The sequence below is a fragment of the Streptomyces sp. NPDC001594 genome (genome assembly GCF_042893675.1).
Classification (GTDB): Bacteria; Actinomycetota; Actinomycetes; order Streptomycetales; family Streptomycetaceae; genus Streptomyces.
The window spans coordinates 56,812-162,745 of sequence record NZ_JBIAVB010000020.1; the positions used below are offsets into that span (position 1 = coordinate 56,812).

The following is a 105,934-nucleotide window of genomic DNA, read 5'->3' on the forward strand; positions in this document are numbered from 1 at the left end:
CGGCGAGGTCGAGCGCCTGGCGGACCGCCACGTCTCCGGTGACGGGGTGGTGGGTCGGGAGGGTGACGTCGCGGTAGTCGAAGGTCTTGGCCGCGTACGTCCTGTGCTTCCCGTCCTTGCCGAAGCCGCGGGCGAGGTCCGGGGGCAGGATCGCGGCGTCGAGCTCGCCGGAGCGCAGCCGGGTGGCGCGGACGTCGTCGTCCTTGACGACGGCCATGGTGAAGTTCTTGACGGCGGGCTCGCCGCCCCAGTAGCCGGGGTTGGCCTTGAAGCTGAGCTTCTCGCCCTTGGACCAGCCGGTGAGGACGTAGGGGCCGGTGCCGACGGGCTTGGTGGTGAACTCGCCGCTGTTGACGTCCTGGCGTCCCGCGATGTGTTCGGGGGCGATGGGCAGGACGGTGCGCTCGGCGAACGGCGCGTAGGGGTACTTGAGGGTGAAGACGACCCGGTCGGGGCCCTGGGCCGTGACGCTCTCGACCGCGTCGAGCTCGGTCCTGGAGGCGTTGTTGGTCTTCGGGTCGAGGATGGTGCGGTAGGTGAACTCGACGTCCTTGGCGGAGAAGGGCTCCCCGTCGCTGAACTTCACGCCCTGGCGCAGCCGGAAGGTGTAGGTGCGGCCGTCGGCCGAGACCTCGGGGAGGGCCTCGGCCAGCGCGGGCCTCAGCTTCATGTCCGCGTCGTGGGTGAGGAGCCCGTCGAAGATCTTGGAGTTGCCGTCCTTGCCGTAGCCGAGGAGGGGGCTGAGGGTCTCGGGTTCGGTGGCGATGCCGACGACGGCGGTGTCGGCCGGGGCGGGGGCCGAGGGGTTGGAGCAGGCCGTGACGCCCGTGATGAGTGCGGTGGCGAGCGCCGCGCCGGCGGCTCCCCGTACGTTCCGGGCCGTCATGCTGTGCACATCCCTGTTTAAGATCATCTGTTATTGCAAAGAGTTCGCAATAATGCCAGACGAGATCAGAAGACGACGAACCCGGCCATACGGACGCCGGTTCCCGGCCACCGGGGTCTTGTCCGGCCGCCCCCACCCGTGCCATATATGTCTAGACCTTTACGAGCGCACGTACGAGGAAGGCACCCCGTGCGACCCATCACGGCCCCGCGCCGCGCCGGGGCGGTCCTCGCGGCCCTCGCCCTCTGCCTGGGCGCCCCCGCGCTGAGCGCCTGCGGCGCGGACGGCGACACCACGCCCCCGCACGCCCCCGCCGGGCTCAGCGCCCAGGCGGGCAGCGCCACTTCGGTCCACGTGATGTGGGAGTCGGCCGCCCCCGCCGACGGGGTCACCGGCTACCAGGTCTTCCAGGACGGCCGGCTGGTGCGGGAACTCCCCGCCGAGAAGACCATGACGGACGTCACCGGGCTCACCCCGCGGACCGCCTACGCCTTCACCGTCCGGGCCCGCGACGCCGCCGGGAACCGCTCCGCCGAAGCCCCCGCCGCACGGGCCGCCACCCCCGCCGCCCCGCCCGAGGACCACGCCCCGCCCACCGCCCCGCCCGCCACCACCGGCCGCGCCGAGGGCCCCCGCACGGTCCGCCTGGCCTGGACCCCGGCCACGGACGACACCGGCGTGACGGCGTACGACGTCTACCAGGGCGGGATCCGGATCCACACCGCCGGCGCCGCCGAGACCGCCACCACCCTGACCGACCTCCAGCCCGGCACCGCCTACTCCTTCACCGTCCGGGCCCGCGACGGCTCCGACAACAGCTCCGCCGACGGGCCGCCGGTCGCCGTGACCACCCCCGGCGACCCCGCCCAGGGCCCCGGCACCGCCCCCGGCGCGTTCACGGCCGCCACCTCCCCCGGCACGGTCGACCTGGGCTGGACCGCCCCGGACGCCGGCCGCGGGACGGACGAGTACCAGCTCTACGTCAACGACCGGCCCGTCACCGTCATCCGGTTCGGGGCCGGCGCCGTCCCGAAGGACCGCGCCTCCTACCGCCTCACCACCACCGAACCCGCCGGCACCGTCTGGACCCTGAAACTCCGCGCCCGCCTGCCCGACGGCAACTGGGGCGCCTTCTCCGAGGAGCGCCGCGTCACCCTCCCCGGCTGACACCGGTGGACCGGTCCACCCCCACCGATCGGGCCGAACGGCACTGCCGCGCAAGAAGATCGCGCACAATACAAACGTGTTCGGTGAGTACTCGGTCAACCACGGTCAGGCAGGTGCCAGCAGTGGCGACCATGCGTCAGAATCTCGCGCCGTGCCGGGAAACCTACCGCCGGAGACGGCGAGCTTCGTCGGCCGCGAGGCCGAACTCGACCGTCTCGAAGGCCTGCTGGACGAACGAAGACTGATCACCCTGACCGGGGTGGGCGGCGTCGGCAAGTCCCGGCTCGCCCTGCGGGCCGCCGCCCGCCCCGGCCGGGCCCGGCCCGACGGGGTCTGGTGGGTGGAGCTGTCCCCGCTGCGCGACCCCGGGCTCCTCACCACCACCCTCGCCCACACCCTCGGCCTCACCATCGGCGTCGCCGCCCACGCCGGGCAGTCCCTCGACGAGGAGCTGTGCGCGTGGATGGCCGACAAGACCATGCTGCTGGTCCTCGACACCTGCGAGCACCTGGTCACCCCCGTCCGGCACCTGGTGGGCGAACTCCTGCAGTCCGCACCCGGCCTGACGGTGCTGGTCACCTCCCGCGAACGGCTCGGCTCCCCCGGCGAGACCGTGCTGGAGGTCCGGCCGCTGCCCTGCGAGGGAGCCGACAGCGACGCCCTCGCCCTCTTCCGGTCCCGCGCGCTGGCCGCCTCGCCCCAGGCCGCCGCCACCCTCGCCGACCCCGCCCGGGCCGCCCTCGCGGCCGAGGTCTGCCGCCGGCTGGACGGCATCCCGCTCGCGCTGGAACTGGCCGGCGCCCGGCTGCGGGTGTGGACCCTGGAGCGGATGGCCCAGCTGCTGGGCGCCCGCTTCGACGTGCTCGCCGACACCGGCCGGGCCGCGCTGCCGCCCCGGCACCGGACCCTGCGGACCGCCATCGGGTGGAGCCACGAGCTGTGCGAGCCGCTGGAGCGGCTGCTGTGGGCCCGGCTGTCGGTGTTCGCCGGGGACTTCGACGTGGCCGCCGCCCGTACGGTGTGCGCCGGCGGGCCCCTGCCCGCGGCCCGGGTGGAACGGCTGCTGGAGGGGCTGGTCGCCAAGTCCGTGGTGCGCCGGACGCGGGAGCGCGGCGCGGGGACCCGCTACCGGATGCTGGACACCATCCGCGAGTTCGGCCACGACTGGCTGGCGGAGCTGGACGAGGTACGGAACGTCGCGGACCGCCACGCCCACTGGTACGCCGCCCTCGCCCGGGCCGCCGAACGGGACTGGATGGGGCCCGGGCAGGTGGACTGGTACCGCAGGATGAGCGCCGAGCACGCGCAGCTGCGCACCGCCCTGGAGCACCTGCTCGGGACGGACCCGGCCGCGGCCCTGGAGATGGCCGGCGCCCTCTGGTTCTTCTGGTTCTCCTGCGGCCACCTCCAGGAGGGCCGGAGCTTCCTCGAACGGGCCCTGGCCCAGGTCCCGCCGACGGGCGCCGAGCACGCGCAGGCGCTGTGGGCGCTCGGGTTGACGATGCTGCTCCAGGGCGACCTGGCGGCGGCGCGGCTGACGGGGCTGGCGTCCGTGCGGGCCGCCGACGCGCTCGACGACCCCGAGGGCCGGTTGCGCGCCGCCTACCTGCGGTCGGTGTCCCTGCTGATGCCGGGCGACCCGGTACGCGCGCTCGCGCTGGCGGGCCCCCCGGCGCGGGCGGGCCACGGCGGCGAGGGCAGCGGGGCGGGCCGTCTGCTGTGCCAGCTGGTGAGCGCGTACGCCCTGTGCGACCTCGGGCGCTTCGAGGAGGCCGCCGAAGAGGCGGAGGGGCTGCGCACGGCGTGCGTGGAGCGGGGCGAGCGCTGGATGCGGGCCTACGCGGACTACGTCCTGGCCGTCTCGGCGCTCGGGCTGGGGCGGCACGCGGAGGCCGCCCGGCACGTACGGGCGATGCTGTCCGGCAAGCGGCTGCTGAACGACCGCTTCGGCATCGCGATCGGCCTGGACATGCTGGCCGCGGCGGTGGCCGGCCTGGGCGACGGGGAGCTGGCGGCGCGGCTGCTGGGCACCGGGCACGCCTGGTGGCGCACGGTGGGCCGGCCGCAGATGGGCTCGCCCTCGCTGACGGCCCTGCGGGACCGGGGCGAGCGGCAGGCCAGGGCGGCGATCGGGGACGCGGCGTACGAGAGCGCGTTCCGGGGCGGCGCGGCGACGCCCACCGGCTGAGTCCCAGCCGGTGGACGGGGTAATCCGAGAGCTCCCGTCAGTACGGGAGGGGTCTGCCCGACGGTGTGCGCAGGTCCAGGTCTCGGGGGGCGGGCTTGGGGACGGGCTTGCGGATCAGCTGCTGGCGCATGCTACCTCCTCGCTCAGACCAGGGCCGGGCGACGGGGTTCCACCGTCCGGCCTTCGGGGAGCAGTTCCCCGGTGTCGTCGAAGACCACCACGCCGTTGCAGAGCAGGCTCCAGCCCTGTTCGGGATGGAAGGCCACGGTGCGGGCAGCGTCACGGTCGGCGCTGTCGGCGGGCGGGCAGGGGGGCTGGTGAGAGCACATGGCGCACCTCCTCGCAGAGTGGGGCGGGAGGGCCGGTGGTCACCCGGTCGATTCCGCGATCCACGGTGGCGGCGAGTATTGCCGATCGCCACCCCCGGACGGAACCCGTATTCGAGGTCGAGTTCAGGGTGTGTATGCCCGCTCACCATGCGCTCATGCCGGCTTTCCGGATCTTCTCCGCGCACCAGGGCCGCACCGCCCCGCGATCCCGGGCCGAACGCCCCGCCAAACCGGGATGATCATCCCAACTCCCCCACCCGCACCACCCTCACGAGTGGTGCGGATCACACGCCCCCGCCTCCTCGACCGGCTAGCGGATCGGCATGCCGGAGAGGGTGCGGGCGATCACCAGGCGCTGGATCTCGCTCGTGCCCTCGAAGATCGTGTAAATAGCGGCATCCCGGTGCATCCGCTCCACCGGGTACTCCCGGGTGAAGCCGTTGCCGCCGAGGATCTGGACCGCCTGGGCGGTGACCTTCTTGGCCACCTCGCTCGCGTAGAGCTTCGACATGGAGCCCTCCGCCGCGGTGAAGGGCTTGCCCGCGATCGCCATCCACGACGCCCGCCATACCAGCAGCCGGGCCGCGTCGATCTGCGTGCGCATGTCCGCGAGCTGGAAGGCCACCCCCTGGTTGTCGATGATCGGGCGGCCGAACTGGGTGCGGGTCTTCGCGTAGTCGAGGGCCACCTCGTACGCGGCGCGGGCGGTGCCGACCGCCATGGCGCCGACGGCCGGCCGGGAGGCCTCGAAGGTGGCCATGGCCGCGTTCTTGACGCGCTCGCCGCCCGCCTTCGCCTTCTCGCGGGCCCGCGAGAGCCGCTCGTCGAGCTTCTCCTTGCCGCCGAGCAGGCAGGAGCCCGGGATGCGCACGTCCTCCAGGACCACCTCGGCGGTGTGCGAGGCCCGGATGCCGTGCTTCTTGAACTTCTGGCCCTGCGAGAGGCCCGGGGTGCCCGGCGGCACGATGAAGGAGGCGTGGCCCTTGGTGCCGAGCTCGGGGTCGACCACGGCGACGACGATGTGGACGTTGGCGATGCCGCCGTTGGTGGCCCAGGTCTTGGTGCCGTTCAGCACCCACTCGTCCGAGGCCTGGTCGTAGACGGCCCGGGTGCGCATCGCGCCGACGTCGGAGCCGGCGTCCGGCTCGGAGGAGCAGAAGGCGGCGACCTTCACGTCGTCCGGGGTGCCGTACATCTGCGGGATCCAGGTGCCGATCTGCTCCTCGGTGCCGTTGGCGAGGACGCCGATGGCCGCGAGGCCGGTGCCCACGATCGACAGGGCGATGCCGGCGTCGCCCCAGAACAGCTCCTCCATGGCCATCGGGATGCCCAGGCCGGTGGGGTCGAAGAACTGCTGGGCGTAGAAGTCCAGCGAGTAGATGCCGACCTTGGCCGCCTCCTGGATCACCGGCCAGGGGGTCTCCTCGCGCTCGTCCCACTCCGCCGCCGCGGGCCGGATCACGTCGGCGGCGAAGCCGTGGATCCAGTCGCGGACCTGCTTCTGGTCGTCGTTGAGCTCCATGGTGAACTCCGCCATGTCCCCTCCAGCTGCTTCACACGGCCGTGCGGCCACACCCGGCGGACCCGACCCATGGGCGAGTTACTGCCGGTAACCTTAACAAGGGCCACAGTCTGTTACCGGCCGGTAAGCACTGTCAAGCGCCGCCGGATCAAACGTCAGGGTGTGCGGGGTGTTACGTTGCGTGGGCGTCACGCACATCGCAAGGGCGGGGAGAGAAACACGTCATGCAGACCACCCAGGAGGCCGGAGCCGGCGAGCCGGGAGCCGGCGAGCGCCGCCGGCGCGAGCTCCTCGAGGCGGCGGACCGCGTCGTCCTCAGGGACGGCCCCAAGGCCTCCATGAACGCCATCGCGGCGGAGGCGGGCATCACCAAGCCCATCCTCTACCGCCACTTCGGCGACAAGGCGGGGCTCTACCAGGCCCTGGCCGTCCGGCACACCGACGCCCTGCTCGACTCGCTGCGGGCCGCGCTCGACGCCCCCGCCGAGCGCCGCAGCCGGGTGGAGTCCACCCTCGACACCTATCTCGCCGCCATCGAGGCCCGCCCCCAGGTGTACCGGTTCCTGATGCACCCCGCCGAGGACTCGCAGAGCTCCGAGCGCGGCTTCGACGTCGGCCTGCACTCCGCCCCGCTGCTGCGCCGGCTCGGCGAGGAACTGGCGCAGGTGGTGGGCGAGCGCGTCGACCTCGGCCCGGGCGGCGAACAGCTCGCCCGGATCTGGGGGCACGGCATCGTCGGCATGATGCACGCCGCCGGGGACTGGTGGCTCGGCGAACGCCCGTGTGCCCGGGCCGATCTGGTGGCCGGCCTCACCGACCTGCTCTGGGGCCGCCTGGCCACCGCCGGCAACCGCGCGGACGGCCCGGGCTTCTGAGCCGCCCGGGCCCCGGCGTACGGCCGGGCTACCGCTGCCCGGCCGCCCTGCCCCAGGGGGTCTTGCGGATGGCCCGGCGCAGCAGCCGGGCGCGCAGACCGGTCACCCGGTCCGCGTAGACGGTGCCGTCGAGGTGGTCGCACTCGTGCTGGAGGCAGCGGGCGAAGAACCCGGTGCCTTCGATCCGCACCGGCTTCCCGTCGGAGGTGACCCCCTCGACGACCGCGCGGTCGAAGCGGGCGGTGCCCGCCTCCAGGCCGGGCAGCGAAAGACAGCCCTCGGGGCCGAGGAACTCGTCCCCGTCGGCCTCGACCAGACGGGGGTTGACCACGTGTCCCACGTGGCGGACGTCATCGTCGTCGGGGCAGTCGTAGACGAAGACCCGCTGCCCGACCCCGACCTGGTTCGCGGCGAGGCCGACCCCCTGGGCGGCGTACATCGTGGCGAACATGTCCTCGATGAGCCGGTCGAGTTCGGGGCCGAAGTCGGTGACCTCGGCGCAGGCGGAATGGAGCACCGGATCACCCAGCAGGCTCATGGTGCGGACGAGTCCGGTGGTACCGGGGATGGGGCGCTGTCGCATGGCCGTAAGGGTACGACGGGCGAATATATGAGGAGATCCGTGGCGGACCGGGGGCGCCGCGGTCAAGGCTCCGGCCGGTACTGGATAGGCTGGGGCGACCGACGCTAGGAGGACAAAGGACGATGGCAGGCAACACGGAGCCGCTTTCGCCGCGGGCCAAGCTGGCCGTGACGGCGGGCAAGGCCGCGGCGGCGGTGTCGCGGGCCGCGGGACGCGGAAGCGGATCGGTGATCGGTGGCAAGGTCGCGCTCAGGCTGGACCCCGATCTCCTCGGCGCGCTGGCGCAGCATCTCGATGTCGTCCTCGTCTCCGCGACGAACGGCAAGACCACGACGACCCGTCTGATCGCCGAGGCCCTGCGGGCCAGCGGTCCGGTCGTCTCGAACGCGCTGGGCGCGAACATGCCGGCGGGCATCACCTCCGCCCTGGCCGGCGGCTCGGACGCCAAGTACGGCGTCATCGAGGTCGACGAGAAGTACCTGGCCGGGGTGGCCCGGGACGTCACCCCGAAGGTGATCGCCCTGCTGAACCTCTCCCGCGACCAGCTGGACCGCGCGGCCGAGACCCGCATGCTCGCCGAGAAGTGGCGCGAGGGGCTCCAGGGCTCCAAGGCGGTCATCGTGGCGAACTGCGACGACCCCCTGATCGTCTGGTCGGCCTCCTCCTCGCAGAGCGTGGTGTGGGTCGCGGCCGGCCAGGAGTGGAAGGACGACGCCTGGTCGTGCCCCTCCTGCGGCGGTGTCATGCAGCGCCCGGGCGACGACTGGTTCTGCGGCGAGTGCGGTTTCCGCCGCCCGACCCCCACCTGGGTGCTCTCCGGCGACCACGTGCTGGACCCGCACGGCTCGGCCTGGCCGATCCACCTCCAGCTGCCCGGCCGCGCCAACAAGGCGAACGCCGCCACCTCGGCCGCCGTGGCCGCCGTCTTCGGCGTGCCCCCGCAGGTCGCGCTGGAGCGCATGTACCAGGTCCAGGCCGTCGCCGGCCGCTACGACGTGGTCTCCTTCCAGGGCCGCGACCTGCGCCTGCTGCTGGCGAAGAACCCGGCCGGCTGGCTCGAGACGTTTTCGCTGATCGACGGCCCCCCGGCGCCGGTGGTCCTCTCGGTCAACGCCCGCGGCGCGGACGGCACCGACACCTCCTGGCTGTGGGACGTGGACTACCCGCGCCTCGCCGGCCACCCGATCTTCGTGATCGGCGACCGCAAGCTGGACCTGGCCGTCCGCCTGGAGGTCGCGGGCCTGGACTTCCGGGTCTGCGAGACCCTCGACGAGGCCGTGCAGCTGGCGCCGCCCGGGCAGATCGAGCTGATCGCCAACTACACCGCCTTCCAGGACGTGCGCCGCCGCGTCGGCAACTAGTCACCCATAGAGGACAAGAGCATGAGCGACAACAGCCTGCGTCTGGTGTGGGTCTACCCCGACCTGCTCAGCACGTACGGAGACCAGGGCAACGCCCTCGTGGTGGAGCGCCGGGCGCGCCAGCGCGGCCTGGACGTGCAGCGCGTGGACGTGCGCAGCGACCAGCCCATCCCCACCTCGGGCGACATCTACCTGATCGGCGGCGGCGAGGACCGGCCCCAGCGGCTGGCCGCCGAGCGCCTGCTGCGCGACGGCGGCCTGGAGCGCGCCGTCTCGAACGGGGCGATCGTCTTCTCCGTCTGCGCCGGGTACCAGATCCTCGGCAAGGAGTTCGTCAACGACATGGGCCAGCGCCAGGAGGGCCTGGGCCTGCTGGACGTCGTGACCGTGCGCGGCGAGGGCGACCGGTGCGTCGGCGACGTGCTCGCCGACATCGACCCGCGGCTGAACCTCCCCCCGCTGACGGGCTTCGAGAACCACCAGGGCGTCACGCACCTGGGCCCGACGGCCAAGCCGTTCGCCCGCACCCGGCTCGGCCGGGGCAACGGCACCGGCGACGGCACCGAGGGCGCGTACAACGACACCGTCTTCGGTACGTACATGCACGGACCCGTGATGGCCCGCAACCCGCTGATCGCGGACCTGCTGCTGAAGCTGGCCCTCGACGTGAACGCGCTGCCGGCCATAGACGACCGCTGGTACGAGGCGCTGCGCGCCGAGCGCATCGCGGCGGCCACGCAGCCCGTGTAGCGGCCCGCGCCGCGGCGGCCCGCGGCTCACCCCGTCCGGCCCGGACTCCCCTCGGGGGTCCGGGCCGACGTGCGTTCGTACGATCTTCCGTTTGGTGTGTCCGTCCTGTGGAGGATGGTTCAGTCCAGTGGGAATCCGCTTGTAGGGTGACGGTTAGTTCCAACCGGACGACGTGGTCCGGTCGTCGGCCCACGTTGCAAAGGTCTTTCTGCCATGCGCATTGGTGTGCTCACTTCCGGTGGCGACTGCCCCGGCCTCAATGCCGTCATCCGCTCCGTCGTGCACCGCGCCGTCGTCGACCACGGGGACGAGGTCATCGGCTTCCACGACGGCTGGCGCGGCCTGCTGGAGTGCGACTACCGCAAGCTCGACCTGGACTCCGTGGCCGGCATCCTGGCCCGCGGCGGCACCATCCTCGGCTCCTCCCGCGTCCAGCCCGCGCACCTGCGCGACGGCGTGGAGCGGGCCCGCGGCCACGTCGCCGACCTGGGCCTCGACGCGATCATCCCGATCGGCGGCGAGGGCACGCTCAAGGCCGCCAACCTGCTCGCGCAGGGCGGTCTGCCGATCGTCGGCGTGCCGAAGACCATCGACAACGACATCTCCTCCACGGACGTCACCTTCGGCTTCGACACCGCCGTCGGCGTGGCCACGGAGGCCCTCGACCGGCTGAAGACCACCGCCGAGTCGCACCAGCGCGTCATGGTGGTCGAGGTCATGGGTCGGCACACCGGCTGGATCGCACTGCACTCGGGCATGGCGGCCGGCGCGCACGCCATCGTGGTCCCGGAGCGTCCGTTCGACATCGATGAGCTGACGGCGATCGTCGGCGAGCGCTTCTCCGCCGGCAAGCGGTTCGCGATCGTCGTGGTCGCCGAGGGCGCCAAGCCGCGCCCCGGCTCGATGGAGTACCAGCAGGGCGGCACGGACCAGTACGGGCACGAGCGCTTCGCCGGCATCGGCAACATCCTCGCCGTCGAGCTGGAGCGGCGGCTGGGCAAGGAGGCCCGTCCGGTCATCCTGGGCCACGTCCAGCGCGGCGGCACGCCCACCGCCTACGACCGGGTCCTGGCCACCCGTTTCGGCTGGCACGCGGTGGAGGCGGCGCACCGGGGCGAGTTCGGCATGCTGACGGCCCTGCGCGGCACGGACATCGTGATGGTCCCGCTGGCCGAGGCGACCTCGCACCTGAAGACGGTGCCGGACGCGCGGTACGACGAGGCGCAGACGGTTCTGTGATGTTCAACCCGTTCTGACCCCTTCGGCCGCCCCCGGACACGATCTCGTCCGGGGGCGGCACTACTGTGGTGGGGCGCCACAGTCAAGGGAGTGAACAGATGGACCACAGCGGTCACGGCATGGACATGAACATGGATATGGACATGAACATGGACCTGCCGCCGTTCACCCTCGGACGCGGTCTGGAGTTCTCCTTCGACGCGTTCTTCCTCTTCGGCTCCCTGATCGCGCTCGCCCTGTACGGCTGGGGCGTGGTGCGGCTGCGCCGGCGCGGGGACGCATGGCCGCTCGGCCGGACGGTCGCCTTCGCCGCCGGCGTGCTGACGGTGATGCTGGTGATGTGCACCAAGCTGAACGACTACGGCATGGTCATGTTCAGCGTGCACATGATCCAGCACATGGTGATCAGCATGGTCACCCCCATCCTGGTGCTGCTCGGCGCCCCGGTGACCCTCGCCCTGCGCGCGCTCCCGCCCGCCGCCCGGGGCAGCAAGGGCCCGCGCGAGCTGCTCCTGATGCTGCTGCACAGCCGGTACATGCGGATCGTCACGCACCCGGCCTTCACCATCCCGATGTTCATCGCCAGCCTGTACGCCCTGTACTTCACCCCGCTGTTCGACTTCCTGATGCAGAGCAGGGCCGGGCACATCGGCATGATGGTCCATTTCCTCGCCGTCGGCCTGATCTTCTTCTGGCCGATCATGGGCGTGGACCCGGGCCCGCACCGCCCCGGCTACGTGATGCGGATGCTGGAGCTCTTCGCGGGCATGCCCTTCCACGCCTTCTTCGGCATCGCCCTGATGATGGCGAGCGAGCCGATGATCAAGACGTACGCGAACCCGCCGGCCTCCCTGGGCATCGACCCGCTCGACGACCAGCACTGGGGCGGCGGCATCGCCTGGGCCTTCAGCGAGATCCCCTCGGTGCTCGTGCTGATCGCCCTGGTCTACCAGTGGTACCACTCCGAGCAGCGGGCGGCGAAGCGCTCGGACCGGGCCGCGGACCGGGACGGCGACAAGGAGCTGGAGGCGTACAACGCCTATCTCGCCTCACTGCAAGGGCGCGGCCAGTAGCGCCGGAGCCGCTCGGCGCGCCACCATGGGGCATGACCGGATCCGTTAAGGCGATGGCCGTCACGACCTTCGCCGCCCTGGTGGCCGTCTCCACGTACTCCGTGGCCCTCGGCAGCAACGGCTGGCTGTGGTTCGGCTGGGTGGTGCTGGGGCTGCTGACCCTGGGCCTGGCCGCCTCCCGAGGCTCCTGACACCCGCCCGGGCCCGCGCGGGCCCGCTCCTCGCCACCGCATGGCTGATCCTGATCCGTCCGTGGTCCGACCGTCGGGTGAAGGGAAGCACCGGGTGTTCTACCACCTGCTCAAGCACGTGCTGCTCGGTCCGCTGCTGCGGCTGCTGTTCCGGCCGCGGATCGAGGGCCTGGAGAACATCCCCGACGAGGGGGCCGCGATCGTCGCGGGCAACCACCTGTCCTTCTCCGACCACTTCCTGATGCCCGCGATCCTCCGGCGCCGGATCACCTTCCTGGCGAAGGCCGAGTACTTCACCGGGCCGGGGCTCAAGGGCCGGCTGACCGCGGCCTTCTTCCGCAGCGCCGGGCAGATCCCGGTGGACCGCTCCGGCAAGGACGCCGGGCAGGCGGCGCTGCGCGAGGGGCTCGGGGTGCTGGCCAAGGGCGAGCTGCTCGGCATCTACCCGGAGGGGACGCGCTCGCACGACGGGCGGCTCTACAAGGGCAAGGTCGGGGTGGCGGCGATGGCCCTGGGGGCCGGGGTGCCGGTCGTCCCGTGCGCGATGCTGGGCACCTTCGAGATCCAGCCGCCCGGCCAGACCCTCCCGAAGATCCGCCGGGTCACGATCCGCTTCGGGGCCCCGCTGGAGTTCTCGCGGTACGCCGGGATGGAGGGCGAGCGGGCGGTGCTGCGCGCCGTGACCGACGAGATCATGTACGCGATCCTGAACCTCTCCGGCCAGGAGTACGTCGACCGGTACGCGGCCGAGGTCAAGGCCGAGGAAGAGGAGGAACGGAAGAAGGCCCGGCGCACGAAGCGCTGAGCCTCCTCCCGTTCACCGGCGTTCCCGGGGTCCTAGCGGACGGCCGGGAGCTCCTCCTGCTTGACCTGCTCCGAGGCCGGGGCCTGGGCGAGGGACTTCGCGGCGGCCGGGGCCGGCGGCACCGGAGTGGCGTGCGGGCCGCACTTCACGTCCGTGGCGTCGACCTTGCCGGTCAGCAGGTAGGCGTCCACCCGCGTGTTGATGCAGGGGTTCACCAGGCTGGTGACGCCGTGCGAGCCGGCGTTCTGCTCGGTGATCAGGCGCGAGCCCGCCAGGCGGCGGTGCAGCTCGACGCCGCCCTGGTACGGGGTGGCCGCGTCACGCTCGGACTGGACGATCAGGACCGGGGCGATGTTCTTCGCGCCGACCTGGATCGGGGTGCTCTGCTTGGACTTCCAGGTCGCGCAGGGCAGGTTCATCCAGGCGTTCGACCAGGTGAGGAACGGGTACTTCTTGTTCAGCTCGGTGTTGTCCCGGTCCCACTTGGCCCAGCTGGTCGGCCACTTGGCGTCGGCGCACTCCACCGCGGTGTAGACGGCGTTGCTGTTCTCGGACGCCGCGTTGCCCTTGGTGTCGGACATGTCCGGGGCGATGGCGTCGATCAGCGGCTTCTCGTCACCGGCGGCCCAGGCGCTGAAGGCCTGCGCGACCGGGACCCACGAGGAGTCGTAGTACGGGGCGCCCTGGAAGAAGCCGATGAGCTCGTTCGGGCCGACCACGCCGCCGAGCGGCTTGGCCTTGGCCTGCGCGCGCAGCTGCTGGTACTTGGCCTCGACCTTGGCGCGGGTGTCGCCGAGGTGGAAGGTGGAGTCGTACTTGGCGACCCAGTCCTGCCAGTCGTTCCAGCGGGTCTGGAACGCGACGTCCTGCTCCAGGTTGGCCTGGTACCAGATGTTGTCGGTGTCCGGGTTGACCACCGAGTCGACGATCATGCGGCGCACGTGGCCCGGGAACAGGGTCGCGTAGACCCCGCCCAGGTAGGTGCCGTAGGAGACGCCGAGGTAGTTGATCTTCTTCTCGCCGAGGGCGGCCCGGATGACGTCCAGGTCGCGCGCGGTGTTGGGGGTGGTCATGTGCGGCAGCATCTCGCCGCTGCGCTCCTTGCAGCCGTCCGCGTACTCGGCGGCGAGCTTGCGCTGGGCGCTCTTGTCGGCCTCGCTCGACGGGACCGGGTCGGCCTTGGGGGCCTTCACGAACTCCTGCGGGTCGATGCAGGAGATGGGCGCGGAGTGGCCGACGCCGCGGGGGTCGAAGCCCACGAAGTCGTACGCCTTGGAGGTGTTGACCCACAGCGGGCTCTTGGTGGTGATCCGGCGCGGGAAGCGCATGCCGGAACCGCCCGGGCCGCCCGGGTTGTAGATGAGGGCGCCCTGGCGCTCGTCCTTGGTGCCCGTGCTGACGGCGCGGTCGACGGCGATGTCGATCGTCTTGCCGAAGGGCTTGGAGTAGTCGAGCGGGACCTTCACCCATCCGCACTGGATCGGCTTCTCGAAGCCCCAGTCGGCCGGGCAGTCCTTCCAGTCGATGCCGGTGCGCGCGGCGCGGGCGGCGGCGATCTGGGCGCCGACGGCCTCGGCTGCGCCGTTGTCCCTGTTGGTCGGAGCCGCCGAGGCGGACGGCGCGAGCAGCAGACCCGCCGCCAGCGCGCCGGTGATGAGAGTGGCGGCGCTGCCCAGCGTCGCGTTGCGAATCACGTGGTTGATCCCCCTGGTCATGTGCCGCGCGAGGCGGCCGGGTTGGGTCAGGGGGATCCTTTCGCCTGACGGGTACCTGGCAACAGACCGAGGTCGAGTTCTTTGCCAACCCGATAACCGGGAAGGGGTGTACCGCTGAGCGGTGTCCCTTTCGCCCCGCATCCGTACGGCGGTTACCAGCCGTACGTCCGGGCCGCCTCCTCCAGCAGCTCGCGCAGCCGCAGCGCGTCCGGGGCCAGCGCCGTCACCAGCACGGCGGGACCGGCCAGCGGCGTGACCGCCGCGAACTCCCCGAGCACCGCCGCCCGCGGCGGATCCTGCTCGAACCGGGGGTCCACGACCAGGAGCTGGCCCAGCGTCCGGTGTCCGGCGAGGCCCGCCGGGCCGTCCCAGCCGCCCGGGGCGCCGGGTCCGCACGAGAGCTCCTGGTCCAGCAGCGGGCGGCCGCCCCGGGTGACGGTGAGCCGGCTGCGCAGCAGGCCGGGGGCCTCGCCGGTGCGTCCGAGCACCTGCTCCTCGCGCAGCATCAGGCGGGCGGAAGGGGCCAGTTCGGCGCGGGTGGAGACCCGCAGGTCGCTGCCGCGCACCGAGACCAGCGGCTCCGGCAGCCAGCGCACCGCCGACTCCTCGGCCAGAGCCAGCCGTACGTCGTAGCGCGCGCTCTCCCCGCCCCGGCCGGGCAGGGCCAGGGTGGCGGCCGCCGAGCGCAGGTCGAGCCGGGCGCCCGGGCCCGCGTCGGCCTCAACCGCGAGGTGGTCGCCGCCGAGCGGGGCGCTCATCGCGCCGACCAGCATCACGCCGGCCTCGGGGCCCTCGCTGCGGACCCGGCGCAGGGCGAGCGGCCCTTCCCCGGCCAGCAGGGGCAGGGCGGTGCCGCCGCGCCCGTCGGCGGCGGCGGCGATGCGGGCGGTGGCCCGCAGCCCGGCCGGGGACGGGACGGCGGCCGCCTCGGCGGGGGGCGCGCTGGTCACCGTACGGCCCAGGCGGCGAGGCGCTCGCGGACCCAGGCGGCCACCGGGGCCACGCCCTCGGCGCCGCGCAGGGACTGGAAGGCGACGGGCAGGTCGCCGCGCTGCTCGGCGGCGTCGCGGGCCATCCGCTCCAGGTCGGAGCCGACGTACGGGGCGAGGTCGGTCTTGTTGACGACGAGCAGGTCGGCGGTGGTGACGCCGGGGCCGCCCTTGCGCGGGATGTCGTCGCCGCCGGCCACGTCGATGACGAAGATCTGGGCGTCGACCAGGCCTCGGGAGAAGGTGGCGGTCAGGTTGTCGCCGCCGGACTCCACGAGGATCAGGTCGAGGGGGCCGACCGTCTCCTCCAGTTCCTCGACGGCCTCCAGGTTGGCGGAGATGTCGTCGCGGATGGCGGTGTGCGGGCAGGCGCCGGTCTCCACCGCGCTGATCCGCTCGGGGGGCAGGACCGCCTCGCGGAGCAGGAACTCGGCGTCCTCGCGGGTGTAGATGTCGTTGGTGACGACGGCCATGGACAGGTCGGTGCGCAGGACCCGGCAGAGGGCGGCGACGGTGGCGGTCTTGCCGGAGCCGACGGGTCCGCCGAGGCCGATCCGCAGGGCGCGGCGGGTGCCGTCGGCGCGCAGGGGGGCGGCGCTGTGGGTGTGCCGGTGGGGATACGAAACATCGTGGTCGAGGTGCACGGCGGTTCTCCTTGGGGATGGTCTGGTGGGGGGTGCCCCGCTCAGGAGGCGAAGAGGCGTACCGCCCAGTCGGCATGGGCCTCCGCCGCGATCTCCAGCAGCGGGGACGAGGCCGCGGGCAGCGCGTCCGTGCCCTGGTCGCGGGCGAGCAGCGCGGCCTCGGCGGCGCGGGCGCAGACGGCGTCGAGTTCGGGGGCCAGGCCGGCCAGGACGGCGCTCGCCTCGAAGGGGTCGAGGCCCAGCAGCCGTACGGTGGCGGTGGCCGGACCGCTGACGCTCTCGTACGCCGCCACGTGCGCGGCGTCCAGCGCCCCGAGCCCGGCGGCCCGGGCGGTGAGGCCGAGCACCACGGGCTGGTGCGCCCCGCGTGGGAAGGCGGCGGCCAGCGCGTCGAGTTCGGGGGCGGGCCAGGTGGCCCGGGCGGCCCGCATCAGCTGCCGGCCGAGCCGGCGGGCGGCGGCGCGCAGCGCGGGCGAGGGGGTGCGGGCGTCGGCGGCGGCGTCGAGTTCCGCCGGGTCGAGGCCGAGGGCGGCCGCCGCCGCGAGGGCGGCGGCGGTGAGCCCGGCGGTGTGCAGCCGGCCGCGGCAGAACTGGGCGAGGCTGGCGGCGTCGTGGATCCGGCCCGCCTTGCAGGCGGCCTCCGCCCCGCCGGAGTGGGCGTGCCCTCCGGCGGGGAAGCGGCCGTCCGCGAGGACGAGCAGCGCGGCGAGGCTCATCGGGAGCGGTCCTCCATCAGAAGAGGAAGTAGCGCTGGGCCATGGGCAGCTCCGCGGCGGGGGCCGGTTCCACGACCTCGCCGTCGATGCTGACGGTGAAGGTGTCGGCGTCGACCTCGACCCTCGGCATGGCGTCGTTGTTGCGCATGTCCGTCTTGCTCGTCTTGCGGGTGCTCTCGATGGCCGTGAACTGCTTGGTGAGCCCGAGCCGTTCGGGCAGGTGGTCGTCGAGGGCGGCCTGCGAGGTGAAGTTGAGCGAGTTCAGGCCGGGGGCACGGCCGATGGCTCCGTACATGGGCCGGGGCAGCACCGGCTGGGGGGTGGGGATGGAGGCGTTGGCGTCGCCCATCTGCGCGTACGCGATCTGGCCGCCCTTGACGACGACCTCGGGCTTGACGCCGAAGAAGGCCGGGTTCCACAGGACCAGGTCGGCGAGCTTGCCCACCTCGACGGAGCCGATCTCGCGGGCGAGGCCCTGGGCCACGGCCGGGTTGATCGTGTACTTGGCGACGTAGCGGCGGGCCCGGTGGTTGTCGGCCGGGCCGTCTCCGGGCAGGAAGCCGCGCCGCTTCTTCATCACGTGGGCGGTCTGCCAGGTGCGCAGCACGACCTCGCCGACCCGGCCCATGGCCTGGGAGTCGGAGGAGATGATGGAGATGGCGCCGAGGTCGTGCAGGACGTCCTCGGCGGCGATGGTGGAGGGGCGGATCCGGGACTCGGCGAAGGCGAGGTCCTCGGGGACGGCCGGGTTGAGGTGGTGGCAGACCATCAGCATGTCGAGGTGTTCCTCGACGGTGTTGACGGTGTGCGGCCGCGTGGGGTTGGTGGAGCTGGGCAGGATGTTGGGCTCGGAGACCACGGTGATGATGTCGGGGGCGTGGCCGCCGCCCGCGCCCTCGGTGTGGTACGAGTGGATGGTCCGCCCGGCGATGGCCGCGAGGGTGTCGCCCACGAAGCCGGCCTCGTTGAGGGTGTCGGTGTGGATGACGACCTGGGTTCCGGTCTCGTCGGCGACTGTCAGGCAGGCGTCGATGACGGCGGGGGTGGCCCCCCAGTCCTCGTGGATCTTGAATCCGAGGGCGCCGCCGCGCAGCTGGGAGTACATGCCCTCGCGGGACATGGTGTTGCCCTTGCCGAGCAGGCCGATGTTGACGGGGTAGTGCTCCAGCGCCGCGAACATCCGGGCCAGGTGCCAGGGGCCGGGGGTGACGGTGGTGGCCTTGGAGCCCTCGGCGGGGCCGGTGCCGCCGCCGACGAGGGTGGTGATGCCGGAGGCGAGGGCCTCGTCGACGACGGTCGGCGAGATGAAGTGGATGTGGGTGTCGATGGCGCCGGCGGTGACGATCTTGCCGTTCCCGGCGATGATCTCGGTCTCGGGCCCGATGACGAGGGCGGGGTCCACCCCGTCCATGGTGTCGGGGTTGCCGGCCTTGCCGATGCCGCAGATGCGGCCGTCGCGGATGCCGACGTCGGCCTTGACGATGCCCCAGTGGTCGAGGACGACCACGCCGGTGATCACCGTGTCGGGGGCGCCTTCGGCGCGGGTGGTGCGGGCCTGCCCCATGGACTCGCGGATGACCTTGCCGCCGCCGAAGACGGCCTCGTCCCCGGAGTGGCCGGGGCCTCCGCTGAGGTCCTGCTCGATCTCGACGAAGAGGTCGGTGTCGGCGAGCCGGATCCGGTCGCCCCGGGTGGGGCCGAAGAGGTCGGCGTACGCCTGGCGCGAGATCTCAGCCATCGAGGGGTCCTCCGGTCTCCCCGCGCAGCCCGGGCACGGTGCGCAGTCCGCCGAGCGGCACGAGTTCCACGGCGACCGGGATGCCCGGCTCGAAGCGGACGGCGGTGCCGGCGGCGATGTTCAGGCGCAGGCCGCGGGCGGCCTGCCGGTCGAAGTCGAGGCCGGGGTTGGCTTCGGCGAAGTGGTAGTGGGAGCCGACCTGGACGGGCCGGTCGGCGGCGTTGAGCACGGTGAGGCGGGTGACGGGGCGGCCCTCGTTGAGGCGCACCGGACCGTCCCCGAAGGCGATTTCGCCGGGGATCATCGGAATGGCCCTCTTCAGACGATCGGGTCGTGGACGGTGACGAGCTTGGTGCCGTCGGGGAAGGTCGCCTCGACCTGCACGTCGTGGATCATCTCGGGGATCCCCTCCATCACCTCGGCGCGGCTGAGCACCTTGCGGCCGGAGTCCATGAGCTCGGCGACGGTCCGGCCGTCGCGGGCGCCTTCGAGGAGGTGGGAGGTGATCAGGGCGATGGCCTCGGGGTGGTTGAGGAGGACCCCGCGCGCCCTGCGCTTCTCGGCCACGTCGGCGGCGACGTGGATCAGCAGTCTCTCTTGTTCGTGTGGTGTCAACTGCACCTGTATCACCAAGCTTCCGGGACAAGATCTCATCGCGCCGTGGCGAACCGTACCGGTCGTCAACACTTTGTTGACCTGCGCATATCCATGCCAAGCATGTCTTGCCCAACGCAGAGCGAGGCTTTCCATCCCGATCACCGACGCTTTACCGGTCCATGGGCGGCCATTGGCGAAGGGCCGCCCGGCACACCCTAGGGGCGACACTTTTCCGCCGCGTTAACCCACGTTTCCGGGAGGGACCCGGTTCATCCCGTCGGCGGGTGCGGCGCCGACTTCGTCATACGATCGCCGGTTCCTCCGGTTCAACGGCCGCGAACGGCCCCCGCGGCGGCGGCCGCGCCGGCCGGCCAGGGCAGGGCGAGCCACACGGTCTTGCCCCCGTCCTCGGTGGGGCTGACCGACAGCCGGCCGCCGGCCTCCGCCGCCAGCCACCGGATGATGACCATGCCCCGGCCGTTGTCCTGCTGGACGGCGGCGGGCAGCCGCTTGGGCCAGCGCGGGTGGCTGTCGGTCACGCCGACGCGCAGCCACTCCTCGCGCTCCAGGCGCAGGTCGACGGTGAAGGTGGGCGACTGCCCGAAGGTGTGCTGCACGGAGTTGGTCGCGAGCTCCGAGACGACCAGCCGTACGGTGTCGGCGGTGTCGGCGTCCTCGGGGAGTCCCCAGTCGCTCAGCACCCGCGCCGCGTAGCGGCGGGCGGCGGCCACCGAGACCGGGTCGCTCGGCAGGGTGACGGATGCTTCCAGCTGATCTGCCATGGCGACGTCCCTTTCCCACCGGGACGGAGCCGCCCCGGATCTGCGCTGAGCGCCAGAGTGCCACCCATCCTGCCGCCGTTTCCGCCATTCCCCCAAGATATGCATATATCTGTCGCTCAATGCGGTGAACTCTGCTACGGAAAAGCGTATTTGGACGGCAGACTGGTGCGGTCCATGCCGGTGGAAGGAGGGCGGGTATGCAGCACGGTCCCGCGGTGCGCCGGCGCAAGCTCGGCGAGGAACTGCGCGCGCTGCGCGACCGGACCGGGCTCACGAGCGGCGAGGTGGCCCGCATCGTCGGCTGGCACCAGTCGAAGGTCAGCCGGATCGAGACGGGCCGCAGTGGCGTGAAGACGCAGGACATCCGGCTGCTGCTGAACGCCTACGGGGACGTGGTGAGCCCGCAGCAACGCGCCCTGCTGGAGGCCCTGGGCGCGTCGGCGGCCGGACCCGCGGCGGGCGGCGAGGAGGCGCGCGGGCGGCAGTGGTGGCACGACTACCGGGGGCCTGCTGCCGCAGGAGTACCGGGACTTCATCAGCCTGGAGGCGGGGGCCCGCTCGGCCCGGACGGTGGAACTCTCGGTGGTGCCCGGCCTGTTGCAGACCGCGGAGTACGCCCGGGCCGTGACCCGGGCCGCGCTGGGCGGGCTGCCGGAGCCGAAGGTGGACGCGCTGGTCGACGTGCGGCTGGCCCGGCAGGCGGTGCTGCGGGCGGATCCCCCGCTGGAGCTGAGCGCCGTCCTGGACGAGGCGGTGCTGCGGCGGCAGATCGGCGGCCCGGGGGTGATGCGGGAGCAGCTGCGGCACCTGGTGGAGGTGGCACGGCTGCCCCAAGTGCACCTCCAGGTGCTGCCGTTCACCGTGGGGGGCCATCTCGGCCTGACCGGACCGTTCGTCATCTTCTCATTTCCGAACATCGCCGATCTGGATGTGGTGGTGCTCGACCATTTGACGAGTAGCCTCTATCTGGAGCGGAAGGAAGACCTTGAGGCGTACAGCGCCGCGTTCCGCACCATCCAGGCGCACGCCCTTTCGCCCCGTGACTCGTCGGACCTCATCAGCTCACTCGCTGAGGACGCGTAAGGAGGCACCCCCCGTGTCCGCAACCCCCTTATCCACCGGCGGACTTCTGAGCAGCGCGCGCTGGCGGCGGAGCAGCCGCAGCACCGGAATGAACAACTGCGTGGAAGCGGCCGCCCTCGACGGCGGCCTGCTGGCCGTCCGCGACTCCAAGCGGACGGACGGCCCGGCCGTGCTCTTCACCGGGCCGGCCTGGGACGGCTTCCTCGCCTCCGTGCGGACGGACGTGCCCGTATGACGTCCTACCGCTGAACCGGTTCCGTTTCCGTGGCCCCGGCCGGAGCGGTCCGCAGGACCGTCCCGACGGCCCGGCCGATCTCGTCCCCCGTGAGATCCGCCCGAGCCGTCAGCCGCAGCCGGGAGATGCCGTCCGGCACCGACGGCGGACGGAAGCACCCCACGGACAGTCCCGCCTCGCGGCAGTCGGCGGCCCAGCGCAGTGCCGCCGCGGCCGACGGGGCCCGTACCGACACGACGGCCGCGTCCGGCCTGGCCGCGGTCAGGCCGGACGCGGTGAGCCGTCCGTACAGCTCGGCGGCCACCTCCCGGACCCGTGCCGCGCGCTGCGGCTCCCGCTCCAGCAGCCGCAGGCTCGCCAGCGCCGCGCCCGCGGCGGCCGGGGCGAGCCCGGTGTCGAAGATGAACGCCCGCGCGGTGTTGACCAGGTGCCGGATCACCTTGGCCGGCCCCAGGACCGCTCCGCCCTGGCTGCCCAGCGACTTCGAGAGGGTCATCGTCGCGACCACCCCCGGCGCACCCGCGAGCCCGGCGGCGTGCAGGGCGCCCCGACCCCCCTCGCCCAGCACCCCGAGCCCGTGCGCGTCGTCCACGATGAGGGCCGCGCCGGCCTCCCGGCAGGCGGCGGCGTAGGCGGCGAGCGGGGCGGCGTCCCCGTCGACGGAGAACACCGAGTCGGTCACCAGCAGGGTTCGGCCGGCGTGCCCGGCGAGGGTCTTGCGGACCTGCTCGACGTCCCCGTGCGGGGTCACCTCGACCTCGGCCCGGGAGAGCCGGCAGCCGTCGACGATCGAGGCGTGGTTCCCGGAGTCGGAGACGACCAGGGTGCCCCGGCCGCTCAGCGCGGTCACCGCCGCGAGGTTCGCGGCATAACCGGACGAAAGCACCAGAGCAGCCTCGAACCCCGCGAAAGCGGCCAACTCCCGCTCCAGCTCGGTGTGCAGCTCGGTCGTCCCCGTGACCAGCCGCGATCCGGTGGCACCCGCGCCCCAGCGCTCGGCCGCCCCGCAGGCACCGCGGACGGTCTCAGGGTGGCGGGAGAGACCGAGGTAGTCGTTGCTCGCGAGGTCCAGGAGGGGCGAGTCGGACGGGCGCGGGCGCAGGGTCCGCACCAGTCCCGCCTCCTCGCGCCGCCGCTCCGCGCCGTCGATCCAGGCGAAGACGTCCTCGGGCTGCGGGCTGGGCTGGGTCATCGGCGGTCCTCGTGTCGCGTCTCGCGATGCGTCTCGCGTTTTGTCGGCAGTCGACAGATCTGCTCGACCCTATCCGGACGTGACCCGCGGGGCCGGTGTGGCGATCCACACACTCCCTTCCGGCCATGTTGTCCGATCTCTCCTTGGCCGGGAGTGGTCGCGTGGGACAGGATCGGGCTCATGGACCTGCTGAACACCCTGGTGGACAAGGGGCTGCGGCGCGAGCTGCCGACCCGCGAAGAGGCGCTCGCCGTACTGGCGACCTCCGACGACGAACTGCTCGACGTGGTGGCCGCTGCCGGCAAGGTGCGCCGCCAGTGGTTCGGGCGTCGCGTCAAGCTGAACTACCTGGTCAACCTGAAGTCGGGGCTCTGCCCCGAGGACTGCTCGTACTGCTCCCAGCGCCTGGGCTCGAAGGCCGAGATCCTCAAGTACACGTGGCTGAAGCCGGACGAGGCCTCCCAGGCCGCCGCGGCCGGCGTCGCCGGCGGCGCCAAGCGGGTGTGTCTCGTGGCGAGCGGCCGCGGTCCGACCGACCGCGACGTGGCCCGCGTCGGCGAGACGATCGCCGCCATCAAGGAGCAGAACGAGGGCGTGGAGGTGTGCGCCTGTCTGGGTCTGCTCTCCGACGGCCAGGCCGAGAAGCTGCGCGACGCGGGTGCGGATGCCTACAACCACAACCTCAACACCTCCGAGGCCACGTACGGGCAGATCACCAAGACGCACACCTACGCGGACCGCGTCGACACCGTGCAGAAGGCGCACGCGGCGGGCCTGTCGGCCTGCTCGGGCCTGATCGCCGGCATGGGCGAGAGCGACGAGGACCTGGTCGACGTCGTCTTCTCGCTGCGCGAGCTGGACTCGGACTCCGTGCCGGTCAACTTCCTGATCCCCTTCGAGGGCACCCCGCTGGCCAAGGAGTGGAACCTCACCCCGCAGCGCTGCCTGCGGATCCTGTCGATGGTCCGCTTCGTCTGCCCCGACGTGGAGGTCCGGATCGCCGGCGGCCGCGAGGTGCACCTGCGCTCGATGCAGCCGCTCGCGCTGCACATCGCCAACTCCATCTTCCTCGGCGACTACCTCACCAGTGAGGGCCAGGCCGGCCAGGCCGACCTCGACATGATCGCGGACGCCGGCTTCGAGGTGGAGGGCGCGGGCACCACCACCCTGCCCGCGCACCGCGCCGACGCCGCCGAGGCCGCGGCCGCGGCCCGCGCGGGCGGGGTGTGCGGGTCGGCCGCGGGCGCCGGCGGCTGCGGCTCGGCCGCGGACGCGGAGGCCCCCGGCTGCGGTTCGGCCTGCGGCGGCTGCTCCGGGCACGCCCACGCCGAGGCCCCGGCCGAAGCCCCGGCCCAGGCCGAGCCCGGCGAGGTACGGCCGGACCTCGTGGCGGTGCGCCGCCGCGGCGCGGGGACGGATCTCGCCCCCAATGCGTGACCCGTACCCCCTGCACGACCCGCTCGACCCCGCCTCGTCCACGGCGGGCCTGCTGGACCTGGACCGGCAGCACGTCTGGCACCCGTACGGCCCGATGCCCGGGCGGCAGGAGAACCTCGTGGTCTCCTCCGCCTCGGGGGTCCGGCTGCGGCTCGCCGCCCCGGCGCAGGGGCGGGAGGAGCTGGTCGACGGGATGTCCTCCTGGTGGTCGGCCATCCACGGCTACAACCACCCGGTGCTCAACGAGGCGGCCGCCGCCCAGCTGGGGCGGATGTCGCACGTGATGTTCGGCGGGCTCACCCACGAGCCCGCCGTCCGGCTGGCCTCCCGGCTGGTGGAGATCACCCCGCCCGGGCTGGAGCACGTCTTCCTCGCCGACTCCGGCTCGGTGTCGGTCGAGGTCGCCGTCAAGATGTGCCTGCAGTACTGGCGTTCGCTGGGCCGGACGGGCAAGACCCGGCTGCTGACCTGGCGCGGCGGCTACCACGGCGACACCTGGCAGCCGATGGCCGTCTGCGATCCCGAGGGCGGCATGCACGAGCTGTGGCAGGGCCACCTGCCCCGGCAGGTCTTCGCGGACGCGCCGCCCGGGGGCTTCGACTCCCCCGTGGATCCGGCGTACGTCGATCACCTGCGCTCCCTGGTCGCCGCGCACGCCGACGAGCTGGCCGCGGTGATCGTGGAGCCGGTGGTGCAGGGCGCCGGCGGCATGCGCTTCCACAACCCGGGCTACCTGCGGGTGCTGCGGGAGCTGTGCGACGAGTACGGGGTGCTGCTGGTCCTGGACGAGATCGCGACGGGCTTCGGCCGCACGGGCGCGCTGTTCGCGGCGGACCACGCGGGGATCACCCCGGACGTCATGTGCCTGGGCAAGTCCCTGACGGGCGGCTACCTCACGTTCGCCGCGACCCTGTGCACGGAGAAGGTCGCCGACGGGATCTCGCGGGGCGAGGTGCCGGTGCTCGCGCACGGGCCGACCTTCATGGGCAACCCGCTCGCCGCGGCCGTGTCCCTGGCCTCCGTCGACCTGCTGCTCGGCCAGGACTGGGCGGGCGAGGTCAAGCGGATCGAGGCCGGCCTGCGCGAGGGCCTCGCGGAGGCGTCCGGGCAGCCGGGCGTGAAGGACGTACGGGTGCTGGGCGCGATCGGCGTGATCCAGCTCGACCACCCGGTCGACGTCTGGGCCGCCACCCGGGCCTCGGTGCGGGAGGGCGTGTGGCTGCGCCCGTTCCGCGACCTGATCTACACGATGCCCCCGTTCGTCACCGGCGACGCCGATGTCGCCCGCATCTGCCGCGCGGCCGTCGCCGCGGCCCGGGAGGGCTGAGATGTCCGTGATCGTCGTGTCCGGTACGGGCACGGAAATCGGCAAGACCGTGGTCACCTCCGCCGTCGCGGCGGCCGCGGTGGCCGCCGGGCTCTCGGTGGCGGTGCTCAAGCCCGCGCAGACCGGGGTGGGTCCGGACGAGCCGGGCGACGCGGCCGAAGCCGTCCGCCTCGCCGGGCCGGCCGTGACCGCGCGGGAACTGGCCCGCTACCCCGAGCCGCTGGCCCCGGACACCGCCGCTCGGCGCTCCGGGCTGGCGACCCTGGCTCCGTCGCGGATCGCCGAGGCGGCCGCCGAGCTGGCCGGTTCGCACGAGCTGGTGCTGGTCGAGGGCGCGGGCGGGCTGCTGGTCCGCTTCGACGAGGAGGGCCACACCCTGGCCGACGTGGCACGGCTGCTTGAGGCCCCGGTGCTGGTGGTGGCCCCCGCGGGGCTGGGCACCCTCAACTCCACGGCCCTGACGGCGGAGGCGCTGACCGCCCGGGGGCTGCACGGGCTCGGGGTGGTGGTGGGCAGCTGGCCCGACTCCCCCGACCTGGCTTCCCGGTGCAACCTGGCCGACCTGCCGAAGGTCTCCGGCCTGCCCCTGCTGGGCGCCGTCCCGCAGGGCTCGGGCACCCTGGCCCCGGCGGCCTTCCGCGCGGCCGCTCCGGGCTGGCTGGCCCCGGACCTGTACGGGACGTGGTCGGCGGAGTCCTTCCTGGCCGCCTGGCCCGCCTGACGGGGGCGGGCCCCGGCCCGGGCCGCCGGCGCCGGGCCTCCGGCGTCGGACCTCCGGCGTCGGCCGGGCGGTTTCACGGCCCGGCCCGGCGGGGAACACGCGGGGGGTACACGTGCGCCCGAGTGTCCCCCGCCAGCCCCCGACCCGTGCCCGGAGGCCGCCCATGCCCGCCCAGCCCCCCGATCCGGTCCACCACCCCTGCTTCGCGCGGTTCTACGCCCGCGCCAGCACCGCCGCCGAGAACCGCGCCGGGATCGGCGCACTGCGCGAGGAGCTCCTGCGGGGGGTGTCCGGCCGGGTCATCGAGATCGGGGCCGGCAACGGCCTGAACTTCGCGCACTACCCGCGCGCCGTCTCCGAGGTCGTCGCGGTGGAACCCGAGCGCACCCTGCGCCGTCTCGCGGCGGCGGCCGCTCTGCGTGCCGAAGTGCCGGTGGACCTGGTACCAGGTGTGGCCGAGGCCCTCCCGGTCAAGAGCGAGGCATTCGACGCGGCCGTCGCCTCGCTGGTGCTGTGCACCGTACGGAACCTGCCGCGCGCCCTCGGCGAACTGCACCGGGTCCTGCGCCCGGACGCCGAGCTGCGGTTCCTGGAGCACGGCCTCGCCCCCGGGCCCGGGATGGCCTCGGTGCAGCGGGCGCTGGACCGGACGGTGTGGCCCCGCCTGTTCGGTGGCTGCCACACCGCCCGCGACCCGCTCGCCGCGATCGAGGCCGCCGGGTTCCGGATCACCGCGCACCGCTCCTTCCGGCTACCGGAGCGCGGCCCGGCCCTCCCGACCTCGTACTGCGTCATCGGCTCGGCCCGCCGCTCCCACGACTAGCGGGCCGCGACGGGGCCGTGCCGCCCCTGGGATCAGCCCTGGGCCAGGCTGATCTGGTCGTTGAAGACCACCCACTTCTGCCCCTGGTCGGCCTGGTCGCACGGCTTCGTGGAGACGTTCGGGGTCCCCCAGGCGTTGGCGAAGCAGTAGGCCGGGGCGAAGGTGAGGGCGATCTGCTGGTTCGAGACGTTCCAGTACTGCCCCTGGTCGTTGGGGTTGCAGGGCTTCGTGCCGACCTGCGTGCTGTTCCAGGTGTTGGCCAGACAGTAGGCGCGGGCCCCGGCCAGGGAGATCTGGTTGCCCGAGACCACCCAGTGCTGGCCCTGGTCGGCGGAGTCGCAGGGCTTGGAGGAGACGTTCGCGGTCCCCCAGGCGTTGGCGAGGCAGTACCGGCCGGGGACGGCGGCCTGCGGGGCCGCGCCCGCCTGGCCCACCGGCAGCAGGGAGGCCGTCAGGGCCAGGGCGGCGAGGGCGACGGTCTTGCGGAAGGAGATTCCCATGATGCGGATTCCGTTCTCGAGGCAGGCCGGAGCGATGGGCACACGACCCTGAAGGAGGGGTTATTCGGCTCGGATCCAAGCGCAGGGAAATTGATATCAGCGATCACCGGACGATTGACGAAATCCCCCGCCCTGTCACCCGATGCGCCCAGTACCGGGATCATCCGATGATCGCCCACCATGACTTCTACCTGCGCATTCCCCCGCACCGCAGCCAGTCCACCCCGGGAAGGAATTCCTTTTCGTCACGCACCCGACTATCCGACTCCGCCATAACCAGGGCGCCTGGATGTGCTCGATATCGAGCCAATATTCCCGGAATAAACGGTTAGGCATGGCGCCCCGTGGCCGAAAACCCCTTATTCACCGACCAGCGGCTTGATCCAGCGGGTCCAGATCTCCTGGGGGCGGTAGCCGGCCGCGTCCCACGCGCCGTGCGCCTGCTCGTTCGCGTCGAGCACCATCGCGTCGGCCCGTCGGCCGCCCAGCTCCACGAACCGCGCCTCGGCGGCCGCCAGCAGCGCCGAGCCGATCCCGCGCCGGCGGTGGGCCGGGTGGACCGCGAGGCGGTACAGGTGGCAGCGCCAGCCGTCGAACCCCGCGACCACGGTACCGACGAGCTCCCCACCCCTCCGGGCGAGCAGCAGGGCTTGGGGGTCTCGGGAGTGCAGCCGCTCGATCCCGGCCAGGTCGTCGCTGATGCTGGCGCCCTTGGCCGCGGTCTTCCAGAAGTCCAGTACGGCGCTCAGGTCGGCGGCGGACGCCGGCCCGATATGAAGATCGTCCATGCGACGATCCCACCACCGCTCTCGCCGGGCCGAAAGGAGGAGCCATTCCCTTTGCCTTTCCTTTACCCTGTGCTCAGGGACCCTCCCGGGCCCCGGCCCCGGACCACCCGTCCGGGCCCTCCCGACCGAAAGGTGTGAGCGTCCGCCCATGGGCGAGCCTCCCAGTACCCGGCATCCCCGCCCGCGACATCGCGCGGTACCCCTCCCCCTGGCCGATCATGGGACGGAGGTGATCGACCGATGACCGAAGTGCTCCTGCTCGTCGTGGCGCTGCTGCTCTGCCTTGCCTGTGGAGTCTTCGTCGCCGCCGAGTTCTCGCTGACCACCGTCGAGCGCAGCGAGCTGGAAGGGGCCGTCGAGCGCGGCGAGCGCGGCGCGGACAGCGCCCTGGCCGCCGTCCGCAGCCTGACCTTCCAGCTCTCCGGCGCCCAGCTCGGCATCACCGTGACCGGCCTGGTCATCGGCATGATCTCCAAGCCGTCGATCGCCGCCCTGCTCACGGGCCCGTTCAAGGCCATGGGCCTGTCCGCCGCGGCCGCCTCCTCCACCGCCCTGGTGCTCGGCACCGTCGTGTCGACGGTGGTGCTGATGGTCGTCGGCGAGCTGGTCCCCAAGAACTGGGCGATCTCCTCCCCGCTGGTCGTCGCCAAGCGGGTCGCGACCATGCAGCGGCTGTTCAGCCGTGCGTTCAGGCCGCTGATCAGCCACCTCAACAGCACCGCCAACCACCTGGTCCGGCGGCTGGGCATGGAGCCCGCCGAGGAGCTCGCGTCCGCGCGCAGCCCCGAGGAGCTGGTGGCCCTGGCCCGGCATTCCGCCAAGGCGGGCGCGCTGGAGAAGGACACGGCCGAGCTGTTCGTGCGGACCCTGAACCTGGCCGACCTCACCGCCGAGAACGTGATGACCCCGCGCGTGCAGGTCACCGCCCTCGACGTGCAGACCACCGCCGAGGACGTGGCCAACGCGACCATGGCCACCGGTCTGTCCCGCTTCCCCGTCTACCGGGGCAGCCTCGACACCGTCGTCGGCACGGTCCACATCAAGGACGTCCTGGCCCTGCCCGCCGAGGAGCGCCACCGCCACCCGGTCTCGCAGCTGCTGCGCGAACCGCTCCTGGTACCGGAATCGCTGACCGTCGACCGGCTGCTGGACCGGCTGTCCGGCAGGCAGACGATGGCCGTGGTGATCGACGAGTACGGCGGCACGGCCGGCGTGGCCACCCTGGAGGACATCGTCGAGGAGGTCGTCGGCGAGGTCCGCGACGAGCACGACCCGCACGAGACCTCCGACCTGGCCCCCGCCGGCACGGACGAGGACGGCCGGCCCCTGTACTCCGCCGACGGCGCGGCGCGCACCGACCAGCTCCGGCGGATCGGGCTGCGGGTGCCCGAGGGCCCGTACGAGACGCTGGCCGGGCTGATAGCCGCCGAACTGGGCCGGATCCCGGCTGTCGGGGACCGGCTGGAGCTGGACGGCTGGCGACTGGACGTGGTCGACGCGAGCGGCCGGCGCGCCGCCCGCGTGCTGCTGCACACGCCGGTCGAAGTGCCCGGCGACGAGGGCCCGGAGGGGGACCGATGACCGCGATCCAGCTGCTGATCGGCCTGGCGACGCTGGTCGTCAACGCCTTCTTCGTCGGCGCGGAGTTCGCGCTGATCTCGGTCCGGCGCAGCCAGATCGAACCGTACGCCGAACAGGGCGACCGGCGGGCCCGCGCGGTCGTCTGGGGCCTGGAGCACGTGTCGGCGCTGATGGCCGCGGCCCAGCTGGGCATCACCCTGTGCACCCTGGTGCTGGGCGTGGTGGCCGAGCCGGCCATCGCGCACCTGCTGAGCCCGCTGCTCGACGCCGCCGGGGTGCCCTCCGGGGTGACGCACGCGATCTCCTTCGTGATCGCGCTGGCCCTGGCCACCTACCTGCACATGCTGTTCGGCGAGATGGTGCCCAAGAACGTGGCCCTGGCCGAGCCGGTGCGCACCGCCCTGCTGCTGGGTCCGCCCCTGGTGGCGATGGCCCATGCGCTGAAGCCCGTGATCTTCGCGATCAACGCCTTCGCCAACACCCTGCTGCGGCTGCTGCGGGTGGACGCGAAGGACGAGGTCGCGGCCACCTTCTCGGACGACGAGCTGGCCCGGATGGTCAAGGACTCCAGCGCCGCCGGGCTGATCGACGGCCGGGCGAGCGAGCGGCTGCACGACGCCCTGGAGCTGGGACGCCGTCCCGTCGCCGACGTGGTGCTGCCCGTGGACCGGGTGGTCACGGCCCGGCAGGGCATCACCGCCGCCGGGCTGGAACGGCTGTCGGCCGAGTCGGGCTACTCCCGCTTCCCGGTGGTCGACGGGCAGCGGCGGATCCTCGGCTACCTGCACGTCAAGGACGCCCTGGACGTGGTGGAGCGGGCCGAGCCCTTCCCGGTGGCCGCGCTCCGGCCGATCGCCCAGGTGCGGGCGGAGACACCGCTGGACGACGTGCTGACCGCCATGCGGGCCAGCCGGACCCACCTGGCGGCGGTCCTCGGGGCGGACGGCGCCATGACGGGGCTGGTGACGATGGAGGACGTGCTGCGCGAGCTGTTCGGGAAACCGACCTCGGCGTAGCCCGGCCCCCAGCCCCCCGGCCCCTGTTCCCCGGCCTCCCGGTCCCGGCCGGGCAGGGCAGGGGTACCGCGCGGTAGCATCGCAGCGCCATGGGGATGAATGCGTCTTACACCAGTTTCGTCGCGGTCGGCGACTCCTTCACCGAGGGCATGTCCGACCTGCTCCCGGACGGCTCCTACCGGGGCTGGGCCGACCTCCTCGCCGCCCGGCTGGCGGCCCGCGAGCCCGGCTTCCGCTACGCCAACCTCGCGGTGCGCGGGAAGCTGATCGGGCAGATCGCCGAGGACCAGGCGCCCGCCGCCGCGGCGATGGGGGCGGACGTGGTCACCCTGGTCGGGGGCCTCAACGACGCCCTGCGGCCGAAGGTGGACATGGGACGGGTCCGGGGCCATCTTGAGGCCGCGGTGGAGCTGCTGGCCCCCTCCTGCGGGCGTCTGGTCCTGATGCGCTCGCCGGGCCGGCACGGTCCGGTGATGGAGCGCTTCCGGCCGCGCATGGAGGAGCTCTTCGAAATCCTCGAAGAGCTGGCCGCACGCCACGGGGCGCTGCTGGTGGACCTGTACGGGGCGCCGGTGCTCGGCGACCCGCGCCTGTGGGACGCCGACCGGCTGCACCTGACGGCCGAGGGGCACCGCCGGGTTGCGGAGGCCGTCTGGCAGGCCCTGGGGCTGCCCGCCGAGGAGGACTGGACGGCGGCCCTGGCGCCCGCCTCCGCCCCGGGCTGGGGCGTGCGGCGCACCGAGGACCTGCGCTTCGCGAAGCGGCACCTGCTGCCCTGGATCGGCCGGCGGCTGACGGGCCGCTCCTCGGGCGACGGCCGCCCCGCCAAGCGCCCGGAGCTTCTGCCCTACGGAACCCTGCCGCCCTTGTAGCAACCCACAATTGCGAGCCCGGCCCCCACCTGCGCAAACGCACAGCTCAAGCCCCAGTAGAATCCCTACACGTGACAGCCAAGCCCCGCATCCCCAATGTCCTGGCCGGCCGCTACGCCTCCGCGGAGCTCGCCGTCCTGTGGTCCCCCGAGTACAAGGTGACGCTGGAGCGGCGGCTGTGGCTCGCCGTCCTGCGCGCCCAGAAGGACCTCGGCATCGAGGTCCCGGACGCTGCCCTCGCCGACTACGAGCGCGTCCTGGAGACCGTCGACCTCGCCTCCATCGCCGAGCGCGAGAAGGTCACCCGCCACGACGTGAAGGCCCGCATCGAGGAGTTCAACGCCCTCGCCGGCCACGAGCACGTCCACAAGGGCATGACCTCCCGCGACCTCACCGAAAACGTCGAGCAGCTGCAGATCCGGCTCTCGCTGGAGCTCGCCCGCGACCGCACCGTTGCCGTCCTCGCCCGCCTGGGCAAGCTCGCCGGCGAGCACGCCGAGCTGGTCATGGCCGGCCGCTCCCACAACGTCGCCGCGCAGGCCACCACCCTGGGCAAGCGCTTCGCGACCGCCGCCGACGAGCTGCTGGTCGCCTACGACCGGCTGGAGGACCTGCTCGAGCGCTACCCGCTGCGCGGGATCAAGGGCCCGGTCGGCACCGCCCAGGACATGCTCGACCTGCTCGGCGGGGACGCCGCCAAGCTGGCCGACCTGGAGCAGCGCATCGCCACCCACCTCGGCTTCTCCCAGGCCTTCACCTCGGTCGGCCAGGTCTACCCCCGTTCCCTCGACTACGACGTGGTCACCGCCCTGGTGCAGCTGGCCGCCGCCCCGTCGTCGATCGCCAAGACCATCCGCCTGATGGCCGGCCACGAGCTGGTGACCGAGGGCTTCAAGCCCGGCCAGGTCGGCTCCTCGGCGATGCCGCACAAGATGAACACCCGCTCCTGCGAGCGCGTGAACGGCCTGATGGTCATCCTGCGCGGCTACGCCTCGATGACGGGCGAGCTGGCCGGCGACCAGTGGAACGAGGGCGACGTCTCCTGCTCCGTGGTCCGCCGGGTGGCCCTGCCGGACGCCTTCTTCGCCTTCGACGGCCTGCTGGAGACCTTCCTGACGGTCCTCGACGAGTTCGGCGCCTTCCCCGCCGTCGTGGCCCGCGAGCTGGACCGCTACCTGCCGTTCCTCGCGACCACCAAGGTCCTGATGGGCGCGGTGCGGGCCGGTGTGGGCCGCGAGGCCGCGCACGAGGTCATCAAGGAGCACGCCGTCGCCTCCGCCCTGGCCATGCGCGAGCAGGGCGCCGAGCGCAACGAGCTCCTCGACAAGCTCGCGGCCGACGACCGGATGCCGCTGGACCGCGCGCAGCTGGACGCCCTGATGGCCGACAAGCTGTCCTTCACCGGCGCGGCCGGCGACCAGGTAGCGAGCGTGGTCTCCCGCATCGAGGCCATCGCCAAGGAGCACCCGGAAGCCGCCGGTTACGCCCCCGGGTCGATCCTCTGACCCCCGACGAGCTCGAAGCCGCCCGCGACCGCGTCCTCCCGGACGTGGTCGCGGGCGGTCTGCGTGTGCTGTTCTGCGGTATCAATCCGGGCCTCCTCTCCGCCGCGACGGGCCACCACTTCGCCCGCCCCGGCAACCGGTTCTGGCCGGTCCTGCACCTGTCCGGCTTCACCCCCCGCCTCCTGGCCCCGTCCGAGCAGGAGGAACTGCTCACCTACCGCCTGGGCATCACCAACGTCGTCGCCCGGGCCACCGCCCGCGCCGACGAGCTGAGTGCCGAGGAGTTCCGCGAGGGCGGCCGGCTCCTGACGGCCAAGGTGGAACGGCTGCGCCCCCAGTGGCTGGCCGTGGTCGGCATCACCGCCTACCGCACCGCCTTCCACGAGCCGAAGGCCGTCGTCGGCCCCCAGGAGCGGACCATCGGCACCACCCGGATCTGGGCCCTGCCCAACCCGAGCGGTCTCAACGCCCACTGGACCGCCGCCTCCATGGCCGAGGAGTTCGCCCGCCTCCGCGAGGCCGCGGACGGCCCCTAGGGCGGGTCGGTCACGGTGCTCGCCGCGGTCAGCAGGTAGGGGAACTCCTTGTCCCACTGCGCGACGTACACGACCAGCCACCGTTCCTCGACCCGCCACAGGTGCACATGGCCCGTGGTGTTGCAGACCTCGCTCCAGGGCTCCGGTATCTCCTCGCCGGCGAACTCCCGGTCCAGCAGGGAGTCCACGGCGAAGACCTGCGGCTCGCCCCACCGGTCGGTCAGGGCCTGGACCAGCGCCCCGTACTCGGCGTCGATCTGGTCGGCGGCCTCCTCCCGGCCGGACCCGTCGTCGTCCCAGAACTCCCGGGTCCGGCTGAGCGTGACCAGGAGGTGCCCCGGGCCGCCGCCCTGCCCCGGGCCTCCCTCCGGCGCGGTCGGGAAGGCCGTGGCCCGGAGCCGGTCGATCGTGTCGAGGTGCTCTGCCGTGGTCATGCCGTCAGTATCGCGGGGACCACTGACAACTGGCCCTGCGTCAGGCCGTCCTCTCAGGCGTCCCGGCGCCGCACCGCCAGCCATCCGCCGACCAGGGCGGCGAGGGCCCACAGCGCCATCACCCCGAGGCCGCTCCAGGGGCCGAGCGACCCCTCGGCCTGGGCCCGCATCACCATCTGCCCGGCCCGGTCCGGCATGAACTGCCCGGCCCCCTCCACGACCTGGCCCACCACGAAGGGCACGATCAGCAGGAAGGGTATGAGCAGGCCCATCACCAGTGTGCCGCTGCGCACCAGGGCGGCCAGTCCGGCGGAGAACAGGGCGATCAGCATCAGGTAGATCCCGCTGCCGAAGACGGCCCGCAGCGCCCCGGGGTCTCCCAGGGCGAGGGCGTACCGCCCCATGAAGGCCTGGCCGGCGACGAACGTGACGAGCCCGGTGAGCTGGCCGACGAGGAAGGAGAGCACCGCCACCACGGCGGTCTTGGACAGGTACAGCCGGGTCCGGTTGGGTACGGCCGTCAGGGAGACGCGCAGGGCCCCGCCCCGGAATTCGGCGGCGAAGGCGGTGGCGCCGAACGCGACGGCCGCCGCCTGGCCGAGGTTGATGCCGAAGAAGGCTCCGGACAGGCGGTCCTCGCCGAGGGCGCCCGGCTCCGAGGTGCCTATGGCGGCGGCGGTGAGGACCGTGACACCGGCGGTGGCGGCGAAGACGGCGAGGAGTGCGCCGAGGACGGCCCGGGCGGACCGTATCTTGATCCACTCCGATCTCAGGACGGGGACGGTGGGCAGGGCGGCGGTGATCACGGCTGTGACTCCCTTCGGTTTCAGGCGGTTGCTGCGGAGAACGGAGCGTGGGCGGCGGTGAGTTCGAGGTAGGCCTGCTCCAGGGAGGCCCGCTCGTCGGAGAGTTCCAGCAGCGGTATTCCTTCCACGGCGGCGAGGGCGCCGAGCCCCTCGGCCCGGATGCCGTCGACGCTCCAGCGGCCCTCCCCCGCGTCGGTCATCGTCAGCCCGGAGCGCGCCAGAGCCGCTTGCAGCCGGGCCGGATCAGTCGTCCTCAGCCGCACCCTGGGCGTGCTGCGGGCGTCGATGAAGGCGCCGAGCGGGGTGTCGGCGAGCAGCCTGCCCTGCCCCAGGACGACGAGGTGGTCCACGAAGGAGGCGGACTCGGCCATCAGATGACTGGAGACGAACACCGTGCGCCCCTCGGCGGCGAGGGCGCGCATGAGTTCACGGATCCAGATGATCCCCTCCGGGTCGAGGCCGTTGGTCGGCTCGTCCAGCAGCAGGACCGCCGGGTCGCCCAGCAGCGCGGCGGCTATGCCCAGGCGCTGGCGCATACCCAGTGAGAAGGTGCCGACGCGGCGCCGGGCGACGGCCGCGATGCCGGTCTGCTCCAGGACCGCGTCCACCCGGGCGGGCGGGATGCCGTTGCTGACGGCGAGCGCCAGCAGGTGGTCGCGGGCCCTTCGCCCGCCGTGGGCGGCCTGGGGGTCGAGCAGGGCGCCCACCTGGCGGAGGGGCCGGTCGAGGGCGGTGAACCGGCTGCCGCCGATGGTGGCGCTGCCGGCGGTGGGCCGGTCCAGGCCCAGGATCATGCGCATGGTGGTGGACTTGCCGGCTCCGTTGGGCCCCAGGAAGCCGGTGACCTTTCCCGGCAGGACGTCGAAGGTGAGGTGGTCCACGACCCGTCGGGTGCCGTGGTCCTTGGTCAGTTCGCGGATCTCGATGCGGTTCATGGCTCCAGATTCACCGCCCGGCCACCCCTCGCTCCTCCCCCGTGCGAGGGTGCCGTCTCCCCCACGTGGGGGAGACGCTGCCGGTGGGCCCCCTGACACGATGAAGGCATGGACCGACTACTCCGCGCACCGCTGCGGCCGGTGACGTACTCGCGCTGGCTGCACCTGTGCGTCCCGCTGCTGCTGCTCGCCCTGTGGATGTTCATCAATCCGCGCTGGCCGTGGATGCCCCTGCTGATCGTCATACCGTTCGGCTTCGTGCCGTGGGTGCGGCTGGCCGAGGGGCTCCAGGCGCAGTTCCTGCTGACCCCCGAGGAGCGGGAGGCCGGGGAGGGCGGCATCAGCACCGCCGTTTCGGCGCGTTGGGCGGACCGGTGGCGGACCGTGCTGTGGCTGGAGATACGGCTGGTGCTGTCAGGGGCGGCGATGTTCGCCACCGTGAGCCTGCCGTTGGTGACCGTCGAGCTGATCTCTCTCGCCCTCGGGCGTCCGCTGAACGCCGACCCGATGGTGCCGGTCGTTCCGCCGCCCTGGGCGGCGGCCCTGCTGGCGCCGGTGCCGCTGGTGGTGCTGATCGTGGTCGTCGTGCTGCTGGGTGAGCTGATCACGGCGATCGCCCACCGGCTGCTGGGCCCCTCGGCCGCCGAGCGGCTCAGTGCGCTGGAGGCGCGTACGGAACAACTGTTGGAGCGGACCCGGATCGCGCGGGAGCTGCACGACTCCATCGGCCACGCGCTGACGGTGGCGGTGGTGCAGGCGGGAGCCGCGCGGGCCGCCGGTGACCCGGAGTTCACCGACCGCGCGCTGAGCGCGATCGAGGAGACGGGCCGGGCCGCGCTGGAGGACCTGGAGCGGGTGCTGCTGGTGCTGCGGGAGTCGGCGCTGCCGGCCTCGCAGCGGCCGACCCTGGCCGAGGCGGACCGGCTGCTGGAGTCGGCGCGCGCCTCGGGCGCTCCGGTGGAGGCCGAACTGTCGGGTGCGCTGGAGGAGTTGCCCGGTCCCGTCACCCGGGAGGGGTACCGGATCCTGCAGGAGGCGCTCACGAACGTGCTGCGGCACTGCGGTCCCGTGCCGGTCCGGGTGCGGGTCGAGATGGCCGAGGGCCGGCTGGAGCTGGAGGTGACGAACCCGCTGCCGGAGCGCCCCTCCGTCAGCATGGGCGGGGGGAGCGGGCTGCGCGGGATGCGGGAGCGGGCGTCGCTGCTCGGCGGCGAGGCGGAAACCGGCCCCCACGAGGGGCGCTGGCGGGTGCGCGCGAGGCTTCCGCTGGAGCGAATACGCTGACCGGATGCCGGTTACCGTACTGCTCGTCGACGACGAACCCCTGGTGCGCGCGGGTCTGCGCGCGGTCCTGGACTCCCAGCCCGACATCGAGGTGGTGGGCGAGGCGGCGGACGGGGCGTCCGTCATCCCGCTCGTGCGCCAACTGCGCCCGGACGTGGTGGCGATGGACGTGCGGATGCCGCTGCTCGACGGGATCGAGGCGACGCGGGCGGTCCTGCGGTCGGTGGACTCACCGCCGAAGATCATCGTGGTGACGACCTTCGAGAACGACGAGTACGTCTACCAGGCGCTGCGCGCGGGGGCCGACGGGTTCCTGCTGAAGCGGGCCCGGCCGGCGGAGATCGTGCACGCGGTGCGGCTGGTGGCGGAGGGGGAGACCCTGCTGTTCCCGGCGGCCGTGCGGTCCCTCGCCGCCGAGTACGGCAACCGTCAGGCCCGCGCCGTCCTGAAGCGGGCCGCGCTGACCGAGCGGGAGGAGGCGGTCCTGCGGCTGATGGCCCGCGGGCTGACCAATGTGGAGATCGCCCGCGAGCTGATCGTCGGCACGGAGACGGTCAAGTCGCACGTCAGCGCCATCCTGGGAAAGCTGGGGGCGCGTGACCGCACCCAGGCTGTGATCACCGCGTACGAGTCCGGGTTCGTCTCGCCGGCGTGAGGGGGCCGCTTCTCGCCGTGACGCCGCAGGCGCAGTACGATCCGGCTGACAGGGCCGCTAGCTGGGAGGACACACGTTGGGGCAGCTGACCGGCGGGGATCCCTCTCTGCTCAGGCGGATCAATTCGGCCGTGGTGCTGCGTGCGCTGCGCGCCGCCGAATCGCCGACGCTCACCGACCTCACCCGGGTGACCGGGCTCTCCCGGCCGACGGTCGAGGGGGTGGTGGAGGGCCTGATGGGCGCCGGTCTGGTGGTCGAGGCCGACGCGGAGGAAGGCGCGCGACGGCAGGGGCGCCCGGCGAGACGGTTCCGCTTCAGGGCCGAGGCCGGCCACCTGCTGGGCATCGAGATCGGCTCGCACCGGGTCGCGGTACTGCTGTCCGGCCTCGACGGCCGGGTGATCGGGGCCGGGACGAAGGACGTGGCCGAGACCGCTTCGGCCGACGAGCGGCTGGAGCGCGTCCGGGTGGCGGTGGCCGATCTGCTGCGCCGGGCCGGTATTCCACGCGACTCCCTGCGGGCGGTGGGGGTCGGCAGTCCGGGCATCGTGGAGGCCGACGGCACGGTCCGCCTCGGGACGGCCCTGCCCGGCTGGACCGGGCTGCCCCTCGGGGAGCGGCTGCGGCGCTCGTTCCGCTGTCCGGTCCGGGTGGAGAACGACGCCAACGCGGCGGCCGTCGCCGAACACTGGAAGGGCGCGGCCCGGGACTCCGACGACATGGTGTTCGTGATGGCCGGGCTCAGCCCGGGCGCGGGCTCCCTGATCGGCGGCCGGCTGCACCGCGGCTTCGGCGGTGCGGCGGGCGAGATCGGCGCACTGCACCTGCTGGGTCGCGAAGCCACACCGGAGCGGCTGCTGTCGACGACGGGCGAACCGCTGCACCCGCTGGACGAGCCGGCGGTCGCCGAGGTCTTCGCGATGGCCAAGCGGGGCGACGAGCGGGCGGTGGCCGCGGTGGAACGGTTCCTCCAGCGGCTGGTGCACGATGTGGCGGCGCTGGTGCTGGCGATGGACCCCGAGCTGGTGGTGGTCGGCGGATGGGCCGCCGGACTGGACGGGGTGCTCGAACCGTTGCGGCGGGAGCTGGAGCGGTACTGCCTGCGGCCGCCGCGGGTGGCGTTGTCGATGCTGGGTGAGGCCGCTGTGGCCACGGGGGCGTTGCGGCTCGCGCTGGACCATGTGGAGCGGGAGCTGTTCGCGGTGGAGCGGACCGTCACCGCCAGGTGACTCCGTCGGGCGGGCGGGCGGATGGCGGGCGGATGGCGGTGCCGCCCGGTGGGCGTGTGCCGCCGCGCGGAGCCTTCTCCCCGCCCCGCCCTTCCGGAGGTGCCCCTGCCCCCGGCGACTCATACGCCGGCGGGGCTGGGGCGGGCGGGTTGGGGTGCGGTCAGGACGCCGCGCGGGTTTCCGTGATTTCCATGCCCGAGTCGCCGAAGGTGAGGCGGCACGTGTCGGCGCGGTAGGTGGCCACCGAGACGGCGGCCGTGCCCTCCGCCGTGAAGTAGCGGGTGGTGACGACGAGGACCGGGGCGCCCGGCAGCCGGTCCAGTTCCTTGGCGTCGTCGGCGCGGGCGGAGCCCAGCTCCACCGAGCGGTCCTGCCCGTCCAGCGCGAGCCGCTGGAGTTCCCGCAGGACGGCGCGCGCCCGCGCGGGTCCGGCCGGGGCGTCGATGGCGGAGAGCCCGGGCACGGAGGCGGCGGGCACGTACAGCAGTTCGGCCGCGACGGCCTGGCCCTGGGTCACGCGGGTGCGGCGCACCGTGTGGACGGCCGCGCCCTCGTCGGTGCCCAGCAGCGCGAGGACCGCGCCGGCCGGAACGGCCTCGACGGCGTCGACGGCCTCCCAGCCGTCCACGTCCTCGCCGGGCCAGCCCTGGCCCGTGCTGCCGACGGCCACGCCCACGCGCGGCGGGGCGACGGTCGTGCCGACACCGCGGCGGCGCTGCAGGCGGCCTTCGAGTTCGAGCTGCTCCAGGGCCTGCCGCAGGGTGGCGCGGGCGACTCCGAACCGTGCGGCCAGCTCACGCTCGTTGGGCAGGACCTCGCCGACCGCGAAGTCCCGGTCCAGCGCTTCGCTGAGCACGGTCTTGAGGTGCCAGTACTTCGGCTCCGGTACCGATTCGAGCTGCGTGGTCCCCACCCTGACTCCTCCTGCGTTCGCCGCCGTCGCCGTGTCCGGCGGCGGTTCCAGCGGCAGTTCCGCGCCGCAGTTCCGCGCCTTTGTTTATTAAAGGTTCCTGCACTATCCCTGCGACGATAGGACGGCGCACCCCCTTGGTCAAGACCAATCCTGGCCAGTCTGCCGGGCAGATCGGGCATATGTAGCAAGACGTTCACGGGATGTTCGTGGCCCCCGCACGTTTTCCGAAGCGCCCACGGCGACCGCTACCCGACGGTAATGATGGGGCGGTCATCTCCGACGGCCCGTCCCCGCACGCCACCCCGACGAGGAGCAGCATGACCGCCACCGTCTCCTTCCCCATCGGTTCGCCGCTGGGCCCCCGCACCGCCGCCGTCACGTACGAGCGCGAGGGCACGGGCGAGCCCCTCCTGCTCCTGCACGGCATCGGACACCACCTGCAGGCCTGGCACCCGGTTTCGGGGATCCTGTCGGCCGAGTTCGACGTCATCGCCGTCGACCTGCCCGGCTTCGGCGCCTCCGAGCCCCTGCCACCGGGCGTCCCCTACGACCTCGCCACCGTCGCCACGGCGCTCGGCGCGCTCTGTGCTGCGCTCGGCGTCGAGCGGCCGCACGTCGCGGGGAACTCCCTGGGCGGGCTGCTCGCCCTGGAGATGGGGCGCCTCGGTCTCGCCCGTTCCGTCACCGCCCTCTCCCCCGCCGGCTTCTGGTCTGACGCCGAGCGGCTCTACGCCTTCTCCGCCCTGCACGCGATGCGCGCCGGCGCCCGGTCCCTACCCCCCGCCGTCCTGGATCGGCTCGCCCGGAGCGCCCCCGGCCGCGCCGCGCTCACCGGCAGCATCTACGCCCGCCCGGGCCGGCGCGCCCCGGAGGCCGTGGTCGCCGAGACGCTGGCCCTGCGGGGAGCCACCGGCTTCGGGCCGACGCTGGCGGCGGGCGGCCCGGTCCGCTTCAGCCATGACCTGCCCGGTATGCCCGTGACGATCGCCTGGGGCTCCCGCGACCGGCTGCTGTTCCCCCGCCAGGGACCGCGCGCCAAGCGGACGATCCCCGGGGCCCGGCTGGTACGGCTGCCCGGCTGCGGGCACGTCCCGATGAACGACGACCCGGCCCTGGTCGCCCGGGTCATCGGCGACACGGCGCACGCCGGCACGGAGCACGGCACCGCCTCCGGCGACGGCGCCCGCATCGGGGCCTGACCGCGGAACCGGGCCCGGTCATGATCGGCTGACGGGTGTTCACCCACGGTTCGTGTGGGCGACTCGGCCGGTCTGGTGTGCGACGGCACACTGGTCCGGCCATCCCCCCAGCCGTCCCTGGAGACGCACCCATGGCCTCGATGCCGCACACCCGACGGTCCCTGCTCGGCGGGTCGCTCGCCGTCCCGGTGGGCCTGGCCCTGTCCACGGCGCTCGCCGCGCCCGCGCTGGCCGCCCCGACCCGGGTCCCCGCCTTCACCCGCTCCGGCCGCCCGGCCGCCCTCTGGGGCGTCCAGTCCGGGGAGATCACCGCGCACTCGGCCACGGTGTGGACGCGGTCCGACCGGCCGGCGCGGATGTACGTCGAGACCTCCCCGAGCGAGTCGTTCCGTTACGGGGTCCGCCGCCACGGCGGCCCCTTCCTCGGCCCGGCCACCGACTTCACGGGCACCACCACCCTGCGCGACCTCCCTCCCGGCCGGCAGCTCCACTACCGCGTCGTGCTCACCGACCCGGACGACCCCCGCCGCTGCAGCGAGCCGGTGCGCGGCAGCTTCCGCACCACACCCGTCTCCCGCCGCCAGAACGTGCGCTTCCTGTGGTCGGGGGACCTGGCGGGCCAGGGCTGGGGCATCAACCCGGAGCTGGGCGGATACCGCGTATTCGACGAGATGCGGCTGCGCGACCCCGACTTCTTCCTCTTCAGCGGCGACACCATCTACGCCGACGGACCGCTCAAGGCGGCGGTACCCCTGCCCGACGGCCGCGTCTGGCACAACGTCACCACCGAGGAGAAGGCCAAGGTCGCCGAGACCCTCGCCGAATACCGCGGGAACTTCCGCTACAACCTGCTCGATCACAACCTGCGCGAGTTCTACGCCCAGGTCCCCGTCCTGGCCCAGTGGGACGACCACGAGGTGCGCAACAACTGGTACCCGGGCCAGCTGCTCGACGACCCGCGCTACACCGTCAAGGACGTCGACACCCTCGCGGCCCACGCCCGCCAGGCCTTCGGCGAGTACTTCCCCGTGACCGACCTGCGGGGCGGGCGCGCCGAGGGCCGGATGTACCGGGTGCTGCGGCACGGCCCGCTGCTGGACGTGTTCGTGCTCGACATGCGCACCTACCGCGACGCCAACTCCCCCGGCCGCCAGACCGACGACCCGGTCGGCATCCTCGGCACCGAGCAGCTGGCCTGGCTCAAGCGGGAGCTCTCGCGCTCGCGGGCGACCTGGAAGGTGATCGCCGCCGACATGCCGCTGGGCATCGTGGTGCCGGACGGGGCGACGGACTTCGAGGCCGTGGCGCAGGGCGACCCGGGGGCCCCGCTCGGGCGCGAGCTCCAGATCGCCGACCTCCTGCGCCACATCAAGCACCAGCACATCACGGGCACCCTCTGGCTCACCGCCGACGTCCACTACACCGCCGCCAACCACTACGCCCCCGAGCGCGCGGCGTTCTCCGACTTCGCCCCGTTCTGGGAGTTCGTCTCGGGGCCCATCGGCGCGGGTGGCTTCCCGGCCGGCAAACTGGACGCCACCTTCGGGCCCCGGACCGCGTACGCGCAGTCGGCGCCGGTCGCGAACATGTCCCCGGCGGAGAACCCCCCGTACTACGGCGAGGTCGAGATCGACGGGGGCAGCGGGGAACTCACCGTGCGGCTGCGCCGGCAGGGAGGCGGCGTACTCTTCACCCAGGTGCTCCAGCCGGGCCGCGTGGGCCAGTCGTGAGCACCGCGGGCCCCATCGGCCTCGCGGGCCTCGCCCCCGCACCCGCACCGCACCCGCACCCGCCCTGACCGCGAGCGGCCGCAATCGGCAAGAACCGGGAGAAACCGGCTAGATCGACACTTAACCAGTCGGTCACAGATCGTTCGCGATCACGCAACACCCGGGCGCCACAGTGGTGTGCATGACTGACCTTGCCCCTGACTCCCGCGCCCCGCGTCCCCACCGCCACCACTGGCGCCGGGACCTCGTCGAACTCGCCGCCCTCTTCTGCGCCGTCGCGGTCGCCGACGGCATCGCCAACCTCGTCGCGCACGGCCCGAGGGGCCCGTTCCTGCTCGTCGCCTCCGCCGTCGCGCTCCTGGTCACGGCGGGCTTCCACACCTGGTGGGCCCGCCGGCACAGCCATGCGCCGCCGCCCGGCGGCGCGCCGTCCTCCGGTCCGCCGGTGCCGGCCCCGCAGGAGGCCCCGCAGGAGGCCACCGACGCGCCGGCCACGGGCGGCGCCCTGTGGCGGATGCGGACGACCGTGCGCGACGAGCCCGGCAGCCTCGCCTCGCTGTGCACGGCCCTCGCCCGGGCCGGCGTGGACATCCTGACCCTGCAGACCCACCCCCTCCCCGAGGGCGGCACGGTCGACGAGTTCCTGCTGCGCGCCCCCCGGGAGCTGGCCTCCGCCGACCTGACCCGGGCCGTCGCGCGGGCCGGCGGCCGCAGCACCTGGATCGAACGCGCCGACGCCCACGACCTGGTGGACACCCCCACCCGGGTCCTGGGCCTGGCCACCCGCACCGCCCTGGACGCCGCCGAACTCCCCCTCGCCCTGCGCCAGCTGCTCGGCCGGTGCACCATCCAGTCGGTCCCCGCCACCACCCTCTCCGGCCGCCCCAACGCGGGCGGCGACGCCCCCGTGGAGGGCGTCCTGGAGGCCACGGTGATGCGGCTGCGCGACCCGTCGGGCGGCGCGATCACCGTGGAGCGCCCCTATCTGCCCTTCACCCCCACCGAGTTCGCCCGGGCCCGCGCCCTGGTCGAGCTCGACGCCCGCCTGGGCCCCCGCGTCCCGCGCAGCCGGGACGTGCTGACCCTCCCCGAGGGCAACGAGATCACCGTCCGCCGCGCCGACGGCGACGACCTCGCGGCCGCCCGGGCCATGCACGACCGGTGCAGCGAGCGCACCCTCGCCCTGCGCTACCACGGCCCCGTCGCCGACGCCGACCGCTACCTCGGCCACCTGCTCAGCCCCCGCTTCGGCCGGACCCTGGCCGCCACCACCGCCTCCGGCCGGCTCGTCGCCCTGGGCCACCTGCTGTGGGACGGGGACGAGACCGAGGTCGCCCTGCTCATCGAGGACGACTGGCAGCGCCGGGGCATCGGTTCGGAACTGCTGCGCCGGCTCCTCGCGCTGGCCGTCGAAGCCGGCTCCGACAGCGTGTACGCCGTCACCCAGGCCTCCAACACCGGCATGGTCGCAGCCATGCGCGGCCTCGGCCTGCCCCTCGACTACCAGATCGAGGAGGGCACCCTGGTGATCACGGCCCGGCTGGAGCGGGCCCGGCCCGCCAGGCGCCCGGAGTCCGTGCTCCGACAGGAGAACAAGCCCGTATGGTGATGACGGAGGGGGCCCCTCCGTACGAAGATGTCCGCATGTCAGAGACCCTCCACAGCGACAGCGCAGCCCTTCTGCCCCGCCAGGTCGCCGATGCCTACGTCGACGAACTCATCGCCATCAACCCGATCATCGGCACCTACCTCGGTGTCGCCGCCAGCTCCGGCAGCCTCCCGGACTTCTCGCCCGCCGGCCGGGCCGCCGCCGCCCGGCTGTCGCGCGACACCCTCGCGCGGCTCGACGAGGCCGAGCGGCTGCCCGGCGCCGACACCGACGCCGAGCGGCGCTGCGGCCGTCTGCTGCGCGAGCGCCTGAACGCCGAACTCGCCGTCCACGAGGCCGACGAGGACCTGCGCACCGTCAGCAACATCCACTCCCCGGCGCACGAGGTCCGCGAGGTCTTCACCCTCACCCCCGCCGACACCGAGGAGGACTGGGCCGCGATCGCCGAGCGGCTGCGCGCCGTCCCGGCCGCCTTCGACGGCTACCGCGAGAGCCTCGCCCTCGGCCTGGAGCGCGGGCTCCTCGGCGGCCCCCGGCCCACCGCCACCTTCATCGGCCAGCTCACCACCTGGGCCGGCCAGGACGGCGACGGCGAGCGGGACTTCTTCGGAGAGTTCGCCTCCGCCGGACCCGAGTCCCTGCGCGCCGAGCTGGACGCGGCGGCCGCCGTCGCGACCGCCGCCGTGATCGGGCTGCGGGACTGGATGCGCAACGTGTACGCCCCGGCCGTCGCGGACGCCCCGGACCCGGTGGGCCGCGAGCGCTACGCCCGCTGGTCGCGCTACTTCAACGGGACGGACCTGGACCTGGACGAGGCGTACGCCTACGGCTGGGCCGAGTACCACCGCCTGCTCGGGGAGATGAAGGCCGAGTCGGCCAAGATCCTCCCGGACGAGCCGAACCCGTGGAACGTGCTGCGCCACCTGGACGAGCACGGCACCCACATCGAGGGCGTGGACGAGGTCCAGGCCTGGCTGCAGGGCCTGATGGACGAGGCCATCGAGAACCTCGACGGCACCCACTTCGAGCTCGCCGAGCGGGTCAAGCGGGTCGAGTCCAAGATCGCCCCCTCGGGCGGCGCGGCGGCCCCGTACTACACCAACCCGTCCGAGGACTTCTCCCGCCCGGGCCGCACCTGGCTGCCCACCATGGGCCAGACCCGCTTCCCGGTGTACGACCTGGTCTCCACCTGGTACCACGAGGGCGTTCCGGGCCACCACCTCCAGCTGGCGCAGTGGACGCACGTGGCGGACCAGCTGTCGCGCTACCAGGCCACCGTCGGCTGGGTCAGCGCCAACTGCGAGGGCTGGGCGCTGTACGCGGAGCGCCTGATGGACGAGCTGGGCTACCTCAAGGACGCCGAGCAGCGCCTGGGTTACCTGGACTGCCAGATGATGCGCGCCGCCCGAGTGATCGTGGACATCGGCATGCACCTGGGCCTGGAGATCCCGGCGGACTCGCCGTTCCACCCGGGCGAGCGCTGGACGGTGGCCCTGGCGCAGGAGTTCTTCGGGATGCACAGCGGCCGGCCGGCGGACTTCATCGAGAGCGAGCTGACCCGCTACCTGTCGATGCCGGGGCAGGCCATCGGCTACAAGCTGGGCGAGCGCGCCTGGCTGCTGGGCCGGGACAACGCCCGTGCGGCGCGCGGGGAGTCCTTCGACCTGAAGGCCTGGCACATGGCGGCGCTGTCGCAGGGTTCGCTCGGCCTGGACGACCTGGTGGACGAGCTCTCGCGGCTCTGACCGCTCCGGCACGCGCCGACGGCCGCCCGCTCCCCCGTGCGAGGGGGGCGGGCGGCCGTCGTACGAGGGGGCGGTTCAGCAGCCGCAGTCGTCGGAGTCGGTCGGGGCGGTCAGCGGGTCGGCCTCGGCGCGCTGTTCCCGGCCCTGCCAGGTCTCGACCTCGAAGCCCTCGCGGATCCAGTACTCGATGCCGCCGAGCATCTCCTTGACCTGGAAGCCGAGTTCGGCCAGGGCGAGGGCGGAGCGGGTGCCGCCGTTGCAGCCCGGGCCCCAGCAGTAGGTCACCACGGGCACGCTCTTGTCGAGGAGCTGCTCGGCCTGTTCGGGGATCAGGGCGGTGGGCAGGTGGATCGCGCCGGGCACGTGGGCCTGGTCCCAGGACGGGGTGGAGCGGGAGTCGATCAGCTGGAAGCCCAGGTCGGCGCCCTGCTCGCGGTGGGCCTTGAAGGCGGCGGCGACGTCGGACACGTCCGCGTGGAAGGCGAGGCTGGCGGCGAAGTAGGCGGCGGCCGCCGCCGGGCTGGCCGGGGGGACCCGGAGGACGGGGTTGGCGGGGGCGGAGGCGGAAACGGAGGTGGAGGCGGTCGTGGTGTTCGTCGTCGTCATGGCTCAAAATCTATGAACCGTTGATCATCCCGGGAAGTGGGATTCCCCGGCCTTCGGCTTGTTCGGCCGGGGAATCCCCTGCTAGACCTGCGGCATGAGCGGCTATTCCCCCGACGCCACCGACTGGCGCATCCTGGCGGCCCTCCAGCAGGACGGCCGGGCCAGTTTCACCGATCTCGCCCGGGCCGTGTCGATGTCCGCGAGCGCCGTCACCGAGCGGGTCCGCCGGATGGAGGAGGCCGGGATCATCACCGGCTACACGGCCGTCGTGGACCACGAGAAGCTCGGCAAGGCGATCCTGGCGCTGGTGCGGCTGCGCTATCCGCACGGCAACTACAAGCCGTTCCACGACTTCCTGGAGGCGACCCCGGAGATCCTGGAGGCCCACCACGTCACGGGGGACGACTGCTTCGTCCTCAAGGTGGCCGCCCGTTCGATGGCGCACCTGGAGGAGGTCACCGGCCGGATCGCGGGCCTCGGCCCGGTGACCACCAGCATCGTGTACTCGTCCCCGCTGGCACGCAGGCCGCTCAGTCCGTGATCCCGCTCAGTCCGTGACCCCTGCCGTGCGGTGGCGCACCACGGAGCCGCCGCGTTGCTTGACGATCTCCAGCTGGGCCTGGACCCGGGTGCGCAGGTCGCCGACGTGGCTGACGATGCCCACGCTGCGGTCGCGTTCGCGCAGCGAGTCCAGGACGTCGAGGACCTCGTCCAGGGCCTGGTCGTCGAGGCTGCCGAAGCCCTCGTCGATGAAGAGGGTGTCCAGGCGCATGCCGCCCGCCTCGTCCGTGACCACGTCGGCCAGTCCCAGGGCCAGGGCGAGCGAGGCGAAGAAGGTCTCGCCGCCCGAGAGGGTGGCGGTGTCGCGTTCGCTGCCGGTCCAGGAGTCCACCACGTGCAGCCCGAGGCCCGAGCGGCCGCGTCCGCTCGCCCGGGCGTCGGAGTGGACGAGGGTGTAGCGGCCACCGGACATGCGCAGCAGGCGTACGGTCGCGGCGGCGGCGACCTGCTCCAGCCGGGCGGCCAGGACGTAGGACTCCAGCCGCATCTTGCGCTCGTTGTCGGCGGAGGTGCCCGCGGTGAGCCCGGCGAGGCGGGCCACGCGCTCGTAGGCCTCGCGCAGCGGGCCCAGGGCGCGCAGCTCCTGCTCGGCCTGGCGGGAGAGCCGGTCCAGTTCGGCGCAGCGGACCCGGGCGGCGTCCACCGCCGAGCCGGCGGTGCGCAGCCGGGCTGCGGTCCGTTCCGCGGCGGCCTCGGCGGCGGCCGGGTCGGCCGGGGGCAGGGCGGCGGCCGCGGCGGTGTCGGCCTCGGCGCGGCGGTCGGCGAGCATCGCCTCCTCGGCCTGCCAGGCGTCCAGGCGGTGCTGGAGGGCGGTGCGCTCGTACTCGGGGAGCACGGCGTCGGCGGCGGCCTCGACGGTGTCGAAGCCGGCCTTGAAGGCGGCGTCGGCGAGCCGGTCGTCGGCCTCCTTCAGCCGGGCGGTGGTCTCCTCGGCGCGGCGCAGGGCGGCGGCGGCCGTGGTGACCATGCGGATGCGGTCCTCCAGGGTGCGGGCGCGGGCCGCGACGCTGGGCGAGTCGCCCCGGACGAGGACGAGTTCGGCTTCGAGGGCGGCCTGCTCCTGGTCGAGGGCCTCGCGCCGGGAGGCCCGGGCGGCGGCCCGGCGTTCGGCTTCGAGCCGGTCGGAGCTGCGCGCCTCGTGCTCCCGTTCGGCGCGGGCGAGGCGTTCGCGGGCGGTGTGGAGCCCGGCGGCCTCGGCATGGGCGGCGGCGTGGCGCTCGCCCAGGTCGGCGGTGAGGGCGAGGAGTCCGGCGGTGGTGGCGTCCCCGGCGGCGCCGGCGGCCTCGGCCTCGGCCTCGCGGACGGCGGCGAGGCGGCGTTCGACGGCGGTGCGGCGCTCCTCGGTCTGCTCGTAGCGGGCGTGGGCGGCGTCCTCGGCGGCCCGGTCCACGTGCCCGGGGGCGGGGCGGGCCGGCGCGGGGTGTTCCGGCGAGCCGCACACCGTGCAGGGCTCCCCGGCGGTCAGGGCGGCGGCCAGCTCGGCGGCGATACCGCGCAGCCGGGCCTCCTTGAGGTCCAGCCAGCGTTCCTTCGCGGCGAACGACTCCTCGCGTACGGAGTCCAGCTCCCCGGCGGCGGCTTCGGCGTCGGCGGCGAGGGAGTCGCGGCGCCGGGCGGCGGCCAGCTGCGCCCGGGCGGGCTCCAGCCGGCCGGCGAGCTGCTCGGCGAGGGTGAGGGCCTGCTGGGCGGCGTCGACCCGCTCCTGCAGGGCGGCGCGGGTGGCCTCCCAGCGGGCCAGCCACTCGGCCGACTCCTGGTGCTGCTCCTCGGCGTCACGGGACTCCCGCTCCAGCGTGGCCCGCTCACGGCCGATCTCGGCGCTGCGCTGTTCCGCCCGCTGGGCGGCGCCGGCCGCGCCGAGGTCCTCGCGCAGCCGCTGCTCGACGGCGCCGAGCTGCTCGGCGCCGGCCCCGGCGAGGGCGGGGGGCAGCTCCGCGCGCGCGAGGCTCTCGGCGTGCGCGGCGGTGAGGTGGGCGGCGGCCGCGGCCCCGCGCAGTTCCAGGGCGGGGGCCACGAGGGCGCCGCGGCGGGCCCGGTCCAGCAGCTCCCGCACCCGGGCGCGCTCCGGTTCGGCCTGCGCCAGCAGGTCGGCCCGGCGGGCGGTCTCGGCGTGGCGGCGCTGGAGCCGGTCGAGCTCCCGGGCCTCCTCGGCGGCGCGCCGGGCCGCGGCGTGCCGTCCCTCGGCGGCGGCGAGGGCGTACTCGGCGACGGTGAGCCGCTCGCGGGCGGAGCAGCGGGCGACGGCCGCCCAGGCCCGGACCGCACCGGCGAGGCCGGGGTCGCCGGGCTGGTGGGCGGGCAGGGGCCAGGCCCGCAGGTCGGCGCTGTCGCCGGCGGCCTGGGCGAGGCGCTGGGCGGCGGCGAGCACCTTCTCGTCGCCGGCCCGGACCTTGGCCTCGGCGGCCCGGCGGCGTTCGGCGAGCAGGGTCTCGACGGCGGCGAAGCGGCGGGTGTCGAAGAGGCGGCCGAGGAGCCGGCCGCGAGCTTCGGCGCCGGCCCGCAGGAACTGGGCGAACTCGCCCTGCGGGAGGAGGACCACCTGGCAGAACTGTTCGCGGCTCATGCCGAGGAGCTGTTCGACCTCCTCGCCGATCTCCTGGTGGGAGCGGCTGAGCGCGGTCCAGCCGGCGCCGGTGTGCTCGCGCAGCCAGGACTGGGCCTTGTCCTTGGTGGTGCCGGTGCCGCGCTTCTTGGGGCGGTCCTGTTCGGGGCGGCGGGTGATCTCCAGCCGGCGGCCGCCCACGGTGAGTTCGAGGGTGACCTCGGTCGGGGTGTCGGGGGCGGCGTGGTCGCTGCGCAGGGTGGTGCCGGGGGCCTGGCGCGAGCCGGGCACGGAGCCGTAGAGGGCGTAGCAGACGGCGTCGAGGACGGAGGTCTTGCCGGCGCCGGTGGGGCCGTGCAGCAGGAAGATCCCGGCGCCGGACAGGGCGTCGAAGTCGATGGTCTGGGCGGCGGCGAAGGGGCCGAAGGCGGTGACCTCGAGCCGGTGCAGCCTCATCGGCCGGCCTCCGGAAGGCCGCCCTCGACCCGGACGTCCGCGGTCCGCGCGTCCGCGGTCCGCGCGTCCGCGGCCCGAACGTCCGCGGTCCGTACGTCCTCGAACGCGCCGCGCAGGACGGCCCGTTCGGCCTCGTCGGCGGCGGCGCCGACGCGGACGTGGGCGACGAAGTCCTCGGCGATCTCCTGGTCGCTGCGGCCGCGCAGGCGCTGGGCGTAGGAGGCGGCGCCGTCGTCCTGGCGGCCCTCGGGGTCGAAGGCGAGGCTGAGGGTGTGGGGGAAGCGGGCGGTGAGCCGGGCCATGGGGTCCTGGGGGCGGGCGGGGTCGGTGAGGACGGCTTCGACCCAGCTGTCCTCGCTGCCGGTGTGCGCGGGGTCCGCCAGCAGGTCCTCCAGGCGGCCGCGGAGCCGGGCGAGGGGGCGGGGGACGGGGGTGTCGAGCCGTTCGGCGGTGAGCTCCCCGGCGGGGCCGAGTTCGACGAGCCACATGCTCTTGCGGTGGCCGGCCTCGGAGAAGGAGTAGGCGAGCGGGGAACCGGAATAGCGGACCCGTTCGTTGATCGTCTGGCAGCCGTGGAGGTGGCCGAGGGCCGCGTAGTCGACCCCCTCGAAGAGGGAGGCGGGGACGGCCTCGACCCCGCCGACGGCGATGTCGCGTTCGCTGTCGCTGGCCTGCCCGCCGGTGACGAAGGCGTGCGCGAGGACGACGGAGCGGGTGCCCTCGGGGCGGCCCGCCAGATCGGCGCGGATCCGGTCCATGGCGGCGCCGAGAACGGCCTCGTGGCTGACCTTCTCCGCGGCGAACTCGTCCTTGACCAGGGCCGGTTCGAGGTAGGGCAGCCCGTAGAGGGCGACGTCGCCGTGCGCGTCGGCCAGCAGCACGGGGTCGGCGCAGCCCGCCGGGTCGGTCCTGAGGTGGATCCCGGCCCGGCCGATCAGTCCGGCGCCGACGCCGAGCCGGCGGGCGGAGTCGTGGTTGCCGGAGATCATCACGGTGGGCACGCCGAGGTCGGCGAGCCGGTGCAGGGCGCGGTCGAAGAGCTCGACGGCGGGCAGCGGGGGCACGGCGCGGTCGTAGACGTCCCCGGCGACGAGGACCGCGTCGACCGCGTGCTCCCGCACGGTCTCGACGAGGTGGTCGACGAAGGCGGCCTGCGCCCCGAGCATGTTCACGCGGTGGAAGGACCGGCCCAGGTGCCAGTCGGAGGTGTGCAGGAACTTCACTCGACCGCTCCGACCCGCACGCCCGCTCCTCCACGCCTTCCGCACCGGCACACCTGCGCGCCGGCCATCCAAGGTAACCCGTCCGCGGGTCCGCCCCTGCCGGAAGGAGGAACCGGCCCGTTCCGTTACGGGGTGATGGCGGCCGTGACAACGTTCCGTGGCCGGTCCCCGCCGGCGGCTTCGCGCGCTTGTCCGCCGTCCCGGCCGCTGGTTGGCTTCGCCGCATGCCGCTCCCGCGACCTTCCCGCGCCCCGCTGCCCCGTCCCGCCGGACCGTTCCGCCCCCGACGGGCCCGTACCCGTCCCGCGCTGCTCGCCGCCGGCTGCGCGGCGCTGCTGGCGCTGACCGCCGCCGTGCCCTCGGCCGCCGCTCCCCTGCGGCCGGAGCCGGCCGCCGCCGATTCCGTGGTGCTCGACTGGTACGACACCACCGCGCGGACCGTGGCCGCGACGGCCGCCCCGACGCAGATCACCAACAGCCGCACCTGGGCGGTCGGCTGGATCGCCGCCGCCCGCGCCGCCCGTGAGGCCCCCGGCGGCGGGCCGGGCCGGGCCCGGTTCCAGGACGCCGCCGTCGCCTCCGCGGTCCACGACGTCCTGCTCGCCGTCGCCCCTTCCCGCAAGGACGACCTCGACACGGCCCTGGCCGCCTCCCTCGCCGGCATCCCGGACGGCCCGGCCGAGGACCGGGGCGTGGCCGCCGGGGCCCGCCAGGCCAGGGCGGTGCTCGCCGCCCGGGCCGGCGACGGCCTCGATCCGGCCTCCTCCAACGCCCCCTTCCCCGTGCCGCCGGCCGCCCCCGGGGTCTGGCAGCCGACCCCCGACGGCTACGCGCCCGCCATCCAGTACGGCAACCGGCTGGCCAGGCCCTTCCTGCTGGAGCGCGCCGACCAGTTCCGGCCGGGCCCGCCGCCCGCGCTGGACTCCGACCGCTACCGGGCCGACCTGGAGGAGGTGCGCGCGTACGGCGCGGCCGACAGCGCGGTACGCACCGCGCGCCAGAGCGAGACGGCGAACTTCTGGTACAGCGGTTCGCTCACCCTCTACACCGATGCGCTGCGCGTGGCCGTGGCCCGCTCGCACGGTTCGACCGCCGACCGGGCGGCGCTGCTCGCGCTCTTCCACGCGGCGTCCGTCGACACCCAGATCGCGACCTCCGACGGCAAGTACACGTACCTGCGCTGGCGTCCGGTGACGGCGATCCGCACGGGCGCGATCGGCACCGACCCGGCCTGGCGCCCGCTGCACAACACCCCCGCCCACCCCGACTACCCGAGCGGCCACGCCACCTACGCGGGCGCGGCGCAGGCCGTCCTCGACGCCCTCGCGGGGCCGGTGACGGAGCCCTTCGACCTGACCAGCCCGACCGCGCCGGGTGTGCACCGCGCGTACACGGGGTGGGCGCAGCTGACCCGGGACAACGTGGACGCCCGGGTGTACTCGGGGATCCACAGCCGCTCCGCCGACGAGGCGGGCGCCCGGCTCGGCGACGCGGTCGGCCGGTATGCGCTGCGCCACGCGGACCGGCTGCTGTCCGGCCGCCTCTGACGGCCGGCCCGGGCCTCAGCCCTCGCCGTAGGCCTCTCCGCCGAGCTCGAACCCGGCGGTCCCGGCGGTGACGTCGTTCAGCCAGGCCCGGAAGGACTCCACCTCCGCCTCGGGGAGGCCGATCTCGATGGAGACGGCCTCTCCGTAGCGCACGTCCAGCACGGTGCGGCCGGTGGAGCGCAGGTCGTTCTGCGTCTTGCCGGCGCGCTGGTGGTCGACGGTGACGGTGGCCAGCCGGTAGCGGTGGCGGGTGACGGTGCCGAGCGCGTCGAGGGCCTCCCCGACGACCCCGCCGTAGGCGCGGATCAGTCCGCCGGCGCCCAGCTTGACGCCGCCGTAGTACCGGGTGACGACGGCCACCGCGTAGCGGACGTCGCGCCGGGTCAGCATCTGCAGCATGGGCACGCCGGCGGTGCCGCCCGGCTCGCCGTCGTCGCTGGCCTTCTGGACGGAGGCGTCGGCGCCGATCACGTAGGCGTAGCAGTTGTGCGTGGCGGTGGGGTGCTCGCGGCGGATGCGCGCGATGAAGTCCTGCGCCTCCTGCTCGGTCGCGGCGGGCGCGAGCGAGCAGAGGAAGCGCGAGCGGTTGATCTCGGACTCGTGCGATCCCTCACGGGCCACCGTCTCGTACTGGTCTGCCTTCACCGCTCCACCCTACGGGGAATCGGACAGGTGTCCTTTTCGTTGATCCGTCGGAACCGGAGGAACCCCCACCGGGGCAAGCGGCAGCAGGAGGCGGCGCGTGTACGGCGATCAGGAGACCATCCGCAGGATCCTCACCGAGCTCGGCGACACCTGGGCGGTGGTCGGGCTGTCGAACAACGAGGACCGGGCGGCCTACGGCGTGGCCAAGGTGCTCCAGCGGTTCGGCAAGCGCGTCGTGCCCGTCCACCCGAAGGCGGAGACGGTACACGGCGAGCCGGGCTACCCCTCGCTGGAGGCCATCCCCTTCAAGGTGGACGTGGTGGACGTGTTCGTGAACAGCACGCTGGCCGGTGAGGTCGCGGACGAGGCGGTCGCCGCCGGGGCCGAGGCCGTCTGGTTCCAGCTGAACGTGATCGACGAGGCCGCCTTCGCCCGGACCCGGGAGGCCGGGCTGGCGATGGTGATGGACCGCTGCCCGGCGATCGAGATCCCCGCGCTCTGACGCCCGTCAGCGGTGGCCTTCCGCCCGCTGGACGGGCGGGATCGAGACGGCCATCGTCATCTCCATCGCCACCGCACCCTCGTTGCGGTAGGCGTGCGGGACGTTCGCCTCGAAGGAGACGGCCCCGCCGGCCGGCACCGCGTGCCGGTCGTCGGCGATCTCGAGGGTCAGTTCCCCGGCCGTGACGTGCAGCATCTCGAACGTCCCGGCCGGGTGCGGGTCGGACGCGGTGCCGTCGCCGGGCTCCAGCCGGTAGGTCCACATCTCCACCGGGCCGCGGCGGTCGTCGCCCAGGAGCATCCGCGCCTCGCTGCCCGGTTCTCCGGACCACATGCGGACCCCCTGCCCCGGGAGCACCACGTGCACCTGTGGGCTGCGGTCGTGGTCGAGCAGGGTGGTGATGCTCACCCCGAGGGCGTCGGCCAGTTTGACCGTCGTGCCGACGCTCGGGTTCGTACGGGCCTGCTCGATCTGGATGATCATGCCGCGACTGACCCCCGCGCGGGCCGCGAGCGCGTCCAGGGTGAATCCGCGTTCCCCGCGCCACCGCTTGAGGTTGCGGGCGAGCGCCTGGGTGAGCTGTTCGAGATCCGACACCATTCCGTCCAATATTTTGGATGACACAGTTCAACAGAGTGAACTAACCTGCGGCGTATTCGATGCTGCACTCCACCGTTCACCGCACTGTACTGCGAGGTCCTGCCATGACCGCCCTCTTCGCCCTGGCCACCGCCCTGCTCTGGGGCCTCGCCGACTTCGGCGGCGGGTTGCTGACGCGCCGCCTGCCGGCGCTCACGGTGGTCGTGGTCTCGCAGGTCGCCGCGGTCCTGGTGCTCGGCTCCGTCGTGCTCGCCACCGGCGCCTGGCACGAGGCCGGCCCGCAGCTGTGGTTCGCGGTGGCGGCGGGGCTGGTCGGGCCGGCGGCCATGCTCAGCTTCTACAAGGCGCTCGCCCTGGGCCCGATGGGCGTGGTCTCGCCGCTGGGCTCCGTCGGCGTGGTCGTGCCGGTCGGGGTGGGGCTGGCGCTGGGCGAGCGGCCGGGAGCGGGCCAGTTCGCGGGGATCGCGGTCGCCGTCACCGGCATCGTCCTCGCCGGCGGCCCCGAGCTGCGCGGCGCGCCCGTGCAGCGGCAGGCGGTCCTGCTGACCCTGGTCGCCGCCTTCGGCTTCGGCGCGGTGATGGCGCTGATCTCGCAGGCCTCCACGACGGTCACCGGCCTGTTCCTCGCGCTCCTCGTCCAGCGGGTCACCAACGTCGTCGTCGGCGGCGCCGCCCTGTGGGCGCGGACCCGGCGCGGCGCCCCGGCGCTGCCGGAGGGCGCCGGCCCGCGCGTCCTGTGGGGGCTGCTGCCGGCGCTGGCGTTCGTGGGCCTGGCGGACGTCGCGGCCAACGGCACCTACTCGATCGCCGCGCAGAGCGGCCCCGTCACGGTGGCCGCCGTACTCTCCTCGCTCTACCCGGTGGTCACGGCCCTCACGGCGTTCGCCGTGCTCAAGGAGCGGCTGCGCGGCGTCCAGGCGGCGGGCGCCGGCCTCGCCCTGGCCGGCACGGTCCTCCTCGCGGCCGGCTGACCCGACCCCCGGCGCGCTACGGCTCGCCCGCCTCCGCCAGCGCCGCCAGGCCGCGCAGTTGCGCCGAGGTGACCCCGTCGGGGATCGGTACCGGCGCCGGGGTGCGCAGCGGTGGCTGCCAGCCGGTCTCCGGCTCCCAGCGGCGCACGACCTTGGCCGGGGCCCCCGCCACCACGGCGTGGTCCGGCACCTCGCCCCGTACGACGGCCCCCGCCGCCACCACCACGTTGCGGCCCAGCTTCGCCCCGGGGAGGATCACCGCCCCCGTGCCCAGCCAGCAGCCCGGCCCGATCTCCACCGGGGCGCTGCGCGGCCACTGCTTGCCGACGGGCTCGTGCGGGTCGTCGTAGCTGTGGTTGGTGGAGGTGATGTAGACCCCGGGCCCGCAGAAGGTGTCGTCTCCGATGGCGATGCGGGCGTCCGCGATGACGTGGCTGCCCCGGCCCAGGACCACGCCGTTGCCCAGGACCAGCACCGGGTCGGGGCCGAGGTCGAGGCCGGGCATCATCCCGGCGGTCAGCGTGACCTGCTCAGCGATGATGCAGTGGCCGCCCATGCGGATCCACGGCTCGCCGAAGACGGTGCCCTGCGGGAAGGCGAGCCGGGTGCCGTCGCCGATCGCCCCGAAACGCAGCCGGCCCGGGTTCTGCGCGGTGACCGCGCCCGCCTGCTGCATCCAGCGCCAGCCCGCGTGGACCGCGCGGCTGGCGACACGGCGGCGCAGGGCCGCCAGGGATGAGAACGTGTTCTGGTTCTTCGGCACCCGGCCACGGTAGTGGGCCGCGCCCCGGACGTCCGGACCGCGTTCCTGTGATCTTCACCCCATCGACGCCCGGGGGCGGCCCGTGCCCTACGGTGCCGGTAGCGCGGCATCCGGAAACAGAGGAAACGATCATGACGAACCACACGGACCACCCGGGCCAGGCCGGTCACGGAGCTCTCATCGCGGCCGTGGGCGACCGGCGGCCGTCCGTGGACCCGACGGCGTTCACCGCCCCGACCTCGGTCGTGGTCGGCGACGTCACCCTGGGCGCGGGCGCCAGCGTCTGGTACTCGGCGGTGCTGCGCGGCGACTGCGGACCGATCACGCTGGGCGCCGACAGCAACGTTCAGGACAACTGCACGCTGCACGTGGACCCCGGCTTCCCGGTGTCCGTCGGCGAGCGGGTCTCGATCGGCCACAACGCCGTCGTGCACGGCTGCACCGTGGAGGACGACTGCCTGATCGGGATGGGCGCGACGGTCCTGAACGGAGCCGTCATCGGCGCCGGTTCGCTGGTGGCTGCGCAGGCCCTGGTCCCCCAGGGGATGGTGGTCCCGCCGGGCTCGCTGGTGGCGGGCGTGCCGGCCAAGGTACGGCGGGAGCTCACCGCCGAGGAGCGCGAGCACATCAAGCTGAACGCCGCGATGTACACGGAGCTGGCGAAGCAGCACCGCGCCTCGGTGACGCCGGAGTCCTGACCGCCGCCGGGGCTCCCGGGGCGGGAGCCCCGGGCGCCGTGGGCTCAGTCCGCTGCGCCCGCCGAAGCCGTGACCCGCTGGGCCGCCTCCGCACGGGCGGCGGCCGCGGCCTTCTTCATCCGGGCGCGCACCACCAGCGTGACGACGAGCCCGAGCAGCAGGGCCGCCACCAGGGCCAGCCAGGAGAACCGCTTCAGCCAGGGCTCGGCGACGATGCCGACCGTGTAGATGACCGCGGTGGTGCCGCCGGCCCAGAGGACGCCGCCGAGGACGTTGGCGATCAGGAACCGCCAGTACGGCATGCGCAGCACGCCCGCGAGCGGCCCGGCGAAGATCCGCAGCAGGGCCACGAACCGGCCGAAGAAGACGGCCCACATCCCCCACCGGTCGAACGAGCGCTCCGCCACGGCCACCTGCTCCGGCCCGAAGTGCTTCGGGAAGCGCCGGCCCAGCTTCTCCAGCAGCGGCTTGCCGCCGCGGCGGCCGATCGCGTACCCGATGGAGTCGCCGACGATCGCCCCCGCGATCGCGCAGAGCCCGAGGACCACGGGGTCGATGTGCCCTTGCTGCGAGGCCAGCAGGGCCGCGCTGACGAGGATGATCTCCCCTGGCAGCGGGATGCCCAGGCTCTCCAGTCCGATGACCAGACCCACCAGGAGATAGACACTGATCGCCGGAATCGTCTCCAGCCATTCCTGGACATCCACCGGTTCGCCCTCCCTCGTCTCACCGGCGCGCCCCGGGGACACGCCGAACGAGCAGCCTATCCGCTCCCCGCCACGGGCCCCGCCCGCAGCACGGGTTCGCGGGGCGAACGACCGGCGAACACCAGCCGGCGGCGCGGACCGCACCGCCGGCGGCGGGCGTCGGGGTCAGGCGTTGGGGCGCAGCGTCCAGACGACCGTCATCTCGCCCGTGACGGCCTCGTCCTCGCGCTGGATGGCAATGGTGACGGGGAACTCGGGGCGGCCGCCCGCGTCGAGTTCGGCGACGACCTCGGCGGCCGGGCGGCCGAGGGTGGCGGTGGCCGTCACGACGCCCTTGGCGAGCTTCTTGTAGCCGATCTCGGCCTTGACGGCCAGCGGCACCGCGCGCGAGAGCTGGTCGCCGAAGGCGGCCAGGACGATCGCGCCGCTCGCGGACTCGGCCAGGGTGAACATCGCGCCGGCGTGCGGGCCGCCGAGGTGGTTGTGGAAGGCCGGCTGGTCCGGGAGCCGGACGACGGCGCGCTCCGCGGTGGTCTCCAGGAACTGGAGGTTGAGGGTCCCGGCCATCGGCACGGTCTTCGCGAGCAGTTCGCCCACGTTCATCTGTTCTGCGCTCATGGCAGGCGATGTTACCCACGAGTAGATGAGGTTGGCCAGAGCCCGCGAGGGGGCGGACGTGGCTCCGGCAGGCCACGCGCACTATGGTTACCGGCCATGTGGCCAGGACAGCAGCAGCCGCCCGGGGGACAGCAGGGCCCCCAGGACGCGCAACAGAACCCGTACCAGCAGCAGCCGGGACAGCCGAACCCGTACCAGCAGCAGCCCCAGCCGGGATTCGGTCAGCAGCAGCCCGGCTACGGATACCCGCAGGCGGGCGGTTACCAGACCCCGCCGCCGGTCCAGCCGTGGGGCCAGCCCACCCCGCAGCCGCCCGCGCCGCGGGCTTCCGGCGGGAGCCCGTTCTCGACGAAGACCGTGGCCATCGTGGCCGCCTCGGCGGTCGTCGTGACGGCGGCCGCGACCGGGGCCTTCGTGCTCACCCGGGATGACAAGGGGAGCAACCAGGCGAGCAACAAGCCGGCCGCCGCCTCCTCCTCGGCGCCCCCCACCTCCGCCGCGCCGCCCGCCCCGAGCGGCAACCCGCGCGGCGGCGGCGACGCCAAGCCCGTGATCCCGGGCTGGAAGGTGGTCATGAACCCGAAGCACGGCACCGCCTTCGACGTCCCGCCGGAGTGGAACGTGGCGAGCTCCGGGGTGATCGCCGGCTTCGAGGACTCGAAGAAGGGCGACGGCTCCCCCCTCGTGACGTTCTCCGCACCCGCCTTCCTCAAGGAGGACTGGTGCAAGGTGGACTCCAACAAGGACGGCAAGGAGGAGAGCACCGGACTGGCCGGCACCGGCACCAAGGGCGGCCAGGGCGCCAAGGACACCGCCGGGGCCGCGCACAGCGAAGCGGGCACCTGGGTGTTCGCCGCCTTCTCGCAGAAGCTCCCCGAGGACCGGGTCAAGATCTCCGAGTCCAAGGAGTTCACGACCCTCTCCGGCCTCAAGGGGCACTACGCGACGGCGACCGTCAGCGACATCCCCAAGGAGAACAAGTGCTCTACGGACGGCAAGAGCATCGCCTTCAGCTTCCGCAACTCCAAGGGTGATTTCGCCAGCTGGGTCCTGTGGAGCGCCGCCGGGGTCCCCGGCGAGGTGGACCAGGCCACCGAAGAGAAGATCATGAGCTCGGTCCGCCTCATCGCCAACTGACCTCACGCCCCACCCCACCCTCGGGCCGATTATCCGTTTTCCGGTTATTCGTTTGGATTCTCGGCCCGGGGCAGGGATAGTCCCCGGGTGAGCTCTCCCCCCGCCGACTCCGCCGCTCCCTCACGCCGCCTCCCGGCCTGGGCGGGCCGCAACTACACCCTGCTGACCGGCGCGGCCGTCGTGACGAACCTCGGCAGCCACGGAGCGCTCATCGCCTCCGCCTTCGCCGTCATGGACGCGGGCGGCTCCGGAGGCGACGTCGGCCTCGTCGCGGCGGCCCGTACGCTGCCCCTGGTCCTCTTCCTGCTCGTCGGCGGCGCCCTCGCCGACCGGCTCCCCCGCCACCGCGTGATGGTCGCGGCCAACGCCCTGAACTGCCTCTCGCAGGCCGCCTTCGCCGTGCTGGTCCTCACCGGCGAGCCCCGGCTGTGGCAGATGATGCTGCTCACCGCCCTCTGCGGCACCGGCACCGCCTTCTTCAACCCGGCCGCCGAGGGCATGCTCCTGTCCAGCGTCTCGGGCGAGCACTCCCACCGCGCCTTCGCGATGTTCCGGATGGCGATGAACGGCGCGGGCATCGGCGGCGCGGCCCTGGGCGGCGCCCTGATCGCCGCGATCGGCCCCGGCTGGGTACTGGCCGTGGACGCGGCCGCCTTCGCCGTAGCGGGCGCCCTGCGCGCCTTCCTCGACGTCGGCCACATCGCCGAACGGACCCCGGGCGGGGGCCTGCTGGCCGACCTGCGCGAGGGCTGGGTGGAGTTCCGCTCCCGCGCCTGGCTGTGGAGCATCGTGCTCCAGTTCTCCGTCGTCGTCGCCGTGGTCGGGGCCGCCGAGTCGGTGTACGGGCCCCTCGTGGCCCGCGACCGGCTGGGCGGGCCGGCCCCCTGGGGGGTGGCCCTGGCCTTCTTCGGCGTGGGCACCATCGCCGGCGCCGTTCTGATGATGCTGTGGAAACCGCGCCGCCTGCTGCTGGTCGGCACCCTGTGCGTGTTCCCGCTGGCGCTGCCCTCGGCCGGCCTCGCGGTCCCGCTGCCCAGCTGGGGGCTGTGCGCGGTGATGTTCGTCAGCGGCACCGCCGTCGAGGTGTTCGGCGTGAACTGGATGACGACCATGCACCAGGAGATCCCCGAGGAGAAGTTCTCCCGGGTCTCCGCCTACGACTGGTTCGGCTCGCTCTCGCTGCTCCCCCTGGCCACCGCCCTGGCCGGCCCGGCCGAGAGCGCCGTCGGCCGCACCCCGGCCCTGTGGGGCTGCGCGGCCCTGGTGATCGTCCCCACGGCCCTGGTCCTCCTCGTCCCGGAGGTCCGCCACATCACCCGCCGACCGGCCCCCGCCACACCGGCCGCAGCCGGTTCCAGCCCGCCCGCCCCGGCTCCCTCCAGTCCCGCCGGCGTGTGAGGCCCGGGGCCCGGGGGCGGAGCCCCCGGGACACCCCCGGCACCCTCACCCCAGGCTGAACGCCCCCTCCGGCGGCTCGGGCGAGGCGACGGCGTCGGCGTCCGCCACCACCCGGGCCCCCCGCATGAACCGCGCGAGCCCCTCCCCCGACTCCACCCGCGCCGGGAACGCGTCCCCGGCACACCGCCGGGCCAGCGCCGCCACCGGCAGCGGGGCGTCGGAGGCCAGCAGCACCGCGTTCCCGAAGCGCCGCCCGCGCAGCACCCCGGGCTCGGCGATCAGCGCGAGCTCGCCGAACGCGGCGGCGAAATTGGCCAGCTGGGCCCTCAGGAAGCCGAACGGCGCCCCGTCGGCCAGGTTCGCCGCGTAGAGCCCGCCGGGCCGCAGCACCCGGGCGGCCTGCCGGGCGTACTCCACCGAGGTCAGCTGGGCCGGCACCCGCGAGCCCCCGAACACGTCCGCCACCAGGACGTCCGCGCTCGCCCCCGGGGCCCGCTCCAGCCAGGCCCGGGCGTCGGCGGCGTGCACCTCCACCCGCGCCCCGGCCGCCAGCGGCAGGTGCTCCGCCACCAGCTCCACCAGCCCCGCGTCGAACTCGACCACGGTCTGGCGGGAGCCCGGCCGGGCCGCCGCGGCGTAGCGGGGCAGGGTCAGCGCGCCGCCGCCCAGGTGGAGCAGGTCCAGCGCGGCCCCCGCTTCGGCCGCGCAGTCCAGTACGTGCGCGAGACGGCGTACGTACTCGAACTCCAGGTGCTCCGGCTCGTCGAGGTCGACGTAGGACTGCGGAGCCCCGTTCACGGTGAGCAGCCAGGCCCGCTCCCGGTCCACGTCCGGCATCAGCTTGGCGGTGCCCTGGCCCGTTTCCCGGATCACCGGGATCTGTTCGTCGCTCACCCCACCATTGTCGGGCCCGCCGCACGCCCCCTCAGGCCGCCGACCAGACGGCCGCCGCCTCGGCCGCGTGCGCGGCGGCCTGGGCCAGCCCCGCCCGCGCCGCGGCCGCCCGCCGGGCGGGGTCGAGCACGTTGCGGCCGAAGGCCTTGCGGGCCTCCGGGGACGAGACGATCAGCAGCACCCGGGCCCCCTCGGCCCGCAGCCGCTCGGCCTGCTGGACGGGCGAGGGGAGCTTCCCCACGCCGACGGGCAGCGGGGCGAGGATCACCACGCGCCGGTAGCCGGCCGCCAGGTCGGCGTTGACGGCGGAGCGGACGCCGCCGTCCACGTACCGGCGGCCGTCGATGGTGACGGGCGGCCAGACCCCGGGCACGGCGCAGCTCGCCGCGACGGCGTCCACCAGCCCGGCCCCGTGCTCCCGGTCGAAGAGGGCGCTCTCGCCGGTCAGCGCGTCGACGGCGGTGACGACCAGCCGCCGCTCGGGCCACTCGTGCGAGACGAGCCGGGCCGCCAGGACCGCGCGCCGCTCCGCCTCGTCGGGGGTGTCGGCGGCGAGGGCGAGGGCGCCGACCCGCCGGCCGTACTCGGCGGCGTCGCGCGAGCGGACCATGGCGAGGGCGTACCGGGCGAGCAGGCCCGCGCCGAACTTCGCGGCGATCTCCCCGGCGGGGTCGGCGAGCTGGCGCTCGTAGAGCTCGCGCGGGGTGAGCAGCCCGGAGGCGACCTGGGCGCCCACCACCGAGCCGGCGGAGGTACCGACGACGAGGTCGGCGCCGGTGAGGTCCACTCCGGCGCGGGCGAGCCCGTAGAGGATCCCGGCCTCCCAGCCGACGCCGGTGAGCCCGCCGCCGCCGAGCACCAGTGCCGTGTCGCGTACCGTCTCGCCGCTCATCCCCGCCCGCCCCTCGCTCCGCCCACGGGCCGCCCGTGGGGTGACGGCAGTCTGGCAAAGCCGGACCGCCGCCACCACAGCCGGGGCTACCCGAGCACCTCGCTCACCGTCCCCGCGCCGACCGTGCGCCCGCCCTCGCGGATCGCGAAGCCGAGGCCGGCCTCCAGGGGCACGTCCCGGCCCAGCTCGACGGTCATGGTGACCGTCTCCCCGGGCCGGGCCACCCCGGCCGCGCCGAGGTCCACGTCCCCGACCACGTCGGCGGTGCGGATGTAGAACTGCGGCCGGTAGCCGGAGGACAGCGCCGTCGTCCGGCCGCCCTCCCGCGCGGAGAGGACGTACACCTGCGCGGTGAACCGCCGCCGCGGGGCCACGCTGCCGGGGGCGGCGACCACGTGCCCGCGCCGCACCCCGTCGCGGTGCACCCCGCGCAGCAGCAGCGCCACGTTGTCCCCCGCCTCGGCGGACTCCATCGGCTTGCCGAAGGTCTCCAGGCCCGTGACGACGGTCTCCACGGGCTCGCCGTCGCCCCCGAGGAGCGCCACGCGGTCGCCGAGCCGGACGGTGCCGCGCTCGACGGCGCCCGTCACGACGGTGCCGCGGCCGGTGATGGTCAGGACGTTCTCGACCGGCAGCAGGAACGGCGCGTCCGTGTACCGCACGGGCATCGGCACGTACGTGTCCACCGCGTCGAGCAGCGCCTCGATGGCCCCCGTCCAGCGCGGGTCGCCCTCCAGCGCCCCCAGCCCGGAGACCCTTACGACCGGGGCCTCGTCGCCGCCGTAGCCGTGGGCGCTGAGCAGCTCGCGGACCTCCAGCTCGACCAGGTCGGTCAGCTCCGGGTCGCCGGCGTCGGCCTTGTTGAGGGCCACGACGATGTGGTCCACGCCGACCTGCCGGGCGAGGAGCACGTGCTCGGCGGTCTGGGGCATGACCCCGTCGAGGGCGGAGACGACGAGGATGGCCCCGTCGAGCTGGGCGGCGCCGGTGACCATGTTCTTGATGTAGTCGGCGTGGCCGGGCATGTCGACGTGGGCGTAGTGGCGGGTGTCGGTCTCGTACTCGACGTGGGTGAGGTTGATGGTGATGCCGCGCCGGGCCTCCTCGGGGGCGCGGTCGATCCGGTCGAACGGCACGAAGGAGGCGCCGCCGCGCTCGGCGAGGACCTTGGTGATGGCGGCGGTGAGGGTGGTCTTGCCGTGGTCGACGTGCCCCATGGTGCCGATGTTGAGGTGCGGCTTGGTGCGGGCGAAGGCCGTCTTGGCCATGATGTCTTTTCCCGTGTCTGGAAGCTGGAACGGGACCCCTGGAACGAACCGACCCTCCCCCTGCGGGGTCCGCCGGACGATCCGGGAAGGGTCAGCTTCGTGCGCCGTCGAACGCGGCGAAGGCCGCTGCGGCGAAGGCCTCTGCCAGGGCGGGTGCCGCGGAGGCGGGGAGGGCAGCCTTCGGCGCGTCCGCGACTGCGGACGGCGCTGCGGGGAAGGCGTACCGGGACATGCCCCTGATCCTGCCCGAGGCGGCGGTGCGCGTCGAACGAATTACCGCCGGGCCCGGGCCGGTTGGCGGCCGCCCCGCGCGGCCGTGCCCGGCTCCCTTCGTCCGGGTGAGGTCCGGATTACGGCGGGGCGGCGCGCCTGTCGGTTAATCTCCCCGGATGTCCCTCCTCCTCGCGCCGTGGACGCGGCTGTCGCTGCTCGTCGTACTGCTCGTGGCGGCCGGGGTCTGCGTCCTGGTCTACGAGCCCCAGCGGCTGCTCTCCCAGGGCTGGCAGACGGGGCTCCCCGTGGGCGTGGCCGTGCCGCTGTTCGCGGGGGCCTACGGGCTGTGCACGGCGGCGTTCGTGCCGCGCCCGCTGCTGAACCTCGCCGCGGGCGCCGTCTTCGGCAGCCAGTTCGGCGTCGTGGCGGCCGTCGGCGGCACGGTGCTGGGGGCCGGGATCTCCTTCGGCCTGGGCCGGGCCATGGGCCAGCAGGCGCTGCGCCCGTTCCTGCGCGGGCGCTGGCTGAAGGCGGCCGACGCCCAACTGAGCGGGCACGGCTTCCGTTCCGTGCTGGCGGTCCGGATCTTCCCCGGGGTGCCGTTCGCCGCGGCCAACTACCTGGCGGCGGTCTCCCGCTGCGGCTGGCTCCCGTTCCTGCTGGCCACGGCCCTCGGCACGGTGCCCAACACGGCCGCGTACGTGATCGCGGGAGCCAGTGCCTCGGCGCCCGGATCCCCCGCGTTCCTGGTCGCGTCCGGGTTCATCACCGTCTCCGGTACGGTCGCCGCCGCGGTCGCCTGGCGCAAGCGGGACCGCCTCGCGGCCCCGGCCGTGCGCGAGCCCTCGTCCGTACACCCCCCTGTGGTCGGTGCCGCACCCCACGGGCCCTAGCATCGGACCCGAACTGCCCGACGATCACAAGGACGAACACCCACCGACATGAGCTGGTTCGAATCCCTAATCCTCGGTCTCGTCCAAGGTCTCACGGAGTTCCTCCCGATCTCCTCCAGTGCGCACCTGCGGCTGACGGCCGCCTTCGCCGGCTGGCACGACCCGGGTTCGGCCTTCACCGCGATCACCCAGATCGGCACCGAGGCCGCCGTGCTGATCTACTTCCGCAAGGACATCGCGCGGATCGTGTCGACCTGGTTCCGCTCGCTCTACACCAAGTCGCTGCGCTCCGACCAGGACGCGCGGATGGGCTGGCTGGTCATCGTCGGCTCCATCCCGATCGGCGTCCTGGGCATCGCGTTCAAGGACCAGATCACCGGCCCGGCCCGTGACCTGCGGCTGACCGCCACCACCCTGATCGTGATGGGCCTGATCCTCGGCTTCGCCGACTGGCTGGCCTCGCGGGACGAGCAGGGCGGCCGGCACCGGGTGGTCAAGCAGCGCAAGACGCTCAGGGAGCTCGGCGTCAAGGACGGTCTGATCTTCGGGGTGTGCCAGGCGATGGCGCTGATCCCGGGCGTCTCGCGCTCGGGTGCGACGATCTCCGGCGGTCTGCTGCTGGGCTTCACGCGCGAGGCGGCGGCCCGCTACTCCTTCCTGCTGGCCATCCCGGCCGTGCTGGCGTCGGGCGCCTTCGAGATCAAGGACGTGATCGAGAGCCCCGGCCACATCACCTGGGGGCCGACGATCTTCGCCACGGTGATCGCCTTCTTCGTCGGCTACGCCGTCATCGCATGGTTCATGCGCTTCATCTCCTCCAAGAGCTTCATGCCCTTCGTGATCTACCGCATCCTGCTCGGCATCGCGCTGTTCGTGCTGATCGGCATGGGCGTGCTGGAGGCGGAGGCGGGCGCGTCCGGCAGCTAGGACGCACGCGTACGTGACGGAGGCCGCCCGGGGAACGTTCCCGGGCGGCCTCCGCGTCGTTGTGCCCGGTGAGACCTGAACGGCGAGCGACTGGGGGTTGTCCCATGGGTCGGGTGGTACTGGAGCGTTTTCCGGCCGGAAGTCCGCGCGGCAGCTGGCCCGCGGAGGAGTACGCGGCCCAGCGGACGCGCGAGGGCGTGCCGGCGGAGGTGGTGATGGACCTGGCCAGTGACGCGTTCCTGGTCGTGCTCCGCCAGCGGGAGGTGCGTTCCGGCCACTGAGCCGCGTCCGGAAGTCCCGTGGCCGCATGCCCCTTGGCCTCGTGGCCCGCCGGCCGCACACTGACCCGATGACGCAGCGTGTGGACCTTGCGACGGTGATGGACCGGCTGGCGGTCGACGAGGTGGTCTCGGGGTACGCGGCGGCCGTCGACGACGGCGACTGGGCGGTCTACCGCGCCCTGTTCACCCCGGACGGCCGGGCCGACTACGGTTCCGCGGGCGGGATCGAGGGGCCGGCCGGGGAGGTGGCCGACTGGCTCGCGGAGACCATGCGGCTGTTCCCGGTGCGCCAGCACCTCGTCGTCAACCGGCGGATCCTGCTGGAGGACCGGGACGGCTCCCCCGGTGACACGGCGCGGGTGCTGGCCGACTTCCTGAACCCGATGCGGCTCGCGGGCGAGGGGGACACGGCCACCGCCCCCAACTTCGTCGCCGCCGGGCGCTACACCTTCACGCTCGCCCGCACCGCCGCGGGCTGGCGGCTCACCGGGGTCACCGTGCACGAGAAGTGGCGCCACACGCAGGCCTGAACGCCGGCCGGGAGGTTGCGGGCGCGGCCCGCCGGATGCGGTCCCACACTGGAGGCGGAGGCACGTCATGGTCGCGGAGCTGAGCGGGCGGAGCCTGCGGAACGGGGCCCGGGGGCGGAACGGGGCCCACGGGCGCGGCGGGCGGGCCGTGGGCGCGGTCGCCGCCGGGGCGCTGCCCTGCCTGGCCTTCCCCGCCCCGGCGCTGTGGTGGCTGGCGTACGTGGCCCTCGTGCCCTGGATGCTGCTGCTGCGCTCCGCCCCCACCGGGCGACGGGCGGCGCTGGAGGGCTGGCTGGGCGGGGCGGGGTTCATCGTCGCGGTGCACCACTGGCTGCTGCCGAGCCTGCACGTGTTCCTCCTGCCCCTCGCCGCGCTGCTGGGGCTGCTGTGGGTCCCCTGGGCGCTGCTGGTACGGGAGTTGCTGGGCGGGACTCCCGGTCCGGGCCGGGCCGCGGTCGCGCTGCTCCTCGTACCGGCGGGGTGGCTGCTGTCGGAGCTGGTCCGGTCCTGGCAGGGGCTGGGCGGGCCGTGGGGGTTGCTCGGGGCCAGCCAGTGGCAGGTCCCGGCGGCGCTGCGGCTGGCCTCCGTGGGCGGGGTGTGGCTGGTGAGCCTGCTGGTGGTCGCCGTGAACTGCGCCGTGGTGCTGCTGGCCGCCGCGCCGGGGGCGCGGGTGGCGGCGGTGGCCTCCGTGGCGGGGTGTGCGGTGCTGACGGGCGTGGTGTGGCTGTGGCTGCCGCGCCCGGAGCCGGCGGGCGGGCTGCGCGTGGCCGTCGTGCAGCCCGGTCCGGTGGACGGGACGGACGGCGGCGCGGAGCGGCGGTTCGCCGTCGAGGAGCGCCTGACGTCGGAGCTGGCGGGCACGCACCCCGATCTTGTGGTGTGGGGCGAGAGCAGCGTCGGCGCGGACCTGGCGGCGCGGCCCGACCTGTCCCGGCGGCTGGCGGAACTCTCCGCGCGGGTCGGCGCCCCGGTGCTGGTCAACGTGGACGCCCGCCGCTCGGACCGGCCGGGGATCTACAAGAGCTCGGTGCTGGTCGGACCCCAGGGGCCCACCGGCGACCGGTACGACAAGATGCGGCTGGTGCCCTTCGGCGAGTACATACCGGCCCGCTCCGTGCTGGGCTGGGCCACCTCGGTGGGCAAGGCGGCGGGCGAGGACCGGATGCGGGGCGCCGGGCCGGTGATCATGGACCTGCCCGGCGGGACCCGGATCGGCCCGCTGGTGTGCTTCGAGTCCGCCTTCCCCGACATGAGCCGGTACCTGGCCGACGAGGGGGCCGGGCTGCTGGTCGCCCAGTCGTCGACCTCGACCTTCCAGCACAGCTGGGCGCCGGCCCAGCACGCCTCGCTGGCGGCCCTGCGCGCCGCCGAGACCGGCCGCCCCATGGTGCACGCCACCCTGACCGGGATCAGCGCCGTCTACGGGCCCACGGGCGAGCGGATCGGCGCCACCCTGCCCACCTCGGCGAGCACGGCGGCCGTGTACGAGGTGCCGCTGGCCCGGGGCACGACCCTCTTCGTCCGGTTCGGGAACTGGCCCGGCGGGGCCTGTCTGGCCGTGCTCGGCCTGTACTGCGCGGTCCGGGGTGCCGGGGCGGTCAGGGGCGCGCGCTCTGCTCCAGCGCCGTCAGCACCACCCGCTCGCACAGCTCGTGGGTGAGCAGCGCGTCCCGGGCGCTGAGCACCTTGCCGCCCTCCACGGCCTCCAGGAAGGTGTCGACGGCCTGCTCGATCCCGCGCTGGCGGGCCACGGGGACCCAGTCCCCGCGCCGGCGCACCGTCGGCTGCCCCTTGTGGTCGATGACCTCGGCGAGGTTGACGACCTGGCGCTTGGAGTCCTGCCCGGATACCTCCAGGACCTCTTCGGTGGAGCCGGAGAGCCGGTTCATGATGCCGAGGGCGGTGAACCCCTCACCGGACATCTGGAGCACCACCTGTGACATCAGCCCCTCGCGCACCACGGCGCGGACGTCGACGTGGTCGGCCTCGCCGGGCAGCAGGAAGCGCAGGGTGTCGACGACGTGGATGAAGTCGTCGAGGACCAGGGTGCGCGGGTCCTCGGGGAGCCCGACCCGGTTCTTCTGCAGGACGATGAGATCGCGCGGGAGGTCGGCGCACTGGGCGTACCCGGGCGCGTGGCGGCGGTTGAAGCCGACGAAGAGGGAGGTGCCGCGCTCCTCCGCCAGCTCGACCAGGCGGCGGGAGTCGGCGAGTTCGTAGGCGAGGGGCTTGTCCACGTACGTGGGCACGCCCGCCTCCAGCAGCCGTTCCACGATCTCGGGGTGGACACCGGTCGGGGCGTGCACGAAGGCGGCGTCCAGGCCCTGGGCGATCAGCGCGCCGAGGGAGGCGTGGCGGCGGCCCTCGGGGACGTGGTGGACCGCGCCGAGCCGCTCCAGCGTGGCGTGGGTACGGGTCTGCAGGTGCAGTTCGACCCCGGGGCGGGTGGTGAGGACGGGCAGGTACGCCTTCTGCGCGATGTCGCCGAGTCCGATGACGCCGACCTTCACCGGGAGCCTCCTGGTATGTGCCGTGTGCCGTGTGGGACTCCGCAGCATAATCGCTGGTCGCCGGTGGCGCGTTCGACCAGGATGGCGGCCATGACGATCTCCCGGGGAAACCACCGCACCGAACCCTCCACGACCGCCGGCGAGCGCGAGATGCTGGACGGCTGGCTGGACTACCACCGCGCCACGCTCGCCTGGAAGTGCGAGGGCCTCTCGGACGAACAGCTGCGCGCCACCCCGCTGCGGCCCTCGGCGCTGAGCCTGATGGGCCTCGTCCGGCACATGGCGGAGGTGGAGCGGTACTGGTTCCGGGAGGTCTTCCTCGACGAGGACCTGCCCGACCTGTACAGCACCCGGGAGCACCGGGACGGGGACTTCGAGTTCGGCGACGCGGACACCTGGGCCGAGGCGGAGCAGGTCTGGCACGAGGAGGTCGGGCTGGCCCGCCGGGCCGCCGCGGGCCGGCCGCTCGACGCGGTCTCGGACGCGGCGAGCCACCACCGGGGCGAGGTGTTCAGCCTGCGCTGGATCTACACCCACATGATCGAGGAGTACGCCCGGCACAACGGGCACGCCGACCTGCTGCGCGAGCACATCGACGGGGTCACCGGCGAGTAGCGGCGCCACGGGGCGGCCGGTGTCCGCCGGACACCCCCTCCGCGTCACCCGTGCGGGGTGAATATCGGCTCAGGGTTTTCGCAACGGGGCCCTCGCACAGCAGAGTTGCGCGGGTGCATCCAACCCGAACCTCGACGAAACTGCTCCTCGGAGCCGCCTGCGCCGTCTCGGCGGCCTCGGCGGTCTCCGGCTGCGTGAACGTGAGCCCCGCGCCGATGCGGCCGGCCGGTTCCCCCTCCGACGCGGCTGCCCCCCGGCACGAGCCGCGCGGGGGCCCCGGAGCGCTGCCGGTGGTGGTCCAGGCGCCCGCCCTGGAGGCGCTGAAGGCGGTCCCCCGGGAGGGCGCCGCGCGGCCGTCGGCGCCGACGGCCGCCGGCCGGGGTACGGCACGCACCGCACCGGGCGGCCCCGCGCGGGCCGCGGAGGCGGAGGAGGCCCCGGGGGCGGTGCCCGACATCCCCGAGCCGCGCAGGCCCGCCGGACACGCCGAGCGGCTGCCCGGGGGCCTTCCCGGGGCGGTGCGGCCCGACGCGCGGGTGCCGCGCGAGCTGGTGCGGGAGCTCCCGGTCCGCCCGGCGGACGTGTGCGCGCTGGGCCGCCGGCACGGGCACTGGAAGCCGGACAGCCCGGAGGCCCGCATCTGCGCGGGCGTCCACGAGGGCTGAAAGCGCCCAGACCAAACCCTAGGGCGACTGCTCGGGGAAGGGTCGGGGTCCCGGCCCCGCCTCCGCCACGAGCCGGCGCTCCAGGCGGGCGATGGCGTCGCGGACCCCGTTGCCGTACTCGTCGTCGGGCAGGGCCCGGGTGGCGGCGCGGGCCCGCGCGAGGTGCGCCCGGGCCGCCTCGGGGCGCTCCAGCTTGACGTAGTCGGCCGCGAGGCTGAGGTGCAGCGAGGGGTAGAAGACGCGCACCGCCTCGCCGAGCCCGTCGGCGGCGTTCAGGGCCCTCAGGTCCCAGGCCAGTTCGTCGGCGGGGTCGTCCTGGGTGTCGGCCATGTAGTGCGCGAGGGTGCAGCGGTGGAGGGAGTCGCCCTCCTCGCCGATCTCGGACCAGATCTCGCGGAGCCGGTTGCGGGCCTCCTCGCGATCCCCGGCGTGCAGCAGGATGACCGCCTGGCCGATCCTGGTCATGACGGCGTCCTCCGACGCCTCCTGCTGCTGCTCCGTCAACGGGGCCTCCGGCTTGCTCTGCCGGACCTGATCCGGTCCGGTCGTCAAGAAGCTAACCGGAGGCACCGGCTCTGGCGCCGAGGCGCGGTGGGGTGTCAGCCCAGGTCCGGGATCCGCCAGTCGATCGGCTCATGGCCCTGCGCGGCGACGGCCTCGTTGATCTGCGTGAAGGGCCGGGAGCCGAAGAACTTCTTGGCCGACAGCGGCGAGGGGTGGGCCCCCTTGACGATCACGTGCCGGTCCTGGTCGATCAGCGGGATCTTCTTCTGGGCGTAGGCGCCCCACAGGACGAACACCGACGGGTCGGGGCGGTCGGACACGGCGCGGATCACGGCGTCGGTGAACCTCTCCCAGCCCTTGCCCTTGTGCGAGTTGGGCTCGGCCTCGCGGACGGTGAGCACGGCGTTCAGCAGGAGGACGCCCTGCTGGGCCCACGGCATCAGGTACCCGTTGTCCGGGACCTCCAGGCCGAGCTCCTCCTTCATCTCCTTGTAGATGTTGCGCAGCGAGGGCGGGGTCTTGACCCCGGGCCGCACGGAGAAGCACAGGCCGTGCCCCTGGCCGGCGCCGTGGTACGGGTCCTGGCCGAGGACGAGCACCTTGACCTTGTCGAACGGCGTGGCCTCCAGGGCCGCGAAGACCTGCTCGCGCGGCGGGTACACCGGCCCGTTCGCCCGCTCCTTCTCGACGAACTCGGTGAGCTCCTTGAAGTAGGGCTGGTCCAGCTCCCCGCCGAGGACGGGCAGCCACGACTCGGGCAGCATCTGGGTCACGTCGACAACCTCCGGTACAAGTTCGTGCAACTCCTCAGAACCTACCGGGCCCCACTGACAACGCCATCCCCCGGGCGCCCGAGCGCCCGGGGCCGGCGGTCACCAGCTGGTCTTGCGGTACAACTCCCACATCTGCATGGCGGTCTGGGGGTCCAGCGCCCGCTCGGCCCCGGCGATGTCCTCGCGGGCGCCGACGTAGAGCTTGCCCTGCCACAGCGGCAGCAGCCGGACGTCCTGCGCGAAGATCTGCTGGGCCTGCTCGAACTCCTTGACGCCGGCCGAGCGGTCCCCCTCACGGCGGGACTTGGGCAGGATGTCGTTCTGGATCGTGGGGTTCTCGTACGGGGTGCCGACCGCGTTCTCCTTGCCGACGAACGGCGCGATGAAGTTGTCGGGGTCCGGGAAGTCGGGGAACCAGCCTCGGCCGAAGACGGGGTACTCGCCGTTCTTGTAGCCGACCTGGAAGTCCTTCCAGGGCTTGCTGCGCAGGGTGATCTTGAACAGGCCGCTCTCGTCCAGCTGCCGCTTGATCTCGGTGAACTCGTCGGCGGTGGAGCCGCCGTAGCGGTCCGTGGTGTACCAGAAGGTCAGCTCCACGGGCGTGGGGATCCCGGCGCTCTGCAGGATCTTGCGCGCCTTGGCCGCGTCGGCGTTGCCGTACATGTCGTAGAAGGGCGTCTTGTGGCCGACGACCCCCTTGGGGACCATCGAGTACAGCGGCTCGGCGGTGCCCTGGTAGACCTTGGTGACGAGCGACCCGCGGTCGAGGGTCTGGGCGATGGCCTGGCGCACCGGCAACTTGGCGACCTGCGGGTCCTGGGGGTTGAAGACCAGGTAGCGGATCTCGGAGCCGACGTTCTCGACGACCTGGACGCCCTGGTTGTGCGAGGCGGGGCTCTGCAGGTCCTTGATCTCCGGCGCCGACAGGCCTCGGTAGGTGGCGTCGATCTCCTTGCCCTTGAGCGCCGCCACCATCTGGTCGGACTTCTTGAAGTAGCGGATGGTGACCGCGTCGTTACGGCGGTTGGCGAAGCCCTGGTAGCCCTCGTAGCCGTCGAGGACCGCCTCGCCGCCCTCCTTGTAGGAGGTGAGCAGGTACGGGCCGGAGCCGGTGACCTTGCCGTCCGAGCGGAGCTTGTCGGCCGGGTACTCCTTGGGCGCGACCAGCGAGGCGGCGGGCGAGCCGAGGACGTAGGGGAAGGTCGCGTCGGGGGTCTTCAGGTGGAAGACGACGGTGAGCGGGTCCGGGGCCTCGACCTTGTCCAGGCTCTCGAAGAGGCCCTTGGGGCCGACCTGGGAGTTGATCGTCCTGATCCGGTCGAGGGAGTGCTTGACCGCCTTGGAGTCGAGCGGCTCGCCGTCCGAGAACTTCAGGCCCTTGCGCAGGGTGCACCGGTAGGCCATGTTCGCCGTGTCGGTCCAGTCGCAGTTCTGCGCGGCGTCCGGCTGCGGCTTGGTGCTGCCCGTGGGGAACGCCAGGAGGGTCTGGTAGATGTTCCGGTACAGCTCCCAGGAGCCGTCCCAGGCCGCGGCGGGGTCGAGGGTGCTCGGCGCGCTCGTGGTCCCGACGGTGATCCTCTTCGCCGCAGCGTCGGCGTCGTCCGAAAGCAGACCGCATCCGGCGAGCAGGGATATGGACGCAAGGGCCGCAGTGATCTGCAGGCATCTGGTCCGGTTGAACACGTGCACGCTCCTCGATCAGCCACCGGGTGCGGCAGACCCTACCGCAGAGCGTCACACATCCAAGGGGCAGGTTTCATGAGGCTCTTGACCGATTTCGCGCGCGTTCGATACGTATTTGCCTCCCCTTGGGAGGCAAATACGTCCGGTTATCGGTCAGTGCACACCGGCATTCAGGAACATTCCCCCGTCGACGACCAGGGTTTGTCCAGTAATCCATTCCGCTTGTGCAGATGTAAGAAATGCGGCCGCTCCCCCGATGTCCTCCGGGACCCCGAGCCGGCCGAGCGGATAGGCCGCCGAGGCCTCCTGCTCGCGGCCCTCGTAGAGCGCCTGGGCGAACCTCGTCTTGACCACGGCCGGCGCGATCGCGTTGACCCGGACCCGGGGCGCCATCTCGTGCGCGAGCTGGAGCGTGAGGTTGATCATCGCGGCCTTGCTCATCCCGTACGCCCCGATGAAGGGCGAGGCGGAGACCCCGGCGATCGAGGCGATGTTCACGATCGCCCCGCCGTTGTCCTTCTGCCAGGCGTGCCAGGTCCGCTGGGCGAAGCCGAGGGCCGAGATCACGTTGGTCTCGAAGACCTTGCGCGCCACCTGGAGGTCCAGGTCGGCGATCGGCCCGAAGACCGGGTTGGTGCCCGCGTTGTTCACCAGGAAGTCGACGCGGCCGAAGGCCTCCATCGCCCGCTCCACGGCGACGGCCTGGTGGGCCTCGTCGTGGGCCTTGCCGGCCACGCCGATCACCCGGTCCGACCCGAGCTTCTCGACGGCCTCCTTGAGCGCGTCCTCGTTGCGCCCGGTGATCACGACCCGGTCGCCGCGGGCGACCAGCGCCTCGGCGATCCCGTAGCCGATGCCCCGGCTCGCCCCGGTGACCAGTGCGACCTTGCCGCTGTCCGTGCCGTTGTACGTCATGCCTACGCCTTGCCTCTCCGGGGTGTGGTCGTCAGTTGAGCGGGCCGCCGGCCACGTAGAGCACCTGGCCGGAGACGAAGCCGGCGTCCTCGCCGGTGAAGAAGGCGATGGCGTTGGCCACGTCCGCCGGGACGCCCACGCGCTGGACGGGGATCTGGGAGGCGGCGGCGAGCTTGAACTCCTCGAAGCCCATGCCGACGCGGGCCGCGGTCTGCGCGGTCATCTCGGTCGCGATGAAGCCGGGGGCGACGGCGTTGGCGGTGACGCCGAACTTGCCGAGTTCGATGGCCAGGGTCTTGGTGAAGCCCTGGAGCCCGGCCTTGGCGGCGGCGTAGTTGGCCTGGCCGCGGTTGCCGAGCGCGGAGCTGCTGGAGAGGTTGACCACGCGCCCGAACTTGGCCTCGACCATGTGCTTCTGACAGGCCCGCGCCATCAGGAACGCACCACGCAGGTGCACGTTCATGACGGTGTCCCAGTCGGTGTCGCTCATCTTGAAGAGCAGGTTGTCGCGGAGCACGCCCGCGTTGTTCACAAGGATGGTCGGAGCGCCGAGCGTGCTCGCGACCCGCTCGACGGCCGCCTCCACCTGGGCGGCGTCGGAGACGTCGCAGCCGACCGCCAGGGCCTTGCCGCCGGCCGCGGTGATGGCCTCGACGGTGTCCTTGCAGGCCGCCTCGTCCAGGTCGATCACGGCGACCGCCCGGCCCTCGGCGGCCAGGCGCAGGGCGGTGGCCGCGCCGATGCCCCGGGCCGCCCCGGTGACGATCGCGACGCGCTGCTCGGTGGTGGACATGCTGGTTCTCCTCGCCCTTGAGAGACGGCCGCCCGAGGTGAGCAACCGCTTAGTAGCTTCAGCTGAGGAGACGCTAGGAGCCGTGGCACCGCGTGTCAACGGGGCCCGGCCCGGCGGCGTCCGCGCCGCGGGCCGGGGGCCGCCCGGTCAGCGGACCAGCAGGTCCAGCAGCCGCTCCACCTCCGCGGCGGGATCGGCCGTCAGGCCGGTGTGCACCGGCCCCGGCTGGACCACGGTGCTGCGGGGGGCGATCAGCCAGCGGAACCGCCGCCCCGGGTCGTCGCCCGCCGCCTGGCCCGCCCGCTCGCCGCCCTCGCACAGCCCCTCGACCCCGCGCAGCGCGGCCCGGACCCCGGCCACGTCGGCCCCCGGGTCCAGGGCGAGGAGCTTGGCCTCGTCGAGATGGGTGCGCGCGGCGACGTAGGAGTGCGCCCGGCAGTAGACGATGACGCCGGCGTTGAAGCACTCGCCGCGCTCCATCCGGGGCACCACGCGCACCAGCGCGTATTCGAACACGTCCCGCTTGGTCACTCGTCGCCGCTCTTCTGCTTGTTCTTGTTCTTGTCCGACTGGGGAGGGAGGCGTTCGGCGAGCCAGCCCGGCGGACCGGACCGCGGCCGGACCTCGGCCTCCATGGTGATCCTCTCGTGGATCGTCGCCGCGCGCGGCAGCAGCGCCTCCACGTAGGCGCGCCGCACCGCGTCGGTGGAGTCGAAGCCGGGCTCGTCGACGAGCCACTCGTCGGGGACGTCGGCGGCGACCTCCGCGAGCAGCTCCTCGGTGACGAGGGGGGCCAGCTCGGCGGCGGCCGCCGCGATGTCCGGGCCGACGGGGGCCAGGACGTGGTCGGAGGCGTTGTAGGGCTTGGCGGCCGCGGCCTGGGCGGTGGGCCAGTTGTGGTGCCAGATCATCGTGGCGCCGTGGTCGATGAGCCAGAGGTCCCCGTGCCAGACCAGCATGTTCGGATTGCGCCAGGACCGGTCGACGTTGTTGATCAGCGCGTCGAACCAGACCACGCGCCCGGCCTCGACCGGATCGGCCCGGTAGGCCAGCGGGTCGAAGCCGATCGAGCCGGGCAGGTAGTCCATGCCGAGGTTGAGCCCGCCGCTGGCCTTGAGCAGCTCCTGGACCTCCTGGTCGGGCTCGGCGAGCCCGATGACGGGGTCGAGCTGCATCTGCACCAGCCGCGGGACCCGCAGCCCCAGGCGCTGGGCGAGGCGCCCGCAGACGACTTCGGCGACCAGGGTCTTGCGCCCCTGGCCGGCTCCGGTGAACTTCATGACGTAGGTACCGAGGTCGTCGGCCTCGACGATTCCCGGGAGCGAGCCGCCCTCACGCAGGGGCGTGACGTAGCGGGTCGCGATCACTTCGGACAACATCCGGCCAGGTTACGGCGGTCAGCGGCCTGGCGCCCACTGCGAAAGCAGCTCGTCGGCCGTGGTGATCGACGCCACCAGGACGAGCGAGTTGCGGATCACCTCGGCGGTACAGGAGGCGGGCACGCCGGCGATGGCGTCGGCCGGGACCACCACCTCGTAGCCGAGGTTCACGGCGTCGAAGACGGTGTTCGGGACCGCGATGTTGGACGAGACCCCGGTGACGACGAGGGTCCGGACGCCGAGGTTGCGCAGCAGGGCGTCCAGATCGGTTCCGGCCATCGGGGAGAGTCCGTGCAGCCGGCGGACCACGAGGTCCCGCGCCTCCACCGTGATCGGGGCGGCCACCTCCACGGCCCGGCTGCCGGTCAGCTGGCGCACGGGCAGCCTTCCGGCCGCCCGGAACAGCCGCGCGTTGGCGTTGGCCCCGAGCCCGTCGGGGCGCCGCTCGGCGACCGCGTGGACCACCTGCACCCCGGCCCCGCGCGCGGCGGCGGCCAGAGCCGCCACCCGGCCGAGCATCCCGGAGTCCCGGGCCTCCTTGGCCAGCTCGGGCAGGGCGCTCTCCTCGCCGACGACCCCGTTCTGGCACTCGACGGTGAGCAGCGCGGTGGTGGCGGGATCGAACTCCGGCATGGCTCCCCCTGGTGCGTCGACGGAAGAGGACGCATGATTCCTGACACACAGTCAGATGTGAAGGGGTGCGGGACGGATGGACGGGACGCGCGAGGAGCGGGGCCAGCGGCGGGGCCGGCGCATCATGATGACCGACGGGGAGGTGGACGCCTTCCTGCGCGAGCAGCGCACCTGCCGGGTGGCCACGGTCTCCCCGGACGGCCGGCCGCACGTGGGCGCCCTGTGGTTCGCCTGGGACGGCACCTCGCTGTGGCTGTACTCGATCACCCGCAGCCGCCGCTGGTCCGACCTGCGCGAGGACCCCCGGATCTCGGTGGTGGTGGACGCGGGAGAGGAGTACGGGGAGCTGCGCGGGGTCGAGCTGTCCGGGACGGCGGTCTTCGTCGGTGAGGCGCCGCGCACCGGGGAGCCGTGCCCGGAGCTGGAGGAGGCGGAACGCCTCTTCCCCCGGAAGAACTTCGGCCTGGAACAGATGCCGCACGACGGCCGGCACGCCTGGATCCGCCTGACCCCGGAGACGATCGTCTCCTGGGACTTCAGCAAGATCTAGGCTTCGGCCCCCACCGCGGCGGCCGCCTCCCGCAGGGCCTCGACGGCCGCGCGGATGGAGGGCCGCCGGTCGGCGTCGGCGCGCCAGACGGCGTAGACGTGGCGCCGCACGGTGTCGCACACGGGCAGCAGGCGCACTCCCGGCGGCACCGGCCCGCGGCCCAGCCGGGGCGTCACGCACACGCCCAGCCCGGCCTCGACGAAGGCGAGCTGGGTGTGGTGCTCCTCGGCGATGTGCGCGACGCGCGGTTCGACGCCGGTGCCGCGCAGGGTGAAGACCAGCCATTCGTGGCAGAACTGCCCCTCGTTCCAGGAGATCCAGTCGTCCTCGGCGAACTCGGCGAGGGAGATCTGGGTCCGGCCGACGAGCGGGTGGTCGTGCGGGACGGCGATGTCGGCGCCGTCGTCCAGGAGGTGGGTCCGGGTCAGCTCGGCCGGGACCGGCATCCGCCTGTTGTGCCAGTCGATGGCCAGGGCCATGTCGAGGTCGCCCCGCACCACGGCGAGCATGGCCTCCTCGGGCTCCTTCTCCCGCGCCAGCACCCGGAGTTCGGGGTGCTCGGCGCGCAGGGAGGTCAGGGCCCGGGGCAGCAGTCCGCGCATGGCCGTGGGGAAGGCCCCGATCCGCAGCTCCCCGACCGCGCGGCCGCGCTGGGCCTCGACGTCGGCCTGCGCCAGCTCCACCTGCGAGATGATCCGGGCGGCGTGGTCGGCGAGGACCCGCCCGGCGTCGGTGAGCCGGACCCCCCGGCCGTTCTTGGCCAGCAGGGGCTGGCCGACCTCCCGCTCCAGCTTGGCCATCTGCTGGGAGACCGCCGACGTGGTCACATGGAGGCCGCAGGCCGCCCCGCTGACCGAGCCGTGGCGGGCGAGGGCGTCGAGGGTGCGTAGGCGCTCCAGGTTCAACATGTAAGCGATGCTACGCCGTCGCTCTCAGAAGATCTCGCTTGTCCTACGAGATCGTGCGCAGGAGAGTGAGGCCCATGAGCGCACCCGCCACACCCCGCCGCCCCTCCCCCTCCCCCTCCCCCTCCGCCACACGCCCGTCCGCCCCGCCGCGCGGATCCGCCCGTACCGGCGGCCTCGACTGGCGCGTCCGGTTCGCCCTGCTCTCGGTGGTGTGGGGGTTCAGCTTCCTGTTCATCAAGGTGGGCACGGGGGCCTTCGCGCCCTTCCAGGTCGCCCTCGGCCGCGTGTTCTTCGGGGCGCTCGCCCTGTTGGCGGTGCTGCTGGTGCGCCGTGAGCCGCTCCCGCGGGGCCGGCGCACCTGGGGGCACCTGGCGGTGGCCGCCCTGCTGCTGAACACGGCCCCCTTCGCCCTCTTCGCCTACGCCGAGCAGACCATCTCCTCGACCCTGGCCGGGATCTGCAACGCGACCTCCCCGCTGTGGGGCATGGCGCTCTCCCTGGTCGCCCTCTCCGAGGACCGCCCCACGCGCCGCCGGTTTGCGGGCCTGGGCATCGGCTTCCTCGGGGTGCTGACCGTCCTCGGCGCCTGGCAGGGCTTCACCGGCGTCGACGCGAAGGGCACCGCCCTGGCCCTGCTGGCCTCGCTCTGCTACCCGATCGGCTGGATCTACGTCCGCCGCACCCTGGCGGGGACCTCCGGCTCCCCGGTCGCGATGACCGGGGCGCAGCTGATGGTCTCGACGGTCCAGCTGGCCGCCGTCAGCGCCCTGTTCACCTCGGCCCCCACGTCGTTCCCGCTGTGGCCCACCCTCGCGGTGGTCACCCTGGGGGCGCTGGGCACGGGGGCGGCGCTGCAGATGCAGTACGGGCTGGTGTCGGAGATCGGGCCGACCACCGCGCAGATGGTCACGTACTTCATCCCGGTGATCGCCACCGCGGCGGGCGTCCTGGTCCTGGGCGAGCAGCTGCACTGGAACACCCCGGTGGGCGCGCTGGTGGTCCTCGCGGGCGCGGCCCTGACCCAAGCCCGGCCGCAGCCCCGGAAAGCGGCTTGACCCGCTGTCTTAGACTCCGTGCGATCACCACATCGCCTGGGGGGCATGCCTTGAGTCTGGCCTTTGCACTACTGACCGCGGGTCCCGCCTGCGTCGTCGCGGGCGGGGCGGTCGCCCTGAACGTCCGGGGGGCCGCCGGCGCACTGGAACGCTGGGCGGCGGCCAATGCCGAGCTGGCCATGCATTCCCGCGGCGACCTCGGTCCGCCGAAGCGGGTCATGTCGGCAGTGGTCTACCGGTACATAGGCGCCGTGATCGCCCTGTGCGGACTGGTCCTCACCCTCGGAGGCCTGCTGGAAGCCGCCTACAGCTGACACCGCCCGGCCCCTGCCGCACCCTGCGGCCGGGGCCTTCGCGTGCGTACGGTCAGTCGAAGCGCGCGCCCGCCGCCGGGCGTACCGCCGCGGCCACGGCATCGGCCAGGGGATCCACGTCCCGGCGGTGCAGGGGCGAGACCGTGATCCGTACCCCCGGCCCCGCCTCCACCCGGTAGACGGCCCCCGGCCGCACCGCCCAGCCCGCCGTCAGCAGCCGGGTGACCACCGCCGTCTCGTCGGCGACCGGCACCCACACGTTCATCCCGCTGCGCCCGTGCGCCACCACCCCCCGCTCGGCGAGCGCCTCGACGAGCCCGTCCCGGCGCAGCCCGTACGAACGGGCCACCGCCGTCCGGTCCACCGCGCCGGTGGCCCACAGCTCGACGACCGTGCTCTGGAGCAAGCGGCTCACCCAGCCGGGGCCGAGGCGCTGACGGCCCCGGACCCGGTCCATGGTCACCGCGTCGCCCGTGAGCACCGCGAGCCGCAGGTCCGGGCCGTAGGCCTTGGCGGTGGAGCGGACGAGCGCCCAGTGCCGGGTGACCCCGCCCAGCGGGGACAGGGGCAGGTCCACGATGCCGTCGCCGTGGTCGTCCTCGATCACCAGCACCTCGGGACGGCCGGCCAGCAGCTCCCGCAGCAGGGCCGCCCGTCGCGGACTCACCGCCGCCCCGGTCGGGTTCTGCGCGCGGGCCGTCACCACCAGCGCCCGGGCCCCGGCCGCAAGGGCCCGCTCCACCGCCTCCGGCCGGGGCCCCTCGTCGTCGACGGCCACCGCCAGCACCCGCAGGCCCAGCGCCGGGACCAGGTCCAGCACGCTCCCCCAGCCCGGGTCCTCGACCGCCACCGCGTCCCCGGCCCGCAGGTGCGCGGCCAGGACCCGTTCGATGCCGTCGAGCGCGCCCGAGGTCACCCCGAGGGCCCCGGCCGGGACCCCGTCGGCATCGAAGCCGGCGCGGGCCAGCCGGGCCAGGTCCGGCAGCACGGGGTCGTCCCCGTAGCGCGTGGGGGCCTGCGCGTACCGGCGGGCGGCGGCGGCCAGGGGCCCGTCCAGGGAGGGCAGGAGCGACATGTCCGGGTTGCCGTGGGTGAGGTCCCGCACGCCTTCGGGCACCGCGGGGCGGAGGGCGTCGCGCGGGGCGCTGGCGGGCCGCCCCCGCACCCGGCTGCCGCGCCGCCCGTCGGTCTCGATGATCCCGCGCTCGCGCAGCGACCGGTAGGCGGCCGCCACGGTGTTGGGGTTCACCCCCAGCTCGCCGGCCAGTTCCCGCATCGGCGGCAGCAGGGCTCCGGGTGCGAGGGCGCCCGATCCGACGCCCGCCTCGATGCTGGCCGCGATGTCCGATGCACGGCGCCCACTGATCGTATATTCTCCTAGCACAAAGGTAATTATGCACTAGTACAACGGAGTCCGCATCATGAGCGTCACCCCCGCCGACTACGCGCCGACCGGGCGCACCGTCCCGAGCCGCTCCCGCCAGCGGGCCCGCTACGACCGCGAGACGGTGCACTCGATACTCGACCAGACCTACCTCTGCCACCTGGGCTTCGTCCGCGACGGCGCGCCGGTGGTGCTGCCGACGCTTTTCGGACGGGTGGGCGAGGCCCTCTACGTGCACGGCTCGACCGGCTCCCGGCCGCTCCTGGCCGCCGGGCAGCAGGACCCGGGCCTGCCGGTCTGCCTGACCGTGACGCACGTGGACGGGCTGGTGCTGGCCAAGTCGGCCTTCCACCACTCGATCAACTACCGCTCGGTGGTCGTCCACGGGACGGCGTACCAGGTCACCGACGAGGAGGAGTGCCGCACGGCCCTGAACGCGCTGGTCGACCACGTCGTGCCCGGCCGCTCCGCCGACTCCCGGCCGGCCAACGCCAGGGAGCTCGCGGCGACGGCGGTGATCCGGCTGCACCTGAACGAGGTCTCCGCGAAGGTCCGCACGGGCGGCCCGAACGACGACGCCGAGGACCTGGACCTGCCCTTCTGGTCGGGCGTGGTCCCGGTGGCGCCGGCGTACGGGACGCCCCTGCCGGCCGCCGGCCTGGCCCCCGGCATCGCCGTCCCGGACTACGTCAGCGCGCTCTGAGCCTCACGGGCGGACCGCTCCGCGGACCGGTCCGCCCGCTCCGCGGGCCTGCGCGCCTCGGCCACGATCAGCGCCCCCACCGCCGACAACAGCAGCACGGTGCCCAGCACCACGGCGCCGGTCAGCCGCTCCCCGAGCACCGCGACGGCGATGACGGCCGCGCTCACGGGCTCGATCAGCATGATCACCGACACGGTCGCGGCCCGTACGGCCGCGGCCCCGGTGAAGTACAGGGCGTACGCCAGGGCCGTCGGCACCACGGCCACGTACACCATCAGCCCCGCCACCCGCACCGGATGGCGGTGTGCGGCAGCAGCCCCTCCACCGCGGCCAGCGGCAGCAGGCACACCGTGCCCACCCCCACCGACCAGGCGGTGGTCACCAGCGGGTCACCGCCCGCCCCGCGCCGCCCGAGCCAGCGCGCCCGCAGGGTCATCCCCGCGTAACCGGCGGCGGACAGCAGCGCCCAGCCGACCCCGAGCGGCCTCACCTCACCGCCCCCGGACCCCAGGACCAGGACGGCGAGCCCGCCCAGGGCGCCGCCGACGGCGGCCACTCCGCCCCAGCCGAGCCGCTCGCCCATCCAGTACCGCGCGCCCAGCGCGATCAGGACGGGCCCCGCGCCCAGGGTGACCACGGTGCCGACGGCCAGGCCGGTCTCGCGGACGGCCCCGAAGTAGGCGGCCTGGAAGACGGTGAACATCAGACCGGTCCCGATCAGCGAGCGGACCGACGGCCGGCGTCCGCGCGCCCCCCGCGCGGGACGGCGTACGGCGAGCACCGCCAGCAGCACCGCCAGCCCGCCGGCGCTGCGCCAGAAGGACAGGGAGAGCGGACCGAGGTCACTGGCGAGGAAGAGGAGGGAGGCGGCCGCCCCGGCGGTGCCCCAGGCGACTCCGGCGACGACGAGGTAGAGCAGGCTGCGCCCGGTGGCGGGCGAGTGGTTCGACACGTGTTTCTCCGCGCTTGCGTGAAGGATGAGGACTGCGGGTCATCGCTTCGCGGGCAGCACGGACCGGCCCGGGAACACCCGTGGCAGGTCTGTCGTTCGGCGGCGGCCGCCCGCGCTAGGCGGCCGGCGGCGAAAGCACGGTGTCGTACATGCCGAGCACCCTACGCCCTGTCAGCCGTCCGGACCAGGGCGCTCCGGATCGGACCGGGCCCACCGGCCCTACGCCCTGGCCCGCTCGGGCTCGGCGCCGGCCCCGGCCTCGACCTCGACCTCGCCCTGGGCCTCGACCTCCGGCAGAACGGATTCCCCCACCACCGCCGGGGCCGGCCGCGAGGACTGCGCGATGAAGGCGCCGCCCAGCACCAGGGCGCCGCCGACCATCTGCCAGGTCGACAGGTGCTCGCGCAGCAGCACCCAGGCCAGCACCGTGGCCACGACGGCCTCCAGGTTGGCCACCACACCCGCGACCTGCGGCGAGAGCATGCGCACCGAGACCACGCCGGTCAGGTACGCGGCCACGGTGGCGACCAGCACCACCCAGCCGAGCAGCACCAGGGCGGGCACCCGCAGGTCCCCGAGCGCCGCGTCCCCGCCCAGCACCTGCCAGTCCATCTGCCAGGGGCGGGCCAGCACGGTCATCACCAGGGCGCCGACGATCATGCCGTACGCGATCACGCCCATCGGGTCGGGCACGTCCTCGCCGTCGGTGCCCTGGTCGGCGAAGACGAAGTAGAAGGCCTGGCAGCAGGCGGCGGCGAGACCGAGGAGCACCCCGAGCGGGTCCAGGCTGAGCCCGGCCCAGATCTCGACCACGCAGGCCAGCCCCGCCACGGCCACCGCCGCGCCGGCCGCGGCCGCCCGGGTCACCGGCTTGCGCTGCACGAACCGGATCCAGCCCAGCAGCAGCGCCGGGCCGAGGTACTCCAGGAGCAGCGCCACGCCGACCGGGATCCGCGACAGGGAGGCGAAGTAGAAGGCCTGCACGCCCGCGACGGCCACCAGCCCGAACCCGGCCAGCAGCAGGGGCCGCCGCCGCACCAGGGCGCGGTGCCGCCAGGCCAGCGGGGAGAGCACCAGGGCCGCCCCCGCCACCCGCAGCCACACCATGTGGAGCGGGTCGAGACCCGCCTCGATCAGCGGCTTCGCCGCGACGCCGGAACCACCGAACGCACACGCCGAGACGAGGGCGAGGCCCAGTCCGGCGTTCTTACCTGACGCTTGCATCGGGCCATCATGACAGGGCGCGTCAGGACCGTCACCAGGGTGACACCTGTTGAGACGCACCCGATACCGAGGGGCCCGGCGCCGGTCCGGCGGCCCCGGTTTCTGACAGGTCATCAGTATTGAATGTTCCGGCCCCCGGGACTACGTTCCGCCGCACGTACCGACGAGAAGGGGTGGACGCATGGCTGAAGTCACCGCGGAATCACGCATCGAGGCGCCCGCCGCGAAGCTCTGGTCCCAGCTGACCGACTGGGGCGCGTACGGCCAGTGGAGCATGACCCACACCGACTTCCCCAAGGGCGGCCCCGAGACCCTCGCGGTCGGCGCCACCTTCAGCGAGAACATGAAGATGATGGGCTTCCCCGCCGAGGTCCTCTGGACGGTCTCGGAGCTGGAGGACCAGCGCCTGTTCGCCATCACGGGCAAGGGCCCGATGGGGGTCGCCGTCCTGACCCGGTACACCCTGACCCCCGACGGCACGGCCACCAGGGTCCGCATCGACGGGGAGTTCACCGGCGCCGCCGTCTCCCTCATGGCCGGCAAGCTCAAGGACTCGGCCACCGCCGCGCTCAACGAGTCGCTGCGCCGGCTCGCCGCCCTGGTCGCCTGACCCCGCCCGCACACGACGGCGCGCCCCGCGAAAGCCCTCTCTCGCGGGGCGCACCGGCATACGGCCGGGTCAGTGTTCGTCGGCCAGGATCAGGTACAGCTTCTTGCGGGCGTCGTTGATCACCGCGAGGGCCTTCTCCCGCTGCTCGGGCGTGCCGGTCTTGAAGACCTGCCCGAAGGCTTCCATCAGACCGACGCCGGCGGCACGGATCTCGTGCATCGCCTCGAAGTCGAAGCCGCGACCGGCGTCCGCCCAGGGGGCGTCGGGGCCCGACTCGGCCTCGGTGCGGCCGGTGTCGGTGAGCGTGAACAGCTTCTTGCCGCCCTCGCTCGCGCTGCTGATCAGCCCCTCGTCCTCGAGCAGCTGAAGGGTCGGGTAGACCGAGCCCGGGCTGGGCTTCCACGCCCCGCCGCTGCGCTCGCCGATCTTTTGGATCATCTCGTAGCCGTGCATGGGCCGGTCGGCGAGCAACGCCAGGATGGACGCGCGCACGTCGCCGCGCCGGGCCCGCCCGCGCGGGCCGCCGCGCCCGCCCCTTCCACCGAAGGGTCCGCCGCCGAAGCCGGGCCCGAACGGCCCGAAGGCGGCGCGCCGCCCCCTGAACTCCTCCCGACGGTCCGGCCCGCAGTGGCCGTGACCCCGTCCGTGGTCGTGTCCGTGGTCGTGCTGTCCGTGTGAACGCATCACTGCGCTCCTTTCGTCTCACTGGGTTTCCTTGACGCGTTCCACTATCGCTGACCCATCGCGACGTGTCAACGATATATCGGAAACTATCGCAAGCGAACGCCGGGTGAACACGGCAACACCGCTCCTCACCTGCACCCTTTGGGGTGGAATGACGAGGGAACTGCTAGTCGACGCTCGTCCGTGCGTGCTGTTCTTGCCGGGCGATTCCACGGGAATCCACCGGAAACAGTGAAAGGGGACATCCGTGAGGCATCAGGGACGGATCAGGAAGTGGCTCGCCGCGGCGGCCGGCGCCGCCGCGCTGCTGTCCGTACTGCACGGCCCGGCGGCCACCGCCACCGCCGCGCAGGCACCGCCTCCGGCGGGGAACACGCTCAACCTGCACCAGTGCGTCTACGCCCCCACCCCGGGGGTCGACTACATGACGATGCTCGTGCCCAGCCTCGACGGGCGGTTCACCACGGGTACGAACACCTCGGCCACGGCCGACCGGAGCCTGTCCTGCGGGGGCGGCGACGGGAACTACACCCCGGTCCTCCCCTGGGCCGCCCTCGAATCGCTCGACCTGGGCTCCGGCCGCTACCTGAACCTGCACCAGTGCGTCTACTACTCCGACCTCCAGCACGACCACCTCACCGTGATCGTCCCGGGCCGCGGCAGCGAATGGAGCGCCGGGACCCACGTCTCGAACACCCCCGACACCCAGGTCTCCTGCGGCCCCGGCCGCGGGCTCTACTACCTGGTGCCCCTGCTGTCCTCCGTCAAGGCGCTGGACCTGACCGCCGGGCGCTACCTCAACCTCCAGCAGTGCCAGTACTACTCCAGCCGCCTCACCGACCACTTCACCACCTTCCTCCCCAGCGGCGACGGCCGCTTCACCACCGGCACGAAGGTCTCCGCCACGGCCGACAGCAGCTACACCTGCGGCGCCGGGGACGGGAACTTCACCCTCGTCCCCCTCCTGTCCGCCACCAAGGCCCTGTCCCGGACCTGACCCCCGCCGCCCCCGCGCCAAGGCCAGTCATCCCGGATTGGCCTTGGCGCGGGTCCGAGGCGGCGTCCTACGGTCGGCCCATGCGCCTGCGAATCATCGACGCCTTCACCGACCGCCCCTTCCACGGCAACCCCGCCGGAGTCCTCCTCCTCGACGGCCCCTTCCCCCCGGACGCGTGGCTCCAGCAGGTCGCCGCGGAGGTCAACCTCTCCGAGACCGCCTTCGCCCACCCGCTGCCGCCCGGCGGGGACGCCGACTGGGCGCTGCGCTGGTTCACCCCGGCCGCCGAGGTCGACATGTGCGGCCACGCCACCCTCGCCACCGCCCATGCCCTGGCCACGAGCGGCCTGGCCGAGGGGCTGATCCGGTTCACCGCCCGCTGCGGCCTCCTGACGGCCGACGTGGCCGAGGACGGCACGATCACCATGGACTTCCCCACCTCCTCGCTCACCGGGGTCGAGCCCGACCCGGAGATCGCCCGGGCGCTCGGCGCCGAGATGAAGTCGGTGCACGACACCTCCGCGCACATCGGCGACCTGGTGGTGGAGCTGGCCGACGAGCGGACCGTACGGGAGCTCACCCCCGATCTCGCGGCCCTGCGCGGCCACTCCCGCCGCGGGGTGATCGTCACGGCCCCCGCCGAGGACCCCGCCCGCGGCTACGACTTCGTCAGCCGCGGCTTCTTCCCCGCCCTCGGCATCGACGAGGACCCGGTCACGGGCAGCGCGCACACCGCCCTGGCCCCGTTCTGGGCCGCCCGCACGGGACGTACCGAGATGACCGGCCTGCAGGGCGGGGCGCGCCGGGGCCTGGTCCGGGTCCGCCTCAAGGGCGAGCGCACGCTGCTGACCGGCCACGCGGTCACCGTCATCGACGGGGAGCTGCACGCCTCGCCGTGAACACGGCGAAAGGCTAGGGGGTCGGCAGCCAGCCGACCTTGCCGGCCAGCAGGGCGTACCCGCCGAAGGCCACGATGTCGAGCAGCGCGTGCGCGACGACCAGCGGCCCCACCCGGCCCCAGCGCCGGTAGGCCAGGACGAAGACCACGCCCATCACCACGTTGCCGAGGAACCCGCCGATGCCCTGGTAGAGGTGGTAGGAGCCGCGCAGCAGGGAGCTGGCCAGCAGCGCGGCCGTCGGCGACCATCCGAGCCGGTCGAGCCGGCGCAGCAGGTAGGCCAGCACGATGACCTCCTCCACCACGGCGTTCTGCACCGCGGAGAGGACCAGGACCGGGAACTTCCACCACACGTCGGGCAGCGCCTCGGGCACCACCGTCAGGTTGAAGCCGGTGGCGCGGGCCGCCAGGTAGAAGGCGAGCCCGGCGCTCCCGATCCCGGCGGCCACCAGCGCGCCCCGGGCCAGGTCCGGGCCGGGCCGGGTCCGGTCGAAGCCCAGCACCCGCAGCCCGGGGGCGCCCTCACGGGTCAGCAGGTGCGCGACGAGCAGCACGGGCACCAGGGCGGTGGCGATCCCGAACAGCTGCCAGGCCAGGTCCAGCCAGGGCCGCCCGGGGGCGTAGGAGCCGTTGAGGGTGGCGGCCTGGTCCTTGAGGCCGCCGGGCTTGGTGAGCGAGCCGATGAAACTGATCAGCGCCGAGACCCCGCTCGCGCCCAGCGACAGCGCGAGCACGAGCAGCGTCTCGGTGCGCAGGACACCGCGCCGCCCGTCCTCGCGCGGCTCCACGACCCCCGGCTCCGGCTCCGCTAGCACGCCCGACTCCCGTCCTGCCCCGTCCGTCACGCTCCGACCACCCCATACTGCCCCCTCGGGGGCCAGGGGGGATCACCGGGACATGGCCGGGGCGGATCCGGGAGCGGCGGCGGGGGTCAGCGGCGGGCGGCCGCGGGTGCTTCCACCTCCTGCCCCGCGGGCCCCACCGGCCAGGTGTGCACGGGGTCCCCGCGGTGCATCAGCTCGCTGTAGCGGCGGGTCGTGGCCGCCAGGGCGGCGTCGCGGTCCAGTCCGCCCGCGAGCGCGCGGTGGTAGGTGTCCACCTGCCAGGTCGCCCCGTTCACCCGGCGCCGGCACCGCTCCTCGATGATCCCCAGGTACAGGTCCCGGTCGGCGGGCTCGATGCCCCAGGCGTCCAGCCCGGCGGCCGCCATCGGCAGCAGCTCGTCCAGCACCAGCCGCGCCGCCGCCACGTTCACCAGTCCCCCCGAGCGCCCCCGGCGGGGCCAGCGGATCCGCGCGTCGATCCCGTACCGGCAGGCGGCGTCGAAGTTGGCCTCCGCCTCCGCGAAGGACATCCGGGTCCACACGGGGCGCTGCTCGTCCGCGAGGGTGCGCACCAGTCCGTAGTAGAAGGCCGCGTTGGCCACGACGTCGGCGACGGTGGGCCCGGCGGGCAGCACCCGGTTCTCCACCCGCAGGTGCGGCATCCCGTCCGCGACCCCGTAGACGGGCCGGTTCCAGCGGTAGACCGTGCCGTTGTGCAGCACCAGCTCCTGGAGGCTGGGCACCCCGCCCTCGGCCAGCACCCGCAGCGGCTCCTCCTCGTCGCAGATGGGCAGCAGGGCCGGGAAGAAGCGGACGTTCTCGGCGAAGAGCTCGTACACGGAGTCCACCCACCGCTCCCCGAACCAGGTGCGCGGCCGCACCCCCTGGGCCTGGAGCTCGGGCGGACGGGTGTCGGTGGCCTGGGTGAACAGCGGCGGCCGCGACTCGCGCCACAGCTCGCGCCCGAACAGGAACGGCGAGTTCGCCCCCACCGCTATCTGTACGGCGGTCACCGCCTGGGCGGCGTTCCACACGTCCGAGAACCGGGCCGGGGTGACCTGGAGGTGCAGCTGCACGGAGGTACAGGCGGCCTCCGGCACGATCGACCCCGTGCTCCAGGTCAGCCGCTCGACCCCCTCGATGTCCAGCCGGAAGTCCTCACCGCGCATCATCAGGATCTGCTCGTTGAGCAGCGAGTAGCGGTCGACGGCGGACAGGTTGGCCAGGGCCAGGTCGGCCCGGGTGAGCGTCGGCAGGATGCCGATCATCACCACCCCGGCGTCGATCTCGGCGGCCTGCCGGTGGGCGTAGTGCAGGCCCGCGCTCAGCTCCTCCGCGAGGCGGTCGAATACCCGGCCGTCGAGCCGGTGCGGGAGTACGTTCACCTCCAGGTTGAACATTCCGAGTTCCGTCTGGAAATCGGGGCTCGCTATCCGCTCCAGTACCTGCGCATTCACCATGCGCGGCAAACCGTCGGCACCCGCGAGATTCAGCTCGATCTCCAGCCCCATCATGTTCTTGGGGCGGTCGAACCTCTTCTCCGCCAGGAGCCGCTCCAGTCCCTCCAGGCACTCGTGAAGCTTCCTCCGATACCGATGCCGATCGGACAGGTCGAATCCGCCTGCCACGACCTTCTCCCCCATCGAAGCGTCCCTCCTCGAGCGGGCCCGGCCCGGGACACCCGGGCGCACGTTACGGTCGATTGTGCCCAGGGCCTGTGATCGATAACGCCGCGGGGCGCGGCTTGGCGCGGAGCGCGCGCCGGTGTGGCCGGATGGGCGCTCCGGCACATTCACCTGGCAACCCGGGGTATGCAAATTCCGCATGGGTTTTGCCCGTTCATGATTGGCGGCACTTTCCAGCCGAGCACCCTTCCGGTAACCTCCGAGGTCAGCGCGGGTTCTTCACGCGCGAGCGGCATGAATACCATGACAGCGGGTCCGGTAAGCGCCTTGTCGACAATAGGCGGGACAGCTAGCCGAAACACTGTGTGAACACATGTCGTATAAACTCCGCAAACGAGGCAGAGAGTTGGCGCGCGGCCATTGCCCCAATGCCCACCTCTGACCCCAGAATGCGACAGCGCCGTCCGCACCTTCCCCTGCACCACAGGTCTCCCAAGTGAGAGGCGACCCACCATGCCGCTGCATGTCCCCCCGGCTCCCGCGCCCGCCCTGCGCAGCGTTCTCGCGGCACTCGGTTCTCCCACCGCCGTCCACGAGGCACACACCCCCGCCCTGCGCGCGGTCCAGGGTCCGATGACCGCCGAGCTCCCCCTGCCGGTGCACGTGCTCGACCGGCTGAGCATGTCCGGCCGCGCGGCCGACGGCAGGCCGCCCCGAACCCGCCTGACCGGATGGCGGTTCCTGATCCGCAGCGGCGACCGCTTCGTGGCGGCGGCCGACACGCGGCTCACCCCCGACGGCTGGGCCTTCTCGCACTTCTTCGAGGGCCCCTACGTCGCCGCCACCGAGCGCGCCCTGCGCCAGGCGGAGCAGCTCGGCAAGGGGTACCAGCCCCGCCTGCTGTCCGTACCGGAGCTGTACATGCTGACCCTGTGGCTGCACGGGGCGGTCGGCGCCGACGCCGCCGCCGGCCTGCCCGCCGCCTCCGACCTGCTCGTGCCGCTGGCCCCGGCCCCGCCCGGGATCGCCCCCTACCGGCCGCATCCCGTCTCGGAGCTGCTGCCCGTGCTGACCCACCGGCTGGCGCCGGCGGCCCCGCCCCTGCCGCCCACCCTGGCGGCCCCGGCGGCCTGACCCACCTGACCCATTCGGCCTAGTCCTCCGGGGTCAGCTGCGAACCATCCGAAAGGACAGGGCAGTTGGCTTGAACCGCCCGCACGAGTGATGCGTCCTCAATCCATGAGGACTGCTGCCGTGAAATCCCTGCGAAGCAGCCGTCATGGGGGAAGACTGAGGACCATCCTCCCCGCAGGTGCGGGGACGACCCAGGGGGACGGCCATGAATCACGCATCGAGCCGTAGCGAACAGACCCGCGAACAGACCACACCGCAGCGAAAGAACGCATCCATGTGCCAGCACCAGCCTGCCTGCCCGTCATCAGAGTCCGCCGACCGGGAGGCCGCGCGCCCGGTGGCCAACCACCCGGAACAGGGCTGGAGCCTGCTGTGCAACGGCGTCCTGCTCTTCGAGGACACCGGTGAGCTGCTGCCGGACGGCAAGATCATCGCTCCGCACCGCCCGCTCGCGGCGGCCTGAGCAGGCACGGCGCACGGACACGAGAAGGGGCCGGCCCCGGAGCGAACGCTCCGGGGCCGGCCCCTTCAGCCGGTCAGGGCTCAGTTGTCGTACTCGTCCAGCGGCGGGCAGGAGCACACCAGGTTGCGGTCGCCGAAGGCGCCGTCGATCCGGCGCACCGGCGGCCAGTACTTCTCGGCGGCGGAGACACCACCGGGGAAGACCGCCTCGTCACGGGTGTACGGGTGGTTCCACTCGCCGCCCAGGGACGCCGCCGTGTGCGGGGCGTTCGCCAGCGGGTTGTCGTCCGCCGGCCACTCGCCGCCCGCGACCCGCTCGATCTCGGCGCGGATGGCGATCATCGCGTCGCAGAAACGGTCGATCTCGGCGAGGTCCTCGGACTCCGTCGGCTCGATCATGAGCGTGCCGGCGACCGGGAAGGACATGGTCGGGGCGTGGAAGCCGTAGTCGATCAGGCGCTTGGCGATGTCGTCGACGCTGACACCGGTCTCCTTCGACAGCGGGCGCAGGTCGATGATGCACTCGTGCGCGACCAGGTCGCCCGGGCCGGTGTACAGCACCGGGTAGTGCGGCTCCAGGCGCTTGGCGATGTAGTTGGCGCCCAGGACGGCCACCTGCGTGGCGCGCTTGAGGCCCTCGCCGCCCATCAGGCGCACGTACGACCAGGAGATCGGCAGGATGCCCGCCGAGCCCCACGGCGCGGCCGAGATCGGGCCGACGCCCGTCTCCGGGCCGGCGGTCGGCTGGAGCGGGTGGTTCGGCAGGTACGGGGCCAGGTGCGCCCGGACGCCGACCGGGCCGACGCCCGGGCCGCCGCCGCCGTGCGGGATGCAGAAGGTCTTGTGCAGGTTCAGGTGCGAGACGTCACCGCCGAAGTGACCCGGCTTGGCCAGGCCCACCAGGGCGTTCAGGTTGGCGCCGTCCACGTAGACCTGGCCGCCCGCCTCGTGCACCTGGGCGCAGATGTCGGCGACGTGCTCCTCGAACACCCCGTGCGTCGACGGGTAGGTGATCATGAGGACGGCCAGCTCGTCGCGGTACTGCTCGATCTTGGCGCGCAGGTCGTCGGCGTCCACCTCGCCGTCGTCGGCGGTCTTGACGACGACGACCTTCATGCCGGCCATCACGGCGCTCGCGGCGTTGGTGCCGTGCGCGGAGGAGGGGATGAGACAGACGGTGCGCTGCTCGTCGCCGTTCGCGCGGTGGTAGGCGCGCACGGCCAACAGGCCGGCGAGCTCGCCCTGGGAGCCGGCGTTCGGCTGGATGGAGACCTTGTCGTAGCCGGTGACCTCGCAGAGACGTTCCTCCAGCTCGCTGATGAGCGTGAGGTAACCGCCCGCCTGCTCGACCGGGGCGAAGGGGTGCATCTGGCCGAACTCGGGCCAGGTGACCGGCTCCATCTCGGTGGTCGCGTTCAGCTTCATGGTGCAGGAGCCCAGCGGGATCATGCCGCGGTCCAGCGCGTAGTCCTTGTCCGAGAGCTTGCGCAGGTAGCGCAGCATCGCGGTCTCGGAGCGGTGCTGGTGGAAGACCGGGTGGGTCAGGTACGCGTCCGAGCGCAGCAGGGCCTCGGGCAGCGCGTCCTCGGTGCCGGCGTCCAGGGCCTCGATGTCGGCGGAGACGCCGAAGGCGGCCCAGACGGCCTCGAGGTCGGCGCGCAGGGTGGTCTCGTCGCAGGAGATCGAGACGTGGTCGGCGTCGGCCTGGTGGAGGTTGACCCCGCCCTCGCGGGCGGCGGCGACGACCTCGGCGGCCTTGCCGGGCACCCGGGCGGTGACGGTGTCGAAGAAGGAGCCGTGCACCAGCTCGACCCCGCCGGCCCGCAGGCCCGCGGCCAGCAGCGCGGCGTAGCGGTGGGTGCGGCGGGCGATCGTCTTCAGGCCGTCCGGGCCGTGGTAGACGGCGTACATGCCGGCCATGACGGCGAGCAGGACCTGCGCGGTGCAGATGTTGCTGGTGGCCTTCTCGCGGCGGATGTGCTGCTCGCGGGTCTGCAGGGCCAGGCGGTAGGCCTTGTTGCCGTCCGCGTCCACGGAGACGCCGACGAGGCGGCCGGGCAGCGAGCGGGCGTGCTTGGCCTGGACGGCCATGTAGCCGGCGTGCGGGCCGCCGAAGCCCATCGGGACGCCGAAGCGCTGGGTGGTGCCGACCGCGATGTCCGCGCCGAGGGCGCCCGGGGAGGTCAGCAGGGTCAGCGCGAGCAGGTCGGCGGAGACGGTGACGATCGCACCGAGCTCGTGGGCCTGGTCGACGACGGCCTTGATGTCGCGCACGGCGCCGGAGGCGCCCGGGTACTGCAGGAGCACGCCGTAGACACCGCGCTCGGCGATCTCGGCGGGGATGCCCTCGGAGAGGTCCGCGACGACGACCTCGATGCCGATCGGCTCGGCGCGCGTCTCGATCACGGCGATGGTCTGCGGCAGGGCGTCGGCGTCCACGAGGAAGACGTTGCCCTTGGCCTTGCCCACGCGGCGGGCCAGCGTCATGGCCTCGGCGGCGGCGGTGCCCTCGTCGAGCAGGGAGGCACCGGAGGTCGGCAGGCCGGTCAGCTCGGCGACGACGGTCTGGAAGTTCAGCAGCGCCTCGAGGCGGCCCTGCGAGATCTCCGGCTGGTACGGGGTGTAGGCCGTGTACCAGGCCGGGTTCTCCATGACGTTGCGCAGGATCACCGGCGGCGTGAACGTCCCGTAGTAGCCGAGGCCGATCATCGAGGACAGGACCTGGTTGCGGTCGGCGAGCGAGCGCAGCTCTGCGAGCACCTCGGCCTCGGTCCGCGCCTCGGGCAGGTTCAGCGCCTCGGCGGTCTTGATCACATCCGGCACCGCGGCGGCGGTCAGTTCGTCGAGGGAGCCGTAGCCCACCTGGGCGAGCATCTTCGCCTGCGCCTCGGCATCCGGGCCGATGTGACGCTGCTCGAAGGGGATGCCCCGCTCGAGCTGGGAGAGCGGAATGCGGTTGGCGGTCATTACGGAGGCCTCCTGGTCGTATGACCTGCGAGGGGCACCACGGCGCGGGCACCCGGACGGCCTCCCCCTCTGTCATCTCAACCTGAGAGCTTCACCGGAGTCTCGGGGGTCGCCCGTCGTCCGGCTTTCACCGTCGGTGAGGAGTGGGACCGGCACTGCGCGCCCGGACCCGCTCCTGCTTTCCAGAGTGGCCTCGTCGCGTGCGGTACGTATGCCTGAGAGATTCCGGGGAGGATTTGCTCCTTCGGCGCCTCCGTCGAGCTCACTCGGAGGACTCTCCCGCACAGGGTCAACAGCCGTCACCCAGCCTACCAGCGAGGATCTGGACCCTCCCTCGAGTGGCCCCCTATCCGGATATGCACTTTTGTAGTCATTACGGATGACTGCGACCACGTGGAGGGACCGTGCAGACCGACATCGATCCGCGCAGCCTGATCGGCCGCAAGGCGTTCGACCGGAACGGGGCCAAGATCGGCACCGTGGACGAGGTCTACCTGGACGACGCCACCGGCGTCCCGGAGTGGGCGGCCGTCCGTACCGGTCTGTTCGGCCGGGACGCATTCGTCCCGCTGGAGCCGAGCGAGGTGGACGGCGAGGTCCTGCGCGTCCCGTTCGACCGCTCCCTGATCAAAGAAGCCCCCGACTTCGGCGTGGGCCGCCACCTCTCCCCCGAGCAGGAGCTCAAGCTCTACCACCACTACGGCCTGGACGTCTCCCTCCCCGGCGACTTCCACCTCCCCCCGCCGGAGAACCACTAGGACACGCCCTGGGCCGGCCCCACCAGGGGCAGCGGGTCGGAGGGGGCCAGATCGGGGTCGTCCACCAGGAAGGTGCGGACCCGGCCGGGCGGCGATCCGGGCTGCTCGAAGCGCACGGTGACCCGCCCGACCCCGCTGCCCTGCACCCACCCGGGCCCGTACAGCGCATGCCGCACGTCGCTCCCCGCGGGCCAGTGGCGCGCGGCTGCCCGCGCCGGGTCCTCCCCCGGTACCGCGGCCGTCTCGGCGGCCCCTGGAGCCCCTGCGACCCCGTCGGCCTCATCCGCCTCCACGCCCCCCTCCGCCGGGGCGGCCTCCGCCTCCTGGGCCGCGGCGCCGAGCGCCTGGGCGAACAGGTCCTCCTGGGTGTAGTCCGCGAGCCCCGTCACGCCCACCCCCAGCAGCCGCACCCCGCCGGTGGTGTCCACGCCCTCCAGCAGCCGCGCGGCCGCCTCCCGCACCACCGCCGGATCGTCCGTGGGCCCGCGCAGGGTCTCGGAGCGGGTCAGGGTGGAGAAGTCGTAGCGGCGCACCTTCAGCACGATGGTCCGCCCCGAGTGCCCCGAGGCCCGCAGCCGGCCCACGCAGCGGTCGGCGAGCCGCTGCACCTCGAAGCGGATCCGCACCCGGTCGTGGAGGTCCACGTCGAAGGTGTCCTCCACCGACACCGACTTCGCGTCCCGCTCCGCGACCACCGGCCGGTCGTCCAGGCCCAGCGCCATGCGGTACAGACCGACCCCGTGCGCCCGGCCCACCATCCGGACCAGCTCGTCCTCACCGGCCTCGGCCAGCTCCCCCACGGTGGTGATGCCGGCCCGGCGCAGGTGCTCCCCGGTGGCCGGCCCCACCCCGGGGAGGGTCCGCACCGACATGGGGGCGAGGAGCTCGCGCTCGGTCCCGGGCTCGATCAGCAGCAGCCCGTCCGGCTTGGCCTCCTCGGAAGCCACCTTGGCCAGCATCTTCGAGCCGGCCAGACCCACCGAACCGCTGAGCCCCGTCGCCGCGGTGATGTCGGCCCGCAGCCGCTCCCCGGTGGCCCGGGCGCCCGCGGAGTCGAAGGCCCTGCCGCCCGCCTCCAGGTCCACGAAGGCCTCGTCCAGGCTGAGCGGCTCCACCAGCGGCGACAGCTCCCGCAGCAGGCCCATGACGATCTCGCTGACCTCGCGGTAGAGCAGGAAGCGGGGGATCAGGTAGGCGCCGTTGGGACAGAGCCGGCGGGCCTGGGCCGTCGGCATCGCCGAGTGCACCCCGAAGCGCCGGGCCTCGTAGGAGGCGGTGGCCACCACCCCGCGCGGGCCGAGCCCGCCCACGATCACGGCCTTCCCGCGCAGACTGGGCTTCGACGCCTGCTCCACGGAGGCGTAGAAGGCGTCCATGTCCAGGTGCAGGATGGTCGGCGCGGTTCTCACAGCACCGATGCTGCCGCATGCCACTGACAAGACGGTGATCCGGCGTGGTCCCGCCCCCGGGGCCGCGAGGCCGCCGCGGCGGGCCCCCGCGTCAGCCGGCCCGGTTCCGGCGGGCGGCGAGCTCGTCGGCCGGGTTGTGGCCGACCACGGTCTCGCCCGTGTCCACGCGCTCCCCGTGCAGCTGCGACAGGGCGTTCTCGACGTCCCGCCAGACCACGCCCACCGCGATGCCGAAGACCCCCTGGCCGCCCTGGAGCAGGCTCACCACCTGGTCGGGGGAGGTGCACTCGTACACGGTCGCGCCGTCGCTCATCAGCGTCATCCGCTCCAGGTCCGAGAAGCCCCGGCCCCGCAGGTGCTGTACGGCGGTGCGGATGTTCTGCAGGGCCACGCCCGTGTCGAGGAAGCGCTTGACGATCTTGAGGACGACGACGTCCCGGAAGCTGTAGAGCCGCTGGGTGCCCGACCCGTAGGCGGGCCGCACGCTGGGCTCCACCAGCCCGGTGCGCGCCCAGTAGTCCAGCTGCCGGTAGGTGATCCCCGCGGCGGCGCACGCCGTCGGTCCGCGGTAGCCGATCTGCTCGGGGGCCTGCGAGTCGTTCACCGGTCCGACCGGTTTCGACCCCGGCTGACGGTGCGCCGAACCCGCCCCGCCGCCGAGCAGCGGGGACGGTCCACCGTCACTCCGTACGGGGACTCCCCCGGTCGTACCGTCGCCCGTGATCCTCACGCCGACCCTCCGTCCTTGACCTGCCCCCTCGAAGGTAGGCAGTGACCAGGGGTGCGTCAACGATCGCCACACTCGGCACGCCGAGTGATAATCACCCTGAGAGTGGTTTCCCGTACCCCATAGCCGGGAAAGGCTACTCGAATGGGCTGCTGCTTCCCGGTGGACGACGCTGCCCTCGCCGGGACGGCGTCCGGCCCTACTGCGGGCCCGTGCCGAAGTCCTCGGGGGAGATCTGGTCGAGGAACTCGCGGAACTTCTCCACCTCGTCCTCCTGCTCGTCGGGGATGGCGATCCCGGCGTCGTCCAGCACACCGTCACTGCCGTAGATCGGCGTCCCCGTCCGCAGGGCCAGCGCTATGGCGTCGGAAGGCCGCGCGCTCACCTCGACACCGCTGGCGAAGACCAGCTCCGCGTAGAAGACGCCCTCCCGCAGATCCGTGATCCGGACCTCGGTCAGCTCCTCGCCGACCGCCTCCAGCACGTCCTTGAACAGGTCGTGCGTCAGCGGTCTGGCAGGTGCCATCCCCTGCTGCGCGAAGGCAATGGCGGTCGCCTCCCCAGGACCGATCCAAATGGGGAGGTACCGGTCGCCTCCCACTTCACGCAGGAGCACGATCGGCTGGTTGGAGGGCATTTCCACCCGGACACCCACAACGTCGAGCTCGTTCACACAGCAACCCTAGGACCTGCCCGGCAGGTTTGGGTAGTCGGGGCCCGCTCGCGGCGTGCGCGTTCAGTGCAGCCGCACCCCGAGGGCGCTCTGCACGAAGGCCTCGTGCAGCCGTACGGAGAGGCCCGCGAGCTCCTTCATCGTGGCCTCGGCATGCGCCCTGGTCTGCGGATTGCGGTGGCGGCGCAGCGGGGCGACCACCTGTTCCACCAGACCGGCCTCCCGGTCGGCGGCGGCCTTCATGGCCCGCAGGTGGCGCGGTTCGAGCCCGAACCGGCCGAGATCGGCGATCAAGCGGGCCACGGCCACCGCCTCGGCGTCGAAGCCGCCGCCCGCCTCCTCCGAGAGGAGCCCGTAGGCCTCCCACTCGGCGAGCTGCTCCTCGTCCACCTCGGCGGCGGCGATCAGCTCGGCCCGCCCGACCCGGGCCGCGGCCGGCCGCTCCCCGCCCGCCTCCCCGTACCCGGTGCCGCGCGCGTCGCCCTCCACGGACTCCCCGTGCGCGGCCGGGGCCGGAATCCTGACCTGCTCGCCCCGGTCGAGCGCGTCGAGCTGCTCGCGGATGACCTTCAGCGGCAGGTAGTGGTCACGCTGGAGGCGCAGGATGCGCCCGAGCCGCTCCACGTCGCCGGTACTGAACTTGCGGTATCCGGAAGGAGTGCGCCGGGGCTCGACGAGCCCCTCCGCCTCCAGGAACCGGATCTTCGAGATCGTGACTTCGGGGAACTCGTCACGCAGCGTCGTGAGCACCTGGCCGATGCTCACCAGCTGCCCGGACGAGCGGGCGGTTCCGGCGGCGCCCTTCTTCGGGGCACCGCCGGTCGGGGTGCGCAGCATGGGACCTTCCCTCTGGAGGTCCCCCCGGAGGTTCTCCGGGGGTGGGGGTCAGACGCCCCGCAGGCTGGCGTAGAAGACCAGCCGGTACTTGCCGATCTGCACCTCGTCGCCGTTGTGCAGGGCGACGGAGTCGATCGGCTCGCGGTTCACGTACGTGCCGTTGAGGCTGCCGACGTCGGCGACGGTGAAGCCGCCCTCCGGACCCCGGCGGAACTCGACATGCAGCCGGGAGACGGTGACGTCGTCCAGGAAGATGTCGCTCTGCGGGTGCCGGCCCGCCGTGGTCAGCTCGCCGTCGAGCAGGAAACGGCTGCCCGAGTTGGGACCGCGCCGCACGATGAGCAGGGCGGAACCGGGGGGCAGCGCCTCGACCGCGGCCTGCGCCTCGGGCGAGAGCGAGGGCGCGACGTGCTGTCCGGTCGCCTCGGCCTCGTAGGCCTCGAGGCCCGAGATCGAGATGGTGGACGTGGTCTCCGAGGCGCGCTCGGGCGTCAGGCCCGGGCGCAGCGGCGCACCGCAGTTGGAGCAGAAACGGCTCGCCGCATTGCTGCGCTGCCCGCACCTGCCGCACGTCTGCTCGGCCGACATGGACGGCTCCTCGCGCCGCGGCTGCCCCGCGGAGGCGTTGGTGGCGTACGGGTCGGGGGCGTACCCGCCACCCGCGTTCGGGGCTGCCGGGTCTCCGAAACCTATGCGCCCCGCAGCAGAGGGGTCACCGGACGGGGCACCGTGCGCCCCGGTACCGGGCCCCTGGCCGGCCACCTCGTCACGGAAGAGCGGCCGCTCGCCCTGGCCCTCCCCCTCGCCGTGGCCCGCACGGTGGCGTGCCGTACCGCTTTCCTCGCGGTTCTTCTTGCCGAACAACTTCTCAAACAACTTCACGGGCGATTCCCCTTGACCGAAACAGACCCGCCCGTGGGGCAGGACGAACTCCTCATACACACACCTGCCGACCCGGACATTCTGACAACGTCCGTAACCACCAGACAGTTTCCACCACGCACCGCGACTTCTGTGCGTCGACCCCCCGCAGGCGTCAGCCCGCGTGGGACCGTCCTCGTGCCGCCCCGTCTCACGGCGATGACGACCGAGCGTAGTCAGGCTGCTTCGCAGCCCGCAAGGCATCCACAACGATCTTCGCCGACCGTGTGACGGCGACCGTGGCCTGTTCCTTCTCCATGGTCTGGACGACGCCGCCCGGAATGTTGAGCGCCGGCTCCAGATCCTGCGGCTTGCCGATGACCCTGAACTCATAGGGCTGTGTGATCTTCTTACCGTCGATCGCCACTCCGCCGCCCTCGTCCGAGAAGTACGAGCCCGCCACCACGCGCACGCCGTTGATCTGGATCGCCTCGGCCCCGGCCGCCCGCAGCTCCTGAAGGGTGTCCAGCAGCTGGTCGGAGCGCACCTGGCCCTTGGCGTCGGTGATCCTCAGCGTGATGCCGGGGCCCTGTGCGGCCACGGTACCGGCCAGGATGCCCAGTTGGCGCTCCCGCTCCAGCGTCTGCTTGCGGGCCTCCTCGGCCTGGTTGGAACTGCTCTGCAGCTCCTTGCGCTGGTCGTCCAGCTTCTGCTTCTCGTCCTCCAGCCGCTTGGTCCGCCCGTCCAGCTCGTCGAGGATCCGCACGAGGTCCTCCTGGCGGGCACCGCGCAGCGGCGCGCTGGAGTCGCTGTTGGAGCGCACCTGGATGGCGAGCCCGAGGCCGAGGACGAAGAGCAGCAGCGCGACGATCAGTTGGGCCCGGCTGAACCTCGGCGGCCACAGCCCGGCCGCCAGGCGCTGTCGGCCCGTCTGCTGCGGCTCCGGCCGCTGCACCGGCTCCCGCTCCGGTCCGGGCTCCCCCTGCGGGGCGTTGTCCGTGCTCATCGGCCTCACGCCCGGAACACGTGCCGGCGGATGGCGGCCGCGTTGGAGAAGATCCGGATGCCGAGGACGACGACCACACCGGTCGACAGCTGCGAGCCGACGCCCAGCTTGTCGCCGAGGAAGACGATCAGCGCGGCGACGACCACGTTCGACAGGAACGACACCACGAAGACCTTGTCCACGAAGATCCCGTCCAGCATCGCGCGCAGACCGCCGAACACCGCGTCCAGGGCCGCCACGACGGCGATCGGCAGATAAGGCTCCACCACGGCCGGCACTTCGGGGCGGACGAGAAGTCCGACCACCACTCCCGCCAGGAGGCCCAGTACCGCGATCACGACGCACCCTTCTTCGGCTCTTCTGCAGTGGCCGTCCGCACGGTGAGACTCGACGCGGCCGGCAGCTTCACCTCGGCCACCGGGGCCAGGCTGTAGCGGATCCCGTAGCTCTCCTGCAGCACGTGCAGGTACTGCCCGTCCACGGAGTCCTGGAACGTGGTGCCGAGCCGTTTCCCGTCCCCGATCGCGAGGACCTCGTACGGCGGCACCAGTGGCCTGTTGTCGACCAGTATCGCGTCACCGGCCGCCCGGATCGCCGACAGCGCCGTGAGCCGCTGCCCGTTGATCGAGACGGCCTCCGCGCCGGACTGCCAGAGGCCGTTGACGATCCGCTGCATGTCACGGTCCCGGACCCGCCCCGTGTCGGAGAACCCGGCGCTCTCGCGCGGGCCGCCTCCGCCGCCCGACGAGGTCCCCTTGGCATCGTCCACCACAAGCTTGACGCCAGGACCGTGCACCTCGGTTGCACCCGCCAGCAACGCCACGAGCCGGGCCTGCTGCCCGCCCTGCTGCTTGAGCGCCTCGCTCTGGCGGTCGGCGACCTCGCTCCGCAGCCGTTCGATGTCGCGCTCCAGGGTGTCCGCGTGCCGGTCGGCCCGCTCGACCCGGTCGATCAGCTCCTGGCGCTCCTTGGCCAGCACCGGCGCCGTGGCCCGCGCCTGCGCCGCGCCCAGCGTGACGACCAGGGCCGCGAGCACCAGCCCGGCGGCGAGGGCCAGCTTGGCCCTGAGCGTGCGCGGCAGCCCCGCCGTACCCTCCGCCTCGCGCCGCGCCGAGGCTTCCGCATAGCCCTCGTCGAGGCTGTGGTCCATCACGTGGGTCAGCAGCGACATGGACGCGTCCGGGCGTGCGGACGGTGTGGCCGAACTCCGGTTGTTGGACGGCTGCGACATGCCGCACATCGTCGCATGTCGGCGCCGCCCACACCGAATGCGGCCGTCCGGCGGGCCGGGCCGGGTGACACCCGTGCCCGGCCCGCCGTACTCCTGTCCCGCTCCGCACGCGCGTACGGGCGGGATTCCGGTCAGTGCTGGCCGGCTCCGTCGACCACGGCGGCCCACTCGTCCAGCAGGGCCTGCGCGGACGCGTCGTCGGGGCCCTCGGCCCACAGGTGCGTCACGGCCTCCGCCGGGTCCGGCAGGACCAGCGCCCACCGGCCGTCGGCCTCGACCACGCGCACGCCGTCGGTGGTGTCCACCTGCCGCTCCCCGGCCGCTTCCACGACCCGCCGCATCACGAGACCCTTGGCCGCCCACGGGGTGGGCACGTCCCGCTTGAGGACGTGCGCCCGCGGGATGCGGGAGTCGATCTGGCTGAGCGTGAGCTGCGTGCGCGCGACCAACCCGATGAGCTGGACGAAGGCCGCCGATCCGTCGAAGACGCTGCTGAACTCCGGGACGATGAACCCGCCCCGGCCGTCGCCGCCGAAGATCGTGGTCTCCTCGCGGCCCACCCGGGTCAGGTCGTCGGGCGAGGTCGTCGTCCACTCCACCTGGGTGCCGTGGTACGCCGCCACCTGCTCCGCGACCCGGGTCGTGGTCACCGGCAGGGCCACCTTGCCGCTGCGCTTCTCGGCCGCCACGAGGTCCAGCAGGACCAGCAGCGCCCGGTCGTCCTCGATGATCCGGCCGCGCTCGTCCACGAGCGAGATCCGCTCGCCGACGGGGTCGAAGCGGACGCCGAACGCCGCCCGGGCCGAGGCCACGATCTCCCCGAGCCGGACCAGTCCGGCGCGCCGCGACTCGGTGGTCTCGGTGGGCCGGGACTCGTCCAGGCCGGGGTTGATCGTCAGCGCGTCCACCCCGAGCCGCCCGAGCAGGCTGGGCAGGACCAGCCCCGCGCTGCCGTTGGAGGCGTCCACGACCACCTTGAGGCCGGAGTCGGCGATCCCGGTGGTGTCCACCCGCCGCAGCAGGGAGCCGGTGTACGAGTCGAAGATGCTCGACGGGAACTGGAGGTCGCCGATCTCCCCGGGGAAGGCCCGGCGGTACTCCTGACGTGCGTAGACGCGGTCCAGCTTGCGCTGCTGCGCCTGCGAGAGGTCCGCTCCCCGCTCGTCGAGGAACATGATGTCCACCGAGTCCGGCACGCCGGGCGAGGTCCGGATCATGATCCCGCCCGCGGCGCCCCTGGCCGTCTGCTGGCGGGCCACGGGCAGCGGTACGTTCTCCAGGTCGCGCACGTCGATGGCGCTGGCCTGGAGCGCCGAGATCACGGCGCGCTTGAGCGCGCGGGCGCCTCGGGAGTGGTCGCGGGCCGTGGTGACGATCGCCCCCTTCTTGAGGGTCGTCGCGTAGGCGCCGGCGAGCTTCACCACCAGCTCGGGGGTGATCTCCACGTTGAGGATCCCGGAGACGCCGCGCGCGCCGAACAGGTGGGCCTGCCCGCGGGACTCCCAGATCACCGAGGTGTTGACGAAGGCGCCGGCCTCGATCGTCTTGAACGGGTAGACCCGCACGTTGCCCTGGACGATCGATTCCTCGCCGACGAGGCACTCGTCACCGATGACCGCGCCGTCCTCGATCCGGGCGGCCCGCATGATGTCGGTGTTCTTGCCGATGACGCAGCCGCGCAGGTTGCTGTGCGGCCCGATGTAGACGTTGTCGTGGACGACGGCCTTGTGCAGGAAGGCCCCGCTCTTGACGACCACGTTCGACCCGATGACGGTGTGCTCGCGGATCTCCGCCCCGGCCTCGACCTTGGCGTAGTCACCGATGTACAGCGGGCCGCGCAGGACGGCGTCCGGGCTCACCTCGGCGCCTTCGGCGACCCACACCCCGGGCGAGATCTCGAAGCCGTCCATGTCGACCTGGACCTTGCCCTCCAGGACGTCGGCCTGGGCCTTGACGTAGCTCTCGTGGGTACCCACGTCCTCCCAGTAGCCCTCGGCGACGTAGCCGTAGATCGGCCGGCCTTCCTTCATCAGCTTCGGGAAGACGTCGCCGGACCAGTCGACCGAGACGTCGGGGTCGACGTAGTCGAAGATCTCCGGCTCCATGACGTAGATGCCGGTGTTGATGGTGTCCGAGAACACCTGCCCCCAGGTCGGCTTCTCGAGGAAGCGCTCGACCTTGCCCTCTTCGTCCACGATGGTGATGCCGAATTCCAGAGGGTTCGGCACCCGGGTGAGGCACACCGTGACCAGTGCGCCCTTCTCCTTGTGGAAGTTGATGAGGTCGGTGAGGTCGAAGTCGGTGAGCGCGTCGCCGGAGATGACCAGGAACGTGTCGTCCTTGAGGGCCTCCTCGGCGTTCTTCACGCTGCCGGCGGTGCCGAGTGGCTTCTCCTCGTTGGCGTAGGTCAGCTCCATACCGAGCTCCTCGCCGTCACCGAAGTAGTTCTTGACGAGTGACGCCAGGAACTGAACGGTCACCACGGTCTCGCTGAGCCCATGCCGCTTGAGCAGCCTGAGCACATGCTCCATGATCGGCCGGTTCGCCACCGGCAGGAGCGGCTTGGGCATGCTTAAGGTCATGGGGCGAAGCCGCGTTCCTTCGCCACCGGCCATCACGACGGCCTTCATGTCGGAAGAGTCCTCCTAGAGAGATGACGGTCTGGCCGACCTCACCCGCCCCGGACGGTAACTCCGCTACTCCTCCGCGTCAGCACCGGCGCCGAGTGAGCTCAATCGGCCGTGGTGTCCGCCTTCACGAGACGGCGGACTTGCACCACGTAAAGGATTCCTGCCCACCAATAGAGCGTTGTACCCCAACCTGCGAACGCCCATCCGAAAACGGACGCCATCCAGCTCAACCACCCCGTACCGTCACTGAGCAGGAGCAGAGGGAAGGCGTACATCAGGTTGAAGGTGGCGGCCTTGCCGAGGAAGTTGACCTGGGGCGGCGGATAGCCGTGCCGGCGCAGGATCCACACCATGACCAGCAGCATTGCCTCGCGGGCCAGCAGCGCGGCGGTGAGCCACAGCGGCAGGATCCCCCGGTAGGTGAGCCCGAAGAGCGTGGTCAGGACGTAGAGCCGGTCGGCGGCGGGGTCCAGGAGCCGGCCCAGTTTGCTGACCTGGTTCCAGCGCCGCGCGAGTTTCCCGTCGAGGTAGTCACTGACGCCGCTCAGCATGAGCACGAGCAGGGCCCAGCCGTCGTGCTTCGCGAGGATGAGCCAGAGGAACAGCGGCACGCCCACGAGACGGGCCATGCTCAGGATGTTCGGAATGGTGAAAATTCGGTCAGTCTGGACCCGAGTCTCCTGGACCTCCACCCGGGGGCCTCCACTGTGACTGTAGAAATGTCGAATCTATGCTCCCCTGACCCTACAGGAGTCCACGATCGGCCCGTGAACGCAGAAAAGCCCCGCACCATGACTGGTGCGGGGCTTTCCCACAATGATTGTTCGGCGGCGTCCTACTCTCCCACAGGGTCCCCCCTGCAGTA

The 105,934-nt window shown here is 73.2% G+C and carries 106 protein-coding genes, 2 pseudogenes and 1 riboswitch (1 of these 109 cut by a window edge); of the genes and pseudogenes, 51 read left to right on the plus strand and 57 right to left on the minus strand.

The features are described 5' to 3' along the window. A protein-coding gene (locus ACFY0O_RS32035) for an ABC transporter substrate-binding protein (protein ID WP_388953214.1) crosses the window boundary here: on the minus strand, positions 1-886 show its 5' portion. It extends 701 nt beyond the left edge of the window; the window shows 886 of its 1,587 coding nt (coding positions 1-886); the start codon lies at positions 884-886; its stop codon lies off the left edge, out of view. 189 nt (positions 887-1,075) lie between these two features. On the opposite strand from ACFY0O_RS32035, the gene ACFY0O_RS32040 reads away from it, so the two are divergent. Then, entirely contained in the window at positions 1,076-2,053 is a 978-nt protein-coding gene (locus ACFY0O_RS32040; protein WP_388953216.1) for a fibronectin type III domain-containing protein, read from the plus strand. 151 nt (positions 2,054-2,204) lie between these two features. Next, positions 2,205-4,241 carry an ATP-binding protein gene (locus ACFY0O_RS32045; protein WP_388953218.1) on the plus strand — a complete coding sequence of 679 codons (2,037 nt, stop codon included), beginning with the start codon at positions 2,205-2,207 and terminating at the stop codon, positions 4,239-4,241. Positions 4,242-4,384: 143 nt separating this feature from the next. On the opposite strand, the gene ACFY0O_RS32050 is transcribed toward ACFY0O_RS32045, so the two are convergent. Beyond that, positions 4,385-4,570: a DUF5999 family protein gene (locus tag ACFY0O_RS32050; RefSeq protein ID WP_042809879.1), complete on the minus strand. Its 186-nt coding sequence runs from the start codon at positions 4,568-4,570 to the stop codon at positions 4,385-4,387. A 310-nt stretch (positions 4,571-4,880) separates the two neighbouring features. Next, entirely contained in the window at positions 4,881-6,107 is a 1,227-nt protein-coding gene (locus tag ACFY0O_RS32055) for an acyl-CoA dehydrogenase family protein (protein WP_388953221.1), read from the minus strand. A gap of 209 nt (positions 6,108-6,316) precedes the next feature. On the opposite strand from ACFY0O_RS32055, the gene ACFY0O_RS32060 reads away from it, so the two are divergent. Further along, on the plus strand, positions 6,317-6,967 hold the full coding sequence (locus tag ACFY0O_RS32060) for a TetR family transcriptional regulator (RefSeq protein WP_358896685.1): 651 nt from the start codon (positions 6,317-6,319) through the stop codon (positions 6,965-6,967). A 28-nt stretch (positions 6,968-6,995) separates the two neighbouring features. On the opposite strand, the gene def is transcribed toward ACFY0O_RS32060, so the two are convergent. Further along, positions 6,996-7,550, minus strand: a complete 555-nt coding sequence (def, locus tag ACFY0O_RS32065) for a peptide deformylase (RefSeq protein WP_388953224.1) — start codon at positions 7,548-7,550, stop codon at positions 6,996-6,998. A gap of 122 nt (positions 7,551-7,672) precedes the next feature. Between def and ACFY0O_RS32070 the strand changes: the two genes are divergently transcribed. The 6 genes from ACFY0O_RS32070 (at position 7,673) to ACFY0O_RS32095 (ending at position 12,969) form a co-directional block, all read left to right on the plus strand. After that, complete coding sequence (locus tag ACFY0O_RS32070; protein WP_388953227.1) at positions 7,673-8,911, plus strand: MurT ligase domain-containing protein; 1,239 nt, start codon at positions 7,673-7,675, stop codon at positions 8,909-8,911. A 21-nt stretch (positions 8,912-8,932) separates the two neighbouring features. Next, positions 8,933-9,661 (plus strand): glutamine amidotransferase, encoded by a 729-nt coding sequence (locus ACFY0O_RS32075; RefSeq protein ID WP_358896691.1) that lies wholly within the window; start codon positions 8,933-8,935, stop codon positions 9,659-9,661. Between the two features lie 213 nt (positions 9,662-9,874). Beyond that, complete coding sequence (locus ACFY0O_RS32080) at positions 9,875-10,900, plus strand: 6-phosphofructokinase (protein WP_358896693.1); 1,026 nt, start codon at positions 9,875-9,877, stop codon at positions 10,898-10,900. A 98-nt stretch (positions 10,901-10,998) separates the two neighbouring features. Next, positions 10,999-11,973: a cytochrome c oxidase assembly protein gene (locus ACFY0O_RS32085; RefSeq protein WP_388953229.1), complete on the plus strand. Its 975-nt coding sequence runs from the start codon at positions 10,999-11,001 to the stop codon at positions 11,971-11,973. A gap of 32 nt (positions 11,974-12,005) precedes the next feature. After that, complete coding sequence (locus ACFY0O_RS32090; RefSeq protein ID WP_167747570.1) at positions 12,006-12,164, plus strand: hypothetical protein; 159 nt, start codon at positions 12,006-12,008, stop codon at positions 12,162-12,164. A gap of 94 nt (positions 12,165-12,258) precedes the next feature. Continuing rightward, positions 12,259-12,969 (plus strand): lysophospholipid acyltransferase family protein, encoded by a 711-nt coding sequence (locus ACFY0O_RS32095; RefSeq protein ID WP_358899236.1) that lies wholly within the window; start codon positions 12,259-12,261, stop codon positions 12,967-12,969. Between the two features lie 32 nt (positions 12,970-13,001). Here ACFY0O_RS32095 and ACFY0O_RS32100 read toward each other — a convergent pair whose 3' ends face one another. The 8 genes from ACFY0O_RS32100 to ACFY0O_RS32135 form a co-directional block, all read right to left on the minus strand. Further along, a complete protein-coding gene (locus tag ACFY0O_RS32100) occupies positions 13,002-14,663 on the minus strand; it encodes an alpha/beta hydrolase (RefSeq protein ID WP_388953233.1) in 1,662 nt (553 codons plus the stop codon). A 173-nt stretch (positions 14,664-14,836) separates the two neighbouring features. Continuing rightward, positions 14,837-15,634: an urease accessory protein UreD gene (locus tag ACFY0O_RS32105; RefSeq protein ID WP_388953235.1), complete on the minus strand. Its 798-nt coding sequence runs from the start codon at positions 15,632-15,634 to the stop codon at positions 14,837-14,839. Next, a complete protein-coding gene (ureG, locus tag ACFY0O_RS32110; protein WP_388953238.1) occupies positions 15,631-16,317 on the minus strand; it encodes an urease accessory protein UreG in 687 nt (228 codons plus the stop codon). The genes ACFY0O_RS32105 and ureG overlap by 4 nt, the downstream gene beginning before the upstream one ends. Positions 16,318-16,358: 41 nt before the next feature. Then, positions 16,359-17,033, minus strand: a complete 675-nt coding sequence (locus ACFY0O_RS32115; RefSeq protein ID WP_388953241.1) for an urease accessory protein UreF — start codon at positions 17,031-17,033, stop codon at positions 16,359-16,361. Between the two features lie 16 nt (positions 17,034-17,049). Continuing rightward, complete coding sequence (locus tag ACFY0O_RS32120; RefSeq protein ID WP_388953244.1) at positions 17,050-18,771, minus strand: urease subunit alpha; 1,722 nt, start codon at positions 18,769-18,771, stop codon at positions 17,050-17,052. Next, positions 18,764-19,075, minus strand: a complete 312-nt coding sequence (locus ACFY0O_RS32125) for an urease subunit beta (RefSeq protein ID WP_100865164.1) — start codon at positions 19,073-19,075, stop codon at positions 18,764-18,766. Before ACFY0O_RS32125 ends, ACFY0O_RS32120 begins: the two co-directional genes overlap by 8 nt. Positions 19,076-19,089: 14 nt before the next feature. Then, positions 19,090-19,392 carry an urease subunit gamma gene (locus ACFY0O_RS32130; RefSeq protein ID WP_388953248.1) on the minus strand — a complete coding sequence of 101 codons (303 nt, stop codon included), beginning with the start codon at positions 19,390-19,392 and terminating at the stop codon, positions 19,090-19,092. Positions 19,393-19,694: 302 nt separating this feature from the next. Continuing rightward, entirely contained in the window at positions 19,695-20,150 is a 456-nt protein-coding gene (locus ACFY0O_RS32135; RefSeq protein ID WP_388953251.1) for an ATP-binding protein, read from the minus strand. A 197-nt stretch (positions 20,151-20,347) separates the two neighbouring features. Here ACFY0O_RS32135 and ACFY0O_RS32140 point away from each other — a divergent pair. Continuing rightward, positions 20,348-21,233, plus strand: a pseudogene (locus ACFY0O_RS32140) (helix-turn-helix domain-containing protein). A 13-nt stretch (positions 21,234-21,246) separates the two neighbouring features. Next, a complete protein-coding gene (locus ACFY0O_RS32145) occupies positions 21,247-21,468 on the plus strand; it encodes a DUF397 domain-containing protein (protein WP_388953252.1) in 222 nt (73 codons plus the stop codon). A 4-nt stretch (positions 21,469-21,472) separates the two neighbouring features. Here ACFY0O_RS32145 and ACFY0O_RS32150 read toward each other — a convergent pair whose 3' ends face one another. Next, positions 21,473-22,660, minus strand: coding sequence for an 8-amino-7-oxononanoate synthase (locus ACFY0O_RS32150; RefSeq protein WP_388953254.1), 1,188 nt, complete (start codon positions 22,658-22,660; stop codon positions 21,473-21,475). A 180-nt stretch (positions 22,661-22,840) separates the two neighbouring features. On the opposite strand from ACFY0O_RS32150, the gene bioB reads away from it, so the two are divergent. From bioB to ACFY0O_RS32170, 4 genes are all read left to right on the plus strand, one after another. Continuing rightward, on the plus strand, positions 22,841-24,097 hold the full coding sequence (bioB, locus tag ACFY0O_RS32155; protein WP_388953257.1) for a biotin synthase BioB: 1,257 nt from the start codon (positions 22,841-22,843) through the stop codon (positions 24,095-24,097). Next, complete coding sequence (locus tag ACFY0O_RS32160) at positions 24,090-25,424, plus strand: adenosylmethionine--8-amino-7-oxononanoate transaminase (RefSeq protein WP_388953260.1); 1,335 nt, start codon at positions 24,090-24,092, stop codon at positions 25,422-25,424. The genes bioB and ACFY0O_RS32160 overlap by 8 nt, the downstream gene beginning before the upstream one ends. A 1-nt stretch (position 25,425) precedes the next feature. Beyond that, positions 25,426-26,145: a dethiobiotin synthase gene (gene bioD, locus ACFY0O_RS32165; protein ID WP_388953263.1), complete on the plus strand. Its 720-nt coding sequence runs from the start codon at positions 25,426-25,428 to the stop codon at positions 26,143-26,145. Positions 26,146-26,308: 163 nt separating this feature from the next. Next, positions 26,309-26,968, plus strand: a complete 660-nt coding sequence (locus ACFY0O_RS32170) for a class I SAM-dependent methyltransferase (protein ID WP_388953265.1) — start codon at positions 26,309-26,311, stop codon at positions 26,966-26,968. Positions 26,969-27,000: 32 nt separating this feature from the next. Here ACFY0O_RS32170 and ACFY0O_RS32175 read toward each other — a convergent pair whose 3' ends face one another. Together ACFY0O_RS32175 and ACFY0O_RS32180 are read right to left on the minus strand one after the other, a co-directional pair. After that, positions 27,001-27,468, minus strand: a complete 468-nt coding sequence (locus tag ACFY0O_RS32175; RefSeq protein ID WP_388953267.1) for a ricin-type beta-trefoil lectin domain protein — start codon at positions 27,466-27,468, stop codon at positions 27,001-27,003. 359 nt (positions 27,469-27,827) lie between these two features. After that, a complete protein-coding gene (locus ACFY0O_RS32180; protein WP_388953269.1) occupies positions 27,828-28,256 on the minus strand; it encodes a GNAT family N-acetyltransferase in 429 nt (142 codons plus the stop codon). Between the two features lie 240 nt (positions 28,257-28,496). Between ACFY0O_RS32180 and ACFY0O_RS32185 the strand changes: the two genes are divergently transcribed. The 5 genes from ACFY0O_RS32185 to mug all read left to right on the plus strand — a co-directional run bounded on the left by ACFY0O_RS32185 (position 28,497) and on the right by mug (position 33,766). Further along, positions 28,497-29,837 carry a hemolysin family protein gene (locus tag ACFY0O_RS32185; protein WP_388953271.1) on the plus strand — a complete coding sequence of 447 codons (1,341 nt, stop codon included), beginning with the start codon at positions 28,497-28,499 and terminating at the stop codon, positions 29,835-29,837. Then, positions 29,834-30,853, plus strand: coding sequence for a hemolysin family protein (locus ACFY0O_RS32190; protein WP_358899208.1), 1,020 nt, complete (start codon positions 29,834-29,836; stop codon positions 30,851-30,853). The genes ACFY0O_RS32185 and ACFY0O_RS32190 overlap by 4 nt, the downstream gene beginning before the upstream one ends. Positions 30,854-30,942: 89 nt before the next feature. Further along, a complete protein-coding gene (locus ACFY0O_RS32195; RefSeq protein WP_388953274.1) occupies positions 30,943-31,725 on the plus strand; it encodes an SGNH/GDSL hydrolase family protein in 783 nt (260 codons plus the stop codon). 71 nt (positions 31,726-31,796) lie between these two features. Continuing rightward, positions 31,797-33,230: an adenylosuccinate lyase gene (gene purB / locus ACFY0O_RS32200; RefSeq protein ID WP_388953276.1), complete on the plus strand. Its 1,434-nt coding sequence runs from the start codon at positions 31,797-31,799 to the stop codon at positions 33,228-33,230. Beyond that, on the plus strand, positions 33,227-33,766 hold the full coding sequence (mug, locus tag ACFY0O_RS32205; protein ID WP_388953420.1) for a G/U mismatch-specific DNA glycosylase: 540 nt from the start codon (positions 33,227-33,229) through the stop codon (positions 33,764-33,766). Before purB ends, mug begins: the two co-directional genes overlap by 4 nt. Here the strand turns inward: mug and ACFY0O_RS32210 are convergent. From ACFY0O_RS32210 to ACFY0O_RS32220, 3 genes are read right to left on the minus strand one after another with little or no spacing between them, the layout of a single operon-like run. Further along, entirely contained in the window at positions 33,763-34,200 is a 438-nt protein-coding gene (locus tag ACFY0O_RS32210; RefSeq protein WP_388953278.1) for a hypothetical protein, read from the minus strand. The two genes, mug and ACFY0O_RS32210, sit on opposite strands and share 4 nt — an antisense overlap. A gap of 53 nt (positions 34,201-34,253) precedes the next feature. After that, positions 34,254-35,003 (minus strand): ABC transporter permease, encoded by a 750-nt coding sequence (locus tag ACFY0O_RS32215; protein ID WP_388953423.1) that lies wholly within the window; start codon positions 35,001-35,003, stop codon positions 34,254-34,256. Between the two features lie 23 nt (positions 35,004-35,026). Beyond that, a complete protein-coding gene (locus ACFY0O_RS32220; RefSeq protein ID WP_388953281.1) occupies positions 35,027-35,941 on the minus strand; it encodes an ATP-binding cassette domain-containing protein in 915 nt (304 codons plus the stop codon). A gap of 108 nt (positions 35,942-36,049) precedes the next feature. Between ACFY0O_RS32220 and ACFY0O_RS32225 the strand changes: the two genes are divergently transcribed. From ACFY0O_RS32225 to ACFY0O_RS32235, 3 genes are all read left to right on the plus strand, one after another. After that, positions 36,050-37,225, plus strand: coding sequence for a sensor histidine kinase (locus ACFY0O_RS32225; protein WP_388953283.1), 1,176 nt, complete (start codon positions 36,050-36,052; stop codon positions 37,223-37,225). Between the two features lie 4 nt (positions 37,226-37,229). Then, on the plus strand, positions 37,230-37,880 hold the full coding sequence (locus ACFY0O_RS32230) for a response regulator (protein WP_388953285.1): 651 nt from the start codon (positions 37,230-37,232) through the stop codon (positions 37,878-37,880). A gap of 76 nt (positions 37,881-37,956) precedes the next feature. Further along, positions 37,957-39,108 (plus strand): ROK family transcriptional regulator, encoded by a 1,152-nt coding sequence (locus ACFY0O_RS32235; RefSeq protein ID WP_388953287.1) that lies wholly within the window; start codon positions 37,957-37,959, stop codon positions 39,106-39,108. 160 nt (positions 39,109-39,268) lie between these two features. On the opposite strand, the gene ACFY0O_RS32240 is transcribed toward ACFY0O_RS32235, so the two are convergent. Next, positions 39,269-40,021 (minus strand): GntR family transcriptional regulator, encoded by a 753-nt coding sequence (locus ACFY0O_RS32240; protein WP_358897893.1) that lies wholly within the window; start codon positions 40,019-40,021, stop codon positions 39,269-39,271. Between the two features lie 317 nt (positions 40,022-40,338). Here ACFY0O_RS32240 and ACFY0O_RS32245 point away from each other — a divergent pair, with 317 nt between their 5' ends. From ACFY0O_RS32245 to ACFY0O_RS32260, 4 genes are all read left to right on the plus strand, one after another. After that, a complete protein-coding gene (locus tag ACFY0O_RS32245; protein ID WP_388953289.1) occupies positions 40,339-41,220 on the plus strand; it encodes an alpha/beta fold hydrolase in 882 nt (293 codons plus the stop codon). 131 nt (positions 41,221-41,351) lie between these two features. Next, a complete protein-coding gene (locus ACFY0O_RS32250; RefSeq protein ID WP_388953291.1) occupies positions 41,352-42,950 on the plus strand; it encodes an alkaline phosphatase D family protein in 1,599 nt (532 codons plus the stop codon). A 181-nt stretch (positions 42,951-43,131) separates the two neighbouring features. Continuing rightward, positions 43,132-44,559 carry a GNAT family N-acetyltransferase gene (locus ACFY0O_RS32255; RefSeq protein WP_388953293.1) on the plus strand — a complete coding sequence of 476 codons (1,428 nt, stop codon included), beginning with the start codon at positions 43,132-43,134 and terminating at the stop codon, positions 44,557-44,559. A gap of 35 nt (positions 44,560-44,594) precedes the next feature. Beyond that, positions 44,595-46,304 carry a DUF885 domain-containing protein gene (locus ACFY0O_RS32260; RefSeq protein ID WP_388953295.1) on the plus strand — a complete coding sequence of 570 codons (1,710 nt, stop codon included), beginning with the start codon at positions 44,595-44,597 and terminating at the stop codon, positions 46,302-46,304. A 75-nt stretch (positions 46,305-46,379) separates the two neighbouring features. On the opposite strand, the gene ACFY0O_RS32265 is transcribed toward ACFY0O_RS32260, so the two are convergent. Further along, positions 46,380-46,910 (minus strand): rhodanese-like domain-containing protein, encoded by a 531-nt coding sequence (locus ACFY0O_RS32265; protein WP_388953297.1) that lies wholly within the window; start codon positions 46,908-46,910, stop codon positions 46,380-46,382. A gap of 94 nt (positions 46,911-47,004) precedes the next feature. Here ACFY0O_RS32265 and ACFY0O_RS32270 point away from each other — a divergent pair, with 94 nt between their 5' ends. Continuing rightward, on the plus strand, positions 47,005-47,451 hold the full coding sequence (locus ACFY0O_RS32270; RefSeq protein WP_388953299.1) for an Lrp/AsnC family transcriptional regulator: 447 nt from the start codon (positions 47,005-47,007) through the stop codon (positions 47,449-47,451). A 6-nt stretch (positions 47,452-47,457) separates the two neighbouring features. Here ACFY0O_RS32270 and ACFY0O_RS32275 read toward each other — a convergent pair whose 3' ends face one another. Both ACFY0O_RS32275 and ACFY0O_RS32280 read right to left on the minus strand, forming a co-directional pair. After that, positions 47,458-50,469, minus strand: a complete 3,012-nt coding sequence (locus tag ACFY0O_RS32275; RefSeq protein WP_388953301.1) for an AAA family ATPase — start codon at positions 50,467-50,469, stop codon at positions 47,458-47,460. Then, positions 50,466-51,692 carry an exonuclease SbcCD subunit D gene (locus ACFY0O_RS32280; RefSeq protein WP_388953303.1) on the minus strand — a complete coding sequence of 409 codons (1,227 nt, stop codon included), beginning with the start codon at positions 51,690-51,692 and terminating at the stop codon, positions 50,466-50,468. The genes ACFY0O_RS32275 and ACFY0O_RS32280 overlap by 4 nt, the downstream gene beginning before the upstream one ends. A gap of 224 nt (positions 51,693-51,916) precedes the next feature. On the opposite strand from ACFY0O_RS32280, the gene ACFY0O_RS32285 reads away from it, so the two are divergent. Next, entirely contained in the window at positions 51,917-53,239 is a 1,323-nt protein-coding gene (locus ACFY0O_RS32285) for a vanadium-dependent haloperoxidase (protein ID WP_388953306.1), read from the plus strand. Between the two features lie 15 nt (positions 53,240-53,254). On the opposite strand, the gene ACFY0O_RS32290 is transcribed toward ACFY0O_RS32285, so the two are convergent. Then, complete coding sequence (locus ACFY0O_RS32290) at positions 53,255-53,884, minus strand: YigZ family protein (protein WP_388953308.1); 630 nt, start codon at positions 53,882-53,884, stop codon at positions 53,255-53,257. A 97-nt stretch (positions 53,885-53,981) separates the two neighbouring features. On the opposite strand from ACFY0O_RS32290, the gene ACFY0O_RS32295 reads away from it, so the two are divergent. Continuing rightward, complete coding sequence (locus ACFY0O_RS32295) at positions 53,982-54,386, plus strand: CoA-binding protein (RefSeq protein WP_079424749.1); 405 nt, start codon at positions 53,982-53,984, stop codon at positions 54,384-54,386. Positions 54,387-54,392: 6 nt separating this feature from the next. Here ACFY0O_RS32295 and ACFY0O_RS32300 read toward each other — a convergent pair whose 3' ends face one another. Further along, positions 54,393-54,983: a helix-turn-helix domain-containing protein gene (locus ACFY0O_RS32300; protein ID WP_388953426.1), complete on the minus strand. Its 591-nt coding sequence runs from the start codon at positions 54,981-54,983 to the stop codon at positions 54,393-54,395. A 107-nt stretch (positions 54,984-55,090) separates the two neighbouring features. Between ACFY0O_RS32300 and ACFY0O_RS32305 the strand changes: the two genes are divergently transcribed. Next, a complete protein-coding gene (locus tag ACFY0O_RS32305; RefSeq protein ID WP_388953311.1) occupies positions 55,091-55,957 on the plus strand; it encodes an EamA family transporter in 867 nt (288 codons plus the stop codon). A 16-nt stretch (positions 55,958-55,973) separates the two neighbouring features. Here ACFY0O_RS32305 and ACFY0O_RS32310 read toward each other — a convergent pair whose 3' ends face one another. Further along, positions 55,974-56,720 carry an acyltransferase gene (locus ACFY0O_RS32310; protein ID WP_358897870.1) on the minus strand — a complete coding sequence of 249 codons (747 nt, stop codon included), beginning with the start codon at positions 56,718-56,720 and terminating at the stop codon, positions 55,974-55,976. 131 nt (positions 56,721-56,851) lie between these two features. Here ACFY0O_RS32310 and ACFY0O_RS32315 point away from each other — a divergent pair, with 131 nt between their 5' ends. Beyond that, the gene (locus tag ACFY0O_RS32315) at positions 56,852-57,418 is read left to right on the plus strand and encodes a gamma carbonic anhydrase family protein (RefSeq protein ID WP_388953313.1); all 567 of its coding nucleotides are present in this window, start codon (positions 56,852-56,854) and stop codon (positions 57,416-57,418) included. Positions 57,419-57,462: 44 nt separating this feature from the next. On the opposite strand, the gene ACFY0O_RS32320 is transcribed toward ACFY0O_RS32315, so the two are convergent. Both ACFY0O_RS32320 and ACFY0O_RS32325 read right to left on the minus strand, forming a co-directional pair. Then, a complete protein-coding gene (locus tag ACFY0O_RS32320) occupies positions 57,463-58,125 on the minus strand; it encodes a DedA family protein (protein ID WP_388953316.1) in 663 nt (220 codons plus the stop codon). Between the two features lie 165 nt (positions 58,126-58,290). After that, complete coding sequence (locus tag ACFY0O_RS32325; protein WP_358897866.1) at positions 58,291-58,743, minus strand: DUF4442 domain-containing protein; 453 nt, start codon at positions 58,741-58,743, stop codon at positions 58,291-58,293. Positions 58,744-58,839: 96 nt separating this feature from the next. Between ACFY0O_RS32325 and ACFY0O_RS32330 the strand changes: the two genes are divergently transcribed. Together ACFY0O_RS32330 and ACFY0O_RS32335 are read left to right on the plus strand one after the other, a co-directional pair. Next, a complete protein-coding gene (locus ACFY0O_RS32330) occupies positions 58,840-59,880 on the plus strand; it encodes a hypothetical protein (protein WP_358897864.1) in 1,041 nt (346 codons plus the stop codon). An 87-nt stretch (positions 59,881-59,967) separates the two neighbouring features. Beyond that, entirely contained in the window at positions 59,968-61,278 is a 1,311-nt protein-coding gene (locus ACFY0O_RS32335) for an MFS transporter (RefSeq protein ID WP_388953318.1), read from the plus strand. Between the two features lie 45 nt (positions 61,279-61,323). On the opposite strand, the gene ACFY0O_RS32340 is transcribed toward ACFY0O_RS32335, so the two are convergent. From ACFY0O_RS32340 to tuf, 3 genes are all read right to left on the minus strand, one after another. Continuing rightward, positions 61,324-62,115: a spermidine synthase gene (locus ACFY0O_RS32340; RefSeq protein WP_388953429.1), complete on the minus strand. Its 792-nt coding sequence runs from the start codon at positions 62,113-62,115 to the stop codon at positions 61,324-61,326. Between the two features lie 88 nt (positions 62,116-62,203). After that, positions 62,204-63,064, minus strand: coding sequence for a patatin-like phospholipase family protein (locus tag ACFY0O_RS32345; protein WP_388953321.1), 861 nt, complete (start codon positions 63,062-63,064; stop codon positions 62,204-62,206). Between the two features lie 86 nt (positions 63,065-63,150). Continuing rightward, on the minus strand, positions 63,151-64,332 hold the full coding sequence (tuf, locus tag ACFY0O_RS32350; protein ID WP_388953324.1) for an elongation factor Tu: 1,182 nt from the start codon (positions 64,330-64,332) through the stop codon (positions 63,151-63,153). A gap of 389 nt (positions 64,333-64,721) precedes the next feature. On the opposite strand from tuf, the gene ACFY0O_RS32355 reads away from it, so the two are divergent. The 5 genes from ACFY0O_RS32355 (at position 64,722) to lnt (ending at position 68,836) form a co-directional block, all read left to right on the plus strand. Next, complete coding sequence (locus ACFY0O_RS32355; RefSeq protein WP_388953326.1) at positions 64,722-65,438, plus strand: TVP38/TMEM64 family protein; 717 nt, start codon at positions 64,722-64,724, stop codon at positions 65,436-65,438. A gap of 48 nt (positions 65,439-65,486) precedes the next feature. Next, entirely contained in the window at positions 65,487-66,365 is an 879-nt protein-coding gene (locus tag ACFY0O_RS32360; protein ID WP_388953329.1) for an undecaprenyl-diphosphate phosphatase, read from the plus strand. Between the two features lie 104 nt (positions 66,366-66,469). Further along, complete coding sequence (locus ACFY0O_RS32365) at positions 66,470-66,646, plus strand: hypothetical protein (RefSeq protein ID WP_358897856.1); 177 nt, start codon at positions 66,470-66,472, stop codon at positions 66,644-66,646. A gap of 68 nt (positions 66,647-66,714) precedes the next feature. Next, positions 66,715-67,176, plus strand: coding sequence for a nuclear transport factor 2 family protein (locus ACFY0O_RS32370; RefSeq protein WP_388953332.1), 462 nt, complete (start codon positions 66,715-66,717; stop codon positions 67,174-67,176). Between the two features lie 67 nt (positions 67,177-67,243). Beyond that, a complete protein-coding gene (lnt, locus tag ACFY0O_RS32375; protein WP_388953334.1) occupies positions 67,244-68,836 on the plus strand; it encodes an apolipoprotein N-acyltransferase in 1,593 nt (530 codons plus the stop codon). Here lnt and ACFY0O_RS32380 read toward each other — a convergent pair. After that, positions 68,775-69,686, minus strand: coding sequence for a Gfo/Idh/MocA family oxidoreductase (locus ACFY0O_RS32380; RefSeq protein WP_358897851.1), 912 nt, complete (start codon positions 69,684-69,686; stop codon positions 68,775-68,777). The genes lnt and ACFY0O_RS32380 overlap by 62 nt on opposite strands. Before the next feature lie 90 nt (positions 69,687-69,776). On the opposite strand from ACFY0O_RS32380, the gene ACFY0O_RS32385 reads away from it, so the two are divergent. Both ACFY0O_RS32385 and ACFY0O_RS32390 read left to right on the plus strand, forming a co-directional pair. Then, positions 69,777-70,301, plus strand: a complete 525-nt coding sequence (locus ACFY0O_RS32385; protein WP_388953337.1) for a DinB family protein — start codon at positions 69,777-69,779, stop codon at positions 70,299-70,301. A 113-nt stretch (positions 70,302-70,414) separates the two neighbouring features. Further along, entirely contained in the window at positions 70,415-70,966 is a 552-nt protein-coding gene (locus ACFY0O_RS32390) for a hypothetical protein (RefSeq protein ID WP_388953339.1), read from the plus strand. An 18-nt stretch (positions 70,967-70,984) separates the two neighbouring features. Here ACFY0O_RS32390 and ACFY0O_RS32395 read toward each other — a convergent pair whose 3' ends face one another. The 8 genes from ACFY0O_RS32395 to ACFY0O_RS32430 all read right to left on the minus strand — a co-directional run bounded on the left by ACFY0O_RS32395 (position 70,985) and on the right by ACFY0O_RS32430 (position 77,646). Beyond that, positions 70,985-71,431 carry a hypothetical protein gene (locus tag ACFY0O_RS32395; RefSeq protein WP_388953432.1) on the minus strand — a complete coding sequence of 149 codons (447 nt, stop codon included), beginning with the start codon at positions 71,429-71,431 and terminating at the stop codon, positions 70,985-70,987. Positions 71,432-71,565: 134 nt separating this feature from the next. Beyond that, positions 71,566-72,234, minus strand: a complete 669-nt coding sequence (locus ACFY0O_RS32400) for a uracil-DNA glycosylase (protein ID WP_388953435.1) — start codon at positions 72,232-72,234, stop codon at positions 71,566-71,568. 108 nt (positions 72,235-72,342) lie between these two features. Then, positions 72,343-73,926, minus strand: coding sequence for an ABC transporter substrate-binding protein (locus ACFY0O_RS32405; protein WP_388953341.1), 1,584 nt, complete (start codon positions 73,924-73,926; stop codon positions 72,343-72,345). A 153-nt stretch (positions 73,927-74,079) separates the two neighbouring features. Then, entirely contained in the window at positions 74,080-74,841 is a 762-nt protein-coding gene (locus ACFY0O_RS32410) for an SDR family oxidoreductase (RefSeq protein WP_388953343.1), read from the minus strand. Between the two features lie 31 nt (positions 74,842-74,872). After that, positions 74,873-75,634 carry a 3-oxoacyl-ACP reductase FabG gene (gene fabG, locus ACFY0O_RS32415; protein ID WP_388953345.1) on the minus strand — a complete coding sequence of 254 codons (762 nt, stop codon included), beginning with the start codon at positions 75,632-75,634 and terminating at the stop codon, positions 74,873-74,875. 147 nt (positions 75,635-75,781) lie between these two features. Beyond that, positions 75,782-76,165 (minus strand): DUF3037 domain-containing protein, encoded by a 384-nt coding sequence (locus ACFY0O_RS32420; protein WP_388953347.1) that lies wholly within the window; start codon positions 76,163-76,165, stop codon positions 75,782-75,784. Then, complete coding sequence (locus ACFY0O_RS32425; RefSeq protein WP_388953350.1) at positions 76,162-77,013, minus strand: HipA family kinase; 852 nt, start codon at positions 77,011-77,013, stop codon at positions 76,162-76,164. Before ACFY0O_RS32425 ends, ACFY0O_RS32420 begins: the two co-directional genes overlap by 4 nt. An 18-nt stretch (positions 77,014-77,031) precedes the next feature. Beyond that, the gene (locus ACFY0O_RS32430; protein WP_388953352.1) at positions 77,032-77,646 is read right to left on the minus strand and encodes a cysteine hydrolase; all 615 of its coding nucleotides are present in this window, start codon (positions 77,644-77,646) and stop codon (positions 77,032-77,034) included. 76 nt (positions 77,647-77,722) lie between these two features. Here ACFY0O_RS32430 and ACFY0O_RS32435 point away from each other — a divergent pair, with 76 nt between their 5' ends. Beyond that, positions 77,723-78,196 (plus strand): pyridoxamine 5'-phosphate oxidase family protein, encoded by a 474-nt coding sequence (locus ACFY0O_RS32435; RefSeq protein WP_388953355.1) that lies wholly within the window; start codon positions 77,723-77,725, stop codon positions 78,194-78,196. Here the strand turns inward: ACFY0O_RS32435 and ACFY0O_RS32440 are convergent. Further along, the gene (locus tag ACFY0O_RS32440) at positions 78,193-79,104 is read right to left on the minus strand and encodes a LysR family transcriptional regulator (protein WP_388953357.1); all 912 of its coding nucleotides are present in this window, start codon (positions 79,102-79,104) and stop codon (positions 78,193-78,195) included. The two genes, ACFY0O_RS32435 and ACFY0O_RS32440, sit on opposite strands and share 4 nt — an antisense overlap. Before the next feature lie 74 nt (positions 79,105-79,178). Between ACFY0O_RS32440 and ACFY0O_RS32445 the strand changes: the two genes are divergently transcribed. Beyond that, positions 79,179-80,159 carry a DMT family transporter gene (locus tag ACFY0O_RS32445; RefSeq protein WP_388953360.1) on the plus strand — a complete coding sequence of 327 codons (981 nt, stop codon included), beginning with the start codon at positions 79,179-79,181 and terminating at the stop codon, positions 80,157-80,159. 50 nt (positions 80,160-80,209) lie between these two features. Then, positions 80,210-80,473, plus strand: a complete 264-nt coding sequence (locus ACFY0O_RS32450) for a hypothetical protein (protein ID WP_388953362.1) — start codon at positions 80,210-80,212, stop codon at positions 80,471-80,473. Positions 80,474-80,525: 52 nt separating this feature from the next. Here ACFY0O_RS32450 and ACFY0O_RS32455 read toward each other — a convergent pair whose 3' ends face one another. Then, the gene (locus ACFY0O_RS32455) at positions 80,526-81,857 is read right to left on the minus strand and encodes an aminotransferase class I/II-fold pyridoxal phosphate-dependent enzyme (protein WP_388953365.1); all 1,332 of its coding nucleotides are present in this window, start codon (positions 81,855-81,857) and stop codon (positions 80,526-80,528) included. A gap of 37 nt (positions 81,858-81,894) precedes the next feature. Here ACFY0O_RS32455 and ACFY0O_RS32460 point away from each other — a divergent pair, with 37 nt between their 5' ends. Further along, positions 81,895-82,560 carry a pyridoxamine 5'-phosphate oxidase family protein gene (locus tag ACFY0O_RS32460; protein WP_388953367.1) on the plus strand — a complete coding sequence of 222 codons (666 nt, stop codon included), beginning with the start codon at positions 81,895-81,897 and terminating at the stop codon, positions 82,558-82,560. Here the strand turns inward: ACFY0O_RS32460 and ACFY0O_RS32465 are convergent. After that, positions 82,542-83,512 (minus strand): annotated as a pseudogene (locus tag ACFY0O_RS32465) (DMT family transporter). The gene ACFY0O_RS32460 and the pseudogene ACFY0O_RS32465 overlap by 19 nt on opposite strands. Positions 83,513-83,731: 219 nt before the next feature. Beyond that, positions 83,732-84,736, minus strand: a complete 1,005-nt coding sequence (locus ACFY0O_RS32470) for a DMT family transporter (protein WP_388953369.1) — start codon at positions 84,734-84,736, stop codon at positions 83,732-83,734. 181 nt (positions 84,737-84,917) lie between these two features. Here ACFY0O_RS32470 and ACFY0O_RS32475 point away from each other — a divergent pair, with 181 nt between their 5' ends. After that, positions 84,918-85,346, plus strand: coding sequence for an SRPBCC family protein (locus tag ACFY0O_RS32475; RefSeq protein WP_388953372.1), 429 nt, complete (start codon positions 84,918-84,920; stop codon positions 85,344-85,346). A gap of 69 nt (positions 85,347-85,415) precedes the next feature. Here ACFY0O_RS32475 and ACFY0O_RS32480 read toward each other — a convergent pair whose 3' ends face one another. Then, positions 85,416-86,030 carry a PadR family transcriptional regulator gene (locus ACFY0O_RS32480; RefSeq protein ID WP_388953375.1) on the minus strand — a complete coding sequence of 205 codons (615 nt, stop codon included), beginning with the start codon at positions 86,028-86,030 and terminating at the stop codon, positions 85,416-85,418. A gap of 247 nt (positions 86,031-86,277) precedes the next feature. On the opposite strand from ACFY0O_RS32480, the gene ACFY0O_RS32485 reads away from it, so the two are divergent. Together ACFY0O_RS32485 and ACFY0O_RS32490 are read left to right on the plus strand one after the other, a co-directional pair. Next, on the plus strand, positions 86,278-87,027 hold the full coding sequence (locus tag ACFY0O_RS32485; protein ID WP_388953377.1) for a hypothetical protein: 750 nt from the start codon (positions 86,278-86,280) through the stop codon (positions 87,025-87,027). A gap of 80 nt (positions 87,028-87,107) precedes the next feature. Continuing rightward, complete coding sequence (locus tag ACFY0O_RS32490; protein WP_388953379.1) at positions 87,108-87,926, plus strand: PhzF family phenazine biosynthesis protein; 819 nt, start codon at positions 87,108-87,110, stop codon at positions 87,924-87,926. Positions 87,927-87,939: 13 nt separating this feature from the next. Here ACFY0O_RS32490 and ACFY0O_RS32495 read toward each other — a convergent pair whose 3' ends face one another. Both ACFY0O_RS32495 and ACFY0O_RS32500 read right to left on the minus strand, forming a co-directional pair. After that, on the minus strand, positions 87,940-88,740 hold the full coding sequence (locus ACFY0O_RS32495; RefSeq protein ID WP_388953382.1) for a CPBP family intramembrane glutamic endopeptidase: 801 nt from the start codon (positions 88,738-88,740) through the stop codon (positions 87,940-87,942). A gap of 116 nt (positions 88,741-88,856) precedes the next feature. Further along, a complete protein-coding gene (locus ACFY0O_RS32500; RefSeq protein WP_388953384.1) occupies positions 88,857-90,392 on the minus strand; it encodes a glutamate-cysteine ligase family protein in 1,536 nt (511 codons plus the stop codon). A gap of 495 nt (positions 90,393-90,887) precedes the next feature. Between ACFY0O_RS32500 and ACFY0O_RS32505 the strand changes: the two genes are divergently transcribed. Both ACFY0O_RS32505 and ACFY0O_RS32510 read left to right on the plus strand, forming a co-directional pair. After that, on the plus strand, positions 90,888-91,508 hold the full coding sequence (locus ACFY0O_RS32505) for a hypothetical protein (protein WP_388953387.1): 621 nt from the start codon (positions 90,888-90,890) through the stop codon (positions 91,506-91,508). 274 nt (positions 91,509-91,782) lie between these two features. Beyond that, a complete protein-coding gene (locus tag ACFY0O_RS32510) occupies positions 91,783-91,971 on the plus strand; it encodes a DUF5999 family protein (protein ID WP_042809437.1) in 189 nt (62 codons plus the stop codon). A gap of 80 nt (positions 91,972-92,051) precedes the next feature. Here ACFY0O_RS32510 and gcvP read toward each other — a convergent pair whose 3' ends face one another. Further along, positions 92,052-94,937, minus strand: coding sequence for an aminomethyl-transferring glycine dehydrogenase (gene gcvP / locus ACFY0O_RS32515; protein WP_388953388.1), 2,886 nt, complete (start codon positions 94,935-94,937; stop codon positions 92,052-92,054). A gap of 193 nt (positions 94,938-95,130) precedes the next feature. After that, a riboswitch (glycine riboswitch) is annotated at positions 95,131-95,229 on the minus strand. 112 nt (positions 95,230-95,341) lie between these two features. Between gcvP and ACFY0O_RS32520 the strand changes: the two genes are divergently transcribed. Beyond that, positions 95,342-95,695, plus strand: coding sequence for a PRC-barrel domain-containing protein (locus ACFY0O_RS32520; RefSeq protein WP_388953391.1), 354 nt, complete (start codon positions 95,342-95,344; stop codon positions 95,693-95,695). Here the strand turns inward: ACFY0O_RS32520 and ACFY0O_RS32525 are convergent. The 10 genes from ACFY0O_RS32525 to ACFY0O_RS32570 all read right to left on the minus strand — a co-directional run bounded on the left by ACFY0O_RS32525 (position 95,692) and on the right by ACFY0O_RS32570 (position 105,761). After that, complete coding sequence (locus ACFY0O_RS32525) at positions 95,692-97,104, minus strand: DNA polymerase IV (protein WP_388953394.1); 1,413 nt, start codon at positions 97,102-97,104, stop codon at positions 95,692-95,694. The two genes, ACFY0O_RS32520 and ACFY0O_RS32525, sit on opposite strands and share 4 nt — an antisense overlap. 91 nt (positions 97,105-97,195) lie before the next feature. After that, entirely contained in the window at positions 97,196-97,834 is a 639-nt protein-coding gene (locus tag ACFY0O_RS32530) for a MerR family transcriptional regulator (RefSeq protein WP_358899367.1), read from the minus strand. A gap of 196 nt (positions 97,835-98,030) precedes the next feature. Next, positions 98,031-98,504 carry a bifunctional nuclease family protein gene (locus tag ACFY0O_RS32535; protein WP_007262890.1) on the minus strand — a complete coding sequence of 158 codons (474 nt, stop codon included), beginning with the start codon at positions 98,502-98,504 and terminating at the stop codon, positions 98,031-98,033. Between the two features lie 63 nt (positions 98,505-98,567). Then, entirely contained in the window at positions 98,568-99,341 is a 774-nt protein-coding gene (locus ACFY0O_RS32540) for a MerR family transcriptional regulator (protein ID WP_388953398.1), read from the minus strand. Positions 99,342-99,389: 48 nt separating this feature from the next. Then, positions 99,390-100,331, minus strand: coding sequence for an FHA domain-containing protein (locus ACFY0O_RS32545; protein WP_388953438.1), 942 nt, complete (start codon positions 100,329-100,331; stop codon positions 99,390-99,392). A gap of 82 nt (positions 100,332-100,413) precedes the next feature. Beyond that, positions 100,414-101,208 (minus strand): DUF881 domain-containing protein, encoded by a 795-nt coding sequence (locus ACFY0O_RS32550; RefSeq protein WP_388953401.1) that lies wholly within the window; start codon positions 101,206-101,208, stop codon positions 100,414-100,416. 5 nt (positions 101,209-101,213) lie between these two features. Then, entirely contained in the window at positions 101,214-101,546 is a 333-nt protein-coding gene (locus tag ACFY0O_RS32555) for a small basic family protein (RefSeq protein ID WP_007262894.1), read from the minus strand. Beyond that, entirely contained in the window at positions 101,543-102,448 is a 906-nt protein-coding gene (locus ACFY0O_RS32560; protein WP_388953404.1) for a DUF881 domain-containing protein, read from the minus strand. The genes ACFY0O_RS32555 and ACFY0O_RS32560 overlap by 4 nt, the downstream gene beginning before the upstream one ends. A 122-nt stretch (positions 102,449-102,570) precedes the next feature. Next, on the minus strand, positions 102,571-105,069 hold the full coding sequence (locus tag ACFY0O_RS32565) for a sugar phosphate nucleotidyltransferase (protein ID WP_388953407.1): 2,499 nt from the start codon (positions 105,067-105,069) through the stop codon (positions 102,571-102,573). A gap of 101 nt (positions 105,070-105,170) precedes the next feature. Beyond that, positions 105,171-105,761: a CDP-alcohol phosphatidyltransferase family protein gene (locus ACFY0O_RS32570; protein WP_388953410.1), complete on the minus strand. Its 591-nt coding sequence runs from the start codon at positions 105,759-105,761 to the stop codon at positions 105,171-105,173. Between the last annotated feature and the right edge of the window lie 173 nt (positions 105,762-105,934).

What these genes read in the sequence shown, in the direction of transcription:
- ACFY0O_RS32120 (WP_388953244.1), bottom strand. Translation starts at nt 18,771, where the DNA reads ATGGCTGAGATCTCGCGCCAGGCGTACGCCGACCTCTTCGGCCCCACC.
- ACFY0O_RS32540 (WP_388953398.1), bottom strand. Translation starts at nt 99,341, where the DNA reads ATGCTGCGCACCCCGACCGGCGGTGCCCCGAAGAAGGGCGCCGCCGGA.
- ACFY0O_RS32425 (WP_388953350.1), bottom strand. Translation starts at nt 77,013, where the DNA reads ATGTTGTCCGAAGTGATCGCGACCCGCTACGTCACGCCCCTGCGTGAG.
- ACFY0O_RS32050 (WP_042809879.1), bottom strand. Translation starts at nt 4,570, where the DNA reads ATGTGCTCTCACCAGCCCCCCTGCCCGCCCGCCGACAGCGCCGACCGT.
- ACFY0O_RS32190 (WP_358899208.1), top strand. Translation starts at nt 29,834, where the DNA reads ATGACCGCGATCCAGCTGCTGATCGGCCTGGCGACGCTGGTCGTCAAC.
- ACFY0O_RS32355 (WP_388953326.1), top strand. Translation starts at nt 64,722, where the DNA reads ATGTCCCTCCTCCTCGCGCCGTGGACGCGGCTGTCGCTGCTCGTCGTA.
- bioB (WP_388953257.1), top strand. Translation starts at nt 22,841, where the DNA reads ATGGACCTGCTGAACACCCTGGTGGACAAGGGGCTGCGGCGCGAGCTG.
- ACFY0O_RS32270 (WP_388953299.1), top strand. Translation starts at nt 47,005, where the DNA reads ATGAGCGGCTATTCCCCCGACGCCACCGACTGGCGCATCCTGGCGGCC.
- ACFY0O_RS32345 (WP_388953321.1), bottom strand. Translation starts at nt 63,064, where the DNA reads ATGAGCGGCGAGACGGTACGCGACACGGCACTGGTGCTCGGCGGCGGC.
- ACFY0O_RS32085 (WP_388953229.1), top strand. Translation starts at nt 10,999, where the DNA reads ATGGACCACAGCGGTCACGGCATGGACATGAACATGGATATGGACATG.
- ACFY0O_RS32090 (WP_167747570.1), top strand. Translation starts at nt 12,006, where the DNA reads ATGACCGGATCCGTTAAGGCGATGGCCGTCACGACCTTCGCCGCCCTG.
- ACFY0O_RS32195 (WP_388953274.1), top strand. Translation starts at nt 30,943, where the DNA reads ATGGGGATGAATGCGTCTTACACCAGTTTCGTCGCGGTCGGCGACTCC.
- gcvP (WP_388953388.1), bottom strand. Translation starts at nt 94,937, where the DNA reads ATGACCGCCAACCGCATTCCGCTCTCCCAGCTCGAGCGGGGCATCCCC.
- ACFY0O_RS32510 (WP_042809437.1), top strand. Translation starts at nt 91,783, where the DNA reads ATGTGCCAGCACCAGCCTGCCTGCCCGTCATCAGAGTCCGCCGACCGG.
- ACFY0O_RS32340 (WP_388953429.1), bottom strand. Translation starts at nt 62,115, where the DNA reads ATGCCGGACGTGGACCGGGAGCGGGCCTGGCTGCTCACCGTGAACGGG.
- ACFY0O_RS32210 (WP_388953278.1), bottom strand. Translation starts at nt 34,200, where the DNA reads ATGACCACGGCAGAGCACCTCGACACGATCGACCGGCTCCGGGCCACG.
- ACFY0O_RS32395 (WP_388953432.1), bottom strand. Translation starts at nt 71,431, where the DNA reads ATGACCAGGATCGGCCAGGCGGTCATCCTGCTGCACGCCGGGGATCGC.
- ACFY0O_RS32460 (WP_388953367.1), top strand. Translation starts at nt 81,895, where the DNA reads ATGAGCGTCACCCCCGCCGACTACGCGCCGACCGGGCGCACCGTCCCG.
- ACFY0O_RS32070 (WP_388953227.1), top strand. Translation starts at nt 7,673, where the DNA reads ATGGCAGGCAACACGGAGCCGCTTTCGCCGCGGGCCAAGCTGGCCGTG.
- ACFY0O_RS32255 (WP_388953293.1), top strand. Translation starts at nt 43,132, where the DNA reads ATGACTGACCTTGCCCCTGACTCCCGCGCCCCGCGTCCCCACCGCCAC.
- ACFY0O_RS32125 (WP_100865164.1), bottom strand. Translation starts at nt 19,075, where the DNA reads ATGATCCCCGGCGAAATCGCCTTCGGGGACGGTCCGGTGCGCCTCAAC.
- ACFY0O_RS32055 (WP_388953221.1), bottom strand. Translation starts at nt 6,107, where the DNA reads ATGGCGGAGTTCACCATGGAGCTCAACGACGACCAGAAGCAGGTCCGC.
- ACFY0O_RS32080 (WP_358896693.1), top strand. Translation starts at nt 9,875, where the DNA reads ATGCGCATTGGTGTGCTCACTTCCGGTGGCGACTGCCCCGGCCTCAAT.
- ACFY0O_RS32500 (WP_388953384.1), bottom strand. Translation starts at nt 90,392, where the DNA reads ATGGGGGAGAAGGTCGTGGCAGGCGGATTCGACCTGTCCGATCGGCAT.
- ACFY0O_RS32265 (WP_388953297.1), bottom strand. Translation starts at nt 46,910, where the DNA reads ATGACGACGACGAACACCACGACCGCCTCCACCTCCGTTTCCGCCTCC.
- ACFY0O_RS32565 (WP_388953407.1), bottom strand. Translation starts at nt 105,069, where the DNA reads ATGAAGGCCGTCGTGATGGCCGGTGGCGAAGGAACGCGGCTTCGCCCC.
- ACFY0O_RS32175 (WP_388953267.1), bottom strand. Translation starts at nt 27,468, where the DNA reads ATGGGAATCTCCTTCCGCAAGACCGTCGCCCTCGCCGCCCTGGCCCTG.
- ACFY0O_RS32185 (WP_388953271.1), top strand. Translation starts at nt 28,497, where the DNA reads ATGACCGAAGTGCTCCTGCTCGTCGTGGCGCTGCTGCTCTGCCTTGCC.
- ACFY0O_RS32180 (WP_388953269.1), bottom strand. Translation starts at nt 28,256, where the DNA reads ATGGACGATCTTCATATCGGGCCGGCGTCCGCCGCCGACCTGAGCGCC.
- ACFY0O_RS32365 (WP_358897856.1), top strand. Translation starts at nt 66,470, where the DNA reads ATGGGTCGGGTGGTACTGGAGCGTTTTCCGGCCGGAAGTCCGCGCGGC.
- def (WP_388953224.1), bottom strand. Translation starts at nt 7,550, where the DNA reads ATGCGACAGCGCCCCATCCCCGGTACCACCGGACTCGTCCGCACCATG.
- ACFY0O_RS32225 (WP_388953283.1), top strand. Translation starts at nt 36,050, where the DNA reads ATGGACCGACTACTCCGCGCACCGCTGCGGCCGGTGACGTACTCGCGC.
- ACFY0O_RS32305 (WP_388953311.1), top strand. Translation starts at nt 55,091, where the DNA reads ATGACCGCCCTCTTCGCCCTGGCCACCGCCCTGCTCTGGGGCCTCGCC.
- ACFY0O_RS32260 (WP_388953295.1), top strand. Translation starts at nt 44,595, where the DNA reads ATGTCAGAGACCCTCCACAGCGACAGCGCAGCCCTTCTGCCCCGCCAG.
- lnt (WP_388953334.1), top strand. Translation starts at nt 67,244, where the DNA reads ATGGTCGCGGAGCTGAGCGGGCGGAGCCTGCGGAACGGGGCCCGGGGG.
- ACFY0O_RS32445 (WP_388953360.1), top strand. Translation starts at nt 79,179, where the DNA reads ATGAGCGCACCCGCCACACCCCGCCGCCCCTCCCCCTCCCCCTCCCCC.
- ACFY0O_RS32440 (WP_388953357.1), bottom strand. Translation starts at nt 79,104, where the DNA reads ATGTTGAACCTGGAGCGCCTACGCACCCTCGACGCCCTCGCCCGCCAC.
- ACFY0O_RS32360 (WP_388953329.1), top strand. Translation starts at nt 65,487, where the DNA reads ATGAGCTGGTTCGAATCCCTAATCCTCGGTCTCGTCCAAGGTCTCACG.
- ACFY0O_RS32315 (WP_388953313.1), top strand. Translation starts at nt 56,852, where the DNA reads ATGACGAACCACACGGACCACCCGGGCCAGGCCGGTCACGGAGCTCTC.
- ACFY0O_RS32285 (WP_388953306.1), top strand. Translation starts at nt 51,917, where the DNA reads ATGCCGCTCCCGCGACCTTCCCGCGCCCCGCTGCCCCGTCCCGCCGGA.
- ACFY0O_RS32115 (WP_388953241.1), bottom strand. Translation starts at nt 17,033, where the DNA reads ATGAGCCTCGCCGCGCTGCTCGTCCTCGCGGACGGCCGCTTCCCCGCC.
- ACFY0O_RS32330 (WP_358897864.1), top strand. Translation starts at nt 58,840, where the DNA reads ATGTGGCCAGGACAGCAGCAGCCGCCCGGGGGACAGCAGGGCCCCCAG.
- ACFY0O_RS32160 (WP_388953260.1), top strand. Translation starts at nt 24,090, where the DNA reads ATGCGTGACCCGTACCCCCTGCACGACCCGCTCGACCCCGCCTCGTCC.
- ACFY0O_RS32435 (WP_388953355.1), top strand. Translation starts at nt 77,723, where the DNA reads ATGGACGGGACGCGCGAGGAGCGGGGCCAGCGGCGGGGCCGGCGCATC.
- fabG (WP_388953345.1), bottom strand. Translation starts at nt 75,634, where the DNA reads ATGTCCACCACCGAGCAGCGCGTCGCGATCGTCACCGGGGCGGCCCGG.
- ACFY0O_RS32400 (WP_388953435.1), bottom strand. Translation starts at nt 72,234, where the DNA reads ATGCTGCCCGAGTCGTGGCTGCCCGTCCTCGGCGGGGAGCTGGACCAG.
- ACFY0O_RS32470 (WP_388953369.1), bottom strand. Translation starts at nt 84,736, where the DNA reads ATGCAAGCGTCAGGTAAGAACGCCGGACTGGGCCTCGCCCTCGTCTCG.
- tuf (WP_388953324.1), bottom strand. Translation starts at nt 64,332, where the DNA reads ATGGCCAAGACGGCCTTCGCCCGCACCAAGCCGCACCTCAACATCGGC.
- ACFY0O_RS32480 (WP_388953375.1), bottom strand. Translation starts at nt 86,030, where the DNA reads ATGCGTTCACACGGACAGCACGACCACGGACACGACCACGGACGGGGT.
- ACFY0O_RS32245 (WP_388953289.1), top strand. Translation starts at nt 40,339, where the DNA reads ATGACCGCCACCGTCTCCTTCCCCATCGGTTCGCCGCTGGGCCCCCGC.
- ACFY0O_RS32150 (WP_388953254.1), bottom strand. Translation starts at nt 22,660, where the DNA reads ATGACCCAGCCCAGCCCGCAGCCCGAGGACGTCTTCGCCTGGATCGAC.
- ACFY0O_RS32410 (WP_388953343.1), bottom strand. Translation starts at nt 74,841, where the DNA reads ATGACGTACAACGGCACGGACAGCGGCAAGGTCGCACTGGTCACCGGG.
- ACFY0O_RS32250 (WP_388953291.1), top strand. Translation starts at nt 41,352, where the DNA reads ATGGCCTCGATGCCGCACACCCGACGGTCCCTGCTCGGCGGGTCGCTC.
- ACFY0O_RS32325 (WP_358897866.1), bottom strand. Translation starts at nt 58,743, where the DNA reads ATGAGCGCAGAACAGATGAACGTGGGCGAACTGCTCGCGAAGACCGTG.
- ACFY0O_RS32550 (WP_388953401.1), bottom strand. Translation starts at nt 101,208, where the DNA reads ATGAGCACGGACAACGCCCCGCAGGGGGAGCCCGGACCGGAGCGGGAG.
- ACFY0O_RS32490 (WP_388953379.1), top strand. Translation starts at nt 87,108, where the DNA reads ATGCGCCTGCGAATCATCGACGCCTTCACCGACCGCCCCTTCCACGGC.
- ACFY0O_RS32135 (WP_388953251.1), bottom strand. Translation starts at nt 20,150, where the DNA reads ATGGCAGATCAGCTGGAAGCATCCGTCACCCTGCCGAGCGACCCGGTC.
- ACFY0O_RS32505 (WP_388953387.1), top strand. Translation starts at nt 90,888, where the DNA reads ATGCCGCTGCATGTCCCCCCGGCTCCCGCGCCCGCCCTGCGCAGCGTT.
- ACFY0O_RS32475 (WP_388953372.1), top strand. Translation starts at nt 84,918, where the DNA reads ATGGCTGAAGTCACCGCGGAATCACGCATCGAGGCGCCCGCCGCGAAG.
- ACFY0O_RS32370 (WP_388953332.1), top strand. Translation starts at nt 66,715, where the DNA reads ATGACGCAGCGTGTGGACCTTGCGACGGTGATGGACCGGCTGGCGGTC.
- ACFY0O_RS32060 (WP_358896685.1), top strand. Translation starts at nt 6,317, where the DNA reads ATGCAGACCACCCAGGAGGCCGGAGCCGGCGAGCCGGGAGCCGGCGAG.
- ACFY0O_RS32430 (WP_388953352.1), bottom strand. Translation starts at nt 77,646, where the DNA reads ATGCCGGAGTTCGATCCCGCCACCACCGCGCTGCTCACCGTCGAGTGC.
- ACFY0O_RS32385 (WP_388953337.1), top strand. Translation starts at nt 69,777, where the DNA reads ATGACGATCTCCCGGGGAAACCACCGCACCGAACCCTCCACGACCGCC.
- ACFY0O_RS32275 (WP_388953301.1), bottom strand. Translation starts at nt 50,469, where the DNA reads ATGAGGCTGCACCGGCTCGAGGTCACCGCCTTCGGCCCCTTCGCCGCC.
- ACFY0O_RS32230 (WP_388953285.1), top strand. Translation starts at nt 37,230, where the DNA reads ATGCCGGTTACCGTACTGCTCGTCGACGACGAACCCCTGGTGCGCGCG.
- bioD (WP_388953263.1), top strand. Translation starts at nt 25,426, where the DNA reads ATGTCCGTGATCGTCGTGTCCGGTACGGGCACGGAAATCGGCAAGACC.
- ACFY0O_RS32220 (WP_388953281.1), bottom strand. Translation starts at nt 35,941, where the DNA reads ATGAACCGCATCGAGATCCGCGAACTGACCAAGGACCACGGCACCCGA.
- ACFY0O_RS32075 (WP_358896691.1), top strand. Translation starts at nt 8,933, where the DNA reads ATGAGCGACAACAGCCTGCGTCTGGTGTGGGTCTACCCCGACCTGCTC.
- ACFY0O_RS32170 (WP_388953265.1), top strand. Translation starts at nt 26,309, where the DNA reads ATGCCCGCCCAGCCCCCCGATCCGGTCCACCACCCCTGCTTCGCGCGG.
- ACFY0O_RS32560 (WP_388953404.1), bottom strand. Translation starts at nt 102,448, where the DNA reads ATGTGCGGCATGTCGCAGCCGTCCAACAACCGGAGTTCGGCCACACCG.